116 protein-coding genes and 1 pseudogene (2 of these 117 only partly in view) are annotated in these 115,343 nt (G+C 27.7%); 97 read left to right on the plus strand and 20 right to left on the minus strand.

Annotated elements, in window-relative coordinates; all coding sequences use genetic code 11:
- The 4 genes in view from HCG76_RS00835 to HCG76_RS00850 are tightly spaced (at most 52 nt apart) and all read left to right on the plus strand, a layout consistent with a single transcriptional unit that may run on beyond the window.
- On the plus strand, nt 1-1,198 hold the 3' portion of the coding sequence (locus HCG76_RS00835) for a lipopolysaccharide biosynthesis protein (RefSeq protein ID WP_221698453.1). Its footprint begins 305 nt before the window's first position; the window shows 1,198 of its 1,503 coding nt (coding positions 306-1,503); its start codon lies beyond the left edge, outside the window; the stop codon is at nt 1,196-1,198.
- 52 nt (nt 1,199-1,250) lie between these two features.
- Entirely contained in the window at nt 1,251-2,531 is a 1,281-nt protein-coding gene (locus HCG76_RS00840; RefSeq protein ID WP_221698454.1) for a glycosyltransferase, read from the plus strand.
- Nucleotides 2,532-2,536: 5 nt separating this feature from the next.
- Entirely contained in the window at nt 2,537-3,682 is a 1,146-nt protein-coding gene (locus HCG76_RS00845; protein WP_221698455.1) for a glycosyltransferase, read from the plus strand.
- A gap of 11 nt (nt 3,683-3,693) precedes the next feature.
- Nucleotides 3,694-4,326 carry a cyclodeaminase/cyclohydrolase family protein gene (locus tag HCG76_RS00850; RefSeq protein ID WP_221698456.1) on the plus strand — a complete coding sequence of 211 codons (633 nt, stop codon included), beginning with the start codon at nt 3,694-3,696 and terminating at the stop codon, nt 4,324-4,326.
- Nucleotides 4,327-4,412: 86 nt separating this feature from the next.
- On the opposite strand, the gene pdaA is transcribed toward HCG76_RS00850, so the two are convergent.
- The gene (pdaA, locus tag HCG76_RS00855; RefSeq protein WP_221698457.1) at nt 4,413-5,213 is read right to left on the minus strand and encodes a delta-lactam-biosynthetic de-N-acetylase; all 801 of its coding nucleotides are present in this window, start codon (nt 5,211-5,213) and stop codon (nt 4,413-4,415) included.
- Nucleotides 5,214-5,700: 487 nt separating this feature from the next.
- Between pdaA and HCG76_RS00860 the strand changes: the two genes are divergently transcribed.
- From HCG76_RS00860 to HCG76_RS00980, 25 genes are all read left to right on the plus strand, one after another.
- Entirely contained in the window at nt 5,701-7,431 is a 1,731-nt protein-coding gene (locus HCG76_RS00860; protein ID WP_221698458.1) for an ABC transporter ATP-binding protein, read from the plus strand.
- A 34-nt stretch (nt 7,432-7,465) separates the two neighbouring features.
- Nucleotides 7,466-9,217, plus strand: coding sequence for an ABC transporter ATP-binding protein (locus tag HCG76_RS00865; RefSeq protein ID WP_370778842.1), 1,752 nt, complete (start codon nt 7,466-7,468; stop codon nt 9,215-9,217).
- Nucleotides 9,218-9,428: 211 nt separating this feature from the next.
- A complete protein-coding gene (locus HCG76_RS00870; RefSeq protein ID WP_221698460.1) occupies nt 9,429-9,896 on the plus strand; it encodes a GNAT family N-acetyltransferase in 468 nt (155 codons plus the stop codon).
- A 63-nt stretch (nt 9,897-9,959) separates the two neighbouring features.
- Nucleotides 9,960-10,421 (plus strand): GNAT family N-acetyltransferase, encoded by a 462-nt coding sequence (locus HCG76_RS00875; protein WP_221698461.1) that lies wholly within the window; start codon nt 9,960-9,962, stop codon nt 10,419-10,421.
- Nucleotides 10,422-10,453: 32 nt separating this feature from the next.
- Complete coding sequence (locus HCG76_RS00880) at nt 10,454-10,981, plus strand: GNAT family N-acetyltransferase (protein WP_221698462.1); 528 nt, start codon at nt 10,454-10,456, stop codon at nt 10,979-10,981.
- Nucleotides 10,982-11,144: 163 nt separating this feature from the next.
- Complete coding sequence (ychF, locus tag HCG76_RS00885; protein ID WP_221698463.1) at nt 11,145-12,242, plus strand: redox-regulated ATPase YchF; 1,098 nt, start codon at nt 11,145-11,147, stop codon at nt 12,240-12,242.
- 297 nt (nt 12,243-12,539) lie between these two features.
- Nucleotides 12,540-12,968, plus strand: coding sequence for a division/cell wall cluster transcriptional repressor MraZ (gene mraZ / locus HCG76_RS00890; RefSeq protein WP_221698464.1), 429 nt, complete (start codon nt 12,540-12,542; stop codon nt 12,966-12,968).
- A gap of 13 nt (nt 12,969-12,981) precedes the next feature.
- The gene (gene rsmH / locus HCG76_RS00895; protein WP_221698465.1) at nt 12,982-13,914 is read left to right on the plus strand and encodes a 16S rRNA (cytosine(1402)-N(4))-methyltransferase RsmH; all 933 of its coding nucleotides are present in this window, start codon (nt 12,982-12,984) and stop codon (nt 13,912-13,914) included.
- Between the two features lie 40 nt (nt 13,915-13,954).
- Entirely contained in the window at nt 13,955-14,431 is a 477-nt protein-coding gene (locus tag HCG76_RS00900) for a hypothetical protein (protein ID WP_221698466.1), read from the plus strand.
- Between the two features lie 98 nt (nt 14,432-14,529).
- Nucleotides 14,530-16,725 carry a stage V sporulation protein D gene (locus tag HCG76_RS00905; RefSeq protein WP_221698467.1) on the plus strand — a complete coding sequence of 732 codons (2,196 nt, stop codon included), beginning with the start codon at nt 14,530-14,532 and terminating at the stop codon, nt 16,723-16,725.
- A gap of 166 nt (nt 16,726-16,891) precedes the next feature.
- Nucleotides 16,892-18,250 (plus strand): UDP-N-acetylmuramoyl-tripeptide--D-alanyl-D-alanine ligase, encoded by a 1,359-nt coding sequence (locus tag HCG76_RS00910; RefSeq protein WP_221698540.1) that lies wholly within the window; start codon nt 16,892-16,894, stop codon nt 18,248-18,250.
- A gap of 40 nt (nt 18,251-18,290) precedes the next feature.
- Nucleotides 18,291-19,277 carry a phospho-N-acetylmuramoyl-pentapeptide-transferase gene (gene mraY, locus HCG76_RS00915; protein WP_221698468.1) on the plus strand — a complete coding sequence of 329 codons (987 nt, stop codon included), beginning with the start codon at nt 18,291-18,293 and terminating at the stop codon, nt 19,275-19,277.
- A gap of 22 nt (nt 19,278-19,299) precedes the next feature.
- Nucleotides 19,300-20,424: a stage V sporulation protein E gene (spoVE, locus tag HCG76_RS00920; RefSeq protein ID WP_221698469.1), complete on the plus strand. Its 1,125-nt coding sequence runs from the start codon at nt 19,300-19,302 to the stop codon at nt 20,422-20,424.
- Between the two features lie 145 nt (nt 20,425-20,569).
- Nucleotides 20,570-21,418: a cell division protein FtsQ/DivIB gene (locus tag HCG76_RS00925; RefSeq protein WP_221698470.1), complete on the plus strand. Its 849-nt coding sequence runs from the start codon at nt 20,570-20,572 to the stop codon at nt 21,416-21,418.
- A 10-nt stretch (nt 21,419-21,428) separates the two neighbouring features.
- Complete coding sequence (locus tag HCG76_RS00930) at nt 21,429-22,148, plus strand: DUF881 domain-containing protein (RefSeq protein WP_221698471.1); 720 nt, start codon at nt 21,429-21,431, stop codon at nt 22,146-22,148.
- Nucleotides 22,149-22,161: 13 nt separating this feature from the next.
- Complete coding sequence (locus HCG76_RS00935) at nt 22,162-22,512, plus strand: small basic family protein (RefSeq protein ID WP_195987731.1); 351 nt, start codon at nt 22,162-22,164, stop codon at nt 22,510-22,512.
- 1 nt (nt 22,513) lies between these two features.
- Nucleotides 22,514-23,263 carry a DUF881 domain-containing protein gene (locus tag HCG76_RS19310; RefSeq protein WP_221698472.1) on the plus strand — a complete coding sequence of 250 codons (750 nt, stop codon included), beginning with the start codon at nt 22,514-22,516 and terminating at the stop codon, nt 23,261-23,263.
- 127 nt (nt 23,264-23,390) lie between these two features.
- Complete coding sequence (locus HCG76_RS00945) at nt 23,391-24,047, plus strand: YggS family pyridoxal phosphate-dependent enzyme (RefSeq protein WP_221698541.1); 657 nt, start codon at nt 23,391-23,393, stop codon at nt 24,045-24,047.
- Between the two features lie 14 nt (nt 24,048-24,061).
- Nucleotides 24,062-24,511, plus strand: a complete 450-nt coding sequence (locus HCG76_RS00950; RefSeq protein WP_221698473.1) for a cell division protein SepF — start codon at nt 24,062-24,064, stop codon at nt 24,509-24,511.
- Nucleotides 24,512-24,514: 3 nt separating this feature from the next.
- Nucleotides 24,515-24,775 (plus strand): YggT family protein, encoded by a 261-nt coding sequence (locus tag HCG76_RS00955; protein WP_221698474.1) that lies wholly within the window; start codon nt 24,515-24,517, stop codon nt 24,773-24,775.
- 1 nt (nt 24,776) lies between these two features.
- Nucleotides 24,777-25,544, plus strand: coding sequence for a YlmH family RNA-binding protein (locus HCG76_RS00960; protein ID WP_221698475.1), 768 nt, complete (start codon nt 24,777-24,779; stop codon nt 25,542-25,544).
- Between the two features lie 14 nt (nt 25,545-25,558).
- The gene (locus tag HCG76_RS00965) at nt 25,559-26,161 is read left to right on the plus strand and encodes a DivIVA domain-containing protein (RefSeq protein ID WP_221698476.1); all 603 of its coding nucleotides are present in this window, start codon (nt 25,559-25,561) and stop codon (nt 26,159-26,161) included.
- 130 nt (nt 26,162-26,291) lie between these two features.
- The gene (locus HCG76_RS00970; protein WP_221698477.1) at nt 26,292-27,206 is read left to right on the plus strand and encodes an RluA family pseudouridine synthase; all 915 of its coding nucleotides are present in this window, start codon (nt 26,292-26,294) and stop codon (nt 27,204-27,206) included.
- A 13-nt stretch (nt 27,207-27,219) separates the two neighbouring features.
- Nucleotides 27,220-27,756: a bifunctional pyr operon transcriptional regulator/uracil phosphoribosyltransferase PyrR gene (gene pyrR, locus HCG76_RS00975; RefSeq protein WP_221698478.1), complete on the plus strand. Its 537-nt coding sequence runs from the start codon at nt 27,220-27,222 to the stop codon at nt 27,754-27,756.
- Between the two features lie 16 nt (nt 27,757-27,772).
- A complete protein-coding gene (locus HCG76_RS00980; RefSeq protein WP_221698479.1) occupies nt 27,773-28,930 on the plus strand; it encodes a THUMP domain-containing class I SAM-dependent RNA methyltransferase in 1,158 nt (385 codons plus the stop codon).
- A gap of 90 nt (nt 28,931-29,020) precedes the next feature.
- On the opposite strand, the gene HCG76_RS00985 is transcribed toward HCG76_RS00980, so the two are convergent.
- The gene (locus HCG76_RS00985) at nt 29,021-30,760 is read right to left on the minus strand and encodes an Rqc2 family fibronectin-binding protein (protein ID WP_221698480.1); all 1,740 of its coding nucleotides are present in this window, start codon (nt 30,758-30,760) and stop codon (nt 29,021-29,023) included.
- A gap of 90 nt (nt 30,761-30,850) precedes the next feature.
- Here HCG76_RS00985 and dapF point away from each other — a divergent pair, with 90 nt between their 5' ends.
- The 37 genes from dapF to HCG76_RS01170 all read left to right on the plus strand — a co-directional run bounded on the left by dapF (nt 30,851) and on the right by HCG76_RS01170 (nt 61,057).
- The gene (dapF, locus tag HCG76_RS00990) at nt 30,851-31,672 is read left to right on the plus strand and encodes a diaminopimelate epimerase (RefSeq protein ID WP_221698481.1); all 822 of its coding nucleotides are present in this window, start codon (nt 30,851-30,853) and stop codon (nt 31,670-31,672) included.
- A 19-nt stretch (nt 31,673-31,691) separates the two neighbouring features.
- Complete coding sequence (locus tag HCG76_RS00995) at nt 31,692-32,687, plus strand: hypothetical protein (RefSeq protein WP_221698482.1); 996 nt, start codon at nt 31,692-31,694, stop codon at nt 32,685-32,687.
- 101 nt (nt 32,688-32,788) lie between these two features.
- Nucleotides 32,789-34,228, plus strand: a complete 1,440-nt coding sequence (locus HCG76_RS01000; protein ID WP_260457991.1) for a GspE/PulE family protein — start codon at nt 32,789-32,791, stop codon at nt 34,226-34,228.
- The gene (locus HCG76_RS01005; protein ID WP_221698483.1) at nt 34,212-35,237 is read left to right on the plus strand and encodes a type II secretion system F family protein; all 1,026 of its coding nucleotides are present in this window, start codon (nt 34,212-34,214) and stop codon (nt 35,235-35,237) included. The genes HCG76_RS01000 and HCG76_RS01005 overlap by 17 nt, the downstream gene beginning before the upstream one ends.
- A gap of 9 nt (nt 35,238-35,246) precedes the next feature.
- Entirely contained in the window at nt 35,247-35,687 is a 441-nt protein-coding gene (locus HCG76_RS01010) for a prepilin-type N-terminal cleavage/methylation domain-containing protein (protein WP_221698484.1), read from the plus strand.
- Between the two features lies 1 nt (nt 35,688).
- Nucleotides 35,689-36,117: a hypothetical protein gene (locus HCG76_RS01015; protein WP_221698485.1), complete on the plus strand. Its 429-nt coding sequence runs from the start codon at nt 35,689-35,691 to the stop codon at nt 36,115-36,117.
- Complete coding sequence (locus tag HCG76_RS01020) at nt 36,110-36,601, plus strand: prepilin-type N-terminal cleavage/methylation domain-containing protein (protein ID WP_221698486.1); 492 nt, start codon at nt 36,110-36,112, stop codon at nt 36,599-36,601. Before HCG76_RS01015 ends, HCG76_RS01020 begins: the two co-directional genes overlap by 8 nt.
- The gene (locus HCG76_RS01025; protein ID WP_221698487.1) at nt 36,598-37,044 is read left to right on the plus strand and encodes a hypothetical protein; all 447 of its coding nucleotides are present in this window, start codon (nt 36,598-36,600) and stop codon (nt 37,042-37,044) included. The genes HCG76_RS01020 and HCG76_RS01025 overlap by 4 nt, the downstream gene beginning before the upstream one ends.
- 10 nt (nt 37,045-37,054) lie before the next feature.
- Nucleotides 37,055-37,687, plus strand: coding sequence for a hypothetical protein (locus HCG76_RS01030; protein WP_221698488.1), 633 nt, complete (start codon nt 37,055-37,057; stop codon nt 37,685-37,687).
- Nucleotides 37,665-38,057, plus strand: coding sequence for a hypothetical protein (locus tag HCG76_RS01035; protein ID WP_221698489.1), 393 nt, complete (start codon nt 37,665-37,667; stop codon nt 38,055-38,057). Before HCG76_RS01030 ends, HCG76_RS01035 begins: the two co-directional genes overlap by 23 nt.
- Nucleotides 38,050-38,421, plus strand: coding sequence for a hypothetical protein (locus HCG76_RS01040; protein WP_221698490.1), 372 nt, complete (start codon nt 38,050-38,052; stop codon nt 38,419-38,421). Before HCG76_RS01035 ends, HCG76_RS01040 begins: the two co-directional genes overlap by 8 nt.
- A gap of 164 nt (nt 38,422-38,585) precedes the next feature.
- On the plus strand, nt 38,586-39,143 hold the full coding sequence (efp, locus tag HCG76_RS01045) for an elongation factor P (RefSeq protein WP_195987711.1): 558 nt from the start codon (nt 38,586-38,588) through the stop codon (nt 39,141-39,143).
- Between the two features lie 194 nt (nt 39,144-39,337).
- Nucleotides 39,338-39,703, plus strand: coding sequence for a CD1247 N-terminal domain-containing protein (locus tag HCG76_RS01050; RefSeq protein ID WP_221698491.1), 366 nt, complete (start codon nt 39,338-39,340; stop codon nt 39,701-39,703).
- Nucleotides 39,704-39,951: 248 nt separating this feature from the next.
- Nucleotides 39,952-40,875 carry a stage III sporulation protein AA gene (gene spoIIIAA / locus HCG76_RS01055; RefSeq protein WP_221698492.1) on the plus strand — a complete coding sequence of 308 codons (924 nt, stop codon included), beginning with the start codon at nt 39,952-39,954 and terminating at the stop codon, nt 40,873-40,875.
- The gene (gene spoIIIAB / locus HCG76_RS01060) at nt 40,860-41,378 is read left to right on the plus strand and encodes a stage III sporulation protein SpoIIIAB (protein WP_221698493.1); all 519 of its coding nucleotides are present in this window, start codon (nt 40,860-40,862) and stop codon (nt 41,376-41,378) included. The genes spoIIIAA and spoIIIAB overlap by 16 nt, the downstream gene beginning before the upstream one ends.
- Before the next feature lie 18 nt (nt 41,379-41,396).
- Nucleotides 41,397-41,594, plus strand: coding sequence for a stage III sporulation protein AC (gene spoIIIAC / locus HCG76_RS01065; protein WP_195987707.1), 198 nt, complete (start codon nt 41,397-41,399; stop codon nt 41,592-41,594).
- A 9-nt stretch (nt 41,595-41,603) separates the two neighbouring features.
- Nucleotides 41,604-41,987 (plus strand): stage III sporulation protein AD, encoded by a 384-nt coding sequence (gene spoIIIAD, locus HCG76_RS01070; RefSeq protein ID WP_195987706.1) that lies wholly within the window; start codon nt 41,604-41,606, stop codon nt 41,985-41,987.
- Between the two features lie 8 nt (nt 41,988-41,995).
- A complete protein-coding gene (spoIIIAE, locus tag HCG76_RS01075; RefSeq protein WP_221698494.1) occupies nt 41,996-43,189 on the plus strand; it encodes a stage III sporulation protein AE in 1,194 nt (397 codons plus the stop codon).
- A gap of 4 nt (nt 43,190-43,193) precedes the next feature.
- Nucleotides 43,194-43,778 carry a stage III sporulation protein AF gene (gene spoIIIAF / locus HCG76_RS01080; protein WP_221698495.1) on the plus strand — a complete coding sequence of 195 codons (585 nt, stop codon included), beginning with the start codon at nt 43,194-43,196 and terminating at the stop codon, nt 43,776-43,778.
- Nucleotides 43,779-43,804: 26 nt separating this feature from the next.
- Nucleotides 43,805-44,422, plus strand: coding sequence for a stage III sporulation protein AG (gene spoIIIAG, locus HCG76_RS01085; protein WP_221698496.1), 618 nt, complete (start codon nt 43,805-43,807; stop codon nt 44,420-44,422).
- A gap of 38 nt (nt 44,423-44,460) precedes the next feature.
- The gene (locus tag HCG76_RS01090) at nt 44,461-44,988 is read left to right on the plus strand and encodes a SpoIIIAH-like family protein (protein ID WP_195987702.1); all 528 of its coding nucleotides are present in this window, start codon (nt 44,461-44,463) and stop codon (nt 44,986-44,988) included.
- 83 nt (nt 44,989-45,071) lie between these two features.
- Nucleotides 45,072-45,461: an Asp23/Gls24 family envelope stress response protein gene (locus HCG76_RS01095; RefSeq protein ID WP_221698497.1), complete on the plus strand. Its 390-nt coding sequence runs from the start codon at nt 45,072-45,074 to the stop codon at nt 45,459-45,461.
- Nucleotides 45,462-45,835: 374 nt separating this feature from the next.
- Entirely contained in the window at nt 45,836-46,240 is a 405-nt protein-coding gene (nusB, locus tag HCG76_RS01100; protein ID WP_221698498.1) for a transcription antitermination factor NusB, read from the plus strand.
- Between the two features lie 40 nt (nt 46,241-46,280).
- Nucleotides 46,281-47,135, plus strand: coding sequence for a bifunctional 5,10-methylenetetrahydrofolate dehydrogenase/5,10-methenyltetrahydrofolate cyclohydrolase (locus HCG76_RS01105; RefSeq protein ID WP_221698499.1), 855 nt, complete (start codon nt 46,281-46,283; stop codon nt 47,133-47,135).
- Nucleotides 47,125-48,360: an exodeoxyribonuclease VII large subunit gene (xseA, locus tag HCG76_RS01110; RefSeq protein WP_221698543.1), complete on the plus strand. Its 1,236-nt coding sequence runs from the start codon at nt 47,125-47,127 to the stop codon at nt 48,358-48,360. The genes HCG76_RS01105 and xseA overlap by 11 nt, the downstream gene beginning before the upstream one ends.
- Complete coding sequence (gene xseB, locus HCG76_RS01115; RefSeq protein ID WP_195987698.1) at nt 48,338-48,553, plus strand: exodeoxyribonuclease VII small subunit; 216 nt, start codon at nt 48,338-48,340, stop codon at nt 48,551-48,553. The genes xseA and xseB overlap by 23 nt, the downstream gene beginning before the upstream one ends.
- Nucleotides 48,543-49,412 (plus strand): polyprenyl synthetase family protein, encoded by an 870-nt coding sequence (locus tag HCG76_RS01120; RefSeq protein WP_221698500.1) that lies wholly within the window; start codon nt 48,543-48,545, stop codon nt 49,410-49,412. The genes xseB and HCG76_RS01120 overlap by 11 nt, the downstream gene beginning before the upstream one ends.
- Before the next feature lie 17 nt (nt 49,413-49,429).
- On the plus strand, nt 49,430-51,289 hold the full coding sequence (dxs, locus tag HCG76_RS01125; protein ID WP_221698501.1) for a 1-deoxy-D-xylulose-5-phosphate synthase: 1,860 nt from the start codon (nt 49,430-49,432) through the stop codon (nt 51,287-51,289).
- Between the two features lie 11 nt (nt 51,290-51,300).
- The gene (locus HCG76_RS01130; protein WP_221698502.1) at nt 51,301-52,110 is read left to right on the plus strand and encodes a TlyA family RNA methyltransferase; all 810 of its coding nucleotides are present in this window, start codon (nt 51,301-51,303) and stop codon (nt 52,108-52,110) included.
- A gap of 41 nt (nt 52,111-52,151) precedes the next feature.
- Complete coding sequence (locus HCG76_RS01135) at nt 52,152-52,982, plus strand: NAD(+)/NADH kinase (RefSeq protein ID WP_221698503.1); 831 nt, start codon at nt 52,152-52,154, stop codon at nt 52,980-52,982.
- A 99-nt stretch (nt 52,983-53,081) separates the two neighbouring features.
- Entirely contained in the window at nt 53,082-53,531 is a 450-nt protein-coding gene (locus tag HCG76_RS01140) for an arginine repressor (protein WP_221698504.1), read from the plus strand.
- Between the two features lie 21 nt (nt 53,532-53,552).
- Complete coding sequence (recN, locus tag HCG76_RS01145; protein WP_221698505.1) at nt 53,553-55,247, plus strand: DNA repair protein RecN; 1,695 nt, start codon at nt 53,553-53,555, stop codon at nt 55,245-55,247.
- A 183-nt stretch (nt 55,248-55,430) separates the two neighbouring features.
- Complete coding sequence (gene spoIVB / locus HCG76_RS01150) at nt 55,431-56,621, plus strand: SpoIVB peptidase (protein ID WP_221698506.1); 1,191 nt, start codon at nt 55,431-55,433, stop codon at nt 56,619-56,621.
- Between the two features lie 313 nt (nt 56,622-56,934).
- Nucleotides 56,935-57,753, plus strand: a complete 819-nt coding sequence (spo0A, locus tag HCG76_RS01155; protein WP_221698507.1) for a sporulation transcription factor Spo0A — start codon at nt 56,935-56,937, stop codon at nt 57,751-57,753.
- 460 nt (nt 57,754-58,213) lie between these two features.
- Nucleotides 58,214-58,852 carry a hypothetical protein gene (locus tag HCG76_RS01160; protein WP_221698508.1) on the plus strand — a complete coding sequence of 213 codons (639 nt, stop codon included), beginning with the start codon at nt 58,214-58,216 and terminating at the stop codon, nt 58,850-58,852.
- Between the two features lies 1 nt (nt 58,853).
- Entirely contained in the window at nt 58,854-59,177 is a 324-nt protein-coding gene (locus HCG76_RS01165) for a PadR family transcriptional regulator (protein WP_221698509.1), read from the plus strand.
- Between the two features lie 308 nt (nt 59,178-59,485).
- Nucleotides 59,486-61,057: a DUF4198 domain-containing protein gene (locus HCG76_RS01170; RefSeq protein WP_221698510.1), complete on the plus strand. Its 1,572-nt coding sequence runs from the start codon at nt 59,486-59,488 to the stop codon at nt 61,055-61,057.
- Nucleotides 61,058-61,099: 42 nt separating this feature from the next.
- Here HCG76_RS01170 and HCG76_RS01175 read toward each other — a convergent pair whose 3' ends face one another.
- Nucleotides 61,100-61,435, minus strand: coding sequence for a DUF1622 domain-containing protein (locus HCG76_RS01175; protein ID WP_260457992.1), 336 nt, complete (start codon nt 61,433-61,435; stop codon nt 61,100-61,102).
- 168 nt (nt 61,436-61,603) lie between these two features.
- On the opposite strand from HCG76_RS01175, the gene HCG76_RS01180 reads away from it, so the two are divergent.
- From HCG76_RS01180 to scpB, 23 genes are all read left to right on the plus strand, one after another.
- Nucleotides 61,604-62,272: an HD domain-containing protein gene (locus HCG76_RS01180; protein ID WP_221698511.1), complete on the plus strand. Its 669-nt coding sequence runs from the start codon at nt 61,604-61,606 to the stop codon at nt 62,270-62,272.
- 85 nt (nt 62,273-62,357) lie between these two features.
- Complete coding sequence (gene spoIIM, locus HCG76_RS01185) at nt 62,358-62,993, plus strand: stage II sporulation protein M (RefSeq protein WP_221698512.1); 636 nt, start codon at nt 62,358-62,360, stop codon at nt 62,991-62,993.
- Nucleotides 62,994-63,067: 74 nt separating this feature from the next.
- A complete protein-coding gene (locus HCG76_RS01190; RefSeq protein WP_221698513.1) occupies nt 63,068-63,946 on the plus strand; it encodes a tyrosine-type recombinase/integrase in 879 nt (292 codons plus the stop codon).
- Nucleotides 63,947-63,989: 43 nt separating this feature from the next.
- The gene (locus HCG76_RS01195; RefSeq protein WP_221698514.1) at nt 63,990-65,162 is read left to right on the plus strand and encodes a phosphopentomutase; all 1,173 of its coding nucleotides are present in this window, start codon (nt 63,990-63,992) and stop codon (nt 65,160-65,162) included.
- An 18-nt stretch (nt 65,163-65,180) separates the two neighbouring features.
- Nucleotides 65,181-66,485, plus strand: a complete 1,305-nt coding sequence (locus HCG76_RS01200) for a pyrimidine-nucleoside phosphorylase (RefSeq protein ID WP_221698515.1) — start codon at nt 65,181-65,183, stop codon at nt 66,483-66,485.
- 170 nt (nt 66,486-66,655) lie between these two features.
- Nucleotides 66,656-67,870 carry a D-alanyl-D-alanine carboxypeptidase family protein gene (locus tag HCG76_RS01205; RefSeq protein WP_221698516.1) on the plus strand — a complete coding sequence of 405 codons (1,215 nt, stop codon included), beginning with the start codon at nt 66,656-66,658 and terminating at the stop codon, nt 67,868-67,870.
- A gap of 94 nt (nt 67,871-67,964) precedes the next feature.
- On the plus strand, nt 67,965-68,621 hold the full coding sequence (locus tag HCG76_RS01210) for a hypothetical protein (protein ID WP_221698517.1): 657 nt from the start codon (nt 67,965-67,967) through the stop codon (nt 68,619-68,621).
- A gap of 125 nt (nt 68,622-68,746) precedes the next feature.
- A complete protein-coding gene (locus tag HCG76_RS01215) occupies nt 68,747-70,657 on the plus strand; it encodes an NADH-quinone oxidoreductase subunit 5 family protein (protein WP_221698518.1) in 1,911 nt (636 codons plus the stop codon).
- Nucleotides 70,657-71,514 carry a respiratory chain complex I subunit 1 family protein gene (locus HCG76_RS01220; protein ID WP_221698545.1) on the plus strand — a complete coding sequence of 286 codons (858 nt, stop codon included), beginning with the start codon at nt 70,657-70,659 and terminating at the stop codon, nt 71,512-71,514. Before HCG76_RS01215 ends, HCG76_RS01220 begins: the two co-directional genes overlap by 1 nt.
- Before the next feature lie 21 nt (nt 71,515-71,535).
- A complete protein-coding gene (locus tag HCG76_RS01225) occupies nt 71,536-71,982 on the plus strand; it encodes an NADH-quinone oxidoreductase subunit B family protein (RefSeq protein WP_221698519.1) in 447 nt (148 codons plus the stop codon).
- A 4-nt stretch (nt 71,983-71,986) separates the two neighbouring features.
- Nucleotides 71,987-72,364, plus strand: coding sequence for an NADH-quinone oxidoreductase subunit C (locus HCG76_RS01230; protein WP_221698520.1), 378 nt, complete (start codon nt 71,987-71,989; stop codon nt 72,362-72,364).
- Nucleotides 72,361-73,440 carry a hydrogenase large subunit gene (locus tag HCG76_RS01235; RefSeq protein ID WP_221698521.1) on the plus strand — a complete coding sequence of 360 codons (1,080 nt, stop codon included), beginning with the start codon at nt 72,361-72,363 and terminating at the stop codon, nt 73,438-73,440. The genes HCG76_RS01230 and HCG76_RS01235 overlap by 4 nt, the downstream gene beginning before the upstream one ends.
- A 19-nt stretch (nt 73,441-73,459) precedes the next feature.
- Complete coding sequence (locus tag HCG76_RS01240; protein ID WP_260457994.1) at nt 73,460-73,801, plus strand: 4Fe-4S binding protein; 342 nt, start codon at nt 73,460-73,462, stop codon at nt 73,799-73,801.
- Between the two features lie 96 nt (nt 73,802-73,897).
- On the plus strand, nt 73,898-74,584 hold the full coding sequence (locus HCG76_RS01245; RefSeq protein ID WP_221698522.1) for a PspA/IM30 family protein: 687 nt from the start codon (nt 73,898-73,900) through the stop codon (nt 74,582-74,584).
- 57 nt (nt 74,585-74,641) lie between these two features.
- The gene (locus tag HCG76_RS01250; protein ID WP_221698523.1) at nt 74,642-75,691 is read left to right on the plus strand and encodes an SPFH domain-containing protein; all 1,050 of its coding nucleotides are present in this window, start codon (nt 74,642-74,644) and stop codon (nt 75,689-75,691) included.
- A gap of 118 nt (nt 75,692-75,809) precedes the next feature.
- Entirely contained in the window at nt 75,810-76,424 is a 615-nt protein-coding gene (locus tag HCG76_RS01255) for a DNA-3-methyladenine glycosylase (RefSeq protein WP_221698524.1), read from the plus strand.
- Nucleotides 76,425-76,474: 50 nt separating this feature from the next.
- On the plus strand, nt 76,475-76,840 hold the full coding sequence (locus HCG76_RS01260; RefSeq protein ID WP_221698525.1) for a methylglyoxal synthase: 366 nt from the start codon (nt 76,475-76,477) through the stop codon (nt 76,838-76,840).
- Between the two features lie 205 nt (nt 76,841-77,045).
- Nucleotides 77,046-77,996, plus strand: coding sequence for a CobW family GTP-binding protein (locus HCG76_RS01265; RefSeq protein ID WP_221698526.1), 951 nt, complete (start codon nt 77,046-77,048; stop codon nt 77,994-77,996).
- A 30-nt stretch (nt 77,997-78,026) separates the two neighbouring features.
- Nucleotides 78,027-78,662, plus strand: coding sequence for a GTP-binding protein (locus HCG76_RS01270; RefSeq protein ID WP_221698527.1), 636 nt, complete (start codon nt 78,027-78,029; stop codon nt 78,660-78,662).
- 16 nt (nt 78,663-78,678) lie between these two features.
- Nucleotides 78,679-79,587, plus strand: a complete 909-nt coding sequence (locus HCG76_RS01275; protein WP_221698528.1) for a permease — start codon at nt 78,679-78,681, stop codon at nt 79,585-79,587.
- Nucleotides 79,588-79,621: 34 nt separating this feature from the next.
- Nucleotides 79,622-80,290, plus strand: coding sequence for a TIGR03943 family putative permease subunit (locus HCG76_RS01280; RefSeq protein ID WP_221698529.1), 669 nt, complete (start codon nt 79,622-79,624; stop codon nt 80,288-80,290).
- 89 nt (nt 80,291-80,379) lie between these two features.
- Complete coding sequence (locus HCG76_RS01285) at nt 80,380-81,132, plus strand: segregation/condensation protein A (protein ID WP_221698530.1); 753 nt, start codon at nt 80,380-80,382, stop codon at nt 81,130-81,132.
- Nucleotides 81,083-81,814: an SMC-Scp complex subunit ScpB gene (scpB, locus tag HCG76_RS01290; protein ID WP_221698531.1), complete on the plus strand. Its 732-nt coding sequence runs from the start codon at nt 81,083-81,085 to the stop codon at nt 81,812-81,814. The genes HCG76_RS01285 and scpB overlap by 50 nt, the downstream gene beginning before the upstream one ends.
- Before the next feature lie 41 nt (nt 81,815-81,855).
- Here the strand turns inward: scpB and ytfJ are convergent, their stop codons facing one another.
- Both ytfJ and HCG76_RS01300 read right to left on the minus strand, forming a co-directional pair.
- Complete coding sequence (gene ytfJ, locus HCG76_RS01295; protein ID WP_221698532.1) at nt 81,856-82,296, minus strand: GerW family sporulation protein; 441 nt, start codon at nt 82,294-82,296, stop codon at nt 81,856-81,858.
- Nucleotides 82,297-82,325: 29 nt separating this feature from the next.
- Nucleotides 82,326-82,928, minus strand: a complete 603-nt coding sequence (locus HCG76_RS01300; RefSeq protein WP_221698533.1) for a DUF2953 domain-containing protein — start codon at nt 82,926-82,928, stop codon at nt 82,326-82,328.
- Nucleotides 82,929-83,063: 135 nt separating this feature from the next.
- Here HCG76_RS01300 and HCG76_RS01305 point away from each other — a divergent pair.
- Nucleotides 83,064-83,981 (plus strand): annotated as a pseudogene (locus HCG76_RS01305) (D-alanyl-D-alanine carboxypeptidase family protein); the annotation flags it as partial.
- A gap of 482 nt (nt 83,982-84,463) precedes the next feature.
- Here HCG76_RS01305 and HCG76_RS01310 read toward each other — a convergent pair.
- On the minus strand, nt 84,464-85,903 hold the full coding sequence (locus HCG76_RS01310; protein WP_221718998.1) for a DDE-type integrase/transposase/recombinase: 1,440 nt from the start codon (nt 85,901-85,903) through the stop codon (nt 84,464-84,466).
- A 176-nt stretch (nt 85,904-86,079) separates the two neighbouring features.
- On the opposite strand from HCG76_RS01310, the gene HCG76_RS18900 reads away from it, so the two are divergent.
- Entirely contained in the window at nt 86,080-86,187 is a 108-nt protein-coding gene (locus HCG76_RS18900) for a flavodoxin domain-containing protein (RefSeq protein ID WP_260458121.1), read from the plus strand.
- A 32-nt stretch (nt 86,188-86,219) separates the two neighbouring features.
- Entirely contained in the window at nt 86,220-86,633 is a 414-nt protein-coding gene (locus tag HCG76_RS01315; RefSeq protein WP_311776370.1) for a flavodoxin domain-containing protein, read from the plus strand.
- Nucleotides 86,634-86,713: 80 nt separating this feature from the next.
- Here HCG76_RS01315 and HCG76_RS01320 read toward each other — a convergent pair whose 3' ends face one another.
- Complete coding sequence (locus HCG76_RS01320; protein WP_221700585.1) at nt 86,714-86,923, minus strand: hypothetical protein; 210 nt, start codon at nt 86,921-86,923, stop codon at nt 86,714-86,716.
- Between the two features lie 132 nt (nt 86,924-87,055).
- On the opposite strand from HCG76_RS01320, the gene HCG76_RS01325 reads away from it, so the two are divergent.
- Nucleotides 87,056-88,342, plus strand: coding sequence for an MFS transporter (locus tag HCG76_RS01325; RefSeq protein ID WP_221700586.1), 1,287 nt, complete (start codon nt 87,056-87,058; stop codon nt 88,340-88,342).
- A 149-nt stretch (nt 88,343-88,491) separates the two neighbouring features.
- Here HCG76_RS01325 and HCG76_RS01330 read toward each other — a convergent pair whose 3' ends face one another.
- Both HCG76_RS01330 and eutH read right to left on the minus strand, forming a co-directional pair.
- A complete protein-coding gene (locus HCG76_RS01330; RefSeq protein ID WP_221700587.1) occupies nt 88,492-92,388 on the minus strand; it encodes a beta-N-acetylglucosaminidase domain-containing protein in 3,897 nt (1,298 codons plus the stop codon).
- 349 nt (nt 92,389-92,737) lie between these two features.
- Nucleotides 92,738-93,826 (minus strand): ethanolamine utilization protein EutH, encoded by a 1,089-nt coding sequence (gene eutH, locus HCG76_RS01335; RefSeq protein WP_221700588.1) that lies wholly within the window; start codon nt 93,824-93,826, stop codon nt 92,738-92,740.
- A gap of 120 nt (nt 93,827-93,946) precedes the next feature.
- On the opposite strand from eutH, the gene HCG76_RS01340 reads away from it, so the two are divergent.
- Nucleotides 93,947-94,621 (plus strand): serine hydrolase, encoded by a 675-nt coding sequence (locus HCG76_RS01340; RefSeq protein WP_221700589.1) that lies wholly within the window; start codon nt 93,947-93,949, stop codon nt 94,619-94,621.
- Between the two features lie 38 nt (nt 94,622-94,659).
- Here HCG76_RS01340 and HCG76_RS01345 read toward each other — a convergent pair whose 3' ends face one another.
- The 6 genes from HCG76_RS01345 to katG all read right to left on the minus strand — a co-directional run bounded on the left by HCG76_RS01345 (nt 94,660) and on the right by katG (nt 101,858).
- A complete protein-coding gene (locus HCG76_RS01345; RefSeq protein ID WP_221700590.1) occupies nt 94,660-95,802 on the minus strand; it encodes an AI-2E family transporter in 1,143 nt (380 codons plus the stop codon).
- A 271-nt stretch (nt 95,803-96,073) separates the two neighbouring features.
- On the minus strand, nt 96,074-97,537 hold the full coding sequence (locus HCG76_RS01350) for a protein adenylyltransferase SelO (protein ID WP_221700591.1): 1,464 nt from the start codon (nt 97,535-97,537) through the stop codon (nt 96,074-96,076).
- A 392-nt stretch (nt 97,538-97,929) separates the two neighbouring features.
- Nucleotides 97,930-98,409, minus strand: a complete 480-nt coding sequence (locus HCG76_RS01355; protein WP_221700592.1) for an LURP-one-related/scramblase family protein — start codon at nt 98,407-98,409, stop codon at nt 97,930-97,932.
- 29 nt (nt 98,410-98,438) lie between these two features.
- Nucleotides 98,439-98,822 (minus strand): hypothetical protein, encoded by a 384-nt coding sequence (locus HCG76_RS01360; RefSeq protein ID WP_221700593.1) that lies wholly within the window; start codon nt 98,820-98,822, stop codon nt 98,439-98,441.
- A gap of 169 nt (nt 98,823-98,991) precedes the next feature.
- Nucleotides 98,992-99,558: an NAD(P)H-dependent oxidoreductase gene (locus HCG76_RS01365; RefSeq protein WP_221700594.1), complete on the minus strand. Its 567-nt coding sequence runs from the start codon at nt 99,556-99,558 to the stop codon at nt 98,992-98,994.
- 101 nt (nt 99,559-99,659) lie between these two features.
- Nucleotides 99,660-101,858, minus strand: coding sequence for a catalase/peroxidase HPI (gene katG / locus HCG76_RS01370; RefSeq protein WP_221700595.1), 2,199 nt, complete (start codon nt 101,856-101,858; stop codon nt 99,660-99,662).
- Between the two features lie 235 nt (nt 101,859-102,093).
- Here katG and HCG76_RS01375 point away from each other — a divergent pair, with 235 nt between their 5' ends.
- The gene (locus HCG76_RS01375) at nt 102,094-102,618 is read left to right on the plus strand and encodes a GNAT family N-acetyltransferase (protein WP_221700596.1); all 525 of its coding nucleotides are present in this window, start codon (nt 102,094-102,096) and stop codon (nt 102,616-102,618) included.
- A 78-nt stretch (nt 102,619-102,696) separates the two neighbouring features.
- On the opposite strand, the gene HCG76_RS01380 is transcribed toward HCG76_RS01375, so the two are convergent.
- The gene (locus HCG76_RS01380) at nt 102,697-104,379 is read right to left on the minus strand and encodes an S-adenosylmethionine decarboxylase (protein WP_221700597.1); all 1,683 of its coding nucleotides are present in this window, start codon (nt 104,377-104,379) and stop codon (nt 102,697-102,699) included.
- A gap of 218 nt (nt 104,380-104,597) precedes the next feature.
- Between HCG76_RS01380 and HCG76_RS01385 the strand changes: the two genes are divergently transcribed.
- Both HCG76_RS01385 and HCG76_RS19455 read left to right on the plus strand, forming a co-directional pair.
- Nucleotides 104,598-104,759: a hypothetical protein gene (locus tag HCG76_RS01385; RefSeq protein WP_221700598.1), complete on the plus strand. Its 162-nt coding sequence runs from the start codon at nt 104,598-104,600 to the stop codon at nt 104,757-104,759.
- Between the two features lie 155 nt (nt 104,760-104,914).
- Nucleotides 104,915-105,637, plus strand: a complete 723-nt coding sequence (locus HCG76_RS19455; protein WP_221700599.1) for a TMEM164-related integral membrane acyltransferase — start codon at nt 104,915-104,917, stop codon at nt 105,635-105,637.
- A 103-nt stretch (nt 105,638-105,740) separates the two neighbouring features.
- Here the strand turns inward: HCG76_RS19455 and HCG76_RS01395 are convergent, their stop codons facing one another.
- The 4 genes from HCG76_RS01395 to HCG76_RS01410 all read right to left on the minus strand — a co-directional run.
- Nucleotides 105,741-110,627 (minus strand): DNA repair ATPase, encoded by a 4,887-nt coding sequence (locus HCG76_RS01395; RefSeq protein ID WP_260458122.1) that lies wholly within the window; start codon nt 110,625-110,627, stop codon nt 105,741-105,743.
- Between the two features lie 11 nt (nt 110,628-110,638).
- Entirely contained in the window at nt 110,639-112,693 is a 2,055-nt protein-coding gene (locus tag HCG76_RS01400) for a flotillin family protein (protein ID WP_221700600.1), read from the minus strand.
- A gap of 311 nt (nt 112,694-113,004) precedes the next feature.
- On the minus strand, nt 113,005-113,631 hold the full coding sequence (locus tag HCG76_RS01405; RefSeq protein WP_221700601.1) for a hypothetical protein: 627 nt from the start codon (nt 113,629-113,631) through the stop codon (nt 113,005-113,007).
- 456 nt (nt 113,632-114,087) lie between these two features.
- Nucleotides 114,088-115,343, minus strand: the 3' end of a protein-coding gene (locus HCG76_RS01410) for a 5'-nucleotidase C-terminal domain-containing protein (protein ID WP_221700602.1). The gene runs 4,870 nt beyond the window's last position; 1,256 of the gene's 6,126 nt are visible here — the last part of the coding sequence; its start codon lies beyond the right edge, outside the window; its stop codon occupies nt 114,088-114,090.

A 115,343-nucleotide genomic window follows, 5' to 3' on the forward strand; every position in this document is an offset into this window, starting at 1 on the left:
ATTAATAATTACACCTTTTTTAAAGTATTTTATAAAGGGTGATATTGATTTAACTTTAGTAAGTGTAAGTTTTATATTATTCTTAATTAATAGCTTTATATCATATATGTTTTCACATAGGTTATGTATATTAAATGTTGCACAAGAAGAATATAAGGTTACAATTGGAACTACAATTTCAAAGCTTATAATAACATTAATTCAATATCTTATGCTTAAGGTATATCCAAATTTCTTGATATTTATAGTAGTACAGATAGTAGTAAATCTTGTATACTTCATAATTATAAATATGTATATAACTAAGAAATATCCTTGGTTAAATGAAAAAAAAGAAAACTTAGATGAAAAAACAAGCAAGAGCCTATTAAAAAATGTTAGAGCTATGTTTATGCATAAAATAGGGGATTTGGTTGTTAATAGCACTGATAATATAGTAATTTCAAAGTTCGTTGGACTTGGAGCTTTAGCTAATTATGCAAATTATCAAATGGTAATTGTAGCATTTCAAACTGTGGTAAGTAGAGGATTAATTGGACTTACTGCAAGCATTGGGAATATGTTATCTACAGAAGATAAAGAAAAAGCTTATAATGTACATAAAAAAGTGTTTTTCTTAAACTTTTGGGCTGTATCTTTTATTGTAATATCCTTATATAATACATTAAATCAATTTATAGGAATGGTTTTTGGTGAGAAGTATTTATTAGATGCATTAACATTTGCAATAATATTAATGAATGTTTACTTTGCATCAATGAGAGGATCTGTTGAGCAATTCCAAAGTGGAAGTGGTAATTTCTATCAAGATAGATATGCGCCGATAGTGGAATCAATAATAAATATAGTAGCATCAATTGTTTTAGTAAGATATATAGGTATTGCAGGTGTATTTATTGGAACATTAATATCTAATTTTACAGTAGTTTTTTGGACTAAGCCTTATGTTGTGTATAAATATGTTTTTAACAAGAAACTTATAGATTACTTTAAGATGTATTTTAAATATTTAGTTATAGCATTAATTCCATTGATAATTACTGGATTTGCTACAGCGCCATTTAAAAATGATTATAGTATAATAAGCTTTATTATAAATTGTATAATTAATGTAATAATAATTAATTTATTTTATTTAGTGGTATTCTTTAAAAGTGAAGAATTTAAATATTACTTATCAATATTTAAAAGAAGATAAAATACTAATAGAAGTAAATAGATAATAAAAAAGGGATGCATAGGAGGATAATATGAAGATACTGTTTATAGCTTGTTATTCACCATTAATAAATAATTCAGCATCTATTGAAACTTTACAATACTTAAATAATTTAGCTAAAATTGAAGGAAATGAAGTTCATCTTTTAACTGTAAATTTCCCGGAAAATTCAATTTATTATGATAAATATATTTTAAGTATGTTAGATAAAAGAGTTAAGATGCACGTTGTTTCAGGTGGAAAGATATTTGAAAAAATAATGCCAAAGAAATCTAATAATGTTGAAAATAATAGTAGTAGTTCAAATAAAAAGAGTGTAGTTAAAACTATTTTAAAAAAAGGAAAATCTTTAGTTGCTATTCCTGATATGTACTTTAATTGGGCAAGGAGAGCATCAAAATATGGAATAGAACTAACTAAGAAGGAAAAATTTGATGTTATATTTTCAATGCATGAACCACCATCAAGCCATATTTGTGCATTAAAAATTAAAGAAGAATTTAAGGATATTCCATGGGTAACCTATTGGAGTGATCCATGGCTTAAAGATTCTACTAGAGAGCATATTAGTGCAGCTAGAAGGAGATTTGAAGGTAATTATGAAAAGAAAATTGTAGAGCTTAGTGATAGATTTATTTTTGTAACGAAAGCTAACAGAGATGATTATATAAATAGTTATAAAATTCCTGTAGAAAAAACTTTTGTAGTAACAAGAGGATATGATGAAAAACAATATGAAGAAATAAAGCTTAAGGCTAATCCAACTAAAATTTTAAAGAATAAAATTAATTTTGTTTATGCAGGAGAAATTTTTGCAAAGCTTAGAGATGTAAGACCTTTTATAGAAGCGTTAAATAATATAAAAGGCAGAGATATAGAATTATTCAATAAATTAAATGTTTTATTCTTTGGAAATATAGATGATGAAGAAATAAAAAATCAACTTATGAATGTTGATAATATAACTGTATCATCTAGAATTCCATACGATGAAGCTTTAGGTTATATGTTGAGTAGTGAAGTTTTACTTCTGTTTGGTAATAAAAACTCAAAACAAATACCAGCTAAAATTTATGATTATTTTGGAGCTAATGGACTTATATTTGTAATCCTTGGAGATGAAAATGATCCTATAAAAGATGTTGTTTTAGACAAGAAAAAATGTATAGTAGTAAATAATAATTCTAAAGAAATAGAAGATGGAATTGAAAAAATGGTTAATATTTTAAATAGCAATGAGAACTATGGTCCCATTGAAGAATATAAGTGGCAATATATTTCTAAAAAGCTTAATGATATTTTAAAGGGGTAATTATTATGCATATAATGTTTATACCTTCTTGGTATGATAATGATAGAAATAAGGTACATGGTAGTTTCTTTAGAGAACAAGCAACTAAGCTTCAAGAAAGTGGGGTAAAGGTTACTGTTGCATATAATGAGATTTGGCCATTGACATTAATGGGAAAAGTTAAAGAAAAAAGCGGATTATCTTTCAAAGTTGAAAAGGGATTAAGAACTTATAGATATAAGAATTATAACTTTATACCTAAGCATCCTTTAATGTTTAATATTTTTGATAAAAGAATGGAAAAACTATATAAGGAAGTTGTTGAGAAAGAAGGAAAGGTAGATATTATACATGCACAGTCATCATTGTGGGGTGGAATTAGTGCAGCTTATGTTGCTAAAAAGTATAATATTCCTTTAGTTATTACTGAACATTCTTCTGTAAAAAGAGGTGCCTATGTTAGAGAAAGTTATTATAAAAGAATAATTGATTCTTACAAAAGCGCAGATAAAATAATAGCTGTTGGAAATGGGCTTAAAAAAGAAATAGAAGAATTAAGTGAAAGAAAAGATATAAAGGTTATAGGAAATTTAGTTGATTTATCACTATTTGACATAAGAAATATTAATAAGGAAACTAATGAATTTACATTCTTTAGTATTGCCTTTTTAGAAGGTGAAAAAGGCTTTGATACTTTAATTAAAGCTTTTGCAAAGGAATTTAGAAATAAAAAAGTAAGATTAGTCATTGGTGGAGATGGAAGTCAGAAGGAATGGCTAAAGGAAATAACTAAAAATGAGGGTGTAGAAAATCAAGTAATCTTTACTGGTGCATTAGCTAGAGAAGAAGTAGCTCAATGGATGAATAAGTGTGATACATTTGTATTACCCTCTAGATACGAAACTTTTGGGGTAGTTTATATAGAAGCTTTAGCAAGTGGAAAGCCTGTTATTGGGGCTTTTAATGGTGGAGCTGAAGATATAGTAAATAAAGATGTTGGAATACTTGTTGAAAAAGATAATATAGAACAATTAAGTGAAGCTATGAATTATATTAAAACAAATATTAACAAGTATAATCCAAGTCAAATAAGAAGATATTGTACTGATAAGTTTAGTGCAAAAGTAATAATAAATAAGATAATTAGCACTTATGAAGAGGTACTTAAATAAGGGGGATAATTATGGATTTTAAAGAATATTCAATTGATAAATTTTTATATGAGTTAAAAACAGATTTGCCATCTCCGGGTGGTGGTAGTACGGCAGCATTAGTTTCAGCTCTTGCTGGTGCTTTAAATTCAATGGTATATTCATTTACAGTTGATAAAAAAGTTTTCGAAAAATTAGATGATGATAAAAAAGAAAAGATGAGAAATTTAAAGAATGAATGTGAAAACTTCATAAATAAAAGTATGTTTTTTATGGAAGAGGATAGAAATACATTTACGGCTTTAATGGATTGTTTTAAGTTACCTAAGGAAACAGAAGAAGAAAAGTCTTATAGAAGTAAAACAATAAGAAAAAAAACAATAGAAGCTATGGAAGCCCCATTAAACTTAGCAAAAACTGCTTTAGGATTTTATGAAAATATAGAGTTTGCAGTTGAGTATGGAAATAAAAACTTAACTTCAGATGCAATTGTATCTGCAATACTTTTACATAGTGCAATAGAAAGTGCAGTAGTAAATGTATTTGTAAATTATAATTCTTTAGGAAATAAAGAAGGATATGAAAATATACCTAATGAATGCAGAGAAATAATGTCAGAATCGTTAAATAAAAAAACAGAAATAGTAAAAGATTTTGGAATATAAAATTAAAAGTCATAATAAATAAGTTTACTTCTTATTTATTATGACTTTTTTGTTGAAATACTTAGGTTAATTATACGTTAAATATGTTATTGATAGTCAGGAAGTTCATTAAGTGATTTAAACTCATAACCATCAGCTTTAATTTGCTCAAGTACTGTTTTTAGAACAGCAGTATTTGTTTTAGAAACAGCATGTATAAGCATTATACATCCAGGGTGCACACCGTTAGTAATTTTTTTAATTGCTTCTTCTTCGCTAGGTTGATTATCTATAATCCAATCTTTGTAAGCAAAACTCCAAAAGATAGTTTTATAACCAAGATCTTTAGTTTTCTTTAAAGAATTAATTGAATATTTCCCCATAGGTGGTCTAAAGAATTTTGGCATATCAGTACCAACAATTTCTTTGTAAGCTTCTTCTACATCGGTAAATTCTGCTTTGAATTTTTCAAGGTCTGTAATAGTTGCCATTGATGGATGATGGTTAGAATGGTTACATACTAAGTGACCTTCATCAGCCATTCTTTTTATAATTTCAGGATTTTGAGTTATATAAGGCTTAACAACGAAGAAGGCTGCTGGCACATTTTCTTCTTTCAAAACATCTAATATCTTTGGTGTATAACCATTTTCATATCCTTCATCAAAAGTTAAATAAATAACCTTTTCGTTAGTATCACCTAAATAGTAAGCATCATATTTAGATAAAAGTCCTGTAGCCTCTTTAGGGCATTCGGGTAATGTATCTTTACCTCTATTTACAAAATACCAATTTAATTCAGTGTCATCTGATGACTGTGTATTAGAATGGCTAAAAGCAATTGTAGATAAGCAGCTTATTGATAAAATAAAAGCTAGCATGAAAATAAATAACTTATTTTTTCTCATTCTAAATCCTCCCTTTCATAAGTTATATTAGTATGTTTTGTATATGACGAGATAATACACGTGGGAAAAAGAGGTGAAGCTATAAAAATAATGGAAAAAAATAAAAAGAAAATATTGACAGGTGGTAAAAATAGGAATATACTTGTAAAAGAATAAATTATTTAGGAGGTAGGAATATGTTAAATATTAGATTTAGAAATTATAAAGAAAATAAAATAATTGAAAATAACCCTATCTCTATGTTTTTATATAACTAAAAATAGTTTATATAAAATTTATTTTTAATTTTACTTAGTAAATAGAGGTGGTGGTTATTAACCATGGCCTTTTTGTATATTTTTATAAAAAGTATATTCTATCATATTATGATAATGAAAAGCCGTGGTATAGCCATGGCTTTTTTTATTCTAAAGGAGGAGAGGTTATGGAAAATGGAGATCTAAAAGATGGATGACCATTAAATTTTAAACTAAAGGGGGAGTCAATAATGACTAAAGTATTTAAGTACGTATTAAAGTATAAGGGAACATTGATTTTTGGAACTATATCTATGCTTATTGTTATTGGTGTTGATTTATTAATTCCATATATGCAACAAATATTTATAGATGATGGAATTATTGCAGGAAATGAGAAAAGCATATTTTTTGTTCTAGGGGCTATATTGGCGATTTCAGTAATTAAAGCAATATTTGGGTATAATAAAGAATTTAAATATGATTTATTGAGTACATGGGTTCACCAAGATATTAAAAATGATCTTTTTACTCATATTCAAAAATTAGAATTTAAGTATTTTGATGAAATGAATACTGGAGAGTTAATGTCAAGAATTGGAGAGGATGCAGAGAATATATGGCAGACTATAGGTTTTGGACTAAGACTTTTCGTTGAAAATATAATTTATTTCGTTATATCAACAATAATTTTATTTTATTTAAATTGGAAATTAGCTTTAGCATGTTTTGTTGTTATGATTCCAATAGGATTTATTGCGGTACAGCTTGAAAAGAAGTTTGGTAAATGCTATGGAGAAATAAGTGATAAAACAGCAGAAATAAATACTACAGCTCAAGAGGATATAGCAGGAATTAGACTTGTTAAAGCCTTTTCAAGAGAAAAATATGAAATAAGCAGATTTTTAAAATTAAATAGATCTTATTATGATTTAAATATGAATCAGGCAAAAGTAATAGGTAATTATTTTCCTAAAATAGAGTTCTTAACTAATATTTCATTAGTGATAATGATAGTTTTAGGTGGATATTTAGTTATGAATGAGGAAATGTCAATTGGAGTTTTAGTAGCTTTTAGTGGGTATATATGGAATCTTATATGGCCAATGAGAATGCTAGGAGAACTTACAGATTTAATTTCAAGAAATTTAGCTTCTGCAAAAAAAATATTTGCAATTATTGAAAGAGAACCTGAAATAAAAAGTGGTTTATTAAATGATACAAATATTAAAGGGGATATTAAATTTGAAGATGTTAGTTTTAGCTATAATGATGAATTAGTATTAAAAAATATTAATTTAGATATTAAAGCAGGAAGTACTGTAGCTATAATGGGCACTACAGGTTCAGGAAAATCAACTTTATTAAACCTTATAGGAAGATATTATGATGTAAAAGAAGGTTGTATAAAAGTTGATGATGTTGATGTTAAAAACTATGATTTAGAAGTTTTAAGAAGTAGTATGGCAATTGTGCCACAGGATACTTTCTTATTTTCTGATTCTATATTAAACAATATAAAGTTTAGTAATGAAAATGCAGATATAGGTGAAGCAAAGAAATATTCTAAATTAGCATGTTCTTTAGATTTTATAGAAGATTTAGAACAAGGATTTAATACTGAAATAGGAGAAAGAGGAATAGGACTTTCAGGAGGTCAAAAGCAAAGAATATCTATTTCTAGAGCATTAATAAGGAATTCTTCAATTTTGATTTTAGATGATTCAACTTCAGCTTTAGATATGGAAACAGAACAAGAGCTATTAAGAAATTTATCACAAATGGAAAAGCAAAGTACAACCTTTATAGTTGCACATAGGATTTCAGCAGTTAAAAATGCAGACTTAATAGTTTATTTAGAAAATGGTGAAATAAAAGAAAAAGGAACTCATGAGGAACTATTAAAATTAAAAGGTGCTTACTATGATATTTATTGTGAGCAGTTTAAGGATTTTAATCTTTTAGAAGAGGAGGTTATATAATATGCAAAACAATATAAATAAAGATGAAGAAGTTATGAGACGTAGCAAAAGTGAAATAACTATGAAGTTATTAGCGTACCTTAAGCCATATAAAATTAAGTCATTTTTAGTAGTTTTATTGATGATATTTGTAATGGTATGTGAAATAGTAAATCCCTTATTATTAAAAATAGCTATAGATGATTATATAAGTAATAAAAATGTTAATGGACTAATATTAATAGGCGTTTCATTAGTATCATTAAATTTAGTTGCTTGGGGATTGTCAAAAATAAGATGGAAAGTAATAACTAGCATAACTAATAATATTTTAGTAAATATAAGACATGAGCTATATAGCCATATTCAGTATTTATCCTTTGATTTTTTTGATAGCAGACCAGTAGGAAAAATACTTGCAAGGGTTGTTGGCGATGTTAATGCATTAAAAAATTTGTTTTCTCAAGCAATACAGTCATTTATTCCACAAATAATTAATTTGTTTTGTGTTGCAATAATAATGTTTATGCTTAATGTTAAATTAGCTTTAGCATCAATAATATTATTACCTTTATTAGGATTTGCAATGTTTTGGATAGAGATTTATTCAAGAAGAAGATGGGAAACTTATAGAAATAAGCGTTCAAATTTAAATGGATTTACCCACGAAGATTTTTCAGGAATAAAAGTTGTACAAGGATTTGCTAAAGAAAAAGGAACGGAAAATAACTTTAAAAATATGGTGGGAGAATTAAGTGATTCTTTTGTAAGTGCTGTAAGATTAAATGATTGCTTCTGGCCATTAGTAGAATTATCTTGGGGAGTAGGAACTCTTGTAGTTTTTGCTGTAGGATACTTTTTAATAAAAAATGGTGAAATAGAAATAGGTACTTTAATAGCATTTTCAATGTATGTTGGTATGTTCTGGAGACCTATTATGAATCTTTCAAGTTTTTATAATACTCTAATTACAAACTTTTCTGCAGCAGACAGAATTTTTGACATATTAGATGTAGAGCCTGTTATAAAAAATTCTTTAAATGCTAGACCAATTGGAAAAATTCAAGGTAATGTAGAGTTCAAAAATGTTACTTTTTCTTATGATGATGAAAATGAAGTGTTGAAAAATGTAAGCTTTAAAGTTTCGAAGGGGGAAAAGATTGCTTTAGTAGGAGCTACAGGTGCTGGTAAAAGTACAATAGTTTCATTATTAAGTAGATTTTATGATCCAACTGAAGGAAAGATTTTAGTGGATGGAAAAGATATAAAAAATGTTGATTTAGAAAGTTTAAGAAGCCAAATGGGAATTATGCTACAGGATACATTCTTATTTTCAGATTCTATTATGGAAAATATCAGATATGGAAGACTTGATGCTACTGATGAAGAAGTTATTAATGCAGCTAAGGCTGTAAATGCTCATAAGTTTATTACGGAATTAGAAAAGGGATATGATACTGAAGTTAATGAAAGAGGATCAAGATTATCTTTAGGTCAAAGGCAGCTTATATCTTTTGCAAGAGCACTTCTTGCAAATCCAAGAATATTAATTTTAGATGAGGCAACTTCTAATATTGATACTCAGACAGAAAAGCTAGTTCAGGAAGGTATAGAAAGGATTCTTCATGGAAGAACTTCATTTGTAGTTGCTCATAGACTTTCGACCATTAGAGATTGTGATAAGATTATGGTTATAAATGATGGCGAAATTGAAGAGGTTGGGAATCATGAAGAACTTCTAAAGAAAAAAGGAAGTTATTATGAGCTTTATATGGCACAATATAACTTCTTAAGTGAAGGAGCTTAGGCTAGTTAGAAGTTAATAATTAGTTTTAGATAGTGAAAAGTTAAGAGTGTTTTTTAAAAAATAGCACTCTTAGCTTTTCAAATAAATTAAAATGAAGCTAAATAATAAGCAGGGATTATAAGGTTTGGAAGAAGATAAGATACTATATGCTTTTAGATGAATTATTTTAGATAGGTTTCAAGTAGATTATTAATAGGAGAGTGTGAAGTAAATGAATTTAGAATATAAAATAATGAAAGAAGAAGATTTTGAAAGTTGTGCATATGAGCTTATAGAGGCATTTAAGGAAGAACCTTGGAATGAAGAGTGGACATTTGAACAAGCATTTACAAGAATTGATGAAATTATGTCTGCAAGAGTATCAAGAGGATATGTTATTTATGATGGAGATACAGTAGCAGCAATGGCGTGCGGAAGAATTATGACTTATATAGATTTTAAAGAATTATGGATTGATGAACTAAGTGTAAATCCTTTGTATCAAGGAAAAGGTGTTGGTAGTAAACTTATGGAATTTATAAGAAGTGAACTAAAAAAGGAAAAAAGTAAAATTTCTTATTTGGCTTTAAATACAGAAAGAGATTATCCTTGCATTAAATTTTATGAAAATAATGGATTTAAGGCTTCAGAGACAAATGTTGTAATGTTTGCTAATGTAGATTATAAAGGAAACAGTTAAGAATAAAATATTTATATTATTCTTGGAATAATGAAAGCAATAATATAGGGGGACATAATAAAAATGAATATAAATTTTAGAGAAATAGATAAAACAAATTATAATACATGCTTCATGCTGACGGTGGGGGATCATCAGAAAGATTATGTAGCTAGTAATGCTTTTTCGTTGGTACAAGCTGCTTATGAAGAAGGATTATATCCATTAGGGATATATGATGGTAATGAAATGATAGGATTTTTACTATATGATTATGATGAAGAGTTAGAGGGATGGTCATTTTCAAGATTTATGATAGATATTAATCAGCAAAATAAGGGTTATGGAACTATAGCGTTAAGAAAATTTTTAGAGTTTTTTCATGATAAGTTTCCTAATGAAAAAATATACACAAGTGTAGAAATAGATAATGAAATAGCTATTAAACTATATGAAGGTTTTGGATTTGTAAAAGTTAATTCATTTGAATACAAAATAGAAGAAAAAGTATATAGAGAATTTAGAATGATTAAGGAAAAGTGGTAAATTTAAAAAGTTTATAAATTAAGGAGATAGATATGGAGTTTATAAATATTGAGGCGGATAATATAAAAGCAGAATTGTTTTCAAAGTTTAAAAGATATCAAAAGATAACAAAATGCTGGAGAAAGATTGAAGGGCAATGGGTTATAAAAGATATTGCTTTTACAGAAGAGTGGGGAATTGAGGAGTATAAGATATTATCATCATGCTTAAAAAATACAGTAGAAACAGGTGGAATGGTAATGGGAGCTTTTTCGGATGGAATTTTAAAGGGATTTGTATCTGTTGAAGCAAGTTTATTTGGAAAGAATAAAGAGTACTTAGATTTGTCTAGTATACATGTTTCTCAAGAGATAAGAGGAAATGGCGTTGGGAAAGAACTTTTTACATTTGCAAAAAAATGGGCAAAAGAACATGGGGCGAAGAAATTATATATATCTGCACATTCATCAGTAGAGAGTCAAGCCTTTTATAAAGCAATGGGCTGTGTTGAAGCAGAGGAATATAGTATAAAGCATGTAGAAAAAGAACCTTGTGATTGTCAATTAGAATGTAAAGTTTAACGAGAATGAAATAATATATAAGGATTATAAAGAAATATGTTTGAAGATTTCGAGTAAAATTGAAAAGTATGGAGAAGAAAAGAATATTTTATCGTTGAAATTAAATTAGTTCTAGAGTATAATCTTAGAAGTATTAGTAACGGATGAAAGGAATGTTATATAGATGAGATTAGGGATTGTAGGACTACCAAACGTAGGAAAGAGTACATTATTTAATGCTATAACAAAGGCTGGAGCAGAATCAGCAAACTACCCATTCTGTACAATAGAACCAAACGTAGGAGTTGTTAGTGTACCAGATAAGAGATTAGACGTATTAGAAAAAATGTATGGTACAAAGAGAAAAATATATACTGCTGTAGAATTCTATGATATAGCTGGATTAGTTAAAGGAGCTTCAAAGGGTGAAGGTTTAGGAAATAAATTCTTATCACACATAAGAGAAGTAGAAGCTATAGTACATGCTGTTAGATGTTTCGAAGATGAAAATGTAGTTCACGTTGAAGGTTCAGTAGATCCAATTAGAGATATAGAAACTATAAACTTAGAACTTATATTTGCAGATTTAGAAGTTTTAGAAAGAAGAATGGAAAAAGGAGTAAAACTTGCTAGATCAGGCGATAAAAAAGCTAAAGCAGAATATGAAATAATGGAAAAGGTTAAAGCTCACTTAGAAGCTAATAAGCCAATAAGAACTTTAGAATTAAATGAAGACGAAGAAATTTTTGTTAAGAGTCTATTTATGATTACTTCTAAACCAGTATTATATTCTTGTAATATATCAGAAGATGATATGATGGCTGGAAACTTAGATAATAAGTATGTAAAAATGGTTAGAGAATATGCAGAAAATGAAAACTCAGGAGTAGTTGTTGTATGTGCTAAGCTTGAAGAAGAATTATCTGGATTAGATGAAGAAGAAAAGGCTGAAATGCTAGAAGAGTACGGAATAGAAGAATCAGGATTAGATAAGTTAATAAGAGAATCTTATAAATTATTAGGATTAATAAGTTATTTAACAGCTGGTGTTCAAGAAGTTAGAGCTTGGACAATTAAAGAAGGAACAAAAGCTCCAGCAGCAGCAGGTAAAATTCACTCTGATATCGAAAGAGGATTCATCAGAGCAGAAGTTGTTTCTTATGATGCTTTAGTTGAATGTGGTTCAGAAGCAGCTGCTAAAGAAAAAGGATTATATAGACTTGAAGGAAAAGAATACGTAATGAAAGATGGAGATGTAGTAAACTTCAGATTTAACGTATAATAAATATAGAAAAGGAACTGTAAAAACAGTTCCTATTTTTATGAAAAAATATATAACAAATAAAAAGAAAAAAAGACTAATATCGTCAAATATTTACAATAAAAGGAAATAAAAAAAGCATAGAATTATTCCAATTAAAAAATAGATGAAAGTGTTGATTTATCGGTATTTACAAAAAGAAAAAAATACTATTTTAAGTAAATATATCTTGAAGGAAAGCGAATATTTTTATAGAATATATATATAGTGGTGTAAAGTGGTTAAAAGTGGATTAGTATGACTTAATGGGGGTGCAAAATGTTTATTGGAGAGTATTCACATAGTTTGGATAGCAAAAATAGAATTATTGTACCTGCAAAATTAAGAGATGAACTAGGAAATAAGTTTTTTATTACTAAGGGACTTGATGGATGTCTTTACGCTTACCCGGAAAATGAATGGAAAATACTTGAGGAAAAACTTAAGAAGTTACCACTCACTAATAAAGATGCAAGGGCATTTGTAAGATTTTTCTTTTCAGGTGCTTGTGAAGTGGAAATGGATAAACAAGGAAGAGGATTAATTCCATTAAACCTAAAAGAATATGCAGGCATAGAAAAGGATATAGTAAGTATAGGCGCCTTAACCAGAGTAGAGATATGGAGTAAGGAAAAGTGGCAAGAGTATAATGAATTAAATATAGATTTTAATTCAATTGCTGAAAAAATGGGCGATTTAGGAATATAAGGAGTTAGAAAAAATGGAGTTTAATCACGTATCAGTTTTACTGAATGAATGTTTAGAAGCACTTAATATTAAAGAAAATGGTATTTATGTTGACGGTACATTAGGAGGAGCAGGTCATTCTTCTGAAATTCTTAAAAGATTATCAAATGAAGGAAGACTTATAGGTATAGATCAAGATAAAGATGCATTAAGAGCAGCGGGCAAAAGGTTACAGAATTATTCAAATGTTACTTTTGTACATAACAATTTTCATAATATAGGGGCAATCTTAGAAGAGCTTGAAATTGAAAAAGTAGATGGGATTCTAATGGATTTAGGAGTTTCTTCTTATCAATTAGATGAAGGTGAAAGAGGCTTTAGTTATATGAAGGATGCACCTTTAGATATGAGAATGAATAGAGAAAATAATTTTTCTGCATATGAAGTTGTTAACGAATATAGCGAAGAAGAATTATATAGAATCATAAGAGATTATGGTGAAGAGAAATTTGCTAAAAGAATAGCTAATTTTATTGTAACTAGAAGAAGTGAAAAAAATATAGAAACTACATTAGAGCTAGTTGAAATAATAAAAGATGCAATTCCTGCAAAGGCGAGAAGAGAAGGACCTCATCCAGCGAAAAGAACTTTCCAAGCTATTAGAATTGAAGTAAATAGTGAACTTTCAATTTTAAATAAGGCTATAGAAGACGGGGTTAATAAGCTAAATAAAGGTGGAAGAATGGCTATAATAACTTTCCACTCTCTAGAAGATAGAATAGTAAAAAATAAGTTTAGAGATTTAGCTGTATCTTGTAGATGTCCAAAAGAATTTCCAATTTGTGTTTGTGGAGAAAAAGCAAAAGTAAAAGTTATAACAAGAAAGGCAATAGACCCTTCAAAGGAAGAGGTTGAAATAAATCCAAGAAGTAGAAGTGCAAAATTAAGAGTAGTAGAAAAAATATAAACATATAAATATTATGAAAATTGGCAGGGATGTGAATAAAATGGGAGTTAGGGAATATGATTATATAAGAGGAAATACAGCTTTAGCACCAGAGAGAAAAGTTAAGGAAATAGATAAAAAAAGAGAGATACAAAGAAAAGAGAGAGAAAAAAAGGCTTATCAAAAAAGAAAAAGTTTTTTAGTTAGTGGCTTAACAATTGGTGCCATTATGTTTGCATTAGGAGCTACAACTTTATATTTAGATGGAAAAATACATGATCTTCAAAAACAATTATTAATTTTAGAAGGTAATATGAAGGAAGAAGAAGATGTGAATGCAGCAATTAATGTAGATATGCTAAAATTTGCGTCCTTTGATAAAATAAAAAGCACTGCAGAAAATGAATTGGGAATGGTTTATCCAAGTTCAGAAAGTACTATAAGTATTGATATGTCAAAAGAATACTTTGCACATTTAAATAATGAGGAAAGTAAGAAAAGTGGTTTACTACAAAAAATTATAGCGGCGTTTAATTAATGGATAGTTTATAGAGGTGTAGACACAAGGTATATCGTAGCAGTAGTATTTTAAACTTTTATTATTCATTAATTAAATGTTTCTTGGAGGAATTTAATATGAATAAGAAAGGGTTTAAAGATAGAGCAGTCATGCGTAAAAGAATGGTATTAGCTCTATGGTTTATTACTGCTGTGTTTGCCTTGTTAATTATTAGGTTATCCTATATTATGATTGTTAAAAGAGACGACTATTCTAGTAGAGCTGAAGATCAATGGACAAGTGAAGTTAGAATAGATGCAAGAAGAGGTAGAATTTTAGATAGAAATGGAAATGAGTTAGCTGTTTCAGCTAATGTTTACAGAATAGACTTTGATTTAAATTCTATTAGGCAATATTTGAAGAAAAATGAAAAAAGTACTGATGATATTGCACCATTAATTGCAGAAGCTGTAGATATGAATACAGCTACCGTTAAGGATAAGTTAGAAACTAAGCTTGCAAATGGTAATGATGCTGGTTCAGCGATTTTAGTAAGAAGAATCGAAAAGGACTTAGCAGATAAAGTTAAGGAATTAAATATTCAAGGTGTTATAGTATCACCGGATACTCAAAGATATTATACAGAAGGACAATTTTTATCTCATGTTCTTGGAAGTACTAATAGTGATGGACAAGGTTTAACAGGAGTAGAACTTCAATATAATGAATATCTTTCAGGAGTTCCAGGTTTAAGAATAACTGAATTAGATAGAAATAGCGAAGCGTTAGATTATACAATATCAAATTTTACTGCACCTATTGATGGAAAAGATGTAACATTAACTATAGATAAAAATTTACAAGCTATAGCTGAAAAGGTAGCAGAAAAAGGACTTGTTGATAATAAAGCAAAGAGAGTTTCTATACTTATAATGAATCCGCAAAATGGAGAAATATTAGCTATGGTTAATGAACCGGATTTTGATCCTAATAATCCTTTTGCAGGATATGAAGATTTTATAGGTGAAACAGATGCTGAAAAGCTTCAAAAAATGTGGAGAAATAGCTTAGTTAATGATACATTTGAGCCAGGATCAATATTTAAGGTAGTTACTATGTCAACAGCTATTGAAGAAGGTTTGGTTTCTGAATCTGATACTTTTAATTGTGGAGGTAGTCTACAAGTTGGACCACACACTATCCATTGTTGGAAAAGAGCAGGTCATGGAAGTCAAATATTACCTGAAATTCTTCAAAATTCATGTAACGTTGGTTTTATGAAATTAGGAGAAAAGATAGGTGCTGAAAAACTTGTTGAGTATATTAAGAAGTTTGGATTTGGGCAAGTTTCCGGAGTTGATTTGCCAGGAGAAGCAAGAGGAATAATAAAATCTGCTGAAAATATGAATGATGCAGACCTTGCAACAATATCTTTTGGTCAAACAAATACAGTTAATGCTGTTCAATATATGGCAGCATATAATGCTATAGTTAATGGTGGAACATTAATTCAACCTCATGTTATGAAATCTATTAGTCATGTAGATAGCAAAGGTAACATGATAGTTGATGAAGAATTTGAACCAAAAACTACAGAAAATATAATCTCAGAAGAAACAGCTGCTACTTTAAGAGATTATTTAGAAAGAACAGTAAATCAAGGTGGATCTAATAAAGTTTATTTAGAAGGATATCATATTGGAGCTAAAACAGGTACTGCACAAAAGGTAAACCCTTTAACTGGATCTTATGAATCAGGCAAGTATATATCATCTATGGCAGGGTTTGCAACTGTTGAAAATCCACAAATAACTGTTTTTCTAAGTATAGATGAACCAAGTAATGGTGCTTACTATGCAGGTGTAGTTACAGCTCCACTAGGAAAGGTATTATTAGAAGATATTTTTAACTATTTAGATAGTGAATTCTCACAAGATGATAATGTGATTTTGAAAGATATAGTTATTCCGGAGTTACGTGGATTATCAGTGTCAGATGCTAAAAAAGCTTTAAAGGAATATAATTTAGAGTGTACTGTAGAAGGTGATGGAGAAACAATAACCAATATGCAACCTTATCCAGGATACACTGTTAAGGAAGGATCTACAATAAATCTTTACACAGATCAAAATGCAACATATAATAAAGATGTTGTTATGCCTGATGTAAGAGCTTACTCAAAGGAATCAGCTATAGAACTATTAGATAGTTTAGGAATAAAATATACACTTCAAGGTGAAGGCGTAGTAATAAATCAAAATATTCCTAGCGGAGAACTAATTTCACAGGGTACTACTGTAAAGCTAACATTAAGTTCAGAGTATGGAGATTAAGAATTTTACTTTTTAGCATGTGGTAAATACACATGCTAAATTTATGTGTAAATAAAGTGTTAATCTTTTACTTTTAGAATATTGAGCTAGAAGTATGTCTATAATTAAAAGAAGTATACTTAGTAATGAGAAAATAATATTTAAAGATGAAGGTAGAGTGATTATTATGGAGATGACTTTTAAGGAAATGCTAAATGCAATAGACGGAGAAGTTATAGTACAAAAAGAAGAAGCTAATTTTAATAAGCTATGTATTGATACAAGAAAAGTAGAAAAAGATAATGTGTTTTTAGCAATCAAGGGAGCTAATTTTAATGGAAATGATTTTGCAATAAAAGCTTTAGAAAGTGGAGCATCTGTTGCTATAATAGATGAAGTTAAGTTTGATGAGCAAGATGCACAAGGTAAGGGAACTATAATTAAGGTAAAAAATACAAGAGAAGCACTATTAAACTTAGCTAAATTCTATAGAGAAAAATTAGGTCTTAAAGTTGTTGGAGTTACTGGTTCAACAGGTAAAACGTCAACTAAAGACTTAATAGCAGCTCTTTTAAGTGATAAATATAAAGTTTTTAAAACTAAAGGAAACTTTAATAATGATATAGGCTTACCACTTATGATATTAGAATTAACATCAGATTATGATGTAGCTGTATTAGAAATGGGAATGAGTTCTTTAGGAGAAATAGAATTACTTGCAAGTGTTGCAAGACCAGACATTGGGGTTATAACTAATATTGGATTATCTCATATAGAAAACTTAAAAACACAAGAAAATATTTTAAAAGCTAAAATGGAAATTTCTACTTTCTTTAATAAAGAAAATGTATTAATTGTTAATGGTGAAGATAAGTTATTACAAAATATTTCATCAAATGTATTTAAAGTTAAAAAAATTGGTTATAATCATGAATATGATGTTTACGCATCTAATATTATATTAAGAGAAGAAGAAACAGAGTTTTTAGCTCATGCTTTTGGTGAAGAAGCTGTATTTAATCTACCAATGGCAGGTAAGCATAATGTATTAAATACAATGCTTGCAATTGAAGTTTCAGAATGTTTAGGTGTTTCTTTTAAACAAATGGTTAAAGGACTTGAAAATTTAGAAGCTACTTCAATGAGATTACAAGTTGTGAAAAAACAAGGACTTACTATAATAAATGATTGTTACAATGCAAGTCCAGATTCAATGAAATCATCTTTAGATGTACTTTCTGCTTATAAGAATGGAAGAAGAGTTGCTATTCTAGGAGATATGTACGAGTTAGGTGATGAATCTGAAAAGGCTCATTATGAAGTAGGAAAATATGCGAAGGATAAAGTTGATACTTTAATAGTTATAGGTGGATACATAAAAAACTTCAAAGATGGATTCGATAGTGATAATATAATCATGTATAATACTAAAGAAGAATGCATAAAAGAATTAGAAAATATTGTTAAGCTAGATGACGTAGTATTAATTAAGGCATCTAGAGGTGTTAAACTAGAAGATGTTGTTAAAAAATTAGAAGAGATGTAATTCAACGAAGGAGGTGAACTGCTAATTATAGCAGTAAAATATGGGGGATAGTACTATGAACATATTACCAGGAGAGATAACAAAAATATTAATATTAACTTTTGTAATAGGGCTTATTATAGCTTTAATACTTGGCCCGATTACAATACCACTTTTAAGAAGATTAAAGTTTGGTCAAAACATTAGAGAAGAAGGACCTAAGAGTCACTTAAAGAAAGCAGGAACGCCTACAATGGGTGGAATAATGTTTATTCTTTCAACTGCAATAGTTATGCTTATCATGAGTGATAGCTTTAGCGAAAAAGGAATGGTAGCATTATATTCACTTATTGCATTTGGATTTATTGGATTCCTAGATGATATCTTAAAGATATTAAAAAAGCAAAGTGAAGGATTAAAGGCATGGCAAAAGATGCTTCTTTTACTAATAGTATCTGGAGCATTTGGTTACTATAGCTATGTTAATTTACCACATGATATTGTGATACCATTTACTAGCTTTAAGCTTCCTTTAGGTGTGTTATATGTTCCATTTGTTATATTTGTTTACGCAGCTATGACAAATGCTGTTAATTTAACAGATGGATTAGATGGATTAGCATCTACAGTATCAGTTTTAGTTTTAACATTTTTCGGAGTTTTAACATTTATACTTAAAGATTATTCACTAACTGTATTTTCAGTAGCATTAATAGCAGGTTTAATTGGATTCTTAAAATTTAATGCATATCCTGCAAAAGTATTTATGGGAGATACAGGCTCTTTAGCTATTGGTGGAGCTATTACTACTATAGCTATAATAAGTGGTAATCCATTAATAATAGTAATAGTTGGAGGAATTTACGTTGTAGAAGCTTTATCAGTAATAATACAAGTTACTTCCTTCAAGTTAACAGGAAAAAGAGTATTTAAAATGGCTCCAATTCATCATCATTTTGAACAATGTGGATGGAATGAAGTAAAAATAGTTACAGTATTTTCAATAATAACAGTTATTTTATGTATAATAGGGTTTTTTGCAATTTAGTAATTAAATTGGAGGAATGTCTATGAGTTTTTATAAGCCCAAAGTGAAAAAAGAAATGGGGCAAATTGATTATGGTATGTTTTATACCTTGTGTATACTACTATCAATAGGTGTTGTTATGGTATACTCAACAAGTTCTTTTTATGCTATGTTTCATAATAACGATAGTATGTATTTCTTTAAAAGACAATTGATTTGGGCAATAATAGGTGTAATATCAATGACTGTAATGATGTCTATAGATTATCATAAATTAAAAAAGATAACACCTAAATTACTTTTATTAACAATACCATTATTAATTGCTGTATTTTTCTTTCCAGCAATTAATGGTGCAAAAAGATGGATTTCATTAGGTCCATTATCTTTTCAACCATCAGAGTTAACAAAATATGCAGTTGTTATGTTTTTAGCACTTAGTATAGATATTAAAGGGGATAAAGTTAAGGATTTTTGGCACGGATTAGTACCCTATTTATGTGTATCAGGTTTCTTTGCTGCTCTTATTTTAGCTGAGCATAATATGAGTATTGCTTCTATTATAATGATAGTTACTTTTTTAATGCTCTTTGTAGCAGGTGGTAAGATTAAGCATTTGTTTGGAATTATTATGCCAGCGATGTTAACATTAGCAATATTCTTTATTTTTAGTTCAGACTATAGAAGAGAAAGAATGTTAAACTTTATTGATCCATGGAAGGATGCAGCTGATGCTGGATATCAATTAATTCAATCTTTCTTAGCATTAGGTTCAGGTGGGCTTACGGGTCTTGGTCTTGGTCAGTCAAGACAAAAGACTTTATATATGCCAGAACCACATAATGACTTTATCTTTTCTATAATAGGAGAAGAAGTTGGATTAATTGGTTGCTTGGTTATTATAACTTTATTTTTAATATTTATATGGAGAGGGGTTAGAGTTGCTATGAATGCAAAGGATACTTATGGTAAGCTTTTAGCAATGGGTATTACTTCAATTATAGCAGTTCAAGCTATTATAAATATTGCTGTTGTTACTGGATCTATGCCGGTTACTGGAGTACCTATGCCGTTTATTAGCTATGGTGGAACGTCCCTAGTAATAAACTTGACGGCAATGGGAATATTGTTAAATATATCAAGGCAAGTTGAAAAGAAAATAGATTAATAATAGTTTTAAGAGCTTCTTGTTAAAGGGGCTCTTAATTTTGTGTACAATATAAAAAGAATAATGTAAAATAATTATAAAAAATTACAAGTTTTATGATAAAATTATAGTAAAAGATAGAAATTAAAAAGGAATAAGGTAACTAATGAGAGATGTAAAAAAGTTTATAAAAGCTAAAAAGAGAAAAAAATTAATAAAAAAGATATCATTAATGACAATTGTTGTCGTTGTAGGTGTATTTATATTTCTTACTAAAGCTCCTATATTTAATATTAAATCTATTGTTTTTAAAGGAAATGTCACAATTTCAAATGATGTTCTCTTAAGTGGAGTTAGTGATAGAGTTGGACTAAATATATTTACAGTAAATCAAAAAGACATAAAGAAGGAGGTTTTAAGTAATAGATATGTAAGTACTGTGGAAGTTAAAAGAAAAGGCATTAATACATTAGAAATTACTATTACAGAGGAAGCACCTGTATATTACATTAATAATGGAATAGAATTATTAATTATTAATAATGATTTAGAAGTTTTAGAGGAAACAGATAATATTGATGGTAGAAATTTAGTGGAGATTAAAGGTATTGATCTTTCAGCTAAGGATGATGAAAGTAGAGTTGATGAATTTAATTCATATAAGCATATTTTAAAGGCTTTCTATCCATATATTTCTAAAAATAGAGAAGCGATATATCTTTCAAGTTTAGATATAAGTAATATTGTTAATATTATAGGATATATAGGAGATGTAGAAATATTATTTGGTGATGATAGTGATATACACAATAAGATGGAAAATGTGTATAGAATTATGTTAGATAAGGATATAAACATTGCTAAAGGGTATATAAATGTTAGTTTTAATGGAGCTCCAGTAATAAAGGTTGATGAAGTTAAAGAAGAACCTACTATAGAAGAAGGTATATCTGAAGAAAATGGAATAATAGAAGATGCTTCAGAACAAGGAGAAGATGTAGAACCAGTAGAATAGGAGGGCAAATATGAAGAAGGTATTATCTCAAGTAGTTGTTGCAGTTGTCTGTGCATTTTTAGGGTTTTTATTGACATATCAATTTAAACAGTTAAGCATAGCAAATAGTGGGAATATAGATTACGATAGTGCTGATATATTGTCAGAAATAGAAACGTTAAAAAAAGAAAAAGAGGACTTGCAAAAGAATAATGAAATTCTATCAGAAGAGTTGAAGAAACTTGAAGATGCAGCTGCAAAAGAAGGGGAAATTGAAGGAGAGATAAAAAAGCAACTTGATAATGCGAGAATGCAAATAGGGCTTTTAGATGTTAAAGGACCAGGAATTGTTATAACATTGACTCTTAAAAACTCAGTATTTGGTGCAAATGGAACTCAAACAGTAAATACAGTAAGTGAGGAAGAAATTATAAACATAATTAATTCTTTATGGTATGCAGGTGCTGAGGCTATTTCAATAAACGAAATGCGAATTACACCACAAACAGGAATAAAAATGGCCGGAAGCTCAATTTCCATTGGATCGGCAGGTAGAGTAGATCCTAATAGTGAAATTGTTATAAAAGCAATAGGAGATAAAAGTAAATTGAATCTTGCAGTAAACTTTCCAGGAGTTTTAGATTATGGGGCTTTAAAAAGCTATAATAACGATATTAAGCAAATGGATGATATAACAATAGTTAAAACAACACAGTCTCTAAGATATGAATATATAAAGCCAGTTCAATAAGGGAGGAATATTTATGATAGCATTTATTGGTTTATTATTAGGGGTACTTTTAGGATTAATATTTGATGTAAATATACCAGAAAAATTTTCTCCTTATATGTCTGTTGCTATACTGGCATGTTTGGATTCAGTATTTGGTGCATTTAGAGCAACACTCAATAAAAATTTTAAGCCAGATATATTTATATCAGGTTTCTTTGGGAATGCCTTACTTGCAGCTGCTCTTGCTTATTTAGGTGATAAATTAGGAATTCCTATATATATTGCAGCTGTAATTGTGTTTGGTGGAAGAATATTTGATAACTTTGGAACTATTAGAAGAATTTTATTAGAAAAATATAAAAATAAACAAAGGGGTGATTAAGGTGAAAAATCATAGAAATATGTTTTTTATTTTAATTGCTTCCATAACACTTGGATTTTTAATTGTAACTAACATTGGAATAAATGAAACAACTGGTTTCCTTAATATGAATGCTAATGAGTATAAAGATGCCATAGAGGAACGTAATAAATTATATGATGATATAACAGCATTAAGTGATGATAATTATGAATTGGCTAAAAAAATTTCTAGTCTTGATATTAGTGATTATGATGATGATAATGAAAATAATGAAAAGGTAATTGAACATATGAAAGAACAATTATCTTCCTACTCTGACCTTGCAGGTACAGTTGAAACAAAGGGACCAGGAATAATTTTAACTATTTATGATGGAGAATATGATATAAATAAAGATGATCAACTAGAAGTGGATAGAAGAACTTTACACTCAGCAGATGCTGCAATGGTTCTAAATGATTTAAGAACTGCAGGTGCAGAAGGAATAGCTATAAATAATTATAGAATTTTAAACACTACAGGACTTGTTTGTGCATGGGCATTTATAAGATTTGAGGAAAATGGTAATGAAATGGAAGGAAGTCCTTTTAAATTTTATGCCATAGGAGATCCAGATCAGTTAGAAGCGTCTTTACTTGCAGAAGGAAGTCATATAAATCAATTATTAATTAGAAAGTTAAATATAACTATAGAAAAATTTAATGAAATTACTATTCCAGAAGCTAAAAAATCTATAGAACCCAAATTTATGGAGAGAGCAGATAATTAAATTAAAAAAAGTATTAAAAAATTTCTAGAAAAATGTTATAATTAAATGGAAATTAAGAAGGGAATTTTATACTTTTGAAGAATAATAATCTATGTAGAGAATTAACTCTTTCAAAGGAGGGATCAATATTAGTATTGCAGAAAAAACAGTAAAAATTTTAAAAGAGATACCTAATGATGTTACTTTAGTAGCAGTATCTAAGACTAAGCCAGTAGAAATGATAATTGAGTCATACAATATTGGACAAAGAGACTTTGGAGAGAATAAGGTTCAGGAGCTAATCTCTAAAAAGGAAGTATTACCAAAAGATATAAGGTGGCATTTTATAGGTAAGCTTCAAACTAATAAAGTAAAATATTTAGTTAATAATGTTTACTTAATACATTCTTTATCAAGCATGAAACTATTAGAGAAAATAGAAAGTGAGTTTGGAAAGAATGATTTATCTGCTAATGTACTTATTCAAATAAATATAGGTAAAGAAGAAAGTAAAAGTGGAATATATGAAGAAGAATTAGAAAATATGCTTTCTGCCATTGAAGAGTGTAAATATGTAAAAGTTAAAGGAATTATGGTAATCATACCTAAGGGAAATGAGAAAGAAAATAGATATTATTTTAGTAGAACAAAAACAATCTTTGATGAATTGAAGCAAAGAAAATTTAAAAATATATCTATGGAAATTTTGTCTATGGGAATGACCAATGATTATAAAGTTGCAATTCAAGAAGGCGCTAATTTAGTTAGAATTGGTTCCGGAATATTTGGATTAAGGGAAAAATAGGAGGATGGAATAAAATGAGTAATATGTTTGGAAAATTTAAGGAAATAATAGGCTTAGGAGAATACGATGACGAAGACTTTGAAGATTTAGAAGAAGTTGAAGAGGAAGAAGAGGTTGAAGAAGTAGAACCTATAATTTCAAAACAAAGAGGGAATAAGGTAGTTAATATTCATAACTCAGCAACAGCGAAGGTTATGGTTGTTAAACCAGGTTCATACGACGAAGCAAGAGAAATAGCTGATGCTATAAAAAATAGAAAAATAGTTGTAGTAAATACTACTGCAATGGAAACAAAAATAGCTCAAAGACTAGTGGATTTTATTAGTGGAGCATGCTGTGTATTAGGAGCTCAACTTCAAGAAGTTGAACAAAGAGTATATTTATTATCACCATCTAACGTAGAAGTTAGCAATGAATTAAGAAGTGAAATAAGCTCAAAAGCACTATTTAATTGGAATAAATAGGAGGTGATTCCAATAGGAATCATAAGTAGTTTTTTATATTTATTATTTAGTTTATTAGACATAAGTATTTTAGCAGAAGTAATACTTTCTTATATACCTAGTATTAAAGAAAGTAGTTTTTATAGGGTTTTAGTATCTTTTAATTATCCAATTTTGGAGCCTTTTAGAAGGCTCCAAGAAAGATTTTTTGGAAATATGATGATAGATTTTGCACCACTATTAGCTATAATAGTAATAAATTTTATTAGTGGTATGTTATTATAAAATGTTATCAAAAGAAGATGTTTTAAAAAATTTTTCAAAAGAAGATACTGAAGAGGTCATAAAAGTTTATCAATGTATGAACCTAGCTTATAATAAGGGCATACCAACCTTCACGAAGTTTTTTTGCAAGCCAAATATTTGGATGTATTTTACTAAAAATTTTAATAGTAATGACTTTTTAGTAGAGGCAAAAGGTGCTTTTGAAGAGTGTGATAGAAGGATACTAGCGTTTAATAATATTTATTCTACTCCTTTTCCATATAGAATTATTAAGATTAATAATAAGTCTAAGTTTAGTAATCTTTCACACAAGGATTATTTAGGTTCTATTATGGCATTAGGAATAGAAAGAGAAAAGCTTGGAGATTTACGGGTAATTGATGATTTTGCAATAGTTCCCATATATGAAGAGGTAGCAGATTATATTTTATACGAATTAAGAAGTGTAGGAAGAGCACCAGTATCAACAGAAGAGGTTGATGAAGATAATTTACCTAAAAGTAATTTCTTAGAGGGTGTAATAATAGTTCCTTCATTACGATTAGATAATGTAGTTGCTAAATTGGCTAATATATCTAGGGGGAAAGCTGTTGATATTATTGATAGTGGTAAAGTACTAATAGATTATTCTAAGTCTATAGATAAGAGTAAAGAAATAAAAGATGGCCAAAGAATAACGATTTCTGGGGTAGGAAAATTTATAATAGGGGAAATTGTTGGGAATACAAAAAGTGGAAGATATAAAGTTAAAATGAACAAATTCATATAGAAGAGGTGGATGGAATGAAATTAACTCCTATAGATATAAACAATAAGGAATTTAAAAAGGGAATAAGAGGATATTCAGTTGAGGAAGTAGATGAATTCTTAGATGAAGTTGTTGAAAACTATGAAGAGGTTTATAAAGAAAATGCTAGATTAAAGGAAAGTTTAAGTAGGATAAATGAAAAACTTGAACATTATGAAAAATTAGAAGCAACAATACAAAATACTTTATTATTAGCCCAAAATGCTGCAGATCAAGCTAAGGAAAGCTCAGAAAAGCAAGCAGAATTAATTATTGGAAATGCTAACGAAACAGCTCAAAGAATATTAGATAAGGCGCATGGTGATGTTGTAGCTATAAATGATGAGTATGAGAGAGTAAAAGAAGAATTTATAAAATTTAGAGCTAAGTTTAGAGGCTTTATGAATACTCAACTTCAAACCTTCGATGAATTAGAAAAGGATTTAACAAAAAATTATAATGTAGCTCAACCAGTTGAACAGTATGAATTACATGAAAAAGAGGTTGAAATTTATAATTCAGATGAAAAAGAAGAGTTCAAAGTTGAAGATCTTAATGATGATATAAATGCTGTAAAAAAATTCTATTCAAATAACTAATACATATAGGAGGCCGAAATTTTGGTCTCCTTTAGTTAATTTATTTGACTTTATAATTACTACTACTATTGAGAATGCTCTATTTATATATTATAATGTCTACAGAATATAAATAGACGGAGTAAAAAATATGGAAAATTTAAATTTTAATATTAATATTGAAGAAGAAGGTCAAAGAATAGATAAATATTTATCAGTAATGATAGAAGGAAAATCAAGATCTTTTGTTCAAGGTTTAATAGATGAGGAAAAAGTTAAAGCTAATGGTAAGGTAATTAAGAGTAATTATAAGCTTAAGAAAAATGATTTTATTGAAGTAGAAGTACCAGAGCCTGTTGAATTAAATGTTTCAGCAGAAGAAATGAATTTAGACATTATTTATGAAGATGAAGATGTGTTAGTTGTTAATAAAGAAAAGGGTGTAGTAGTTCATCCTGCACCTGGTAACTATACTGGAACTTTAGTAAATGGTATATTATATCATTGTAGTGATTTATCAGGTATTAATGGGGTTATAAGACCAGGAATTGTACATAGAATAGACAAAGATACTTCAGGAATACTTGTAATTGCTAAAAATGATGAAGCTCATAATGATTTAGCAGCTCAATTTAAAGAGCATTCAATAAAGAGAGAATATTATGCTTTAGTAGAAGGTAAGTTTAGTACAATAAGTGGAACTGTTGATAAACCTATTAGTAGAGATAAAAAAGAAAGAATAAAAATGGCAATTAATTCAGATGGTAAAAGAGCAGTAACACATTATGAAGTGTTAGAGCAATATAATAAGGGTGTATCACTTGTTAAATGCACTTTGGAAACAGGTAGAACACATCAAATTAGGGTACATATGGCTTCTATAGGACATCCTTTAGTTGGAGACTTAGTTTATGGCTATAAGAGACAAAAATTTAATATAGAAGGTCAAGCGCTTCATGCTAAAACATTAGGATTTATACATCCTAGAACTAAAGAATATATGGAGTTTACATCAGAATTACCTAACTATTTTAAAGAGTTACTAGAAAAATTGAGAAAAATATAAGGAGTTTATTTTTATGAAGTTAAAAGCTAACTTATTAGATGATAATGCTATTAGAAGAAGTTTAATTAGAATTTCACATGAAATTATTGAAAAAAATAAAGGTGTTGAAGATATAGTATTAATTGGAATAAAAAGAAGAGGATATCCATTAGCAAAAAGAATTGCAGAGAATATTGAAAAGATAGAAGGAGTTTCTGTAGAAGTAGGATATGTTGATATAAGCCTTTATAGAGATGACATAACAGAAATTAAAGGAAGTCCTGAATTAAATTGTGTTGATTTAGGAGTTGAAGTAAAAGGTAAAAAGGTTATATTAGTAGATGATGTATTATTTACTTGTAGAACAGTTAGGGCAGCTATTGAAGCTATTATAGATGGAGGAAGACCATTATCTATTCAACTTGCAGTACTTATAGATAGAGGACATAAAGAACTTCCAATTAGAGCTGATTATGTTGGTAAAAATATACCAACATCAAAGACTGAAATAGTTGCAGTAGAAATAAATGAAATAGACGGAAATGATTCGGTTAAAATATACGAATCATAAAAGGAGACAGTAAACAATGGAATATAATTTAGTAGCAACAACTACTTTTGGATTAGAAGGAATTACAGCAAAAGAGCTTAAGGCTTTAGGTTATGAAGATTTAAAAGTAGAAAATGGTAAAGTGCATTTTGCAGGTGATGAAATGGATATTGCAATTGCCAATGTACATTTAAGAACAGCAGATAGAGTATTTATAAAAATGGCAGAATTCGAAGCAAGAAGCTTTGAAGAGCTTTTCCAAGGAACTAAAAAGGTAAAATGGAGTGAAATTATTCCTCAAGATGGAGTAATGCATGTAGTAGGTAAATCTGTTAAGTCAACTCTTTTTAGTGTTCCAGATTGTCAATCAATTGTTAAAAAAGCAATAGTAACAAGTATGAGCGAAGATTATGGAATAAGCCATTTTAGTGAAGATGGTCCAGTTTACAAAATAGAAGTATCAATTTTAAAAGACGTAGTAACTTTATCTATTGATACAAGTGGTGTAGGACTTCATAAAAGAGGTTATAGAGAAGAAGCTGGTATAGCTCCATTAAAAGAAACTTTAGCTGCAGCTTTAGTTTTAATTTCTAGATGGAAAGAAGATTATACTTTAGTTGATCCTTTCTGTGGTTCAGGAACTATATTAATAGAAGCAGCAATGATAATGCAAAATATAGCTCCAGGACTTTTCAGAAACTTTGTATCAGAAACATGGCCAACAATAGGTTCTGATATTTATGAGCAAGTTAAAGAAGGTGCAGAAAGATCTATAAAGAATAAAGATATAAAGCTTATAGGTTATGATATAGATGGAAGAATGCTTAAAATAGCAAGAAGTAACTCTCAAAAAGCAGGAGTTGCTAAATATATTGAATTCCAAAAGAGAGACTTTAAGGAATTCTCAAGCAGTGAAAAGAATGCATTTATCATAACTAATCCTCCATATGGTGAAAGACTAGGAGAAAAGAAGGAAGTTGAAGAACTTTATAAGTACTTAGGAATGAATAAAAGAAAATTAGATACTTGGGATTTTAATATTCTAACTTCATATGAAGGATTTGAAACACCATTTGGAAGAAAAGCTACTAAGAACAGAAAGCTTTACAATGGTAAATTAAAATGTTATTACTATCAATATTTTGATAACGAAAAAATAAAAAATCATGGAGATATGGTTGTAAATCACATTTAAATATAATTAAAAAGTTAAGAAAATAAAAAGGTGAACTTGCAAAGCAATTTCACCTTTTATTTATTGCTAGTAACAATTTTTCAATATTAATTATTTCTTTTCTATATTTAAATTATTAACATCAGAAGGTTCTACATACATTGTATAATTAGTATGATATATAACCATTCCTGGGTTTGCACCATTTGGCTTTTTAAGGTTTTTAACTAAAGTATAATCAACTGGAACCTTTGAAGAATCTTTAGCTTTACTATAATAAGCTGCTAAGGTAGCTCCTTCCACAAGAGTTTTGTCTGGAACATCATTTGAACATATAATAACATGAGATCCAGGGATATTTTTTGTATGAAGCCACATAAAGTTTTTGTTGGCAAATTTTAAAGAGAGATAATCATTTTGAATATTATTTTTACCTACAAAAATATCTATTCCATCTGATGACACAAAATGTAGTGGTTTAGATGATTTAGATTTTTTTGAATTCTTGCCATTAGATTTTCTTTTTCTTACGTATCCAGTAGAAATTAATTCTTCTTTTATATCATCAATTTCTGTATAGCTTTCACAATTTTCAATATTAGTTAATACAGAATATAGATATTGTAACTCTTCATCATTTTTCTCAAGTTGTTCTAGAGCAGATTCTTCAGATTTTTTTAATTTATTATATTTTTTATAGTAACTTTGTACATTTTCAGAAGGGCTTTTATTTTCATCTAAAGGAATTGTAATTTCTTCACCATCTTCACTAAAGAAATTAACAGTAGTAAAGTCCTTATCACCTTTTTTTATACTATATATATATGATGTTAATAAATCACCTTTAATTTTAAAATCATCTTTATCTTCACATTTCTTTAAAAGATCATTTAATTTAGTTTCTTTTTTTATACATCTTTCAATATTTGTAGTAACAAGCTTTTGAAGATTTACAGAACGGCCTTTAATACGTTCTTGTTTATCCTTTTCTAAAAAATACTTATCCATTAATTCATGAATATCTTCTAAAACTTCAGCAGAATACTCTTCTTCCAATTGAATAAGGGAAGTAACGTAAAAGTCAATATAATTTCCATTATTATCTTTATATATTTTAAAGCACTCATTATCTAAAAGTGTATTTATAAAATTATTAACAAAGATAGAAATGTTGTTTATAGAGAAATCTGCATATTTTTTGTTATATTCAATAAATAAATGCTCCGATAATGGTTTACTTATGCCGGTAAAGCAAGAAACAAAGAAATTTTTGTTAAAAATTATTGAATTATTCTCCACAAACTCTTGTAAAGTGGTATCATTAAAAGAGAACGGATTAATCTTTGGTGATTCTGGGGGATATTTATAAGTTATTCCAGGATATAAAACTCTATAACTATTCATAGAAGGTGCTATATGTTTTATACACTCCATTATTTTATTATCTCTTTCTCTAACAAGAGTGATATTACTATGTCTCCCCATTATTTCAACGATTAATGTATAAACACTATTAAAACCAAGTTCATCAGAAGCTTCTATTAGAAATTTAATTATTCTATCACCTTCTTGCTGAACAATATCTATAATTTTACCGCCTATTAAATATTTTCTAAGAACCATTGTAAACATAGGTGCTTGAAGAGGGTTAGCTTTAACAACTGTAGTTAAGTTAAACCTTGGATATTTAGGAGATGCAGATATTAAAAGTTTTAAATTTTTTCGTTCTTTTCTTAAGGTTATTATTATTTCATCCTTTTCAGGTTGATTTATTTTATCAATTTTAGAATTTATTATTGATTTTTTTAAATCTTGGACTAAACTATATAAGTAGATACCGTCTATTGCCATAAATGTCATCCTTTCTTTAGTGTTAATTAAAGTAAGTATATCATTAATTTATGTATTAGTAAAACGGTTGTAATTATGGAGGAGAAAATTATGGAATTTATAAAAATGCATGGTACAGGAAATGATTTTATTTTTTTATTAGATTTAGATAATAAATATATTGGACAAGAAAGTAATTTAGCTAAAAAGCTTTGTCATAGAAGATTTGGTATTGGAGCAGATGGAATAGTATTAGTTAGAAAATCAGATATAGCTGATGTAAAAATGGTTATAGTAAATAGCGATGGATCTGGAGCTAATATGTGTGGAAATGCTATTAGATGTTTTGGAAAATATGTTTTTGAAAATAATATTATAAATAAAGAAATAATTACTGTAGAAACTGGAGATGGAGTTAAAAAATTAGAGCTTAAAGTAAGTAATAATAAAAAAGTAGAAACAGTAAAAGTCTATATGGGGGAAATATCTTTTGATGGATCATTGATACCTTTAAAAAATAAAGATAAACTAATAGATGAAGAAATTATTGTTAACGGAAAAAATTATAGAGCTTCGTCTATATTAGTAGGTGTTCCTCATACTATTATTTTTGTGGAAGATGAGAATTATGATGTTACTGAAGGTAAATATATAGAGACGTATGAACTTTTTGAAGAAGGTACTAATGTTAATTTTGTTAAAGTAATTGATGATGAAAATATTTTAGTTAGAACATGGGAAAGGGGAGCAGGAGCAACTTATTCATGTGGAACAGGGTGTTCAGCATCAGTTGTAATATGCAATAAACTAAAGTTAACAAAAGATAAAGTTAATGTTACAGTTCCAGGAGGAAAATTAAGAATAGAGATAGAGGGGACTTCAATTTATATGATTGGAGATGCAGAGTTTATTTGTAGTGGTGAAGCGTACTAAAAAAGAAGGAAAAGAGTAAATGGCGAAAAGAAAATTTAAAAGAAGAATGATTATAATTCAGCTTATGATTACTACTGTATTTTTTCTAGGCTGCAGTAAAAAAGGCATAGAAGAAGAAAGTAAAATAAACTTAAATAAAGGTGCATTTGTAGATGAAAGCACCAATTATGAAACCTTCAATTTTAACTCTGAAAATAGTTATGAAGAGGTAAATACAGAAGATAAAGTAATAAATAACTATAATATAGAGTCTAATACATATACTTTTTATAAGGATAATAGTTTTTATATACATTATAATTCTAGTGATATAAAGATAGATCATAATAAAATATCAAGTTTAAAAATTTCACCAGAAGGAAATTATGTTTTTTATTTTATAAATGATGAATATTTAGAACCTGCAGTTATGGATTTGAAAAATAAGAAAGAGATACTTTTAGATAATAAGGCTGTAATTTCTGGACAGTTTATAGATTGGATAACAGATGAAAAATTAGCTTATTATGGTGTTGATACTGATAAAAAAATCAATGGTATTTTTACTTATGATGTAAAAACAAATAGTGAAGAAAATCTTTATAAAATAAATAACGGATACGTTAAATTTTTAAAACATATAGATGATGGATTAGCTTTAGTTGAAGAACATTATGGAGAAGATACAGTTCTTAATATAATTAATATAAATGGAACTGTAAATGAAATTTCAAAGGATGTAATTGATATAAATGATATAGAATCTGTTGATGGTAAGCTATATATATTAGGAAGAGTAAAAAATAATAGTTATTCCATTTATGAGCTTAATAATGGTGAAATAAAAAGATTATTATTTGATTTTCCAAGTATAATTTATTCAGAAAAAGGATTATCAGTTAATGAATCTGGAGAGATATTATTTGTTGGAAGCACTTCAAATGGACAGCCAGAACATTTATATAAATATTCAGATGGAAGTGTAATTTTAGTTTCTGATACTATAAAAAGTTGTAATTTTATAAATATTAATTAAGAAGAGTTAAGAAGAATTTAGAAGAATTTCTAAGTTCTTTTTTTATTTTTAATAAAAATTCCTTAAATTTTGTTAAAAGTTACAAAAGTTAAGGATTTGAAATGAAAAACTGTATAAAAGCAAAGGTGGTGGAAAGTTTTATTAAGGGTGATTTAAAAGTGGTAAAAATTGAATTAATTAAAAATATGGATATTGCAGTTGTACGAAAGATAAGTGAACAAAAAGCAAAAAAGATAAAGTCATTTCCTTTTAAAGAGGATAAGTTGAAGGTTTATATTTATGCAAGTAAATATAGTAAGGAGATAATAGATGAATTTGAATTTATATTTAGAAAGAAAGTTGAAATAGTAACTATAAGTGAAGAGGAACTAGAATATTTACTTAAAATATCATATTTAGGATATAAAAGAGATGCTGATTATGAGGTTTTTAAGAAAGCTATAGAGCTAAAGGCTTCAGATATACACTTTGAGCCGTATAAAGATTCTATACTAGTTAGATTTAGGATTGATGGGTTATTAAGAAGTATGTTTATATTTGAAAATAAGGAGTATATATCTATTTTATCTAAAATAAAAATAAGTTCTAACTTAGATATAACAGAAAAAAGAAAGCCACAGGATGGAAAAATAACCTTTAGATATGAGGAGAAGGATTATGATTTAAGAGTATCGATAATACCAATTGTCTATGGAGAAAAGGTAGTTATAAGAGTTTTATATGGAAATGTATTTGACTATTCCATAGATAAATTAAACTTAACAGATAAACAAAAAAAGAAACTAAAATATATCATGAAAGTTAATACTGGATTAACTATAGTAAATGGGCCCACTGGATCGGGTAAATCTACAACGCTTTATTGTATGCTTCAGGAACTAAACAAAGATGAAGTAAATATATCTAGTTTAGAAGATCCAATCGAAGCAGTGATACCAGGTATAAATCAAATGAATTTAAATAAAACATTAAATATTGGTTTTGCAGAGGGGCTTAGAAGCCTATTAAGACAAGATCCTGATATTGTTATGTTAGGAGAAATTAGAGATGAAGAAACGGCTGAAATGGCAGTAAGAGCATCTTTAACAGGTCATAAGGTTTACTCTACTATTCATACTCGTGATCCAAGAGAAGTATATTTTAGGTTAGAAGATATGGGGGTGGAGAAATACTTAATAAGAGATTCTCTAGTTGGAATAATATCACAGAGACTTATTAGATTATTATGTAAGAAGTGTAAGAGTAAAGTAGGAGAAAGAATTATTGATAAAGAAAATAGAAGTACTTTTAAAAGAGGAGGATGTAAGGAGTGTAATTATACTGGATATAAGGGAAGGGCATTAGTAGCTGCTATACATGTGATTGATAATAAAATGAAAAATAATATTAAGAATATTTATAATGATACTCATATATTATCAAATTTTGAAATGATAGATAATTTGAATGATTTATTAAAGAAAGGAGATATATCTCTAGAGGATTATGAAAGCTTTATAGAAATGGAGGGAATTAATATTAATTATGAAAAAGAAGCCTAGTTATAGAGATTTGGCTCTGATGGCAGGAAATATAGGAAGTTTATATGATGAAGGTATTTCTCTATTAAATATATTAAGTTTAATAGATGAGTTGCCCTTAAAGAAGGAATATAAAGAATTACTAAAAATTATGGAAAAGGATATTAGAGAAGGTGCAAGCTTATATGATGGATTTAAAAAGGGGGGAGTTCTTATTCCAAATTTCTTTAACTCTATGGTAGATATAGGTGAAAGAACAGGGAAGATAGTTTATGTATTAAAAGGGTTAGAGATATTTTATAGTAAAATATTTTATATAAAGAAAGCAATTATAGGAGCATTAACATATCCTATGATTTTATTAGGAGCGCTAGGGCTTTTAGGGATTTTTGTTTTATTCTTCTTTATTCCTAATATGAGTAATATATATGAATCAATGGGAAGGGAAGTACCAATTGCATATTCTAATATAATATTATTCAAGGATAAGCTTTTCAATAATCCCATATTAGTAATTACTCAATTAACTATTATAAGTATAATAATTCCATATTTTATTGTTAAAAACTTCTTAAAGCAATACTTTAGCGTGTTAATTGAAAGAATACCTATATATAAATTGGTTAATGAATATATAGCTATTGTTCTAATGTCAGTAGTAATTAATAGTGGAATTAACATTGCAATAGGGTTACAGTACTGTTGTGAAAGTGAGCTTGGAAAAACCATAAATAGAAATATTAAAAAAATAAATAATGATATTACAACAGGGAAAATGTTATCACAATCAATGATTGAAACAGAAATGTTTTCTAAATATACATTAGCACATATAAAATTAGGAGAAGAGAGTGGTTCATTAGATAAAAGATTTCAGTTATTAGAAGAAGAGGTTTTTAAAAATTTAACTACTAAAATAAACAAGTTAACACAATTAATACAACCTTTTTTGATATTATTTATAGGCATAATAATTGTAAGTTTTATTATTAAGTTTATAATGCCACTTTTAGATATTGTATTGATATAAGGAGTAAAAGTGAAAAAAGGATATACAGTGATAGAGGTTATTTTTGTATTAGCAATAATTGCACTATTAATTCTGCCAACATTGAATATAGCTAAATCTTATAAGGAGATTACAAGTAGGATTAAGGGCAAGGGTATTACAACAGAGATAAGCAACTTAATTAGTTATAGTAAGTATTATTGTAAATATCATGAAAGATATGGAGAAATTGAAATTAATAATAATGAAGGAAAAATAATTTTTAAAGATATATCACAAAAGGGTACTGTAGTAAAGAGTATATCATTGCAAGATGGGTTTAAATTTACTAGTAATAACCGATTAAATATAAACAAATTAGGGAATTTTTCACGCTCAGATACTATAAGAATAGTAGATAACGATGGAAAGGTATATAGGGTTACAATTGCTACTGGAATAGATACAGTTAATATTTATGAAGGAGAATAAGGTGAAAAAGAAAGGAAGTATTTTTATAGAAACTATAGTGGGAGTTAATATTATTTTATCAATGTTTTTAATAGTAGCATTATTGATAGGTGAAAATATAAAAAGCTCCTTTAGACGTAAAGAAATAGAAGAGGCTAATAGAATTATTTACTGTATAATGCAAGAAGTAAAATATAATATGACAATGGAAGAGATATTAGCTTTAACTAATACTTCAGATTTAAAATTAGAAGTTTATGATGATTTTATATTTGATTTATCAAGATGTGATTTAGGAGCAATGCCAAAAGGTGATGAAATAATAATTAAAGCAATTTCAACAGAAGATCCTAATAAAGTAGATATTAAAATAGAGATTATCTTAGATACTAAAGATGAGAGTTTAGATAGAAGGTTTAGTAAATACAGGTGGATGGATTACTATGAGTAAATATAAAAAAGGATATACATTGATAGAGGTAGTTATAATTTTAGCTATAGTACTTTTATTAGGTGGAGTAACATTAACTCTTTCCTATGAAACTATAAAAGATTATTTTATTAATATTGATATATGCTACAGTGAAGATAAGTTTGATAATGCATTACTAAATATAGATTCTATATGCAACAGCAATGGAATAGTTTCTATTGAAGAAAATAAGGTATTTACAGATAAATTAACTAATGATATTAAGTCAGATAATATAGTAGTAACTTTCAAAGATATAAATGGAGAAATTTCTATTAAAATAATTTACTTAAAAGACGAGAGAATTGTTGTTAGAACTTTAAATTATAATGGAGAAATAGTTTCTGTTGGCAATAATACACTATTAGATAAGATTAAAGATTTTCAGGTTATACGTAAGGAAAATTTGATTTACTATTATATAGAAAATAAATCATCTAAATCAAGAGGAAGGTGTATATGAGAAAAAAACAAGGTGTAATAATGTTAGAGGTATTAATATTATTAAATATTTTAACTATATTAATAATTTATAATTCTAAAATTATAATATCTAATTTAAGTAAGTGTGATCTTTATGAAATAAAAGAAGATATTTTTTATGTAAATGATTTAGAGTATGGTTTATTAAATGAGATAGTAAGTTTAATAGAGAATAATGAAGAAGTAGAAGGCTTTATATATGGATATAAAGAGGACTTAAATATTAACTATGAATATGTTTTTAGTAAAAATGAAAATTTAAAGTTTATTATAGATGAGGGAAAACTTTATTTAAAAGAGATATTTGCTGGTAAAACAGAGAGTATAAGAGAAATTGATGTTTTATTTATTAAAAATGATAAAGAAGAGGTAGAAATTATTTTTAGACCTAAGTTATATAAAATATTTTATATGGTAGAGTAAGGAGGAGAATATGAAAGATATTATAGTTTCTACTAAGGATGATTTTATATTTAAAAATAAACTATATGATGAAATTACAATTAAAAATGTTGTAAAAAAAGAAATTGATTTATATATTTTTGAAGAAAATATATTAATTAAAGAGTTTGAGAATATAAGAAAAGTTAAGGAATCTATTGTTAGTAAAATAGTAAAAGAGGAATATGGTGATGAGAATGATATTTTAATTCATTATGAACATGATAAAAAAAGAAAAAGATTATATTTGTATTCAATGGGGAATGGAAGAAAAGTAAAAAATCTAATTGTTGAAGCAAAAGCTATTAAAGTAAAACCAATTCAATTTTATATTAAGAGTATAGTAGAAGGAAAAATAAAAAAAATAAAAGATTACATTATAATAATTGAGTTAAGAGAGCTTATATATTTAATACATGTAGAAAAAAACTTTATTGTTAAAAGTATAATAAAAAATAAGGTTGATTTTAATTTACATAATGAATTAAGCAATATTAAAAAAGGATCTATTTTAATTATCAGTAAAAAAGATGAAGATATTATTCCAGAAGAGCTAAGAGATAGATTGCATATTATATCCTTTGAAATAGGAGAGATAATAAATGAAAAAGTATTTAAAGTATAGAGATTTTATTCCAAAAGAATTTGTTGAAAAAATACAATCTAAAGAAAGTGAAGAAAATAAAAAGGGATATAAGATATTAATGTTATTAAATATAATTTTATTACTTTTTAATCTTGAAAGTATATATAAACAAAGAGAAGAAAAAGAATATATTCCAGAAGCTAATAAAAATTATATCGAAAAAGAAGAAATATTAAAATGGATAAATTTATATGATGAAGATAGCATTAATTTTAGAATTTTAAATAATACTGCTGAAATAACATATGAAAAAGATAAAAATATTAAAGAAATAGAAAAGTTAGGTGCAAGAATTAAAAAGGTTACTAATTATGATGATAAAAGGGTAGTGAATATATCATATGAATAAGCTAAGTATAGATTTAAGTCAGTACAAGCAACCAATATTAGTTGTTATAACTATTATTCAAATTGGAATTATGTTTTATTATTTTAATATAGACAACAAGGTGGAAAATATAGAAACAGTAAAATGTGTTATGCCGGAAAAATTAACATTTAATGAGATAAATAATAAATTAAATATAGATGAAAATATTGAAATATTAGAAATGGAAGATTTAGGTGAAAAGTGGTCTGTTAAAATAATGATAAATGGCAATAATGAAAAAATAGAAGAATTAATGAATAATTTGGAAAATATTGAAGTATACAATTATGATATTAGTGGAAAAGATAATATTTTAACAGTAATATTGGAGTTATATAGTTAATTTTATTAAAATTTTTCATGTTCTTGCTGAAATAATTGCATTTCTTTAGTAATTTTGATAGAATATTTTTGTTGTGTCACTAAACGACATATATAATTATGATTATTTGTTAAAAATAAAGGTCATAATAACTATGAATTCAATTGATTTGGAGGGAATTTTTTATGATATCAGCAGGTGATTTAAGAAAAGGTACTACTTTTGAGCATGAAGGACAAGTGTTTACAGTAATAGACTTTTTACACGTTAAACCAGGTAAAGGAGCTGCTTTCGTTAGAACTAAGTTAAGAAACGTTATTTCAGGTGGGGTTACAGATACTACTTTCAACCCAACTACAAAATTACAAGAAGCAGTAATCGAAAGAAAAGAAATGCAATATCTTTATTCTGATGGAGAGTTATACTACTTCATGGATCAAGAAACTTATGAGCAAATTCCATTAAACTATGAAAAAGTTGAAGATGCTATAAAGTTCATCAAAGAAAATATGTTTGCAGTAATTAAATTCTACAAAGGTGATGCATTCTCAGTTGAAGCACCAAACTTTGTTGAATTATTAATAACTCAAGCTGACCCAGGAATAAAAGGTAACACAGCTACAAACGCTATGAAACCAGCTACATTAGAAACTGGAGCAGTTGTTAATGTACCAATGTTCGTTAACGAAGGTGATACTATAAGAGTAGACACTAGAACTGGGGAATACATGGAAAGAGTTTAGTCTTAAAGTAAATGCTAGGTTTTTAACTTAGCATTTGTTTTTTTATAAGTGAGAATCTAAATCGTTGATTTAGTTATTCGAACTTGCACCTACAATTGAAATGAGTAGTGTGTTTCATATGAAATCTTTGATTTAGTTATTAAATAAGGGTATAATTATATATATAAAATAATTTCTTCAAAGGAAGTGAAAGTATGAGAGAAATATATACTAAAATAGATAAAGTTAAAACCAAAATAAATGAGATAGAAGATGAAAAATATGCTGATATATTTAATTCTTTAAGTGATATATTGCTAGATTTATCTTCACAGGTTGAGGAGTTAAATTCTAGACAAGAATATTTAGAAGAAAATATAGAATATATAGATAATGATTTAACAGATATACAAGAGGAATTATTTGAGGAAGTATCATTTGATGATTTAAATGAATTAGAAGATGAATATGTTGAAATCGAATGTGAAAAATGTAGCAAACCTTTATTTGTAGAACAGCAAGCATTAAAGAATAATAATGCTATTCCTTGTCCGTTTTGTGGTGGTATAGCTAAGGAATAATACATATATATTTTTTTATAAAATATACTTATTTTTAAAAACACAGGTTATTGTAATTAGTTTACAATAACCTGTGTTTTTTTAATTAAATTTATGGAATTTATAAGTAGTTAAGTAAATATATTATTATAGGTATTTATTTTACATATGTTTTAAAGAAATAATTTACATATTTTTTTTATAGTATGAATAATTAGCTATTATGTGAAATAAAAATTAAAGAGAAAGGGAATTAAGGAAGTGATGATATGAGATACGATGAAATTTATAAAATACTTCCAGAAACTATAGGAAATAGTATTAAAGAATTTTTAATGGCGGATGGAATACAGGAAATAAGAATTAAAGTTGGAAAGCCAATAATATTAAATTTATCATTTGAAGAAAAAGTACTAGATTATATTCCTACAAGAGAAGATTTAAGATATATGATAACTAAAATTTCTAATTATTCACTGTATGCATTTGAAGAAGAAATTAAGCAGGGATACATTACATTGAAAGGAGGACATAGAGTTGGACTTGCTGGAGAATGTGTAATATCAAAAGGTGAAGTTAGAACTATAAAGAATATCTCATCATTAAATATAAGAATATGTAAAGAAGTTATAGGTTCTTCTAATAAAGTAATGAGATTTATTACAAATGATAATAGAGTATATAATACATTAATAGTATCTCCTCCTAAATGTGGGAAAACAACTATATTACGAGATATAGCTAAAAATTTATCAAATGGAATGTATCAAATAAATTTAAAAGGAAAGAAAGTAACAATAGTAGATGAAAGAAGTGAAATTGCTGCTTGTTATAATGGAATTCCTCAAATGAATGTAGGAATTAGAACTGATATTTTAGATAATTGTTTAAAGAAGTCAGGAATGATTATGGCTATAAGAAGTCTTTCTCCAGAAGTATTAATATGTGATGAAATAGGAACAGAAGGTGATTTAGAAGCACTAAATATGGCTTTTAATTCAGGGGTTAACATTATAGTTACAGTACACGGTTATGATATAGAGGATATTTATAATAGGAAAGTTTTTAAAGAATTAATAGATAATTGTGTTATAGAAAGGGTTATAGTCTTAAGTAATCGAAGGGGGGCTGGAACTATAGAAAAAGTTTATAAGGTAAATAGGGGGACGGGATTACAATGCTTAGAAATGTGATGATTTTTTTAATGTTTGTAATTTGTACATTTATAGGTTACTTTTATGGTGAAAATTACAAAAGAAGAAGTATACATTTGAAGGAGTTCCAAAAAAGTTTATTATTGTTGAGTAATGAGATTATATATGCTAATACTCCATTACCGGATGCTTTATTAGAAATTAGTAAAAAGGTTTCAGAGCCAATTTCAGATATATTTAGTGATATGGCATTTACACTTGACAATGGTTATACAGCAAGTATATATGAAAGCTTTGAAAGCGCTTATACAAAAATAGCAGAAAAGATGAATTTAAGTGTAGATGATCATAAAATTATAAGCGACTTTTTTAAAACTCTTGGTTCATCTGGAGTAACAGGACAAGATAAAATTTTTAAAGTAGCGTTAGATAATATAGATGTAAATTATAAGGAAGCTAGAAAGTTTGAAAAAGAAAATATTAAATTATATAGAACGTTGGGATTGTCTATTGGTGCGATGCTAGCAATATTTTTTATCTAAGGGGGGATATAATTTATTATGTTTGATGTAAGTTTATTATTTAAAATTGGTGCAATGGGAATTCTACTTATGGTTATTGAAAAAGTATTAAAAGGAAATGGAAAAGATGAAATTGCAGTATTAGCTAATTTAGCAGGAATGGTAATTATATTGATTACTATTATCGGAATGATATCAAATCTTTTTGATACTGTGAAAACTATGTTTACTTTTTAGGTGAGCTTTATGGAGATAATTAAAGTTGCATTTTTTGCTTTCACTGCTTTATTCATATTCCTTTTATTGAAAGATAAGAAATCAGAAGTTGGATTGTTTGTAGTACTTGCAGCAGGAATAGGAATATTCCTTTATATGATAGGACAGTTAGGAGATGTAATAGATTTTATTAAAGAAATTGCAAATAAAGCTAATATAGATACTGTATATATTGGTATTGTATTGAAAATTCTTGCAATAGCTTATATAACATCATTTTGTAGCGAAATATGTAAGGACTCTGGTGCAGGAAGTATAGGTACTAAGGTTGAGTTTGCAGGGAAAATTATGATATTAGGATTAGCTATTCCAATCTTAATGGCTGTATTGAATTCAATTCTTCAGATATTGTAGGTGAGAAAATGAGAAACTATATTTTAAAGATAATTTGGTCTTTGACAATTATCAGTATTCTAGCAGTTAGTGGAATTTCTATAGTTCCCAATAAAGTTGTTTATGCAGAAGAACTTACTACTGTAACCAATGATGAAGAGGTAGAATCAAAGCTTAACAGTCTATATGATTATATCAACACAATGAAAAGTGATGTAGAACTTGTTAATGAACTAGATCCTATAAGTTATATACAAAGTTATATAGAAACAGGAGAAGGGAATATATCATTTTCAACAATTTTAAATGCTGTAATAAGTTTGTTTTTTAGAGAAGTAAAAACTGTATTAGCATTAGCATTTTCAATTGTTGCAATAGGAATAATATGTTCACTATTTAAAAATATACAATCATCTTTTTCTAGTGAAGGAGTATCACAAGTAGCTTTTTATGCTTGTTATGCAATTTTAATAATATTACTATCGAAAACTTTCATTATATCAATATCACTGGCAAAGGATGTAATTGTTCAAATAGCAGATTTTATGGATAAGGTCTTACCAGTATTAGTATTGATGTTAGCAGCAGCTGGAGGATTAACTCAGGCAGCTACAATGGATCCAATAATACTTGGGGCTACAATATTAATTCCTAAAATATATATAAATGTAATAATACCATTAATATTAATAACATTCGTATTACAGTTTACAAATAATATATCAACTGAAGCAAAATTATCAAATTTATGTGGAATGGTAAAAAAATCTACTGTATGGCTTCAGGGAATTATTCTTACAATTTTTATTGGTGTATTAACAATTAGAGGTATAACTTCTTCAACAATAGATGCAGTTACTTTAAAGACAACTAAGTTTGCTGTTGATAACTTTATACCAATAGTAGGGAAGTCATTTTCAGATGCTATAGCATCAGTAGCAGGATATTCATTGATTATAAAAAATGCAATTGGATCTATTGGATTAATAGTTATAATATTAATAATTTTATATCCTATTATTAAGTTAATATTATCATCACTTATATTCAAGCTTTCAGCAGCATTACTTGAACCTATAACAGATAAAAGAATTACTAGCTCTATAGCTGCAGCAGGAGAATCTTTAGTTCTTATAATGTCCTGTGTAGTAAGTGTAAGTATAATGTTCTTTATTCTTATATCAATTATGATATCAGCAGGTAAATTTGTTATAGGAGGTTAAGATCATGGAATATATAAATAATTTTGTCATAACATTAGTTGCAACTATGATATTTATGACTGCAGTAGATATAATTTCTCCAGATAACTCAATGAAGAAGTATATAAAATTTGTATTAGGTCTTATATTAATTTCAGTAATGATAAATCCAATTATAAAATTTTTTACTGGTGGAGAACAAGAGTTAGTAAATACAATAAAGAATTATGAAAATATGTTTTATGAAGGAATTACTAGTGAAAATGAAAATGATGTAAGCAAAAATCAGATAGAATCTTTTAAAAATAATTTAAATAGTAATTGTAATAGCTTACTTAAAGAAGAATTTTCAGATAAAGATTTTAAATCTAATGTAGAATGTGAAATAGATTTACAGAGCATGACATATAACATAGAGAGCTTAGAAGTTGGGGTAAAGGAAAATGGAATAAAAATAGTTGACAGCATTAAAATTAATATAAATGAAGAAAGTGAACAAGCAATATCCAATGATGAAAAAGTAGAAAACGCAGAGGAAATAAAGAATTATTTATCAGAAGTTTTTAAAATACCAACAGAAAAAATAAAGTTATATAGTATGGGAAAATAGAAAAAGATAGGAGGGTGAAGAGAGATATGGATAAAGATAAATTAAATGGTGAAATGAATAAACTAATGCAAAATAAAAAGTTTGTTAACTGCTTAATAGTATTACTTGTAATTATATTTTTATGGCTAGCGGTAAGTAATTTTATGGGAGATGATGCTGGATTAAGTAAGGGAAATGTTGATAACACACCTAATGGAGCACAGGAAGTTGTTGGAGATGAAGGTATTACAACATCTAAAGAACTATTAGATTATGAAACACAAAAAAAGCAAGAATTAAAAAATATACTTTCTAAAATAGATGGCGTGGGTGATGTTGAAGTTGAAATCTATTTTGAAAGTAGTGAAGTATTAGTACCAGCTACAAATTCAAACACTCAAACATCTGAAACACAAGAGGAAGATAATAATGGAGGAACAAGAGTAACAAAGCAAGAAACAGAGGGTGCAACAGTTGTAATGCAAAATGATTCAAATACAAGTGAACCTTTTATAACGAAAACTTATAAGCCTCAAATTACAGGTATAATAATCGTTGCAGAAGGAGCAAAGAGCAATAAGATAACTTATGATATACAAAAAGCTGTATCAAGCTTCTATAATTTAAGTTTAGATAAGGTTAATGTATATCCTATGGGTAGCTAGCATATAATGTTATATAAAAAGAATGGGAGGAATTAAAAATGACAAAAAAACAATTTGGGATTATTTTTACACTTATGGCTTTAATAGTATGTGTTGGAGTGTTATCTATGAAGCTAAATGAAAATGGATATAACGATCCAACAAGCTTAGAGGCTGTATTAAAGCAAAATACTGACAATACTAAAACAGATTCAGCAACAGAAGAAACTTTAAGTACAACAGAATATTTTTATAGCATGAGATTAACTAAAGAGCAACAAGATGAAAAGTATGTAGATGATATGAAGGCTATTACAGAGGATGCTAATGCATCACAAGAATCAAAGGATATAGCAAATAATGCATTAGTTGAAAAAGCTAAGATGAAAGATCAAGAAAGTAGAGTTGAATCAGAAATTAGAAATAAAGGTTATGAAGATGCTCTTTGTATGATTAATGAAAATAAAACAGTTAAGGTTTATGTTAAAGTAGAAGATGTTTTAACTGAAGAAAATTCAGCTTCAATTAAGAAAGTTGTTGAAGATATTACTACATTAAATGATGTAGATATAACATCAATGAAATAATTCGTTGTAATATAAAGGCTCTTTTGCTATAATAAACATAAGGAAAAGTAGGTTTATATAATAAACCTTAAGGAGGTTAAGGCATGGAAAATGTAAACAATGAATCTACTATAGGAATTGTTAAAATTTCTGACGAGGTAGTAAGTGTTATAGCGGAAATAGCAGCAGATGAAATTCAAGGAATCGTTGAAGTTCCACATGGAGTTTCAAGTAACATATCACAAATATTAAAAGGTAAAAAGTCTTCTAGTGGGAAGAGTGTAAAAGTTACATTAGAAGAGGATAAGGCTATAATTGAATTAAATGTAGCTGTAGAGTATGGTATGAAAATTCCAGAGATAGTAAGTGCAGTTCAAGAAAATGTTAAAAAGACTGTTGAAGCTATGACTGGATTAAAGGTTGACAAAGTTAATGTCAATGTTCAAAACATATTTGTTCCAAAGCAGGAGCAACAGGAAACATTAGAAGTTTAGTAAAAAACCCTCTGTTAAACAGAGGGTTTCTCATTGTAATAGAAAAAATATAATGTTTACATAAACTGAATTCTTAACTTAAAGTAAAGTTTTAACTAGATCGAAGATTAGAATTCATTATCTAAGGGCGTTTTTGTTGTTATATTTCATGTTAAAACAGATGATAATTTTACAACAACTGACTATCAAATAAAATTTTTAGATAGTAAATTTTATAAAAATTATTTATAATAGTAAAAGTTGAGCCATAAAAGTTATTTTTTATGGACAGAAATAAGATAATATTGTAATATACATATGTTTAATTAATGTAATATAAGTTTATAATACAAATAAAGAGATTAATGTATATTATATATACTCAGGAGGAAGTTATGAAAAGACAGAAATCAAGAGAAAAAGCAATGGAGTTGCTTTTCAGCATGGAACTTAGCAAAAATAGTTATGAGGAAACAATAGAAAACTTCATCGAAGATTATGAAATGGATTTAAATACTATAGACATAGAATATATAAAAAATGTTGTAAAAACAGTTACTGATAACTTAGAAGTTATTAATGGTAAGATAGTAGAAGCTTTAGTAAACTGGAAATTAGATAGAATTTCTAAAGTTAACCTTACAATATTAAGATTAGCAGTAGGGGAAATGCTTTTTGTTGAAGATGTTCCAGGTAGCGTAGCAATAAATGAAGCAGTTGAATTAACTAAAAAGTATTCAGATGAAAAGAGCTGTTCATTTGTTAACGGAGTATTAGATAAAGTTTTAAAAGACTTATAAACGAAAAATTAGTTTCAAGAGAGTTAGAGGGGGCAAAAACATGGGTGATAGAATAGATGGTAAAGTTATAGCTTTAGGAGTTAAGGAAGATATAAAGAACTTTGTAGAAAGTAGAAAGTTAAAAGGAATAAATATGCCTAAGGTTGCATCCATATTAGTTGGAAATGATGGAGGATCATTATTTTATTTAAATAATCAAGAAAAAGTGGCAGTTTCACTAGGATTAGAATTTGAGAGAATTCATTTAAGTGAAGAAGTAACAGAAATTGAATTGATAAAAAAAATAGAAGAATTAAATAATGATAACAGTGTAAATGGAGTAATACTTCAGTTACCATTACCTAAAAACATGGATGAAAAGAAAATAATATCATCAATATCTCCAGAGAAAGATATAGATTGCTTAACATTTGTTAATCAAGGTAAATTGTATATGGGAGAAGATACTTTCATGCCATGTACGCCTAAATCAGTATTAACAATATTAAAGAGCTTAAATATAAACTTAGAGGGAATGGAAGTAGTTGTTGTTGGAAGAAGTAATATAGTAGGTAAGCCAGCATCAGCATTAATGCTTAAAGAAAATTGTACAGTTACAATTTGCCATTCAAGAACTAAAGAGTTAAAAGAAGTATGTAAGAGAGCAGATATTTTAATTGTTGCTATAGGAAAAGCAAAGTTTATAGATGATAGCTATGTAAAAGATGGTGCAATAGTTATTGATGTAGGAACTAATTCTGTAGAAGGAAAAATTACTGGTGATGTTGATTTTGAAAAAGTTATAAATAAAGCTGCTTTTGTTACACCTGTTCCAGGTGGTGTTGGGGCTCTTACAACAACTCTTTTAATGAAGAATGTATGTGAGGCTTTAGAAAAGTATGAAAATGAAAATTAAAACTTTAACAGTATCAGAAGTTAATAATTATATAAAAAAGGTATTAGATAATGATTTTATATTAAATAACCTTTCTGTAAGAGGAGAAATTTCAAATTTAAAATATCATTCTAGTGGGCATATTTACTTTTCATTAAAAGATGAGAATAGTAAGATTAATTGTATTATGTTCAAAAGTAAAAGCTTTGATTTAGATATAGTATTGCAAGAAGGAATGGCTGTAATAGTATCAGGAAGAGCATCTGTATATACTGCAAATGGAACATTTCAGATATATTGTGATAGGATAGAACAAGAAGGTCTAGGAGAACTTCACATAAGATTTGAAAAGTTAAAGGAAAAGTTAAGTAGGGAGGGGTATTTTGAAGAAGAGTTTAAAAAACCCCTTCCTAAAAATCCATATAAGATAGGGATTGTAACGGCAGAAACTGGTGCAGCCATACATGATATAATTAATGTTATAAGAAGAAGAAATTCAAAAGTTGATATTATTCTTTATCCTGCATTAGTGCAGGGAGATGGAGCATATAAAACTATAATTGAAGGTATAGAGTATTTTAATAAAAAGAAAAATGTAGATGTTATTATAATAGGTAGAGGTGGAGGATCCATGGAAGAACTATGGAACTTCAATGAAGAGCCACTTGCATATGCTATTTTTAAATCAGCAATACCTATTGTATCAGCTGTAGGTCATGAAGTTGATTTTACTATATCAGATTTTGTAGCAGATTTTAGAGCAGCCACTCCTTCACAAGCAGCTGAAGTAGTTGTTCCTTTAGAAGAAGATCAATATAAGCAAATTAGCAGCTATGAAGATAGATTAAGTATTATAATAGGTGATAGACTTAGAGAAGAAAAACAAAAGGTCAAAAACTTAGAGAAAATATTAAGTTTAAACTCACCAAGTAATAGGATTGCAAATGCATATTTAGAAATTGATAATTTAAAGGAAAAAATAGAAAAGATATTAGAGTTTAAGATAAAGAGCAATAAAGAGAAGATATTCTCATTAAATAATATATTAAATGCTCATAATCCGTTAAATATTTTAGCAAAAGGTTATGCTATAATAGAGGATGAAAATGGCAAGTTAATTAAAAGTAAAGAATTTTTTGAAGGTAATACAGAAATAAAAATTTCTATGGAAGATGGGTATGTAAAAGGAAATTTTACTCCTACAGAAAAAGGGGGATTTTGTCATGGCAAAGAAGGAAAGCTATAATGATATGTTAAATAATTTAGAAGTTATTTTATCTACATTAGAAAATGAAGAGTTAAGTTTAGAAGATGCTATGAAAGAATATGAAAAGGGAAGCAAAATCGTTAATAAGTTATATAAGACATTAGATGCGTTAGAGGGCAAATTCTTAACAATTAAAGAAAATGCTGAAGTGGTGAAAGAAAATGATATTTAATGAGATGAAAAATGATATAAATGAATTTTTAGCAAATTATTTTAATAATAAAGGAAACTACAATAAAGTTATTTATGATTCAGCAAGCTACAGTATTAATATAGGAGGTAAGAGAATAAGACCTATATTAATGCTTTTAACGTACAGTATGTATAAAGAAAACTGGAAAGAAATATTAGAGTTTTCTTCAGCTATTGAAATGATTCACACATATTCATTAATTCATGATGATTTACCTTGTATGGATAATGATGATCTTAGAAGAGGAAAACCTACTAATCATAAAGTATATGGTGAAAATATAGCAGTACTAGCAGGGGATGCGCTTTTAAATGAAGCTATGAATTTAATGATGAAATTTGCTTTAAAAAATGATAAAAACGCATTAGTTGCAGCAGAAATGATTGCATCTGCAGCAGGACCAGAAGGTATGATAGGCGGTCAAGTAGTAGATATAATTAATGAAGGTAAAAAAATAAGTGAAAATGAACTTAAATATATGCACATGAAAAAGACAGGCGCACTTATTAAAGTTTCTATATTAGCAGGGGCAATACTTGGAGATGCATCAAAAGAAGATATTATTAAATTAGATAAGTTTGGTGAAAATTTAGGCTTAGCGTTTCAAATAAAAGATGATATTTTAGATGTTATAGGAAGCACAGAAAAATTAGGAAAAAATGTCTTGAGTGATGAGGAAAGCAATAAAACTAACTTTATAACAATGCATGGGTTAGAATATTGCATTAAAGAATGCGAAAGGCTAACAAAAGAAAGCATTGAGATATTAGATAGTTTATCTGTAGATACTGAAGCTTTAAAGGTTTTAACTAAGGAACTTTTAGACAGAGAAAACTAAATGAAGGAATGATAAATATGTCAAAATTATTAGAGGATATAAATTATCCATGTGATGTGCAAACTTTGACTAATAAGGAACTCTATAAGCTTAGTGATGAAATACGAGAATTTTTAATAGAAAAGGTATCCAAAACTGGAGGACATTTATCTTCAAATTTAGGTGTGGTTGAATTAACACTTAGTTTATATAAAACATTTAACTTTGAAAAAGATAAAATAATATGGGATGTTGGACATCAAACTTACGTTCATAAGATATTAACAGGACGTAAAGAAAAATTTGACACATTGAGAAAATATAATGGTTTATGTGGATTTCCCAAAATAAGTGAAAGTAAGTATGATTCATTTGGTGTTGGTCATAGTAGCACATCAATATCAGCGGCTTTAGGCATAGCAAGGGCGAGAGATATTAAACAGGAAGATTATAATGTTATTGCTGTTATAGGAGATGGTGCATTAACTGGAGGTATGGCATTAGAAGCACTTAATGATGTTGGTTTTAATAAAACTAATATGATTATAGTTTTAAATGATAATCAGATGTCAATTTCCAAAAATGTAGGTGGATTATCTAATCACTTAAATAAATTAAGATTAGACCATAGTTATAATAAATTAAAAGAAGACATAAACTCTACTTTAAGTAATAGCAATGCTGGTAAAACAGTAGTTCAATATTTACATAGAGTAAAAGATAGTTTAAAACATTTATTAGTACCATCAATGTTATTTGAAAATATGGGTGTGAAATATATTGGACCTATAGATGGTCATGATATTGAACTAATGAATGAAGTATTTAGCAAGGCTAAAGAAATTAATGGACCTGTAATAATTCATACAGTAACTCAAAAAGGAAAGGGTTATGAATTTGCAGAAAAAAATCCAAATAAATTTCATGGGGTTTCACCATTTGATTTAGAAAGTGGTGAAAGTTATATTCCAGTAAAAAAGACATATTCTAAAGTATTTGGAGACACTATGTTAGAGTTAGCAGAAAAAAATAACGACATAGTTGCAATAACTGCGGCCATGCCAGATGGTACAGGCTTAAAAGAGTTTGCTAAAAAATATAGTAATAGATTTTTTGATGTTGGAATAGCAGAAGAACATGCTACTACACTTGCAGCTGGTATGGCAAGTGCTGGATTGAGGCCGGTTTTTGCGGTATATTCAACATTTCTACAAAGAGCTTTTGATCAAATTATACATGATGTTTGTATTCAAAATTTACCAGTAGTTTTTGCAATTGATAGAGCAGGAATTGTAGGTGATGATGGAGAAACTCATCAAGGGGTATTTGATTTATCTTATTTATCTGCAATACCTAACATGACAGTTTTAGCACCAAAACATTTAGAGGAATTAGCTATAATGTTAAATTGGGCTGTAAAACAAAATGGACCTATTGCAATAAGATATCCAAGAGGTGCTGATTGCTGTGAAGATATATCTGCAATAAGTGAAATAAAATACGGAAAATGGGAAAAGATAATCAATGGAGAGAAAGTAGCTATAATAGCAGTAGGAAAGATGGTACAACATGCTATGATTGCAAGAAAATCATTAGTTAATAAGGGAATTAATCCTACTATTATAGGAGCAACTTTTATAAAACCTATAGATACTGAGATGTTAAAAGAGCTAATTAATGAAGGATATAGTATTATAACTATTGAAGATAATGTTATTAATGGTGGATTTGGAAGCTATGTATTAATGGAATTAAATAAGCTTAATTTTAATGGGAAATTTAAGTGTTTAGGATTTAATAATGAATTCGTTCCACATGGTGATGTTAATTTACTATATAGAGATGCAGGGCTTGATGCAGAAGCTATAGAAAAATGTGTTATAAACATTTTAGGATAAAGGAGAAAAATATGGCATCTAAGAAAGAAAGATTAGATATATTATTAGTTGAAAAAGGAATTTGTGAATCAAGAGAAAAAGCAAAGACTAATATTATGGCAGGACTTATATTTGTTGATGGGCAAAGAGTAGATAAGGCTGGAGAGAAAGTTAAAGTTGATGCAGATATAGTATTTAAGGGAGAAAAACTTAAATATGTAAGTCGTGGAGGCTTAAAGTTAGAAAAAGCAATGAAGACTTTTGGAATTGATCTTACAGATAAGGTTTGTATGGATATAGGAGCATCAACAGGTGGATTTACAGACTGTATGCTTCAAAATAATGCATCTAAAGTTTTTGCTGTAGATGTAGGATATGGACAATTTGCTTGGAAACTTAGAACTGATGAAAGAGTTGTTTGTATGGAGAAAACTAATATTAGATATGTTACTCCAGAAGACATTGGTGTAGCTTTAGATTTTGCATCAATAGATGTATCATTTATTTCATTAAGAACTATAATGCCTGCAGTAAAGGCGTTATTAGGAGATAAAGGTGAAGTTGTTGCATTAATAAAGCCACAGTTTGAAGCTGGAAGAGATAAAGTTGGGAAGAAAGGTGTTGTAAGAGATAAGGAAGTACATTTAGAAGTTATTGATAGAATAATTAATTTCTTAATAGAAAATGAATTAAATGTACTAGGATTAAGTTACTCACCAATTAAAGGTCCAGAAGGAAATAGAGAATATCTTGTTTACTTTACTAAGGATAAAGAAAAAGAAGGGAATTTCGAGTTAAGTCAAATTGAAGATATTGTAAATGAATCTCATAGCCAGCTTTAAAAGCTGGCTATAGGTATATAAGTATAGTAAAGGGAGATAATATGAGAAATATTGTAATTGCATTAAATCCGTCAAAAGATATTGAAGGAAAAATATTATCTTTAGTTATTGAAAAAATTACAAATATATTTAAAAACTCTAAAATAACTGTACTTAATAGTTATGAAATAAATAAGTATAAATTTGGTGATAATTTAGATTTACTTATAGTTTTAGGGGGAGACGGAACTTTACTGGGTATAGCTAGAGATATTAATGGAAAATATGATGTTCCTATTTTAGGAATAAATATAGGAAATTTAGGGTTTTTATCAAGTATAGAAATACAAGATTTAGACGAAGCTTTAAATAAGATAAAAAATGGACAGTATCATATTCAAAATAGAATTCTTTTAGAATGTAAAAGTGATGATGAAAGTAAGGATATTAATAGCAAAGCTTTAAATGATGTTGTAATAGCAAGGGGAACATTGTCAAGGATGGCAAAGTTTGAAGTGTATATAGATAAAAAATTATATTATACTTTTAAAGGAGATGGCTTAATAGTCTCAACTCCTACAGGATCTACAGCATATTCATTTTCAGCAGGAGGACCTTTCGTATATCCAGATGTTGAAGTAATAACATTAACGCCTATTTGTCCTCATACCAGAGGAATGCAGCCAATTGTATTAAAAAGTAGTAGTGAGATTTTAATTAAGGCTGAAAATTATAATGGAGAAATTTATTTAACATTTGATGGCCAAGAAGCTAGGAAAATTAAAGATAATACATCTATAATAATTAAAAAGGCTAAAGATGTTGCGAAAATTTTATTGTTTGATAATTATGACTATTTTAATGTTTTGAGAAAAAAAATATTAAATAACTAAAAAAATATTTTTAAATTAAATTAAATAGAACTTTGATAGAAAATAGGATTTCTGTACTAATGATTGTACATTAATTAACAAATTGAGAAGGTGATAAAAATGAAGTCAAAAAGACATAGTAAAATATTAGAAATTATAAATGATAATGATATAGAAACACAAGAAGAATTAGCAGAAGCGCTTAAATATGCCGGATATGATGTAACTCAAGCAACAGTATCTAGAGATATAAAATTATTGAAATTAGTAAAAATGCAAAGTGAATCAGGAAAATATAAATATATATCTGCAACAAAGGAAGAGCGTGATATAAATGATAAGCTTTATAGTATTTTAAAAAATTCAGCAATAGATGTAGAGCAAGTTGATAAATTTGTTGTTATAAAAACATTAACAGGTGCTGCATCAGCAGCTGCAGAAGCAATTGATACATTATACACAAACGATGTTGCTGGAACAATAGCAGGTGATAATACTATTTTTGTATTAGTTAGAACTGATGAAAAAGCTGTAGAGCTAATTTCTAAAGTAAGAAAGATGATTTCTTAGAGTTTATAAAGGTGGGGTATAATGCTAATTGAATTAAATATTAAAAATTTCGCATTAATTCAAGAGTTATCAGTTGAGTTTGGTGCGGGATTTAATATATTATCAGGAGAAACTGGTGCAGGTAAATCAATACTTATAGATACTATAGACTATGTATTAGGTGGAAAATTTTCTAAAGATCAAATAAGATATGGAGAAGAGAAAACCATAGTAGAAGCCGTATTTTCAATTGAAAATGATGAAATTTACGACGTATTAGAAGAATTAGGTATAGAAAAAGACGAAATGCTAATAATACGCAGAGAAACTACATTACATGGTAAAAGCTTAATAAAAGTTAATAATAGAAGTATTGTATTATCACAATTAAAAAAGGTAAGAGAAAAGCTACTAGATATTCATGGTCAGCATCAAAATCAAAATTTATTAAATAGAGGTACTCATATTTTATATGTTGATGAATTTTATTATGATAAAATCAAAGACTTACTTGAAGAATATGATAAATTAAGAAGTACTTATTTAGAAAATGTTGAAAAGATAAATAAGCTAGCAGGAAATGAAAATGGAGAAAAATTAGCGGATTATATTAAATTTCAAATAGAAGATATAGAAAAGGCTAATTTAAAGGTCAATGAAGAAGAAGATCTAAAAGATGAATTCAATATGTTAGCAAATGCTGAAAAAATATCAAATAGTTTAGTAAAATCTTATGGATATTTAAATTCATCTAATGAAGGGATTTCAGTATTAGAAGGATTATCGAAAGTTATTTCTGAACTGTCATTAGTTGAAAACCACTCTGAAATAATAAGAGAAAAGAAAACACAAATAGAAGAAGCTTTTTATAGTTTAGAAGAAGTGACAAGAGAAATTCGTGATATAGGTAGTGAAATACAATATGATGAAGATAGATTGGCACAAATAAATGAAAGAATATATACTATAAGTTTATATAAGAAAAAATATGGAAACTCAATACAAGAGATTTTAGATAATTTAAAAAATTTAAAAGAAAAATATAATGAGTTAATAAACTCTGAAGAAATAATAAATAAGTTAAAAGAAGAGCTTATTATTATAGAAGAAAAAATGAAGGTAATAGGTAAAAAACTTCATGAATTAAGAGTTGAGGCTGCTGAAATATTAGAAGTTAATATAAAAAAAGAATTATCTTATGTTGGACTTGAAAAAGCAATAATAAAAATTGAAGTTAATTTAACTGATGAAATGAATTCAAGAGGTTATGATGAAGTTCAATTCTTAGTTTCAGCAAACCCAGGTGAACCTTTAAAACCACTAGAAAAGGTATTATCAGGTGGTGAATTATCAAGAATAATGCTTGCTTTAAAATGTGTTTTTGTAGATAAAGATAAAATACCAACACTTATTTTTGACGAAATAGATACTGGTATTAGTGGAACTATTGGAAAACGTGTTGGAGAAAAGATGTATGAAGTTTCAATAAAGCATCAAGTATTATGTATAACTCATTTACCACAAATTGCAGCACTTTCTGATAATCATTATTTTGTATCTAAACATGTTGTGGATGGAAAGACATTTACAGGAATAAGAATGTTAACAAGAGAAGATAAAATTAGAGAAATTGCTAAAATGGTTGGTGGAGATGAAATAAGTGATGTTACTATCGAAAATGCATCAGAAATGGTGAAATTTGCCGAAATAAAAAAGAAAGAAATGAAAAATATTTAAGAAAATCATACATAAGCCTAGGCAATACGGTAAAGAATAAAATCATGGTAAATTAACATGGTTTTATTTTTTTTATACAAAATGTATTTACTTAATAATTTTTGACTATGTTAACAATGTTAATACAGCATATAAAAAAACGATACAGGGAAAATTAATGTCAGAAGCAAGGGAGGAGATAAAATGTTAAAAAAAATATTAAAGTATTTTAGTATAATTACTGCTCCAATAGCTATTTTGGCATTAATAGCATATTTTAGTGTTTTGAAATTGCCAGAAAAAATATATATCAATGATAGTATGCAAGTATCAGATATATCTGTTCATAATCAAGGTGTACTTAATACTGTAAAACTATCAAAGGATAAAGTAAACATCGATTTTTTAGGATTAATTCCAATAAAATCAGTGGCAGTACAGAAGCTAGATGATATAAAGTTATATCCTGGTGGAACAAGTGTAGGAATAAAGTTATCTACTGAAGGCGTTTTAGTTGTTGGTTTTTCTGAAGTTGAAACTAGAGGTGGAACTGAAAGTAGTCCAGCAAAAGTAGCAGGATTACAATTAGGGGATGTATTACTTAAAGTTGATGGAAAAGAAATTCAAGGATCTAAACAGTTAGGAACTTTAATAAAAGAATGTGATAGTAGTGTAGTAAATGTAGAGTTTATGCGTCAAGGATGCAAGTTTAATAAAGATATTGAACTTGTTAAAGAAGGTGAAAATTATAAACTAGGTTTGTGGGTTAGAGACTCAACTGCAGGTATAGGAACATTAACTTTCTATCACGAAGGTAGTGATACCTTTGGTGCTTTAGGTCATCCTATTACAGATGGAGATACTAATACTACATTTACCATTAAAGATGGTGATTTATTATCAGCATCAATATTAAGTGTGCGTAAAGGTGAAAAAGGTGTTCCAGGTGAATTAAGAGGACTATTTGTAAATGAGAAAAGTTCTATAGGAACAATTCAAAGTAATTCTTCTTCAGGAATATTTGGAAGTACTAATAAACCTTTAGTAAATCCTAGTTTTAGTGAACCAATGTCTGTAGGATTTAGAAATGAAGTTGTAGAAGGTCCTGCTACTATAATAACTACAGTAGGAGAAGAAGGGCCAAAAGAGTATGACATAGAAATTGTTAAGTTACTACAACAAGATAAATGTGGACCTAAGAGTATGATAATTAGAGTTACAGACCAAGAACTTCTAAGTAAAACAGGAGGAATAGTTCAAGGAATGAGTGGTAGTCCAATAATTCAAAATGGAAAAATTGTCGGAGCTGTTACTCACGTTTTAATTAATAAGCCTGACATTGGATATGGAATATATATCGAATGGATGCTTGAAGAAGCAGGGATTATAAATTAAAATAAAATTAGAAAATTATCAACAAGATATAGCTAAAATAATATAGAAAAAATGCTATATCTTGTTTTTTTAAAACTTATACATTAATCAACACAAAATTTCTCAACATTTTCTTAAAAAAATTTCAAAATAATGTAAAATAAACTATTATTATTTTAAAATTTATGTTATAATATAATCAATGAAGTTAAAAAACAACTAAATATAACTTAATTTAAATATAAAATGTAACTGTAATAAATAAGTTATGTGGAAATTGGGAATGTAAAATTTTCAAATAAGATATTCTAGTGGGGAGAAAGGGAGAGAAAAGATGGATGGAAATAAGATTTCAGTAATTATTGCTGATGATAACAAAGAATTTTGCAGTATTTTAAATGATTATCTTTTAAATCAAAGAGACATCGTAGTAACAGGAATAGCAAAGGATGGTAGAGAAGCTTTAACACTAATTGAGGAAAAACAACCTGATTTAGTAGTTTTAGACATTATAATGCCTCATTTAGACGGATTAGGGGTTTTAGAAAAGTTAAATTCAATGAATTTAGAAAAATTCCCTAGAATAGTTGTATTATCTGCAGTTGGACAAGATAAGATAACACAAAGAGCTATAACTTTAGGTGCAGATTATTATGTTGTAAAACCATTTGATATGGATATTTTCACTAAACGTATAAGAGATATGTTTAATGATACTTTAGCAGTAGACAATGAACCTGTTAAAAAACAAGTGGCAATGACAACAAGTGAAATAATGAGCACAAATACTAGAGGTCCTGTTGATTTAGAAACTGAAATTACAAACATAATTCATGAAATAGGTGTTCCAGCACATATTAAAGGGTATATGTATTTAAGAGAAGCTATAACAATGGTTGTTAATGATATGGAATTACTATCAGCTGTAACTAAGGAATTATATCCTTCAATAGCTAAGAAGTACAATACAACAGCTTCAAGAGTTGAAAGAGCAATCAGACATGCTATCGAAGTTGCTTGGGGAAGAGGGCAAATTGAAGCTATTAATAAGCTGTTTGGGTATACTGTACACAATGACAAGGGCAAGCCAACAAACTCAGAATTTATTGCTATAATAGCAGACAAGCTAAGATTAAAGAATAAAGTATCTTAATTGTCAGAAAAGGCTTAAATATAGGGTTTTAGTAATTTGAAAAATTAAAGTTTAAGGGCAACAAATATAAATTTAGAACAATAAATATTATAAAATAAATAATATACACCAACTTGTTAGTTAATATTAACGAGGAGGTGTTTTTATTTTGGCTAGAATAAAAAAAACTATATTTACTCTTGCTGAAATTAATCAATAGCTCCAGCTAGAACAATTAAATATTGCTAAATTAACTGACTTAATATATTGCTTTAGTAGGGTACAGCTGACATCCATATAAATTAGCTGAATAAATAGAATTTTGAAAGTCGTAAAGCTAGTGACAACAATATAATTTTTTATATATTGTTATTAGTGATAGAGGAATTATGTTAGCTTTTCGTAGGAAGCTTTACAAAAACACTATAATGCTATACAATGTAGTGGTAGATTGCATAGCAAGGTAGGTGTATAAATAGTTATGGAAAGAATAAGAAAAGATAAGTATTGTCTAAAAGGTGAATATTATGAAGCACTTGAAACAATAAATTCTAGATTAGGGTTTGTAGTTCCGAAAAGCTTTAGAAAAGAAGTATATATTGATTTATTAGAGTTGCTTTTCAGAAATCAAAGATTAGGAAAACCTCTAAATAAGGCACTAGGAAAAAGTCTTGATGATTTTATTGATGAGTTAGTAGAAACATATTACTTAACATTAGGGAAAGGAAAATTTATTAATTATTTTTTGCAGAATGGTTTTTTATGTTCTTTCTCATGTATTATGTTTTATATTATCAATTCATCTTTTAATGGAAGTAATGTATTACCATATTCGTTTGCAACATTAATTATGGGAATGATAGGTTTTCTAGGTGGAATAATTCATGTTTATACAAATTATAAATGTTTATATAAATTTACTGGATATAAAAAACACTTATTTCAAGTTTTTTTTATGTTATGGCCATTGTATTTTGTGATATTTGGAGATAATTATATATTTAATTTAACTAAAAATATAATTATAACTAAAAATGTAGTATTAGGTATTATAATTGTAGAAGCCATAATATATTTAGTATTAGTTTTATTATTTAGATATGAAGGAAAGAGAGACTAATATGAGAGTTAACTCACAGTTATTAAAAGGATTAATGGATAAAGTGATATTAAAAATTATTAATGAAGAAGAGACTTATGGATATGAAATATATATAAAGCTTCAAAAATTAGGATTTATAGATTTTGCTGAAGGTTCCCTATATCCACTTTTACTAAGGTTAGAGAAAAAAGGATTAATTAAAGGAATAAAAAGAAAATCACAAATAGGTCCAGATAGAAAATATTATTCTTTGACTGAAGAAGGAATACAGGAAATGAATGATTTCAAGGAAAATTGGGATAAAATAAATTCAGCTATAAAAAAACTATGGAATAATGGATAATAAATTTTTTAGCTATATAAATTTGTTTTACAATTTTAATATATTACTAAAGTGACGTACTTAAATACCGTATTATTCAAAATGAACTGCCCCTGTCTACTTGACAGGGGGCAGTTCAATTCAATTAAGAGTATACGGTATTTTTTATTTTATGGTGAATAAAAGTTAGAATTATAAAGCGGTATGTATATTAAATGAGAACTTTTAAATATTAATAATTCAAATAGTATTGTAAGAAGTAAATACTATTAACACTTCTATAGAATTATTTTAATATTATGTATTAATAAATTTTTTTGGAGGAAAGTATGGGAAATTACAATCTTAACTCAGGATTTAATAATGTGATTATTCCTAGAACAGAAACAGTAGCTAATATAGTATATTCTGGAGCATTGGGTACTGCATATGGAATAATAACCGTTGAATCTAATAGAACAACACCACTTACTATGAATATAAATAATTTGAAGTTTGGGAATGTTGTAGGCCAACCAGCATGTATTGATTTTGGAAATAATAATTTACAAGACAATAAGCTAATATATTCAGGAACTAATGTTATATTAAATGATTCTAATGTAAGTGGTGAGACAAATAAAAATTGTGCTATTAGGGTAGTAAAAGGAACAATGCTTACAATAATATCAAGTGATTCTAGTGCTGAATTACAATGTAAAGGAGATAATTCAGGAGCAGGAATAGGTGGTAATTATGCAGAAAATGGAGGAAATATAACTATTGATGGAGAAGGAACTTTAAATATAACAGCTGGATATGGAGCCGCTGCAATAGGTGGAGGCGGTGGAATATATATAGGTGATGTAGTTAGTGGTGGAAATTCAGGAAATATACTAATAAAAGGTAGTGGAACAGTTATAGCAACAAGTGATTCAGAGGGAGCTGCAATAGGTTCAGGAAGCTTTGGAATTGCTGAAAATATAACAATTCAAGGTACTGTTGAAATTAATTCAACAAATACTGGAACTGGAGCAGGAATAGGAAGTGCACAATATGGAAGATGTGAAAATATTATTATAACTGGTTCTCCTAAGATAGTTGCTACAGGTGGCAGTGGTGCAGCAGGAATAGGTGGTGGTTACTTAGGTAAATCATTAAATATCACAATATCAATAGTTAATCCAGGAACTATAACAGCAACTGGTAGAGACTTTGGACCAGTTTTAGGAAATGGTGGAGCAGGAATAGGTGGAGGTGGTGGTAATGGAACTATAGGCGGAGATGGTGGGAATATAACAATATATGGAACGGGAGATGTTAAAGCTACAGCTGGAGAGCAGGGAGCTGGAATTGGTGGCGGATTCAACGGAGATGCAAGCAGTATAGGAATTGTAGGAGCTATAAATATAGATGCTACTGGTGGAAATTATGGAGCAGGAATAGGTGGTGGGGATTATGGCTGTGGAGGACTTGTAATTGTAGTGGGATGGGGAACAGTATCTGCTAAAAATGGTGGGGGTATTGTACCAAATCCTCCACAGGATATTGGAAAAGGTGGTCACTGCCCAAATGGACCTATGGATGTAGTCCTTTCAAATCCAAATTTTCAAAATGTGAATGACCCTGTACTTGTTAAAATTAAAATTTTATTAAATGGACAACCGTATGCTAATAAAACTGTAACTTTAATAATGGGAGAAAGTGGTGCCCTTAGACTTGATACAAAAACAGATAGTGATGGATATGTATATTTTTATGCCACTGAAGGTACTTATGCTTTCACGGCAACAGAAGGAAGCTATACCTTAGAAGAAAAATTTTTTACAGTTCCTCCTATGAGTAATGTACCTACAGAATTAGTATTTTCAGGTGTTACAAATGTATTAAGAGGAATAAATTTATTTGGAGTAAAAAAATAGATATGTAATGAATTTTTTTTAGACACCTCTCAATATTTAATATTAATGGGAGGTGTCTTCTTTTTTTTTCTCAATTTTCATTTCTTTTTCTAATACAAATGTCATAATTATTCTAATAATAAAAACTGAAGCTAAAATTACAAGTTCATCCATACTTTTTATAGTAACAGTTTTTAATATTTCAGCAGCTAACTTAAAATCTAAGGTTGTAATCATAACATCTGCAAATTCATATTTAATATTAACATCTTTCTTAAAAAATCTTTTCTGAATATAGTGATAAAATGCTGTAAAAACTCCTAAAGTTAATATTAAAATTCCCATAAGTTCAAATAAATGAATAAGTATAGGTAAATACTTATTAAATAACTCTTCCAAAATATAAACCACCTCAAATAAATAATATATTTAAATTACCCTAAAAATAAATATATTATTACATCTTTAGATAATTAAAATTAATATAATAATAGGAATAATTATGTTGTTTTAAAATAATTAAATATAGGGAAACTAAGAGTAAAGAAATTTAAAAGGGAGAGAAGTATGGAGAAAAATAAATTAAGAGAAATACAAAATGAACTTCTAATTTCTGAAAAGCCATCAATTTATTTAGAAAAAATAAAAGAGTCTCTTAAAAATACACCATTAGAGGTATTAGCAACTTTAGAGACAATAGAACAAAATAAAAAGTTTCATCCAGAAGGAAATGTGTGGAATCACTTAAAGCAAGTAGTTGATACTGCAGCTAAAGTTAAAGATTTTGCAAATGATAAAGGAACATTTATGCTAGGTGCTTTATTACATGATTTAGGTAAAAGTACAACAACTAAAAGAAATAAACAAGGCAGACTTATATCTTACAATCATGATACTGAAGGAGAAAAAATAGCAGATAAAATATTAACATATTATGATTATAAAAATGATGAAAAAGAAAGAATATTAAATTTAGTAAAATATCATATGCATCATCTTTATATAATTAAAAATTTACCTTTTGCTAAAACAGAAAAATTGGTAGAGGAGGTAGATTTAAATGATATGATTTTAATGTTTGTAAGTGATAGATTAGGAAGAGGTCAAGTTGAAAAAGAAAAAAAACTAAATGAAATTGAAGATATTAAAAAGGTTATAGAAATATTAGAGGTAAATTATAGTTTAGATTTAAAAGAAATTAAAGAAAAAATTGAAAAGATTGAAAAATATATATAAAAATATAATTTACATATATTCACTTATGAATATACTTGAAAATCCCATCATATTATTAAAATATAACAATATGGAGGTGTTTTCAGTGAATATTATAAGTAAATTAAACTTAAATAAAAAGGAAAATAAATTTTTTTATTTAATGGTTTTTATATTTTTCTGTGTTGGAATAGCATTGGGTACATATATAGTAAAATATATGAATGCAAATGATGTAACTGATCTTACAAGCTATTTTTCTACATTTACAGAAAGTATTGTTAAGGAATCAGTAAATAATAAGGTCTTATTATTAAATGTACTTAAGAAAAATTTAGTACTTATAACAATAATAATAGCATTGTCCTTTACCGTATTTGGGACACCAGTAATTTTGCTAGTAGATCTTGTAAAAGGATTTACATTAGGATATACCTTTAGTTTTCTGATTTCAACTTTTGAAGGGAAAGGATTATGGCTCGCTTTAGCCTCTACAATACCACAGAATATTATTTATATTCCTTGTTTTATTGCACTAAGTATAGTTGGAATTGAATTTTCTTCAACAAAACTTAAAGATAGGTTCTTTAATAAAGGTAAAGTAAATACAATAGTAGAGAGAGAACTAATTTTAAAGATAGGGGTATTTGCATGTATATTTATTATCGGTACTTTTATTGAAGCCTATATTTGTCCAAATATCATTAAGTTCGTAGTAACAAATGTTTATAAAGTTGTTTAATAAATAGATAATTATAAAAGGAAATTAAAAGCAAGTGTCGAATAATAATAAATAAGGTGGGAATGGGGAGAATTATGAAAGAGATAGTAAATGAATATAGGGAATCATTACTTCAAAGCCATAAAAGTGATAATACTGTTTATGCTTATGTAACTGATGTAAATTTATATATTAAATATCTAAATAGTAAAGATATATATTTAGACGAAACTGATAATGAGACTGTTAAAAATTATATAGATCATCTTTTAGAAGAGGGAAAATCTGAAAGGTCTATAAGTAGAATAGTAATTAGTTTAAGAAGTTTTTATAATTATTTAAAAGATCAAAAAATAATTAGAGATATACCAAAGATATATTACAAGAGTACGGATCAATCTAAAAAGCTGCCTGAGATATTAACTGTTGAAGAAGTAGATAAGATAATTAAAATAGTTGATAAGGACTGTAATAAAGGTATAAGAGACAATGCTTTATTAGAGTTAATGTATGCAACTGGTATGAAAGTATCTGAAATAATTAACTTATCAGTAGAGGATGTAAACCTTGATTTACTTTATGTTAGATGTCATGATAATAAAAATTATGAAAGACTTATACCAATAGGCAGAAGTGCGGAAGCAGCATTAAAAGAATATTTAGGTATAAGAGATATAATTGCTTCAGCTGGAGTACCAAATTTATTTGTAAATTTAAATGGAAATCAATTAACTAGACAAGGTGTTTGGAGAATAGTAAAAGAATATTCTCATAAAGCTGGAATAAATAAGGATGTTAATTTAAATACCTTTAGACATTCTTTTGCTGTACATTTATTACAAAATGGTGCAAATGTAAGAGCAGTACAAAAACTTTTAGGAAATCAAGTATTAACCTATATGGATACTTACTATGAAATAATAAATAATGATAAAATAAACTTAGTTTATAAGAACTCCCATCCGAGAGCTTAAGAGCTTTGAAAAAGGGGCTTTATATACGAAAGGAGAAAACAATATGAAGAAAGCTATATTAATAGTATTAGATAGTGTTGGAGTTGGAGAATTAAAGGATGCCAAAAGTTATGGCGATGAAGGAAGTCATACATTAGACAATGTATATAGGACTTGCAAAGGGCTTGAAATAAATGAATTAGAGAAATTAGGAATAGGTAACATTGAAGGTGTAACTGCTCCTAAAAAATGTGATAAAGTTATAGGGGCTTTTGGTAGATGTGAAGAAGCATCTAAAGGAAAAGATACTGTAACAGGGCATTGGGAGATAAGTGGAGTTATACTTGAAGAACCTTTAAATACTTATCCAGAAGGATTCTCTGATGATATAATAAATGAATTTAAAAAGAGAGCAAATGTTGAAGGTATTTTAGGTAATATAGTAGCTTCAGGAACTCAAATAATTGAAGATTTGGGAGAAGAGCATGTAAAAACAGGATATCCTATAATATACACTTCAGCAGATAGTGTATTTCAAATTGCAGCACATGAAGATGTAATTCCATTAGAAAGATTATATAAAATGTGTGAAATAGCAAGAGAAATGCTTGTTGATAAATGGGCTGTAGGAAGAGTCATTGCAAGACCTTTTATTGGGGAAGCTCCAAACTTTAAAAGAACTTCTAACAGAAGGGATTATGCATTAGATCCATTTAATAAAACTATGCTTGAATATTTAAAGGATGCAAATTATGAAGTTGCAGCTGTTGGTAAGATAGAAGACATTTATAATCAAAAGGGTGTTACAAGTGCAGTTCATACTAAGAGCAACATGGATGGTGTAGATAAGACTTTAGAATACATGGACACTGTAAAAGAAGGACTTATCTTTACAAATTTAGTTGACTTTGATATGTTATATGGACACAGAAATGATCCAGAAGGATACGGAAAAGCACTTGAAGATTTTGATAATAGATTACAAGAAATCTATGGGAAAATGGGAGAGGAAGATATCCTTATAATTACAGCAGACCACGGCTGCGATCCAACTACTAGCAGTACAGATCACTCAAGAGAACACATACCAGTTCTTGTATATGGTAAAAATGTTAAGCCAGGAGTTAATATTGGTACAAGAGAAACATTTGCTGATATAGGAAAAACTATATTAGATTTCTTTAATGTAGAAAATGAATTAGTAGGTAAAAGTTTCTTGAAGGATATAGTTAAATAGCTAGAGGAGGAAAGACTTATGAGAATGTATGATCTAATAATGAAGAAAAGAAAAGGTGAAGAACTAACAACAGAGGAAATTAACTTTTTTGTTGATGGATTTACTAAAGGAGAAATTCCTGACTATCAAGCATCAGCTATGCTTATGGCAATTTTCTTCAATAAGATGAATAAGAGAGAAACAGCAGATTTAACTAATGCTATGGTTGAGTCTGGAGATAAAATAGATTTAAGTAATATAAATGGAATAAAGGTAGATAAACATTCTACAGGTGGAGTTGGAGATAAAACTTCAATTTGTTTAACACCTTTAGTTGCATCATTAGGAATTCCAGTTGCTAAAATGTCAGGAAGAGGACTTGGTCATACTGGAGGAACTATTGATAAGCTAGAGACATTTGAAGGTTTTTCAGTTGAGCTAACAGAAGAAAAGTTCATGGAAAATGTTAATAAAATCAATATTGCTATAATGGGGCAAAGTGGAAACTTAGTTCCAGCAGATAAAAAATTATATGCATTAAGAGATGTTACTGCTACAGTAGATAATATGTCTTTAATTGCATCAAGTATAATGAGTAAAAAATTAGCTTCAGGTGCAGATGCAATAGTTTTAGATGTTAAAGTTGGTGATGGTGCATTTATGAAAACACCAGAAACAGCTAAAGAATTAGCACAAGAAATGGTTGATATCGGAAAGCATTTAGGAAGAGAAACTATTGGAGTTATATCTGATATGGATCAACCTTTAGGATATGCTATAGGAAATAGCTTAGAAGTTAAAGAAGCAATAGAATTATTAAAAGGTAATGGGCCTAAGGACCTTCTAGAATTAACATTAACAATTGGTTCAAATATGTTACTTTGTGCTAAAAAAGCAGAAAGTATTGAAGAAGCAAGAAAAATGCTTATGGAAAATATAGAAAATGGAAAAGGTTTAGAAAAGCTTAAAGATTTTGTTAAGGCACAAGGTGGAGATATTTCTCCAATTGATGACTATAGCAAGTTCCCACAAGCAAAATATATAGAAAAAGTTATTTCACCTGTAGATGGTTATATCACAAAGATTCATGCTGAAGCATTTGGACTTATAGCTATGGAATTAGGAGCAGGTCGTGCAACTAAGGAAAGTGAGATTGATTTAGCAGTAGGAATAGTGTTAAATAAAAAGAGAGGCGAAAAAGTTAATAAAGGAGATGTTCTAGCATACATACATGCAAATAGCGAAGGTAAAATTGAAAAAGCTAGAAAAAGCATCTTAGAAAATATAGTTATTGAAGACAAATATGATTTAAATATTCCATTAATATATGATATAGTAAGATAGTTTTTATTAAGTGTTTTATTTTAGAAAGGAGGATATTGGGAAAATACCCCTTTATCCTGCTAAATTATAGAATAGCTTAATAGTTATAAATATGATAAAAAGAATGTAAATTTCTTTTTATCATATTTTTTTATTTTTAGGAAATAATAAGCGTAAAAGGAGGAGAACAAATGAAAAAGAAAATATTTAACAAAATCTCTATTATTCTTTTATGTTTATTATGTTTAAATACAGTTATCCCAATTGCTGCAGTTAAGAAAACTACTGATGAAGGGTATCCAAGTGAAATCTATACTGCATGCTTAGAGGAAGGAATGAATGTAGATGCAAAATCTGCATTACTTATCGAGCCTATAAGTGGTACAGTATTGTATGAAAAGAACCCTGATGAAAAATTTGCGCCAGCATCTGTAACTAAAATAATGACTATGTTACTTGCAATGGAAGCAGTAGATAGCGGAAAAATAGCTTTAGATGACAAGATTATTTGTAGTGAAAATGCAAAGAAAATGGGTGGAAGCACTATGCTTCTTGATATTGGAGAAGTTAGAACAGTAGAAGAAATATTAAAAGGTATAGCTATTGCTTCAGGAAATGATGCGGCTGTAGCTATGGCAGAATTCTTAGCAGGCTCTACTGATGAGTTTGTAAAAGTTATGAATGAACGTGCTAAAGAATTAGGTATGACTAATACAAATTTTAAAAATTGTAATGGTTTACCAGAGGAAGGACATGTAACAACTGCAAGAGATATTTCTATAATGTCATTGGAATTATTAAAACATCCTACAATATTAAAATATAGCGGAACATATATGGAAACTATATCTGAAGGAAGAAAGAGTCCAATAGAATTAGTAAATCACAATAAATTAGTTCGTTTCTTTGATGGTTGTGATGGATTAAAAACAGGATTTACTCAAGAAGCTAAATATTGTATAAGTGCAACTGCCGTTAGAAATAATGTTAGAATGCTTGCAGTAATAATGGGAGCTCCAACATATAAAGTTAGAAATCGTGATGCAAGTATGCTTATGAATTATGGTTTTTCTAAATATGAAGGAAAGAAATTATTTAATAAAGACGATGATGTAGAAACAGTTTATTTAGGTAAGGGCAATGATAGATTCTTTGTAGCAAAAGCAAAGGATGATTTAGTTATCGTTACATTAAAAGGTAGCGATGGAGAACCAATAAATAAAATAATATTAGATGAAATGAAGGATAGCTACACAGAAGGAGAAGTAGTAGGAAGATGTGAAGTATACCTAGATGATCAAAAGGTAGGAGAAGTTGAATTATACTGTGATAGAGATGTAGAAAAGGGTGGCTTCATAGATAACTTAAAGGATAATATGAAAAACTTATTTAAAAAAGGTGTTTAAAGAAAATTAACAACTTTTAAAGAGATTAAAACATTTAAATAATGGATTAATCTCTTTTTTTATATTAAAATGTAAAGGTGGGAAGGTGAGTGTTTTGAAGAAAAAAATAATATGCGCTATTATTATGTTTGGATTATTAACTGGTTGTTCAATTAATAATAATAATAATAATAATAATAATAATAATAATAATAATAATAATGTAAATAGTAATGAAAATACAAATAATGAAGTTGTACAAGAAGAAGAGACAGTAGAAGAACCTAAAGTGTATACTCAATTTACTGCAATGGGAAAAACATATGAATCTACTAAAGATATAAATGCACTAAATGATGGAGATTTAATATATCATGATTATGGGGATATTCCATACGTTGAAGGTGAATATAAAGAAGTAGATTTTGGATTAAATTTGCTAACAGAATATTTAGCTAAAAATCCAGGAGTATATGATTTTATAGTAAGTGATTGGGATAGTACAAGTGAAGAGGTTCAGCTTATTTCAGGACAAGAAAAAGAAGATTGTATGCAAAATGCATATTTTTTAGGTGAGCAATTTGGAGTAGGAGAAAATGATCCTGTTTATTTTAAAGTAGATAAAGTAATTTTACAAGAGAAGTTAGAAGATAGAGTAACATTAGAGTTTAGAGGATATTTATCAGCTACTAACGGTAATTTTAGACCATTAGGTACTTTTACTGTTACAGTATATACAAAAGATGATAGATTATATGGATCAATATTATAGGAGCTATAAAAAATAGCTCCTTTTTTGTATAAAAAATGATATTGAAATATCTGCTAAAATATGTAGAAAAGACTATAATGAAAATATAAATTTTAATCAAATAAATATTTAATGAAGGTGGTTCAATGGGTAAAGTTTCATTTTTAATCATTTTTCCAATAATTATTTCTTTAATATTGTTGATTATTAAAAAAGAAAAATATCGTAGTATATTAATTAAAGTATCTATTATTTTAATAGGAATATGTTCAATTCTATTTGCATTTCAGTATTATAATAACCCAGATAAATTTTATTTTATAAATAGCCAAAGAGTAAATTATTTAATTTTATTTATTGAAGCACTAATGACTTTATACATTATATCTTTATGTACAAAATATAAGAAAATATTTATTGGATTATTATCACTAGTTCAATGGATTATAATGTTGTGTATTGAAGTAAGTTGTGATAAAACAAAGTTTATTTTAGATCATCATATATTTATAGATAAGTTATCGATTATAATGGTACTAATTATAGCTATAGTTGGTGGATCCATATGTATTTATGCAATATCTTATATGGAGGATTTTCATAGATTAAAGAAAGAAGTAAAAGATAGAAGAAGAACCTTCTTTGCAAATATATTTATATTTTTTTCAGGAATGTTTGGAATAGTTTTATCAAATGATTTAATCTGTATATATTTCTTTTGGGAGGTAACAACACTTTGTTCATTTCTACTTATTGGATATACACAAACTAAAGAAGCAATTAATAATTCATTTATAGCTTTATTGATGAATTCTATAGGGGGAGTATGTTTTGCTATTGCAGTTGCAATATTAATAAAACAATTTAATATATATGAATTGAAAACGTTGTCTAATACTGTAGATATAAATAGCAATTTAATATTATCAATTTCTTTAATAGCAATTGCAGCATTGTCAAAGGCAGCACAATTACCTTTTTCAAAATGGCTTTTAGGAGCAATGGTAGCACCAACGCCAACATCAGCATTATTACATTCATCTACTATGGTTAAAGCAGGAGTATATTTATTAATAAGAATATCTCCAGTATTATCAGGAAATATTTCAGGAGAAATGGTTACTTTAGTTGGAGGATTAACATTTTTAGTAATGTCACTTATAGCTATTAGCCAAAGTGATGCAAAGAAGATTTTAGCATATTCAACAATGTCAAACTTAGGACTTATAGTAGCTTGTGCAGGAATAGGAACTTATGAATCAATTTGGGCAGCTATTTTATTATTAATTTTCCACTCTGTATCTAAATCTCTTATGTTTTTATCAGTTGGGGCAACGGAACATATTATTGGAAGCAGAGATATTGAAGATATGCATGGATTAATAATAAGATTACCAGAAATGGCATTAATGATGGCAATTGGTATTGCAGGAATGTTCTTAGCTCCATTTGGGATGCTAATATCAAAATGGGCTGCATTAAAAGCTTTTGTTGATTCTAGACATGTAATAATAGTTCTTGCATTAGCTTATGGTAGTGCAGCAACATTATTTTATTGGACAAAGTGGCTTGGTAAATTAACAGCAATAAGGCATAAATGGGAACGCCAAAAGTGTACAGTTAAGAGATGTGAATGGGAAGCACTAATTTTACAAGCTATTATTACAATATCATTATGTGTTTTATATCCTATAGTTTCAAAGGTATTAATAATACCATTTATTTCAGAAATGTTTAATATTACAGAGGTTAATTTAATTTCTAATATAAATCAAACATTATTAACAATAATGCTCGGAGTAATAATTATTTTACCATTTGGAATGAGATTTTTTACAAGTAGAGGAGAAAATATTGTGCCTGTATATATGTCAGGAATTAATAGCGGAGATGATAAAAATTTCTACAGTGCATATGGAGAGAAAAAGAATATGTATCTATCTAGCTGGTATATGGAAAATATTTTTGGTGAGAAAAAGCTATTACCAATAGGAATTTATATATCATTAATCTTAATTATTGGATTCTTTACTTATACAATAGGGGGTGTTTTGTGATGAAATGGATTATAGGTATAATTTATATAATTATTGCTCCTATTTTAGGTGGATTAATTCAAGGAATAGATAGAAAAATAAGTGCAAAAATGCAAGGTAGAAAAGGACCTTCTATAGTGCAACCTTTTTATGATGTACAGAAACTATTTAAAAAAGAAGTTGCAGTTGTAAATAGAGCAGAAAAATTTTTCTTAGTTTTCTATTTGATATTTATGATATTTACAGGAGTTATTTTCTTTAGCGGAGGAGATATCCTATTAGTAACCTTTGCATTTACATTAACTAGTATTTTTTTAGTAATAGGAGCATACTCCACAAATTCACCTTATAGCACAATAGGTGCAGAAAGAGAACTTTTGCAAATGATGGCATATGAACCAATGATTTTATTAACTTCAATAGGATTTTATTTAGCAAAGGGAACATTTAATGTTGGAGAAATAATTACAGGGAAATTACCATCAATAATATATTTACCAGGAGTATTTATAGGCTTTATATTTATCCTTACAATTAAGTTTAGAAAGTCTCCTTTTGACTTAAGTTCATCACATCATGCTCATCAAGAAATAGTTAAAGGTCTTACAACTGAATTTGCAGGTCCAACATTAGGGTTAGTAGAAATATCAGAGTGGTATGAAAACGTGTTGTTATATGGCTTTGTGTATATTTTCTTTAGATATAATAATATATCAAGCATATTACTTGGGATAGTTATGTGCTTAGTAGTTTATTTTTTACAAATATTAATTGATAATACTTTCTCTAGAGTTAAATGGCAGCAATTATTAGAAAGTTCCTGGATAATAAGTGGAACTATAGGATTTACTAATATAGTAATTCTGTCTTTATTATAAATTAGAGAGGGGGAAGAATAAATGACAGCATTTAATAAGTCACCTTGGATAATACATTATGATGGGTCAAGCTGTAATGGATGTGATATAGAGGTTTTAGCAACCTTAAGTCCTTTATATGATGCTGAAAGGTTTGGTGTTATTAATACGGGAAATCCAAAGCATGCTGATATTTTAATAATAACTGGAGCTGTTAATGATAAAAATTCAGAAGTAATAAAGCAGATTTATGATCAGATGCCAAATCCAAAGGCGGTAATGGCAGTTGGAATTTGTGCTTGTTCAGGAGGGATTTTTAAAGAGTGTTATAACATTATTGGTGGAGTAAATAAAATTTTACCTGTAGATGTATATGTACCAGGATGTGCAGCTAGGCCGGAGTCTATAATAGATGGAATTATTAAAGCTGTAGGGGTTTTAGAAGAAAAGTATAAGGCAATGAAAGAGTGTAATGGGGAAAGAAGGTAAAGGGATGATGGAAAGTCTATATGAAGATAAGGAGATAGATTTAAAGGAATTAATAACTATAGCATATGAAGTAAAAAGAAAGGGTTATAGATTAATACAGATATGTTGTAGCAGCTTAAAGGAAAGATATATTATAAATTATTCTTTTGCAAAAAATTATGATTTCACAAATTATAAAATACAAGTAGATATAAATGATGATATTCCTAGTATAAGTGGTATATATAAATATGCATATTTATATGAAAATGAAATGAAGGACCTCTTTGGCATTAATATAAGTAATATAGATATTGATTTTAAAGGACATTTATATGATTTAGGAAAGAAAACTCCTTATAAAATTAATATAAGTGATAAAAAGGGTGGCGAAAAGAAATGAGTAATAGAAGTATAATACCATTTGGTCCACAGCATCCAGTACTTCCAGAACCAATACATCTTGATTTAGTATTAGAGGATGAAAAGGTTGTAGAAGCAATTCCAACTATTGGCTTTGTTCATAGAGGACTTGAAAAGTTAGTAGAAAAAAAGGATTTTCAAGAGTATGTTTTCGTTGCAGAAAGAATTTGTGGTATATGTAGCTTTATACATGGAATGGGATATAGTCAAGCTGTTGAAAAGGTTATGGATATTAAAATTCCAGAAAGAGCAGAATATTTAAGGGTATTATGGGCAGAATTATCAAGGATTCATAGTCATGTATTATGGCTTGGATTATTAAGTGATGCCCTTGGATTTGAAAGTCTTTTTATGCAGTGCTTTAGAATTAGAGAAAAGGTACTTAATATATTTGAAATGACAACTGGCGGAAGAGTTATTTTTTCAGTATGTAAGGTAGGCGGTGTAAGAAAAGATATAAATTTAGAAAAACAAAAAGTAATATTAAATATATTAAAGGAAGTTGAGAAAGAGTTAAAAGAAATTGAGGTAGTATTTTTTGATGATTTATCTGTAAAGAAAAGGCTTGTGGGAGTAGGTGTACTATCAAAAGAAGAGGCTTATGAATTAGGCTGTGTAGGACCTATGGCAAGAGCTAGTGGAATAGATTATGATGCTAGAAATTTAGGATATAGTGCATATAAGGACATAGAGTTTAAAACAATTATAGATAATAAAGGAGATTCTTACAGCAGATGTGTAGTAAGATTTAAAGAAATTTTTGAGTCAATTAATATAATTAGACAGGTAATTGACAGAATGCCAGATGGAGAAATAAGTATAAAGGTTAATGGAAATCCAAATGGAGAATACTTTGCAAGACTTGAGCAGCCAAGAGGTGAAGTTATATATCATATTAAAGGAAATGGAACTAAGTTTTTAGGGAGGATGAGAGTTAGAACCCCAACTTTTGCAAATATGCCAGCGTTATTTAAAATTCTGCAAGGTTGTGATTTAGCAGATGTTCCTATTTTAATATTAACTATAGATCCTTGTATAAGCTGTACTGAGCGTTAAACATTAGGAGGGTAAGGGTATGGGTGTAATGCAATTTACAAAAACAATAATAAAAAACTTATTATCACCAAGTGTAACAACATCATATCCAAAAGAAAAAAGGGAAAGTTATGAGTTAACTAGAGGTCATATAGAAGTAAATATTGAAAATTGCGTATATTGTGGGTTATGTTCAAGAAAATGTCCTACAGGAGCTATAATTGTTAATAGAGAAAGTAAAGATTGGGAAATAGATAGATTAAAGTGTATTCAATGCGGATACTGTGCTGAAAGCTGTCCAAAGAAATGCATTGAAATGAAAAATGAATATACTAAACCAACAGAAGGAGAAAAGGTTGATAGTTATTTTAATAAAAGTTAAAATTTATTAATAAGAAAATTTATACATTTTGTTTCAAGTTAAATAATGGTAGAATATAGTTATATAATAAAAACAATGATTTAAGGAGGAGTACTAATGTCTATATTAAAAAGATTTACTGATATAATGTCATCTAATATTAATGCCTTATTAGATAAGGCTGAAGATCCGGTTAAAATGATAGATCAATTAATGAGAAATTTAAATGATGATTTAAATAAGGTTAAAGCAGAAACAGCATCTGTTATGGCTGAAGAAACAAGAACTAAAAGGGAAGTTAATGAATGTCAAAGTGATGTAAATAAAATGTTAGATTATGCAAAGAGAGCTGTAGAGGCAGGAAATGATGATGATGCAAGGCAATTCTTATCAAAGAAAGCAGCATTAACAGAAAAATTAACTGCTCTTAATAACAAATATGAAGCAGCAAGAGCTAATTCAGAAAAAATGAAGCAAATGTATAATAAATTAACATTAGAAATAGAAGAGCTTAATGAAAGAAGAGCAACTATTAAAGCAAAAGTAGCTACAGCAAAAATGCAAGAAAGAATAAATAAAATGGGTTCTTCAGTTAATAACTCTAAATCAAGCTTAGATTCCTTCAGTAGAATGGAAGAAAAAGCTAATAGAATGTTAGATGAAGCTAATGCTATGGCAGAGTTAAATTCTAAACCAAGTGACGGATTAGATGATTTAATGAGTAAATATGATAGTAAAAATTCTTCAGTAGAAGATGAGTTAGCAGCTTTAAAGGGAAATAGTAACAGTGCAATTGATGATTAATTAGCAAGGTTAAAGGCTGATAAATAAAACAAGTGATAATTTTCAGGAGGAAGTATAATGGGTTTATTTGGTAACCGGTTATTAGACGTAATTGAATGGAATGAAACGAGAAATGACGTTATTTTTTGGAAGTGGAAAAATGATGAGATAAAGAAAAATAGCAGACTTATTATAAGACCAGGTCAAGATGCTATATTTATGCATAATGGAAAGGTTGAAGGAGTTTTTACTGAAGAGGGTAATTACGAAATTGAAACAGAAATAATTCCATTTTTATCAACACTTAAAGGATTTAAATTTGGATTTAAATCAGGACTTAAGGCTGAAGTTTTATTTATAAATACTAAAGAATTTTTAGTAAAATGGGGAACTAAAAGTCCAATAAATATTCAAGCTCCAGGAATGCCAGGAGGAATGCCAATAAGAGCTTTTGGTTCCTTTAATGTTAAAATAAGTGACCATATGGTTTTAATTGATAAGATTGCAGGAATTAAGAGTCAATTCACAGTAGATGATGTTAAACAAAGAGCTTTAGCTGTAGTTGACCAGCTTTTAATGAAGTGGATTGTTAGAGAAGGAAAGGATATGTTTAACTTACAAGCAAATTCTTTTGAAATAGCTAAAGGAATAAAAACAGATTTAGATATGGAAATGATTAAGATAGGTTTAACTGTAACATCATTAAATATCGAAAACTTTAGCTATCCTGATTCTGTACAAAATATGATTAATAAAAATGCTGCATATGGAATGGTTGGCAATGTAGGTCATTATCAAAATGTAGCTATGATGGAAGCTATGGAGAAAAATCCTAATAGTAGTATGGCTAATATGGCTCAAGCTGGTATGGGAATGCAAATGGGAATGAATATGATGAATGAAATGAAGAAAAACATGGAGTCAACTTCATCATCAAATAGCAATAAAAAAGTTTGTAAAAATTGTGGTGAAGACCTAGGTGAAAACTCAAAGTTCTGTGGTAACTGTGGAACAAAGGTTGGAGCTTCTGAAAATATAGAAAAGAAAAAGAAATTCTGTACTGAATGTGGTGCATTAATTAAAGATGATTCAAAGTTTTGTGGTGAATGTGGCGCAAAGGTTAAATAAGGAAGTATTTTAATATTGCTTATAAGAAATAATATTAATTATAATATAAACTAAATTCTTAGCGTAAGGCGGAGTTTTAACTTTATCAGATAAATTTATTTTTATTTAGGAGAAACAAATGATTATAAGCAAAGACTTTTATAATAGAAGTGCATTAGAAGTTTCAAAGGACTTACTTGGCAAGGTACTTGTTAGAGAAGTTGATGGTAAAATTTTAAAGGGCAAGATTGTTGAGACAGAAGCATATATAGGTGCTACAGATAAGGCATGTCATGCATATAACGGACGTAGAACTACTAGAACAGAACCTTTGTATGAAGATGGTGGAATTTCCTATATATATTTTATATATGGATTATATCATTGTTTTAACGTTGTTACTAATGAAAAAGATGTGGCTGAAGCTGTATTAATTAGAGCAATAGAGCCTTTAAATGAGCTTGATTATATTTCCAATATTAGATATAATAAGACATATATTGAGCTTACTAAAGCTCAAATAAAAAATTTAACGAATGGTCCATCAAAGTTATGCCTGGCTTATTTAATAAATAAGGATTTAAATATAGAACCATTATACAAGAAAGGTCCTATATATATTGCAGATGGTGATAATGATGAAAAGTTTGAAATTGTGGAAACTAAGAGAATTGGAATAGACTATGCTGAAGAGGCAAAGGATTTTATGTGGAGATTTTATATTAAGGATAATATATTTGTCTCAAAAAAATAATTAAGTTAAAACTTTAAATTTATATAGTATAGTAAAAGGGAGAGATACAGATGAGAGTAGCATTAATTGCCCATGATAAGAAAAAAGAAGAAATGGTTAATTTCGCAAAAATGAATGAAGAAAGATTATCAAATCTAGAGCTTTATGCAACTGGAACTACAGGTTTAAGAATAATGGAAAACACTAGCTTAGAAATTCATAGATTAAAGAGTGGTCCTCTTGGTGGAGATCAACAAATAGGTGCTTTAGTTTCTGAGCAAAAGTTAGATCTAGTTATCTTCTTAAGAGATCCATTAACATCACAACCACACGAACCTGATGTTAATGCATTATTAAGATTATGCGATGTTTATGCAATACCACTTGCAACTAACATCTCTACAGCTCAATTAGTTTTAGATGCTTTACACAAATAAAAATAGATAATTATAAAAAAAGAGTTGCGTTAATAGCAACTCTTTTTTTGTGTATAACGTTCACAATTAAGTGATACATTTACATTATTATTATATGTATAAATTACAGGTAATATGCAGGATATCTTATAAATAAAATCGTCATAAAAATTTAATATAAGTCATAGAATTTTTTGAGAACAATAATAGGGGATAGTAATGATTTATGAGTGTTAAAGTAGAGATATTTTCAGGTTTTCTGGGAGCTGGAAAAACACAATTAATTAAAAAACTTATAGAAGAAGGTTATTATAAAGAGCGAATTGCAATTATTGAAAATGAATTTGGTGAAGTAAGTATTGATGGTGCAATTCTAAAGAGAACTAATACTTTAGTAAAGGAAATAAATGCTGGATGTATTTGTTGTCAAGTTACTGGGGATTTTAAAGAGTCAATTATAGATGTAGTGGAAAATTGCAATGTAGATAGACTTTTAGTAGAACCAACAGGAGTTGCAAAATTAAGTGACATAAAGAAAGTATTTACTGATAAGGAATTAAAGGATATAGCAGAGGTAGAAAAGGCTATAACAGTAGTAGATGCTGAAAAATTCGATTTGTACTTAACTAATTTTAAGAGCTTTTTTATTAATCAAATAAAAAATGCTGATATTATAATTTTAAGCAGAACTCAAAACGTTACAAATGAAGAAGTAAGAAGATTGCAAGAAGAAATTAGTAAATTAAACTCTAATGCAATAATAATAGGAAGACAGTGGACTAATACAAAATCAGAGGAGCTACTTCCTAAAATGTTTGTAACAAGGGAGAAAGGTGAGATTAAAGAAAAAATAAGCTTTAGAAAGGCAAACTCTAATTTAGGCAATGTTAAATCAGAAAAAAACGATGAAAGTTCATTTGAGAGCTTTGCTTTAAAAATAGATAGATATGTATCTAAAGAGGAATTATTAAGTAAGTTTAACTTTATAAAAAATAGTTTTGAGTTTGGAGAAATTATTAGAGCAAAAGGAATCGTTAATACTAAAAATGGTAAAGAGCAATTTGACTATACTTTATCTGAAATAAATATGCAAAAGATAGCTTATAGAGGAGAGACTGTTATTTCATTTATAGGAACTAATTTAAATAGAGATAAGATTAAAAAGTTTTTCTTATAAGGTAAAATTAGGAGTTTAAGAGGTGAATATATGAAGGTTGGCGTTGATGTAGTTACTGGATTTTTAGGGGCTGGCAAGTCAGCCTTTATTAATTCATTAGTAAATAAAACTATTGCAGATAAGGAAAAAATAGTTGTTATTACTTGTGAAAGTGGAAAGACTCAAATAAATGAGTTTAATGAAAAAGAACAAAGTGTAAAGCATGTTAGCTTTATGGGTGAAGGCTTAGAGCTTAATAATGAAATTTATAAAATAGTAAAAAAATATAAGCCTCATAGAATAATTATAGAATATAACGGCACAGAAACATTAGAGCATTTATATAAATGTGTGTTTGATAATGAAACAGGAAAATTAATAAAGCTAGATACTATTTATTTTATCTGCGATGGAAGAAATATTGAGTTTTATGTTATGAATATGGGAGAAATATTATTACCTTTCATACAAAATAGTGATGTAATTGTAGTTAATAATTGTAATATAGAAAAAGATTTAAATTTAGAAAATGGTGTTAAGTTGTTAGAAGAATTAAATCATAAGGCACAAATAATAAAATCACAAAATAATGATGAGATTGAAATAGCCTTAGAAAAAAGCAAGTTATTAGAAGATAAGCTATTAAGAAATATGAGAGTGAAATTAGTAGATTATATGAGAAAGTAAGATAGCGGGTGAGAAAGTGAGTATAAGTAAATTTGAATCATGGATGTGGAGTTACCTAGGGATTATCGTTGAAGCATTACCGTTTCTTTTGATAGGAGCAGTATTATCAGCTTTAATTCAAATTTACGTATCAGATGAATTAATAAAAAAAATTATTCCTAAAAATAATATTATAGGATATTTTATAGCTGCAATATCGGGGGTATTTTTTCCAGTATGTGAATGTGCTATAGTTCCAATTACAAGAAGCTTAATAAAAAAAGGATTACCTATAGGAGTTGGAATAACATTTATGTTAGCAGTTCCTATAGTTAATCCAGTTGTAATTATGTCTACATATTATGCATTTCCAAATGACATTAATATTGTTATATATAGAACGATAGGTGGAGTAATAGGTGCTTTAATAGTTGGAATGATAGTTGGATTTTTTTATGATAAAAAGAAAAATACAGAAGTTTTAAGAAGTGAAGAAGCTGGACTTTACTGTGATTGTTGTACTTTCAGTAATAATTATTATATTTCATTAAAAGGTAAAATTAAAAATTTAGTTTTAAATGCATCTAATGAGTTTTTAAATATAAGTATTTATTTTATTTTTGGTGCACTTCTTTCAAGTATTTTTGTAGTATTCCTTCAAGATAGTTTAATTAATGATATGACATCAGGAAAGGTAGTTGGAGTTGTTATAATGATGTTGCTAGGATTTGTATTATCACTATGCTCAGAAGCTGATGCCTTTGTTGCAAAAGGATTTATGGACAACTTTGGAGTTGCAGGAGTTATAGCATTTTTAATATTAGGACCAATGATGGATCTGAAAAACTTAATATTATCTTTTGGATTCTTTAAAAAGAAATTTGTACTACAATTACTTTTAATAATTTGCATAGTTGTATTTGGAATATGTCTAGCAATAGTATAATTATTTGCTATTTTTAATTGTATAAGAGGTGTATATGAAGAAATTTAATATTGATGAATTAATATGGTTTATTATTTTAGTATTATTATCTTTATCACTAGTATTTTTAATAAGAAGTGGAAAGATAACCAACTTCGTAGGTAGTGATATGATTATTTATTTCTATTTGAGCATAATAATATTAAGTGTTTTTGCAATATTTCAATTTGGTAGAATCTTTACAATAAAAAGAAGAGTTGAAACTACTAATAAATACATTCCTTTAACATTTACATTATGTGTTGGAGTAGTTTTATTATATGTTTTTCCCTTATTAAAAGGAAATACAGATATAAATGAAGAGTTATTACTTAAAAATAATGCTGATGCAATAATTATAAATAGTGAAAATTATTCTATATTAAATGAAATTGTTGAAAACAAAGAGGAATATGAGGGAAAAAAGATAGTTTTTTTAGGATATATAGATAAAATAAAGGAAAATTCAGATTTTACTATTATAGCTAGGCAAACAGTAAAGTGTTGTCAAGCTGATAAAGAAAAGATACAGATAAAAGCAAAGGGATTAGAATCTAATTTAGAAGAAGGACAATGGATTAATATTTGCGGAAAGATATGTTTTAGTGATGAATTTTATATTTTAGTAGAAGAATATAAATTGCAGGATGAACCTAATGATATATATTTTCATGAGCATCTTTAAGGCTTGTTCTTTTAAAAGAAAATTGTTATTATATAAGTTATGAAACCCTTAAAAGTAGCATAATAAAAAGATAAAGGCGGGATGAATTAATGGAATTGCCAAAGATTAAAGTGGCAGATTTTGAAGGACCTTTTGATTTATTACTGCATCTTATAAAAAAGAATAAGATGGATATATATAATGTAGAAATATATAAAGTTACAAATCAATATTTAGAGTACCTTAATACAAGAAAGGTTATGGATCTTGAGATAACATCAGAATTTATTGTTGTTGCAGCTACATTAATAGAGATAAAATCAAAAAATCTTCTTCCAAAAATAAAAGTAGAAGAGGAAGAAAATGAAGAAGATATTGAAAAGAGATTAATGGAAAGATTAATTGAGTATAAAAAGATAAAATCAGTATCTGAATTCTTTAAAGAGCGATATATAAATCAAGGTGATGTTTATAGTAAGAAGCCAGAGATAATTGAGGAAGTTAAAAGTGAGCCAGTAAATAATGTTGATATATTTAAGAATTTAACGTTATTAGATTTATATAATATTTATAATAAAATATTAGAAAACTATAGAGAAAAACAAAATAAGTTTAACGTAGTACAAAAGAAAATATACGTAGATAAGTATAAAGTAGAAGATAAGATGAATGAGCTTTTAGAAAGAGTTAATTCAAATAATGTAATTGAATTTGATAGTTTAATGAAAGAAAGTTCATGTAAGCTTGAAACAGTAGTTACATTTTTAGCATTATTAGAACTTATAAAAATTAGAACTATTAATGTTTATCAAGATGAGAGTTTTGGAAATATACTTATCAAGAGGAGGAGAGATAGTGAGTAACATTGATGTTAAGCAGTATGAATTTAAAGAGTTATCTAGAAAGTCTAGTATAAAATCAGCTATCGAATCAATGCTATTTGTAAGTGGAGAACCTTTATCATTAAGAGATTTAAGTAATAATTTAGAGCTTAAGGATAAGAATGTTGAAGAAATAATAAAAGAAATGATTAATGAATATGAAGACGAAAATAGAGGAATTAGATTAATTAGTATAAATGGTGCTTATCAATTAGTTACTAAAAGTGAAAACTCTGATTATATTCAAAAGTTATTAAAGAAAAATAAAAGACATTCACTTTCACAAGCATCTATAGAAAGCTTAGCTATTATTGCATATAAGCAGCCAATAACACGTATTGATATAGATGAAATAAGAGGTGTTAAGTCAGAATCAGCCATTCAAAAGCTTGTTGAAAAAGGATTAATAAAAGATATAGGTAGATTAGAAGTACCAGGAAGACCTATACTTTATGGAACTACAGATGAATTCTTAAGACAATTTGGGTTAGAAACATTAAAGGAGTTACCATCATTAGATTTATATAATGATGAAGAGGCAAAGAGCTCTATGGATGTTTTAAATCAAGCTCTTGAAGATATGAAGTCAGATTTAGATAATAATGATAAAGAAGTTGAAAATAAAGAAGTGGATATAGAAGCAGCATTAGATAATGATGTTTAAAAATAATAAGCTACTGAAATTATAATCAGTAGCTTACTATTTTATAAATCGATGTCGATATCAATTTTATCATCATCAACATTAGTATTAGATTTATTATTTTTATCTGAAAAGAAATTTTTTACTAATTCAAAAAGTTGAGGTACAGAATCAACTATTCTATCTACAGTAGTATCATAATCCATAGGTTGTAGTCTTACCATTCCATCTTTAATTACTAAAAAAGCAATAGGTTTTACACTAACTCCAGCACCAGATCCACCACCAAATGGGTAATTTTCATCACCATTTCTTACTGCAACATGTTCACCAAATTCACTTCCTCCAGAGGCAAAACCAAAGGAAACCTTAGAAATTGGAACAATTGAAGTACCATCACTAGTTTCTAGAACATCTCCAACTACAGTGTTAACATCTATCATATCACGTAAATTTTCCATAGTGCTTCTCATTAAATTTTCTAATTCATGCTTATCAGACATAATAATCCCTATGTTTAGGGACTCACCTCCTATTTTTTTATTATGGAATCATCAAAAGTACATTTATAAATAATAATACCCATATAAATAATTTGAGCTAAATTAAAGGTAATTATACTACTTATTGTAATTTCAAATAGTATCTTATCTTTAAATATTGGCTTAAAATCATTGTCTAATACTTTAACTTTAAATATTGTTGAAAATATATAAAGTAATATTGGGTTAATATTATAAAATACTCCAAGAAATATAGTAGTCCTGCTGGCATCCCCTAGAGAATAAATAGTATCACTTTTAAACTTTATTGATGGTTTAAACTTATTTCTACTAAGTCTAAAATAAATGTTTTTAATAAGTAACTTATAATTAAGTTCAAAATTTTTTTTCTTTGAATTAATATTAGTATCTTTTTTAATATCTTTTGACTTAGTTTTTTCTTTATTTTTTTTCTTTGTAGTTTTTTCTTTTCTATTTAAAAATTTATTTAAAATACCACCATCATTGGATATTAAATTAATATTATAAAATTTTATATAATACCTATCTTTAGAATAATGAGCCTTAAATTTTAAGGGGATAGGTATAAATAAAATTAATATTAAAACAATAAAAATTATCAAAAAAAGCATAATTAACCTCCCCTAGCTTTTTATAGTATTGCCACAAAAATGAAATATAAGTCATAAAAATTTATTATTTAGGTTTAAAATTTTTATAAATGAAAATACTACAAGTGTAAGGAGAAAATAGGAGTGATACTAATGATGAAAACTAAAATCCTAGGAGTAACTTTGAGTTTATTTTTAATAATTTTTGAATTATTAAGCAATTGTGTTTACGCTCAATGCTTTGAGGAAGACGATGGTAATGATGTAGTAATACTTGAAGATAATGAAATAGATGATGTAGATGTGGATAATATATTAAATACTATTAGAGTCTCAGCAAGGAATGCAATAGCATTAGATAGTAAAACAAAACAAGTTTTATTTGAACAAAACGCTCGTGAAATAGTACCAATGGCGAGCACAACAAAAATCCTTACAGCTTTAGTTGCAATAACTCATGGAGACTTAGATAGAGAAGTAACTATAAGTAAAACCGCAGCATCTATTAGAGGATCAAAGGTAGGATATGTAGCTGGAGAAAAAATAAGATTAAGAGAATTACTATATGGGTTAATGTATAAATCAGGAAATGATGCAGCAATAGCAATTGCTGAAGATATAGGAGGAAGTATAGAAGGTTTTGCTAAGATAATGAATGATTATGCTACTAGCTTAGGATTAATTAATTCACACTTTGAAAGTCCTCATGGTTTAGATAGCCCTAAACATTATACATCTGCATATGATTTAGCACTTTTAACTACAAAAGCAATGGAAAGTGATTTATTTTGTGAAATTTGTGGAACAAAGACTATAACAAAAGATACTTCTAATTTCACAAGAGATTACAATAATATAAATAAAATATTATATAAAATTCCAGAGGCAAATGGAGTTAAAACAGGATATACGGGTCAAGCAGGAAAATGTTTAGTTTCTTCAGTAAAGCATGAAGGAAGAAATATAATTATAGTTGTATTAAATTGTAGTGATAGATGGAATGTTACAGAAAAAATATATAAATATGTATCAGATAACTATTGCTTTAAGAGTGATAATGTAAAAGATGTTGTAAAATCATCAGAATTTATTAATTTAGGAAGTGTTATTGAAGAGTGTGATTTTGAATATGGATTTAAAGGTGAAGGATCTGTAGAGGTAGAAGTCTTTAATACAGTAAATAAGAATTCTGGAGATATAATTGGAAAAGTAGCCTTAAATAATCAGGGTGAAGAGCTATTAAAGAAGGCATTAATTTGTGGAAAAGATATTAAGGAAAATGAATTTGAAGAAATTATTAATACTGAAAGCACTAATTATTAGTGCTTTTTTCTTTTATTGTATAAATTTATGTTATAAAATATAATATATAAGATTATCATTTGAGGATAAAATGATAGTGTAAAGTTTCGTATGAAAAAATAGCCTATGGCTAATTTTTAATAAAAATTAAAAAATATCGTTGAAATATCAACTAAAATTTGAAAATTGAATATGACAAAAAGACCTTCGGTATCGGAGGCAAAAATTAAATCAATATTTAATTTTATAGTTTATCAAGAAGTTTTAGATTCTTGCATATGTAATATGGTTTGTTGACCGAGACTGATAAGGATTTGCCACTTTGCTGGCATGTTATCAGCGCTGTTTAAAGCATCCAATTCATTTAAAGGACGATGATAGTTATATGGGTGAGGTCTTAAAAAGTTATAATAAGCAACCCAAAGAGAGAATCCATAAAGAGCACCTTCATCACTTCCATAGCCACAAGTAACTCTATAGGAAGACTTGAAGGTACGATTTAGACGCTCTACTACTTGCTTAACCCAACGGAATTCTTCAGATACTGGATCTTCATTAGTAAGTCCAATAACTTGAGTTAGATTAAATTCTTTGTTTTCTTCTAATTCAAATTGTTGCTTCGCTAACGGGTAAGCGCTATAACCGTCGGCAACGAAGTTCAAAGCTTTTCCTGGAAATTCTTTAAACTTATCAAAAGTCATACGCATTGCTAATATACAAGGACCTGTAGCTCTTGTATCAGACACTTGATAACCTAGAATAGACTTTTTACAAGCATCCATTACAATCCAAACATAATGCTTAATTCCTTTAACTTTTATATAAGTTTCATCGGCAGAAAGTATTTTAGATGGTTTGTAATTAAATGTATCAACAAACGGTTTAATAACAGCAGCTGCTGTTAGAGCATAATTAGTAACAGTTCTATGTGATATTTTTATTCCATGAACTTCTTCTAAAACATGTGCAGTTTGCCTTGTAGACATTTTACAATTAACGTGATAAGTAAGGCATAATCCCATTATATGAGGATTGAACTTTTTAAAATTAAATCCTGTAGCATGTTTTGATATTGGATATAAATCCATCTTAAAGAAGTTAATATTGAATTCACGGTATATATAATGAAGCTTGTATTTATATTTATCGGCAGGATCAAGATCCTTAGGAAGCTTCTTAAGATTTCTTTGATAATATGAGCATTTAGAATTATTACATTTATGTATTTTAAAGTGCTTACGTTGTTTTTGCTCAGTAAGGGTAGCACCACAGTAAGGGCAAATAAAAACTATTGGTTTAGTTGCATAATTAGTTTCTTTAAAAGAAAGTTGACAAATCTTACACTTAAACTGACCTTTATTGCCATTATTATCGTAAATATATTCGTGAGGTGCACCACATTTAGGACATTTAATTTTTTTTGGAATAGACTTACCGTTCCGTCTTTGGACGGGTTTTACGGTTTTGTTATATTTGTGTTTGTAATAAGCTAAAAGTAATTTATAATCTACCTTTTCAAATTTAAGTATTGTAGGTAGCTTATCTACTTTGAATTTTTGATATTCAGGACTATTTGAATCATCAAATACCATTTGTTTAAGTGGAATGTATTGCACAATAAATAAAAGTAATTCACCGATAATGGTAATTAAATATTGATTATATGCTATTAAATAAGTTATAATTGAATCCATAATAACGACAACCTTTCGTGTTGATTTTGTGGTTTAGCGATTCAATTTTAACATGAAATTAGGGGGTCGTTGTTTTTTTATACAAAAAAACTTGCGAAACCTTGATATATAAAGAATTTAAAAGAAAAGTAGTGTAAAAAACTTTACACTAACTTATATTTTTAGGAGGGTACTTTATGGAAAAAGTTATTGTTGTGTATAAATCTAAGTATGGTTCAACTAAAAAATATGCTCAATGGTTAGCTGAAGAACTATCTTGTGATTTAGTTGAAAACAAAAAATAACTGCAGATAAGCTTTTAAATTATGATACTATCATTTATGGTGGTGGACTTTACGCTGGAGGAGTAAATGGAATTAATTTAGTTACAAATAATTTTGATAAACTTTCCAATAAAAAGTTAATATTATTTACATGTGGACTAGCTGATACTACTAATAAAGAAAATATAGATTCTATTAAAAATTCTATAAGCAAGATTCTTTCAAAAGAAATGCAAGATAAAATTAAAGTTTTCCATTTACGTGGTAGTATCGATTATAATAAGCTTAATTTTGTTCATAGAGCTATGATGAAAATGATGTATAATATGCTTTGTAAAAGGGATCCTGAAACCTTAAAAAATGATGATAAAGATTTAATTGCTACTTATGGTAGTATTATTGATTTTACTGATAAATCTACTATAAAACCTATAATTGAATATGTTAATAAAAGTCTAGTTAATTAATTATAAATTAAAGCTGTTAACTATATAAAAATAAATAGTTAACAGCTTTATTAATTTAAATAAATTTTTTCTCAAATATCTTATTGTTTTTCTTTAAACACTTTTTTAATCTCACCTATAAATTTAGACGTTGCAGTAGAAAAAATTTGATGTTTTTTCCATACCATTACAGTACCAGTTTCAACTTTTGGTGAAAGTGGCTTAAAGCAAAGATTGCTTTCCTCATTAATATTAATTAAATCATCTGCTGTTACATAGTCTTTACTAGCTAGAATATCATCTTTTCTCATTAATATACCTCAGAAAACAAAAGCTAAAAAATAATCTAACCTCAATATGACTATTTTTTCAACACATAAAACTTACTAATATAGCTTATCCTAAATATAAATGATATTTAAATTTCTTTAGAGGTATATACTATGAAAAAATTTACAACACTAAAAACTTATACTACATTTCCAAGAAATGTTCAAATAATGGTTCTAAGCGAATTAAGCTTGGCTTTAGCTTTTGGTATATATAGTTTTTTACAAATACTTTACTTAAATGATATAAATATTCCTTCAGATAAAATAGGAATCATTTTTTCTATAGGCTCCCTATTTTCAATGGTTGGCTTCTTCTTAGGACCATTTATTCATATAGTAGGCAGAAAGACTATCTTAGTATCTGGCTGCCTATTAAGTGCTTTAGGAGTAGGATCTTATGTCTTATTTACAAATTACATTTTACTATTACTTTCACAAATTTTAATTAATATAGGATTATGCTTTATTCAAGTTACAGAACTTCAATTATTATACTCTTATACAACTCCTGATAAAGAATGTTGTGCTTATAGTTATAAATCATCAGCTAATTTTATTGCATCTACTCTTGGAGGATTACTTGCAGGAAATATAAATAAAATTTATTTCTTTAAAAATATAGGCTATAGAAAGTTATTTTTTTTATCTGTAATATTAATACTTTTTGCATTCACTTTAAGATTATTTCTATTACCTAGAGATGAAAGAATTAAACCTGATAATGGAATGATTAAAAAGTCAATTGTTAATACTTTTTCATTATTAAAAACACATAAAAGCATGAGAATTTTTGCTATTTTTCTTTTTATAATTACTATAGGTGGAAGTGCTGTTTGGCCCTATAATAACTTAGTCTTAAAAAATCAATTTGGATTAAGTAATACATATATATCTATAATTAACTTTATTATAACTACATTAAACATGATTGGAATTTTAATTATGCCATCTATTATTGAGAAATTCGGCATGAAAAAATTTGAAATTCTATCTTTGCTATCCTTAGCTGCAAGTATGCTTTTATTAGGCTTTAGACTTTCAAAGATATTTTTTATTATTTTACTTATAATTAGAGGTGCCTCAGCTTGTCTTGTTGGTTCTTCTTTAGATAGTTCTATGATGAGTAATATTGAGCTTGATAACAGAGATGTTTTTGCTGGTGTAAAATTATTAGTTAATGGAATAGCCTCTGCAATAGGTAACTTTATTGGTGGGTTTATTATTGAAAATATTAATTTTAGAGGAATTTATATTTATGGATTCTGTGTATTAATTATAGTAATTTCTTTCTTCTATATTAAGGTATGTAAATTATTTGATCATTCTATTATTATTGAAAGATACCATAGAAATTGCAAATGTCGTCTTCGTCATAAATATATACAACGTAAAATTTAAAATATATCAGTAGAAAAAATCTACCCTGCATACTATCATTGTAAATATTGTTTTACTTTATCAGTTGGAATAATTTTCTACATAATAAAAGGCCTACCCAGAATAAATTTCTAGAGTAGGCCAAAATACATTAAATTAGAGTTAGCAAATTATTTTTTCTTCTTTTTGAAAGCAAATGCTCCACCAACTAAAGATGTAACACCTAAAACTAAAGCTGCTACCCCTGCTACATTTCCTGTTTGAGGAAGTTTGCCTGGCTTATTTTCTGGCTTGCTTTCTGGTTTGCTTTCTGGTTTGCTTTCTGGTTTTTGATCAGGTTTAACTTCAGGTTTTTCTCCTGGATTAACCTCTGGCTTTTCTTCTGGTTTAGTTTCTTCGCTATATTCAATATATGCCTTAATAGCATTTTCTAATTTTCTATTTATTTCAAATAAATCTTCTCTAGACACACCATCTATTAATGCATTTTCTACTTCAGAAGTAGCTTCTTTTAATGCATTTATAACATCTTCTGATTTACCTTCAGTTTTTGTTAATAATTCTTTTGCTTGTGCTAAATTAGCTTTTGCAAATTCCTTAATAGCTTCTAGTGTAAAGTTTTCTGTTACTATTTCATATATTTCTGGTCTTCCTGAACCATCTTGGAATTCTAATGTTATAGAAACAATCTCTTCAGGTTTTTCCATAGCAAATACATTATAACCTTTATCTAATGTACCAACTTCTATTCTTCTATCATCAGAAGTTCTTGCAATAACTTTAGCATTAGAAATTGTACTTTCATTTTGGAATATTTCAATGTTATTTATTAATGCACCATCAAATATATTATAAACTACTCTATCTCCACTCTTAACTTCAGTTCTTGGGATATAAGAAGTTTGAATATTTTCATCCATTAAGTTATCTAATCTATGACTATCACTTACTGGTTTAACAGTTGATTCAAAAACAACCTCAGCCTGTGGAGAATTCACAGAGAAATCTGACATTCTAACCCATGAATCTGTTCCAGCAGTTGCAGTAACTCTTACATATTGTGCATTAAAATCTAAATCAAACATTCTAAATTGGTCTGCTATATTTCCATTGTAAATTTCAGTCCAAGTCTCACCATCTAAAGAGTATTCAACTTTACCTTCTCTTATTCTATCTCCACCAAAGTTTTTATCTCCAATGAATTGAATATTTCTTACATTAGTAACTTTTCCAAGGTTTAAAGTGAAATAATCTCCTGTCTTTAAAGCCCCTGATGAAATAAAGCTTGAGTCTACATCTCCATCAACAATTGCATTTAAATCTTTGTAATTTCCACTACCATTTCTATTTGTTATAACTGATTCTTCACCTTTTCCTTCAATTACTAAGTCCATTGTAAAGCTCTTAGTAGTCTTTTCTTCAGTAGCAACAAATCTAACTTGTTTAACAACTTGTGGTTTTTCTAGAGATAAAGTAGTTTCTCCATCTACTTCTCCTAATACAAACCAATCCATTCCGTTAATTGTATATTCAACGTTTCCTTTAACTTTACTATTAACATTTATTGATGTTATATATTTATATTCTGGAAGCTCTAAACCTATATTGTCTCCAGTCTTTAAAGCAACTTTTTCTGTAGCAACTATTGAGTTAACTTCATTTCTTCCAACAACATTCTTATTATATTCAAAGCTACCTTTTATATTAGTTCTAATTCCACTTACAGTATTTTTATTTACCATAAATTCTCTAACGTATACTTGATTTTCTTGATCTTCTGTTGCTACATATTTAATATATCTAGCACTTTCATTTAAATCACCAACAAATAATTCTCTAAATTCATTATTTTCTAATACAGTTTTCCATTCAACTCCATCTACTGAAATTTGAACATTTCCTTTCATAATTGCAGTATCATGAGAAGTTCTTCCCATTAACATATAAATATTATTTAAGTTTTCAACTTTTCCTAAGTCTACAACTATTTCATCTCCAGCCTTAACATTATTAGAAGATCTATATGCTGTATCTAGCTTACCATCAAACATATTTGAAACTTCATATGGAGCTTTTCCATTGTACCATTCTTCAAACTTTAATGGTGAAATATTTTCAGATACACTTCCTGAATAGCTATAAGTTTTAACTTGATCTTTTAATACACTTTCAAAATATATAGAGTCAGTCTTTGAATTTGCTTGTTTAACAAAATCATCTAAAACATTATCTGATATAATTGCCTTTGATGCATTTAAAATATCTATTTGCGCTGAAAGTTGTGTTTTTAAATCCCACCATAACTTGTTATCACCATTTAACATTGCAATAACCATATCAGCTGCAGTCGTTGCTGCATCTGCATAATTAGTAAGCTTTTGTAATTGTGGTGCAACTTCATCTAACATAGCTTTATGCAATTTTCCTTGAGTATCTGCTACTGCTGATTTTATTACTCCAAAACTAGCTTTTAAAGTTTCTACTTCTGCTGCTGGAATTTGTCTATTATCAACCTTATTCCAGAAATTATCCATTACTGCTCTCATTTCTGGTGCATCTGCTCTACCAGTATCAAGTCTTGTACTATGGTCTGCAAATACCTTAAAGCTTTCTTTTAATTCTTCTCCAACTACATCTACAATTGCATTATCCCACGCCTTATTGTAATCATAAGCTTCTGTATTCCAAGCGTAATCAGCTCCTGTATGAATGCTTATTTTTGATGCTTCAGCAAATTCCATTGGATTTATTATGAATCCTCCAATTTTAGTAGCTAAATCATTGCCAAGATTATATATTGGTCCTAAAGCTAATTTATCAACTTTGTAGTCAGTAACTGGGTAGTTCCACCATAAAAGCATCTTTCTTCCGTAAAGATTATTTACTTTTTCAGCATCTTCTAAAGTTACACTTTCAGGAATAACATGTTCCCCTGTCCACATAACTTCAATGTCTTTATCTAAATTTTTAGAAAATCCTTCTGTATATGGTTTTACTTCTGAACCATTAAACATTGATGTTCCCCAATATTGCGTTGGAACTGTTATTAAAGGCTTAACTCCTTCTTTTGTTTTAACAAACTCTGCATTAAATCTATTCATTATTGCAGCTTGTCCAGCTCCATCATCAGTGAATATATCATCCCAAAGAATAGCGAAGCTTCTAACACCCATGTCATATAATGATTCACACTTATCAACAAGTGCTTGATAATCAGCTTCTGAGTTTATGTCTATATCTTTACCTGGAGAAATTGCAAATACAAAATCAACTTTATTTTCATTTGCTGTATTTATAAGCTCTTGCATTCTTGCCATCTCTTCTTGTGGATATGGGTCTCTCCATTGGTCTCTATGATATGGGTCATCCTTTGGAGCATATATATACATATTTAATTTATTTTCACCATAAAATTTAAATTGATCTAATCTATCTTGATGTGTCCATGGAGTTCCATAGAATCCTTCAACAACAGCTCTAACATGCTGAGTTGGGTAATCATTTATATAAACTTCTGGAACAACATTTCTATCACTTTCTTTTATTAATAATTGCTTTAAAGTTTTTACTCCATAATAAGTACCAACTTCATCTGTTCCTTCAATAGCAATTGTCATTTTTCCATCTTCATTTTGATTAGATGCAAGCACATATCCTTCTTTAACTTCTATTGACTCTGCACCTGATTTACTAATCCCTTCAAAGAAAGTATTCATTTCTTCGATATTATCATCATCTTCACCAATTATTATTGTAGTTGCATTTTCATCAAAATCATTATTAACTTCTATACCTAGGCCCTTTAATGCTTCTACTAATTCTCTTATAGCATCTTGATCTGCTTGTTCTTGCCCTACTATATTTACTTTTTCAGTAAGAATAAATCCTTCTCCTGAACCTTCAATATTATGTGGTGTAGGACTTACAGTAGGAATATTAACCTGTAATTTTACTAATTCTTTATTGTCATTAACAACCTCCGCAAAAGCAGCTGTTGGTAAAGTAGTAAATATAAATGATGTTGTAACTACTTTAGCTAAAATAGAATTTAATTTTGTTCTTTTCATTAGTATACCTCTTTCTTATTAGTGATTTTTAACATTTTTTTATATTTTGAATATAAAAAAAGCCATAGCAAAAAACTATGCAAAACTGCATATTTTTGCTATGGCTAATGCCCAAAACTTAACTTGGTTACATGCCTATTTAAATCTTAAAAACTAATCATATTATAGAAATGCTTATTTTTAAATACATTTTCTAATTTTTTTCATAAAATTTTATGACTAATTTTATTTAACTATATATTTATTATTACGTTAATTTTTACATAATAATCATCTTGTTCATTATATTATCATTCAGTATATTTTTTGTCAATATTAATATATTATTTTTTTAATATATTATTTCTATCTATATGTTTTGTTTTTCTTTACTATTTTTTGTAAAAATTAATGCTATTATAATTGCACATACCCCAGCAAATAATTTACTTAATATTACTGGAATTATCATTTTTGATTCAACTCCAGCTGTAAATCCCAAATGAGCTCCTAAGGTTGATGTAGCTGCAACTAACCATGCTACATTTATGATTTTCCCTTTATTGTTCATATCTTTTAACATCTTAAAAACTGGAATACTATTTGCTAATGAAAAAATTACACCTGCAACACTTGTAGAATCTAAACCTATCTTTCTGCCTAATTTTCTAAGGTGCTTGTCTAGTAAATTTATTATCAATGTTAACATAGGAAATGTTCCTAAAAGAACTATACCAATATTAACTACTACATTCATTCCTTCATTAATAGGTGCCATTCCCTTAATTAATACTACACCTGTTAAACTCTCAAAAGCAGCTGCCGCTAATCCTATTGTACTCATCCACATTATGAATTTTCCAAAATATAATACACCTCTTATCATTGTTCTTTGGAAGAATTTTAAACCTAAAATCAATATTAATGAAATTAATATAATAGGAATAATATTTATTAAAAGTACCTTTATATTTATTTTCATTACTAAACCACCAACAATTGATCCTAAAGGTATTGTTGACAACCCTATTAATAATCCTTTTGCAAAGAACTCCTTATCTTTTTCATCTATTAGTCCTAATGCAACTGGAATTGAAAATACTATAGTACAACCTAACATAGATGCGACTATTAGCCCTGAAAATAAAGCAATTTCTTTATTCTCTCCTAGTGATAAAGCTAATTGATATCCCCCCATATCATTTGCTAAAATTGAAGCAAACATTGCTGGATCTGCACCTAAAAACTTATAGAAAGGTATTATTATAGGGCCTAAAATATTAGATATAACTGGTGATAAACTAACTATACCAACCATACTAAGTGCTAAAGGTCCCATTGCATTAAGTCCCTCTTCAAATTTTTGCCCTAAACCAAATTTATTTTTTAGTAATCGATCTCCAGCACCAAGCAAGATACCAATTGCCATTAACCATATTATGAATTTGTCAAATGTCATATTATCTTTCGTCTCCCCATTTTTTATTTTTTATCCTTTCAAATTATATCATGTAATTCATATTTTATGTTCCATAATAATCATTATTTTAAATTTAATATAAAAAGCAATGTCAATTTATTGAAAATAATAAATAACGGATCAGAAGCTTCAAAACATGCAAACTTTAAAGATATTTTATCAATTGAACTATCAGCAATACTTTCAAATAAAGGCTTTAATTATTCACTTATATATGCCGAAATAAATAATCCTGATTATTTATTTTTAAGTAATTATTCAACTGATATTAAAAATACTCCTTCCCCTTCTGCTAGCATTATAAAAATTTACATAATGATAGCACTATACACTAAAATATCCCATGGACTTTTAGACTCAAACACTAAAATAACTTTACAAGATTCTATGAAAGTTGGTGTCTCTGGAATACTTTATTCTAAGGATAGTTATACTAAATATAGCATAGATGATTTAATATATCTTATGATTACTGAAGGTGATAATACAGCAACCAATATATTAATTGACCTAATTGGTAAAGATTATATAAATTTTAAAATAAAAAAACTTGGTTGCATTAACACAGCTTTAAATAGAAAGATGATGGATATAACCGCATTTAACTTAGGAATTGATAATTATACATGTGTATATGATTTATATATTGCATTTATGAAAATGCTTGATAATTCTTGTATAAATGAATTTTACGACAATAAGATGATAAATATTTTAAAAGATACTAAATCTACAATAAAAAAATTAGATACACTCACTAAATTTATTAAATGAGTATATCTAATTTAAATTAAAATATTAATTATTATTTTCTAAACAATATTTATATTTTTATAATTTAGCCTTTTATCTACAAATTCCTTAAATACTTTATATATTACTGAAAAAATAGGTATTCCTAATAGTATTCCTATAAGTCCAAATGTATTCCCACCAATAATCATAGCTAACATTACCCATATTGGTGGTAAACCTAGTGAGCTTCCAACAACCTTTGGATAAATTAAATTACCTTCTACTTGTTGAAGCACAATTATAAATATTACAAACCAAAGAGCCTTCATTGGGTCTATTATTAATATTATAAAAGCTGATGGTATAGTTCCTATAAACGCTCCAAATATAGGTATCAACGCTGTTACTGCTACTAAAACACTTATAAGTAATGCATATGGCATTTTTAATACAAGCATTCCTATAAAACATAAAACACCTATAATAATAGCTTCAATAAATTGTCCTCCAATATAGTTAGAAAAAGCCTCATTTGATATTTTTCCTAAGTACATTATCTTATCAGCAAATTTTCTTCCACTAAATGCATATAAAACCTTTTTCATACCTAGTTGTAATCTTTCTTTATTTAATAACATATAAATTGAAAAAATTACAGAAAGAATAAAATTAAATAATCCACTAGTAAATCCAACTGTAATATTTACTACTCCTGATAACGATGAAACTACTATTTGTCCAGTAAATTGAAGAATTTCTCTCCATGCAGATAAAAAGTTATTCCATAAAGTATTTAATATCTCTGTATCACTAACATACTGACTTATTAATTCTTCAAATGATTTCATATATGCTGGTATAGCATCAGTTAATGTAGATATACTATCAATAAGTTGTGGAATTATAAACCTTATTAATCCAAAAATAATCATAAATACAAATATAAAAGTTAAAGCTACTGATAATGGTCTTTTAAATCTAGAATACTTCTGATATTTTTTATTATCTAAGAAAGTAAATACCCTTTCTTCAAAAATTCTCATAACTAAATTTAACATAAAAGCTATGGCTATTCCCACTATAAATGGTAAAAGTACCCCTATTATATTTTCAACCCCTGAGATAATATTTTTAAAATTAAAAATTACATAAGCTAAAATTATTATATATGTAACAATTCCCCAATATTCTTTAAACTTTTGTCCTAAAAAATCCTTCAAATTTTAATTCTCCTTTATTACTTTATCATATTTTTCTACAATCTCATTTTACTAATTTACTTAATAGTTTTATTTATTTTTATTATAATAAATTAATCTTTCAATTACATATAAGTATATCTCAATTAACATAATTTACATATATTATATACTATAATATCTTAATTATAAACTATTTATATAATAATAAAGCTACTAAGAATATTTCTTACTCCTAGTAACTTTAATTTTCTAAACTTTAATTAAATATTTTAAATTATAATTTTTAAAACTATGTACCACAATATGTTTTATAAGGGCAACTTGATACTTCTGGTATCTTAGAAAATTCTTCACTTATATTTGAATAATCATAAGGATTCTTAAGTACTTCTAAAAGCCTATTAATAATACTATAGTCATTGTTGTTAACTGCTGCTTTTATTCCTTTCTCTACTATATAATTTCTTGGAATTACTGTTGGATTATTTGATTCCATAAGACCTTTTATTTTTTCTCTAGATACATTTTGTTTTGTTATTCTTTTTTGCCATAAATTATACCATTCCTTAAATTCATCACTATTAAAAACTTTCATTTCATCTAATTTATCTAATGTTAAATTTAAAAATGTATTTGTATAATCTGCTTTAAAATTATTCATAATAGTTAGAAGTGATAAAACTAACTTTTCATCACCCTCTTCTTTATCAAATAATCCTAACTTTGCTCTCATTCCATCAAAATAATATTCATTATATAGAACACTATAACTTGCTAATGCATCTTCAGCTATTTTAATTGCCTTATCTACATCATCATCTAGTAATGGCAATAAACTTTCTGCAAATCTAGTTAAATTCCACACGCCAATTTTAGGTTGATTCCCATAAGAATATCTTCCATTAACATCAATAGAACTAAATACAGTATTTATATCATAAGTATCCATAAATGCACATGGTCCATAATCTATAGTTTCTCCGCTAATTGTCATATTATCAGTATTCATAACACCATGAATAAACCCTACTAATTGCCACTTTGAAATAAGTTTTGCTTGATTTTTTATAACCTCTTTAAGAAGATATAAGTATGGATTTTCTTCATATTTATCTTTTTTAAAGTGCCTATTTAATGTATAATCTGCTAATTCCCTAAGTTCTTCAACACTACCAAAATTTCTTGCAAACTGAAATGTTCCAACACGTATATGACTTTTTGCTATACGATCTAATACAGCTCCTTCTAAAATTTCCTCTCTTATTATATCTTCACCTGTAGAAATAACCGCCAAGCTACGAGTAGTTGGAATTTTAAGTCCATACATTCCTTCACTTATAATATATTCTCTAAGCATTGGACCTAAAGCTGCTTTTCCATCGCCACCTCTTGAATACCTAGTTCTTCCTGCCCCTTTAATTTGTATATCAAACTTTTGTCCATCTTTTGATATAAACTCACCTAAAAGTATTGCTCTGCCATCACCAAGCATTGTAAAATGCCCAAATTGATGTCCTGCATAAGCTTGCGCTATAGGAGTTATACCTTCTAAAATATTATTTCCCACAAGAAATTCAATACCTTTATTACTTTCTAAAAACTCTAAATCTAATCCTAAAATTTCTGCTAATTCTTTATTAAACTTTATTACTGTAGGATTTTCTATTTTACTTGGAAGTTCTCTTGAATAAAATATGTTAGATAAATTACAATATGTATTTTCTAAATTAAAATTTATATTATTCTCTTTCATTATCTCTCCTTTTTAACTTTTATTTATTTTAGTATTTATACTATATTTAATATTAGTATTTAATCAATATTAAATATATATTCAATTTAAAAATGTTTTTAAGAAATTATTTATTATATATGGTGCTAATGCATTAAGTAATATAATTATTAAAGGATTTACTTTTTCACAAATACAAAATGATATATATATTCTAATTCTTTTTGTAGTGATATTAAGTACACTTAATATATTATGTTTAAAGAAATATAGAAAAATATAGCTTTTATTTTTCTAAGCAAATTATAAATAACTTAATAGTACCTATACTTATATATGTTTTAGCAATAGAATAGAGCTTATTCAGAAAGTTAAATATAAACTTTCTGAATAAGCTCTAAATATTTACAAATCTAATTATCATTATTCTTATCAATTATGTTATCAATAATTATAACTAAGGCTATTATAAAAGGATGATTTTCATAATTAGTATCAACATAATAATTATCTGAAAAGGCTAAAAATTCTTTATCAATGACAGCAATACTTCTCCCATTATGATTAATTCTATAACTATAATGCCAAAGATCTCCTTCAATTTCAAAATCTCCATAATTACTTTCAACGAAGATTCTATCTTTAAAGAATGTAAGCTGTTTTTTTACAGTTCCAATTATATTATCATTCCTATCATAAATTTCATAACTAGGCATAAATTTTAGAAGTTTTTCTCTAACCTTATATATTTCATTATTATTTTCTATAACTCTAAACTGCAATCCAAAACTAAAAAATTCCTTATCTATAAAATAAGTATCTTGCCCCCTATCATTTTTAACCCAAAAATCCTCTTTAATCTTAAATACCTTTGATTTTATATAGTATCTCATATAAACTATCCCCCTATATATATTTTATTTTATCTATAAAATACTGCACTTATTAAGAAATTGCTTCCATACTCTTCATTTTCAATAATACCACTATTATTCCACTTTCCAAAACCAGCTTTAACTGCTAAAGGCCTTAAATCCCCATAAAATGAGAATAACCCTTTTGTCCATACCTTCTTATAGCCTTGTCTTTTAACTAATTTTTTTATTTCCCTTAAGTTTTTATTTGATATCTTATTTACCTTAAAAATATCCTTAGATATTTTTAAAAACTTTTTATAGAATAATGTGCTATCGCAATAATGTGCAAAAATTAAGCAATTAGTGTTATTGCTTAATTTTATATTTCCTTTAAGAATTACCTCATTGCTATCTGCTATTTTATATGCATTATTTATTAAAGAATTCATATTAACAACTCCAAATTAAAAATATACTTTAATTTATTATTCTAAATAATAAAAAAACATATACATTTCTTAATTATAATTAAAGTAAAACTAAATAAAAAATGAGAAGTTAAGTTTTCTTACTAAGAAAGCTTAACTTCTCATTTTTACATATTTAAAATTATTCTCTCTATAACTTTGATTCTAATTCTGTTAAAAATTCTTCCTTTTTACACTGATCTGATGCAACATTAAGATTAATCCAACTAATATTACTCATACCAGCTACTTCTAATGTTGATTTTATAATTGTATTTTCAATAGGATTTCCTAAATCATTCTTAATATAAGATGTATCACTTTCTGAAGTTGTTATTAATAGCCCCTTATTTATATTAGTTAATAATCCCTTCGGTCTATTATTTTCTTCTATAAAAGCAACCTCCTTTATAAATACCTTATCAAAAAACCCCTTTAGCATTGCAGGAACATTGTTCCACCATATTGGAAATATAAATATTATTTCATTACCTTCCTTAAGATAACCTTGATATTTTTTAACTAGTTCATCCTTACTTTCACCTTTACTATATAATTTCTCATCTTCCTCACTCATTACAGGATTAAAATTATCTTTATATAGTTCAATTATCTCATATTCTTTTTTCTTTCCATCTAAAACACTTATTACTTTTTCCTTAATACTTTCACCAAAAGAATTTTTACTAGGATTACATTCAATTATTATAGTTTTCATAACTTTCATCCTTTCATGTAATTTATTATTTTTATCTACTTATTTTAGCCATTATATTAAGAATTATTACTATTTTTAACTAGTTCCTTAGAATAAAATCATTATTTTTCTAAAAGATCAAACCGATCTGCATTCATTACCTTATTCCAAGCAGCTACAAAATCACATAAGAATTTTTCCTTATTATCATCACAGGCATATACTTCAGCAATTGCACGAAGTTGTGAATTAGAACCAAATATAAGATCAACTCTTGTTGCTGTCCACTTTAATTTTCCTGTTTTCCTATCACAACCTTCAAATCTTTCTTCAACTTTATTAATTGGTTTCCAAACAGTATTCATATCAAGAAGATTTACAAAAAAATCATTTGTAAGGCATTCTTCTCTATTTGTAAATACTCCATCTTTAGAATTCTTATAATTTGTATTTAACACACGCATTCCACCAATTAATACTGTCATTTCAGGAGCAGTTAATGTTAATAATTGTGCACGGTCAATTAACATTTCTTCTGGTTTTGCTGTAACCATATTATTTATATAATTTCTAAATCCATCTGCCCTAGGTTCAAGTACACAAAATGATTTTACATCAGTTTGTTCTTGTGTTGCATCTGTACGACCTGGAGTAAATGATACTGTAATATTATGCCCTGCATTTTTTGCTGCTTTCTCAATGGCTGCGCAACCTGCAAGTACAATAATATCAGCTAATGAAACCTTCTTACCTTTTGATTGCGAATTGTTAAACTTCTTTTGAATATTCTCTAATACATTTAAAACTTTATCTAATTCTTCTGGCTCATTAACTTCCCATTCCTTTTGCGGTTCAAGTCTTATCCTAGCCCCATTTGCTCCACCACGCCTATCTGATCCACGAAATGTTGATGCTGATGCCCAAGCTACCTTAACAAGCTCTGATATTAACAGTCCAGAGTCTAAAATTCTTTTCTTTAGATTGATAATATCCTTTTTATTAATCAATTTATAATAAACTTTTGGTACAGGATCCTGCCATATAAATTCTTCACATGGAACCTCATCTCCAAGATACCTTGATATTGGTCCCATATCTCTATGAGTTAATTTAAACCATGCACGAGCAAAAGCATCTGCAAACTTTTCAGGATCATCTAAATACCCTTTTGCAATTAATGCATATTTAGGATCATTAATAAGAGATAAATCTGCTGTTGTCATCATAGGTCTATGTTTCTTTGATGGATCATGAGCATCTACTACCATATCCTCTTCATCAACATTTATAGCTAACCATTGATATGCTCCAGCTGGACTTTTAACTAGCTCCCATTTATATTTAAATAATGTCTTTAAATACCCCATATCCCATCGATTTGGATTTGCTTTCCAAGCTCCCTCTATTCCACTAGTTATAGTATCATCAGCATTACCTGTTCCATAACTATTTTTCCATCCAAGACCTTGATCTTCAATTGGTGCTGCTTCTGGTGCTGGTCCAATATATGTAGCAGGACCTGCCCCATGACATTTTCCAAAAGTATGTCCACCTGCTATAAGTGCTACTGTTTCTTCATCATTCATAGCCATACGTGCAAAAGTTTCCCTAACATCTTTAACTGATGCTTTTGGATTAGGCTCTCCATTAGGACCCTCTGGGTTTACATAAATTAATCCCATTTGAACTGCAGCAAGTGGATTTTCTATTTCATTACTCTTTGGATCAGTATTATCTCCAAGCCATTTTTTTGAGCTTCCCCAATAAATATCATCCTGTGGCTCCCAAACATCTTCACGTCCACCACCAAAACCAATCATCTTTAATCCCATAGATTCAAATGCACAATTTCCTGCTAATATAATAAGATCAGCCCAAGATAGTTTATTTCCATACTTCTTTTTAATTGGCCAAAGTAATCTTCTTGCTTTATCTAAGTTAGCATTATCTGGCCAACTATTAATTGGTGCAAAACGTTGAGTTCCACGTCCTCCTCCACCTCTGCCATCTCCAATTCTATAAGTTCCAGCACTGTGCCAAGCCATACGAATAAAAAATGGACCATAAGTTCCATAATCTGCTGGCCACCATTCTTGAGAATCTGTCATTAATGCAAATAAATCTTTCTTTACTTCTTTAAGATTTAGCTTCTTAAACTCTTTAGCATAATCAAAACCCTTAGACATTGGATTACTTAATTCTGAGTTTTCACTAAGTATTTTTAAGTTTAATTGATTTGGCCACCAATCCTTATTTGTATATACACCACCTACCGCCCCCATACTTGTATAACCTGTCACCGGACATTTCGATTCTCTCATAATATTATCCTCCCTACCTTTAATTCAGCTAACATTATATAAGTTAATACTATTCACTTGTATTATATAAATAATTAAATCATCATATAACTAACTTTTATAAAATATCCATAATAAATAAAAAGGTAATTTATTTCCGATTTTTTTCTATATTTAAAACTGTATTATTATAGGTACACTCACAATCTTATTTGAATATATCTATTTATATATCTATATGTAAAGAGGTGCTTCTATGAAATCAACTGATAATTTAACTTTAACAAGTTTAACTAATAAATACTTAAATAGTGCTGTTAAATTAGTAGAAAGTGTTTTTAAACATGAAGATGAAATAATAAGAACAGAGCTAGAAGCAAGTATAAACAATAAAAGCCTTGTTTCTTATAATAATCACTGTGATAGTGATGTTAAATCATTAAAATATTTCATTGTGGTAAATAATAAAGAAAAGGTTTTAGGTATAATTGGTATATACACTTTATTTGAAGATTTTGAAGATACAGACTGGATAGGTTGGTATTGCGTAAGCAAAAAATATCGTGGAAAAGGTATAGGTATATTTTTACTTAATTTTGTAATAGATTTATCAAAAGATAGAGGTAAAAAATATCTTTGCCTTTATACCTCTACTGATAAATCTGAGAAAAAAGCTCAAAAAATTTATGAAAAAAATGGATTTTATATAACTAAACGAGTTAAGGAAGATGGATATGAAATTCTATTTAGAAGAAAAGATTTATCTTTGTCTAATATCTAGCAACTATAATCTATAACAATTTCCTAACTTCAGATAAATTTAAATTTCAATCTGAAGTTAAGAAATCAAGATTTAAATTTAACTATTTTTATTAATTTCTCTCATTCTATTTAAAAGATTACCATCTGAATTATTATTTTCTCCAATAATACATTCTCCTAAATGATAACTTAAATATTTGCCATAATTACTATTACACTTTTCTAAAAGCTGTTCAATATAATATATACCTTGTGGTATATTATCATTTAAAATACTTGCTAAAGCTCCATAAACTCCACTAGCTACCTGATGATAAGTAGCATTAGTTTTATATTTTTCATAAATATCTTTATTACTTAAATCATTATACATAAATACTTCTTTATTTTCATATACCAATAATACACCAACCAAATCTTCACCTTTTAATACAGCTTTTTCCGGATCTAATACTTCCATTGGCTGACTCCAAAGCTTATCTATATTATCTAAATATGATTTAATTAAATTAGTAGTATGATCATTTACTTTATAAATAAAGCCAGTCTCCATATTATACATTTTTCCTAAAGTTATAGCTTCTTCATGAGGCATTAAACAACCATAAAAAACTTTTTTATCAAGGGTAACTTTAAATTCAAGCTCATAAACCTTTTTATATAAGAATATTGATTCGTTATTCTTCATGAAAGTTGGATAGCTATATATTGCTTCGTCTAAAAACCCTTCAGGATACCAAGTAGTATATATTGTCCCTTTCTTTGCTAAAGATTCATCTTCAAAAAAAGATGTGTCATCTTCAACTATATAACATCCTTTTGGCATTTTTTTAGAATTTCTTTTCATTACTTCATAAGCCATCCATTGAACTATACCTGGATTCATTCCTGAACATAAAATTGCTGTAGTATTTTGAAACTCATCTCTATGACTTTCAAGAATTTTATATCTTTCCTGTAATCCAAAACCAGCATAATATTGGTTATTATCTACACTAATACTTTCTAAAGCTGTATTTATATAAATAACACCATACTTATTACAAATCCTTAAAGTATCTACTGTATCAGCATAAGATACATCTATTAAAATATCCGTATCCGTTTTCTTTAGGTGGTTTATAAGTTTAGAGCTATTATCTGAACTAAACTCATATAGCTTTATTATATCTATTAAATTAGGACAATACGTTTTATAATACTTTATATCCTTTTGATTTAAATCAACTAAATGTAAACTTAAGTTACAAATCTTATGATGTATAGGATCATTTTCATCATTAATAGCCTTATTTAGTATAGATAATATAGATTTGGCAACTCCACCGGAACTTCCTAAAATGGTTATATTCAATTTTTCTTGCCACTTTATATCTCTTCTATATTCAAAATCATCATATTGGTTATTTATTAAATTGATACTTCTTCTATTTTTTAAAAATACATTTTCTTCAACTTTGCATGTGGATGACTTTGATACTTTGTCAAAATATTTTACAGCACCTTTTATATCTATATCATTTAATAATGTAAATATATCTATACAAATAATATTACTTTCATATATTGATTTTAAAATTATTTCCCCATCCTCTATTAAAACTACTATAGTTAATCCATATGGATTATATAAAAAATGAGAGCTACATATTGAACCAATTCTAAGCTCCTTGCAAAACTCTCTTGTATATAATCTTAATAAATTTTTATCCCTTAATATGCCAGATTTACAATTTGATAATACACACCTTATATGTTTTGAATTTTCAATAGAATTCATTAATTGATTCTACTTAAAATTAACTATAATAATATAATTATGAAATATCTATATTATTGATACTATTATTAGCTTTAAATATATACGATAATAGTTAATTTAAATTGAAAACTTATTCTAATTTCAAAAAAGAATTAATATTATATAATTATCTAATGTAAACATATACAATTTTATATAGCTTTATAGAATTAATAAAATCAAATGGAGTGATTATTATGAAGGAGTATCGAGTAATTAATTTTAAAACAACTGAAGAAGCTGAAAAGACTATGAATGATATGGCTGAATATGGTTGGATAGTTATTTCATCCATACCTAGTAAAGATACTAATTATATTATGATTGTACTATTTGAAAAAGATAACTATAACTATTAAAAGTATTTATAAATATTAGAAATATAACAAAAGGAGGACTCCAACTAGAATCCTCCTTACTATCTAAACTCTCCTTAATTTGAAGATAAATTGTCATACTATAATTTTATGACTTATATATTAAAGATATATATTTTTATTGTTGAGGTACCAATATGAACTTTTTTTCTTTAGATTCAACTTATAATTATGAATTATCTACACTTGAAAAAATTCTTCCTATATTTTTATTAATATTTATAATTACTTTATTAATAATCTTTAAAAATAAATTAATAAATAATAGAAAATTAGATATGTATATTAGATATAGAATAGCTATTATATCTTTTTTAGCTTTATATTATATATTAAACTGGCATTATTATGGATTTAATCCTAATACAATCCCCCTACATATATGCTTTATAAGTAATATATTATGTATAATACTTTGCTTTAATAAATCTAAAAAACTATGTAACCTATTATTCTTCATAGGAATATTAGGTGGACTAGCTAGTTTATTGTTACCTGATTTATCATTATCATATGAATATTTTAGATATTATCAATTTTATATATGCCATATTAGCATAATATTTATACCCTTGTATTTTTATATCGTTTATGACTATAATCCTAGATTTATAGATTGTATAAAATCATTTGTACTCCTTCAACTTATAGGAATACCCATTGGAATTTTTAATGAAATATATAAAACTAATTATATGTTTATAAGCTTCACTTCTAATTTTGCTGCTAAAAACAATATTCTAGAAAACTTAGGTAATGGACCTTATTATATTTTATATTTAGAGCTACTTACATTTTTAGCTTTAATACTTTGGTATTTTATAATATATATTGTTTCGAAATTGATAGTGAAATATTAAATCAATCTATATTAAATAACTAGACACTTTAAAAGTTATATTACAATATATGTAGTAACCCCTCAGGTAATATTAAATATGACCTGCGGGGTCACCTTCATTTTTACCATTTATTAAAAATTTCTTTTATACTATTAAGCTTTTCAGCAATTCCTCCAAGAGCCATTACTGCTTGTCCTAACATATCATCACCTTTTACAAGTTTATTTTGATTATATATACTTTTTATTTCTTCATAGCGAGCTTTTTCCTCTTCAGTTATACAACCAACTATCTCTTTCCATTTAAGCATATTAGCTTCTGCTCCATTAGTTAATGTTTGTGAATCATTTTCATAGCTTGCAATTATCCTTTGGAATAATTCTTCATCATTCATTATTGGAAGAATTTTTTCTGCTATTTTATTCATATTTCTATAAGAACCTTGAAGCTTAAATGCTGGTTCACTTCTATATTCATCAGCTTGTCCTGCTGAATAGATATATTCTAAATTAACTTTTAAAACAATATCTCTAACCTTAAATAGCTTTTCTAAAACAGAAATATATTCATTTATTTCATCTATTGAATAATTTCCTTCTAAAGTAACATTTTCTCTCTTAGCTCCCTTTGCCATTTCTACAAAGCCATAAATATCCTTTGGATTATTAGTTGCAAGCTTTGAAAGAACTTGATTTGAAGTTAAGGCATTTTCTATATAACTTAATTTAAAGGCTTCTTCATTTTCCATAAGCATATCACCTAAGTTATATACATCAGCTCTATTTGCAAGCATATCTGGAATTCTAAACTTTTCTCCACTTTCTGTATACGGATTACCAGCCATAACTACAGCAACCTTTTTACCTCTTAAATCAAAGGTTTGACCTACACCATTGTATACACCATCAATTTTTCTTTGACCATCACATAATGATATAAACTTTTGTAAAAATTCTGGGTTACAGTGTTGAATATCATCTACATATATCATTATGTTATTCCCCATTTTCAGTGCAATATTAAGCTTAAGAAGCTCTTCTTTAGCTCCTGAATTAGGTGCCATTGCTGGATCTAATGATGTTACTTCATTACCTAAGGATGGTCCATTAATCTTAACTAAATTAATGCCAAGTCTACTTGAAATATATTCTATTAAAGTAGTTTTACCATAGCCTGGAGGCGATAAAAGTAATAATAATCCCATTAAGTCAGTTCTTTTATTTTCAGAAGCATCTCCAATTTGCTTTGCTAAGTTATCTCCTATAATAGGAAGATAAACCTTATCTATAAGCTGATTTCTTACAAAGGAAGTTAAAACTTGTGGCTTATAATCATCTAAATGAATCTTTTCTTTAAACTCTTTAATAAGCTCTTTCTTTATATTTTGGAAGTTAATAAAAGTACTTATACACTCTTCTTTAAAGGAGATTAGTTTTTCCATAAAAGCTGTATATGATAATATATACTCTCCATTATTTATAATAGAATGTGTACCAATTAAACCATTAATTGAAGCTTTAGAATCAATATAAATTACTCTTTCTTTAACTCCTTCATTATTAATTATCATTACAATAACTTCATTAAGTATTCCATGAACTTCATCTTCATTAAAGTTATTTAGTATTGATAAATCAAAATCACAGCTATCCTTAAATGCTAAAATACATTCATTTACTAAGTAGTAGAGTCCTTCAATATCATTGCCGCTATTTTTTACAGAAGTTAAAAAGTCATTTAATAGATTTTTCCCTCTTAAATTAGTTATAAAGTTATCATATATTTCTTTTGCTTCCTTACTTACTACAAAGGCTTCACCCTTCATAATTTCTAAACATAAATACTCTGCAGCTTCTTTAAAATCACCTTTATTAAATAATATATTAAGCTTTTCACAGCACTTCATCTTTTCTACTATAAAAGGAATATAATTATCTAATTTAGGGCTTGAATTAAAGAATAAGCTTACCTTTGATAACTCTTTTAACCTACCCTTTAAAATTCCCTTTGTTTCATTATCAGCAATACAATTCCAATAAAGTCTTCCAAGTGCACGAATATCATTTTTATAAATAAGTAAATCAATTTCCTTATTCATTGTTATAAGTTGCTTTAAAATTTTTGCTCCATCTAAATCATGAACACCTTTTGTATAACCTTCATCATATCTACTTTCCATAAACTTTTGAACAACTACAATTAGCTGCTCTTCTGACATATTATAAAGGGTATCTAAAGACTCAACCTTCTTTTCTTTAGCAGCCTCAAATATTAAGTATGCTAAGTACTCTCCCCTATATACATCCTTATTTTCAGAAACTATACTTTGATTAAATACTTTAGAGTATTCCTCTATATTTTGTCCATTAACTTTTTCCCAGAAGTCAGTTCCTGTAATATGATAATATAAGTCTTCATCCTTTTGCACTATAGATAAATCAATAGCTTTAGTATTAACAGAGAACTTATGCTTACCTAATTTAATAACATTTTCTCCATCAACATATAATTCTTGTCTATCCTTTAATGCTGATATAGCCTCTTCTTTTATTTTCTTTAATTTTGAAGAAATTTCATCAGCCTTAACATTGTCTCCTAATTCATTTAATGTAGAAATAATATCTCTAACCTTTTCTACCATAATATCAGTGGCTAAGTATCCATTAATTTCATCAAAGGTTTTAAAGCTTGATACTCTATTGATAATACCATTTAAAATTCTTTCAGCAGAATTAAATTGATTAATAATTCTTTTATTAAGCTTATCTAATATTGTTTGTTTTTTGCTTTCAAATGCATTATAAATTTCTTCTCTTTTTTCATCAAGTGTTATTACATAATCATCAAATTCAGCAAACTTACCTTCTAGTTCTTGAATTATAATAATAACTTTATTTAAATATTCATCACATTTATCTACTGTATCACAAATATCTAAATAATTTACTACTGATTGACTAAGCAATTTAACTTGAGAAAAGAATTGAGTAGACATTTCACTTTTTGTCATCTCATTTAATTTACTAATTAATCTAGACTTACTATTATTAATTAATGAAAAAAGCTTAGAAATCTTTTCAATAATTTCTGTAGTCATAGTTGGATCTTCTATTTTGAAATTACTTATTATTTCAATTAAAAGCTCTAAATCACTAGAAGTTGAATTTATTTTCTTTTCTAGTTCTCTGCCTTCACTAGATTTAACCACAGTTTCAATTTCTCCTTGAAGCTCACTTACCTTATCTTCATAAGGCTTAAGACCTTCTGGAGTAAGTAAAAATTCAACACATTTTTCTGAAAATTCCTCATTCTTTTCTTTTACATCTTTATCTAAATTATTAACATAGTCTAAATCTATATATCTTAAATCCTTTAATGAAGCAATCTTACCTCTAAGGCTTCTTATTTTAGCTAAAGCTTCTACATATTCATCAATTGTATCAAAGCTACCATATTTCAAATTGCTTAATAACTGTTCACATTCACTGCTTACTTCATCCACCTGTAACTTAGTTGCAGCCTTAATTCTCATTACCTTCTCAAACTCACCAATAGCAAAGGTTGCTGATTCTTTAATAGTTAAAAGTACTTCCTTTAAATTAAATACTACCTTTTTATCAATCCAGAAATAAGAATCTATTATTCTTTCACATTCCTTAACTATATCATTGTAAATGCTTTGATAACCTTCTTTTTTATCTATAAGCTTACATACAGCCTTGCAGTCAGCCATAGCATTTACAATATCCTTATTACCTATATTAGATAATTCAGCATCACCCTTAACTTCTGCAACATAGTTTCTACCTACATAAGGAGTTTGCCAAATTTGAATCATATGATTTTTTCTTGGCTCCTCTTCACTTTTAACTACAATCATCTCACCATTATTAAAGTGAGCATATCCACTACAAACTATTGGTGTATCAATCTTTTGCTCTATAATATTGTAAGAATAAACTAAATACTGTCCATTATCTATATTATAGAAAATATATTGAAAATCTTCTCCATTAGATGAAGTTACTCTATCATCAAAAACAGAATGACCTTCATTTACATCAAAGATTTTATATTCTCCAGATTGAAGATAATATCCCTTAGGGAATATAAGTCCATGATTGCCTGGGAGTAAAATACATGTATCCTTTATAGCATCTATTCTTATAATATTTTTAAGCTTATTATTAAATATAAAATATCTATAATCATTTTCCTTATAAGGCTTTATCTTTAATATTATAAGCTGATTTAAATTAGCATAATGAATTTCTGCATCATCTAATGTTTGATCCTTATCCTCAACAGGCTCAGAGTATATCCCCTTGCCTGTTTCAGTATTATCTTCTACCTTTATAGTTAAATCTCCACCTAAAGTTTCAACAAAGACCTTGTCCATAATTGAAATATGAGGATGCTTACCATTTCTTTGATCATCTCTTGTTGCTCTTACAAAGTTAAACTCATTTTTATTAATAAATTTAACTTCATGTTCACTTCTACAATCTACATAAACAAGCTTATTACCACGAATTTCCCACTTAAACACCTTAATATCTGTAGGGCTATTACTAGTTTGAAATATCATATAAAAATATGGCTCTGTTATAGTAAACTTAGCAAAAAAAGTTTTTTTATAATATTTATATAATTCATCAAAATCTTTTATAAATTCACTATCATTAATTAAAGCTAAGGACTGATTAACAAATCTATTATCTTGAAACTTATAAATTGCGAAAACATCGCTTAACTCTACTTTAGACTTAAGGCCAATTAATACGTTATAACCAAATATAAATAAATCATCAACTGGAGCCATATCTCTAGGTACGCAGTTATGGTCTGTTATTACTCTCTCATTACCAATAAGCTCTGTTTCTATAGAACCAAAAGCTTCTTTTCTAACATCATTTAACTTCTCAATACGTTCCTTTAAGTCAGTACCTTGCTTTATTAAACGCCCTTTAATAACTTCATATGCTCCATTTTCCTCTATACTCTTCAAAACACTTCTCCTTATTTACGTATAGTTTCTATAGTTTTTGCTGGTAAATTACCTACTCCTGATTTATTAACTGTTTCTAATAACTTGCTTAATACAGTTTTATCTTCTCCTTCTGCATTATTCATCATTCTATTAATTGCACCAGCTATTGAAAGATTTTTAATATCTTCTGATGTGATATTAAATCTATCCATAAAGTCTCCTAATTGCTTTTTAAAGTATTCAGGATCTCCAGTAATAAATGTTTCTTTAATATCAGAAAGAACATCACTATTTTCTACTAATCTATCAATTGATTTCCCCTTTGCTATTGAACCAATAATTTGGTCAAAGAACATTGTTTCTCCTCCAACAATATCAATTTTAGCTGTCTTAAGGGCTTCTCTAATAACTGAAGCTTGAGATTCTGCAATTTCCTTTTGAATATTGATATTTGCAAGTTGGATTTCTTTTTCCTTATCAAGTTTAAGCTTAAATTCTTCATGTTCTCTACCAACTTCATCAAGAGCCTTCATGCTAGTGGCCTTTTCTTTAATACCTTCAGCTTCTGCTAAGTATTTCTTCTTTAAGATATCAGCTTCAATAGTTCCATCCTTTTCTTTAACTTCAACCATTGCAGTATCACCTTTAGCCTGTGCTAATGATTTAGCTTCAATTGCTTTAGCTTCTGCTTCTGCCTTAGCTTCAGTAACCTTAGCTTCTGCAATTCCTGTAGTAGATTCCTTTATGATATTTGCATCTGCAATAATCTTAATTGCTTCAGCTTCCTTTTGTGATGCTTTAAACTTAGCATCTGCATCAATAATAATCTTTTCTGCAATTCTTTCTGCAGCTACCTTAGAAGCTTCTGCAGTTTTAACTTCTTTAATTAAGTTAGTTTCCGCTTCTTCTTCAGCCTTTTTAATAGCAACAGACTTAACTCTGTTAGCTTCAGCCATTACCTTAGTATCCTTAATCTTTTCTTCTTCAACAACAGTATCTTTTTCTACTGCAACTCTTTCTCTAATAATTGATTGAATATTTTTCTTTTCAGTTTCAACTTCTTTTTCTTTTGCAATATTAGCAAGCTGAACTAACTTTTCCTTTTCTGTTCTTTCAAGTAATCTTTTCTTATCAACTCTTTCAGTTTCAACTGCTTCAGTGCTTTCCTTAGATTTTAATGCAATTATTACTTGTCTTTGTTTATTTTGTTCTGCAATTTCAATTTCTTCATCAGCTTTAACTCTTGCCATTTCAGCTTTGTATCTTTCTTCTTGTCTTACCTTTTCTGCCTCTGCTTCTTCTCTTGCTTTAATAATCTCAATTTCTCTTTGTTGCTTGGCTTCTGCTTCAGCATTTTGCTTTTCAAGCTCTAATATAGCTTCTCTTGCAGCAACATTTTGCTTTTTAATAACCTTTTCTTTTTCTCTTTCAATTTCATTAGCTAAAATTAATTGCTTAGAAGTTAATTCTGTAATTTTCTTAATACCTTCAGAGTCTAAAATATTATCACTCTTTAGTTGTTTAATATCAGTTTGCTCTAAATAATCAATAGCAGCATCATCTAAAACATATCCATTTAAATCAGTACCTATTATTTGAAGAATTTCATTTTTAAATGTTTCTCTTTCAGTATATAATTGAACAAAATCAAACTTCTTACCAACTGTTTTTAATGCTTCAGAAAACTTTGCATCAAAAAATTCCATTAATGTTTTAGGATCTGATGCCTTTGCACATCCTAATAATTGAGCAACCTTAAGTACATCTTCTCTTGTTTGATTAACTCTAACGAAAAATGCAACTCTAATATCTGCTCTTAAATTATCTTTACATATAAGCCCATCTTTACCTTCTCTAGCTATTTCAACTCTCTTAACTGAAATATCCATAACTTCTGCACGATGTATAATTGGAACTACAAACATTCCTCCAAAGCTTACTGTTGGTCCACCAACACCATTTCTTACTATAACTTTCCCTTGTTCAACCTTATGAAAGAATCTTGCAAATAAAGCAAGTAACCCTCCAATTATTATTACTACAGCACCTACACTGACTAAAATAACCTGTAATTTGTAATCCATTTCTTTGTCCCCCTTATATTTTTAGTTAAGGACCTAACGGTCAAGTTAAAGTTATTAATTTAGCTTTCGCTAATTAATCATAGATAATTATTTGCTAAAGCAAATGGTAAAAAGTTAATGTTGAAATTACTCCGTAATTTTTTAAAATATATATTTTATGAAACTTAGTAAGAAGTTTCTTCCTTAACTAGCCGTAAGGCGCTTACCATTGACGTAGTCAATTTTTAACCTTTTTGAACTAGCAAAGCGTTGTTCAAAAACTTAACTGGCCATAGGCCCTTAACTTTTTTTCGCCTCTCATTATATTCATATTATTTATTATAGGTTTTTACAATGTAATAAACATTTTTATAAGCATCTTTTTTACTAACATAAGCTTCTTCATTTTTATAAAAATCATCTTCTTTGAATTCAGCTTTAACATTTACTAAAATATTAGCTCCATCTCTTTCGATTTCTGCTTGACCTAAACGCCCATCTTTTATGTCACATAATACATTCACTAATCTACCAACAACTTCCTCCTCTATCTGTGGAAGTTCATTATAACTTTGTTTAAAAATACCCTTAAGTGGAATTGTTATAATCTTAGCAACAAATAAACTTACTATAAATAAAGGTATTAATAATAATCCATTTATTAATCCACCTACTGGTATTGGCAAAACCTTTACAAACATTGATAATATCCAAAATACTAATGATATTAAACTTGCTAAAACCATTATTGGTATTTCTTTAAGATTGAAAAAGGCTAATATTGATTGAAAACCTTCCATACTGTTTCCTAAATCTCCATCAATGTTTAAATCAAAATCAAAAAAATCCAAATCTATGATTCCTATTATTACTGTAAGCCAATATATTAAGCTTAATATTAGTAACACAGTGGGTATAATATTTACCCCTGTAAAAGCATTTTCGATTAATTCTTTCATTTTTCCCCTCCTTTTTACCTCTCTTTAATTTTAACATTTGAATTTATTGTAAATAATAAATATTATTTGGTAAAATAATATTTATTACCATTTTTGTATTTCAATAGATTTAAAGTACTAATTAAAGCTATAAATACTACAAACTTTATGAATTACTATTGTTCAAAACATCTATTAAAAGTATTTTTCATTTTATTAAGTGGTATCTTATAACTCATTGTAAAATATTTGTTATCTTTTTTCAAGTGTAATACACTATTTTTGCTAGAAAATCATTCGTGATTTTTCTGCTTTTTTCTACATATCGTTAAAGTATTAAACTATATTAATTTTTTATAAAGTCAAAATAAAAACCTTTGGGTTACCCCAAAGGTTTTTATTTTATACTATACTTTATATACATCTCTGTCATAAGTATATAATTGAACTACTTTATACTTCTTCTTATAAATTTTATCAATACTTATTTACACTATTGCTCTTTTTTTTATTTACTGCAAATAATGCACCAGTTCCTATTAAAATTGAACCTAAAAGATATAAATAAAATACATTCATTCCACCTGTAGATGGTAATTTACCATTTCCTGAACCTTGATTTCCATTAGATGAATTATTATTGCCGCCATTACCTGGATTTGTTGTTTGGCTATTATCTTCAAGTACTTTAATTTTAGCTTCTGCATCTTCTAATACTTTCAATATATTTGATGGAATTAACTCCTTTTGTATATCAGTTAATGCTTCATATGATGCTCTTGCTTCCTTAACTTTATCTTTATGATTGAGTGTTATTTCTTTTGGAAGTTTATTAATTAAATCTATTACTTTATCTGCAGCAGCCTTATTTTCTTGTGCTTCAATATTCTCTAAAGTATCTATTGTAATTCTACCTTCAACTTCATAATTAACTTTACCTAATGACTCTATATATGATGCTAAAGCCTCATCTAATGCTCTAAATTCATTTTCAGTTGCAACATCACCAAAGCAAGGATATTCATCTCCCCCTGCTGCTAGGAAATCATTAGTTGCCACTAAGTACCTTTTATTCATATCAATATTTTCGCCATTTACAGTAATTTTAACCACTCTTTCTCCAGCTGGTTTTGTATCATCAAAAATAAATTTCAATCCTCCAACTTGAGTAAATCCACCAAGTGATTCTGGATATACTCTTACTCCATGTTCTAGAACTTCTTTAATTTGAGAACCAGTTAAATATTTAGTTACTATAAAGTTTCCAAATGGAAGAACTGAAATTATTTCTCCTCTAGTTATTTCTCCTTCATCAATACTTGATCTTATTCCACCACCATTAGTAATTGCAATATCAGCTTCAGTTTCATAAAGCATTGCATCTGTAATAAGATTTGCTAAATTAGTTTCTTTAGTTCTAACATTTCCTCTTTCACCATCTAACTTAACTAAACTATTACCTACAACTTCTGATAATATTTCAAGTTGTTCATTATCAATAGCTTTTATAGCATCTGTTACTGTACTTTCAGGTGTATAAGTTAATGCTTCTTCTTTATTTATTAATGAAGCTGTTTTTACTTTTATCTTTTTAGTTTCTCTATCAACAACTAATGAAAGTTTACCTAAATTACCTTCATATTCACCAGTACTAACAATCAATGTATTATTTGCAGCTTCATATCCATTTTCAAATACTGTATGGCTATGACCATCTATAATTACATCAATAC

The organism is Clostridium sp. K13, from assembly GCF_019734195.1.
Taxonomy (GTDB): Bacteria; Bacillota; Clostridia; order Clostridiales; family Clostridiaceae; genus Clostridium.

Coding starts and splice junctions, on each gene's coding strand:
- HCG76_RS00995 (WP_221698482.1), top strand. CDS start 31,692: ATGGCGAAAAGAAAATTTAAAAGAAGAATGATTATAATTCAGCTTATG.
- katG (WP_221700595.1), bottom strand. CDS start 101,858: ATGAGAGAATCGAAATGTCCGGTGACAGGTTATACAAGTATGGGGGCG.
- HCG76_RS01005 (WP_221698483.1), top strand. CDS start 34,212: ATGAAAAAGAAGCCTAGTTATAGAGATTTGGCTCTGATGGCAGGAAAT.
- HCG76_RS01050 (WP_221698491.1), top strand. CDS start 39,338: ATGAGAGAAATATATACTAAAATAGATAAAGTTAAAACCAAAATAAAT.
- HCG76_RS00980 (WP_221698479.1), top strand. CDS start 27,773: ATGGAATATAATTTAGTAGCAACAACTACTTTTGGATTAGAAGGAATT.
- spoIIIAA (WP_221698492.1), top strand. CDS start 39,952: ATGAGATACGATGAAATTTATAAAATACTTCCAGAAACTATAGGAAAT.
- HCG76_RS00925 (WP_221698470.1), top strand. CDS start 20,570: ATGAGAGATGTAAAAAAGTTTATAAAAGCTAAAAAGAGAAAAAAATTA.
- HCG76_RS01220 (WP_221698545.1), top strand. CDS start 70,657: ATGAAATGGATTATAGGTATAATTTATATAATTATTGCTCCTATTTTA.
- xseA (WP_221698543.1), top strand. CDS start 47,125: ATGAAAATTAAAACTTTAACAGTATCAGAAGTTAATAATTATATAAAA.
- HCG76_RS01165 (WP_221698509.1), top strand. CDS start 58,854: ATGAGAGTTAACTCACAGTTATTAAAAGGATTAATGGATAAAGTGATA.
- HCG76_RS01265 (WP_221698526.1), top strand. CDS start 77,046: ATGAGTGTTAAAGTAGAGATATTTTCAGGTTTTCTGGGAGCTGGAAAA.
- HCG76_RS01160 (WP_221698508.1), top strand. CDS start 58,214: ATGGAAAGAATAAGAAAAGATAAGTATTGTCTAAAAGGTGAATATTAT.
- HCG76_RS01400 (WP_221700600.1), bottom strand. CDS start 112,693: ATGGATTACAAATTACAGGTTATTTTAGTCAGTGTAGGTGCTGTAGTA.
- HCG76_RS01040 (WP_221698490.1), top strand. CDS start 38,050: ATGAATAAGCTAAGTATAGATTTAAGTCAGTACAAGCAACCAATATTA.
- spoIIIAC (WP_195987707.1), top strand. CDS start 41,397: ATGTTTGATGTAAGTTTATTATTTAAAATTGGTGCAATGGGAATTCTA.
- HCG76_RS00900 (WP_221698466.1), top strand. CDS start 13,955: ATGGGAGTTAGGGAATATGATTATATAAGAGGAAATACAGCTTTAGCA.
- eutH (WP_221700588.1), bottom strand. CDS start 93,826: ATGACATTTGACAAATTCATAATATGGTTAATGGCAATTGGTATCTTG.
- spoIIIAE (WP_221698494.1), top strand. CDS start 41,996: ATGAGAAACTATATTTTAAAGATAATTTGGTCTTTGACAATTATCAGT.
- HCG76_RS01170 (WP_221698510.1), top strand. CDS start 59,486: ATGGGAAATTACAATCTTAACTCAGGATTTAATAATGTGATTATTCCT.
- HCG76_RS01355 (WP_221700592.1), bottom strand. CDS start 98,409: ATGAGATACTATATAAAATCAAAGGTATTTAAGATTAAAGAGGATTTT.
- HCG76_RS01255 (WP_221698524.1), top strand. CDS start 75,810: ATGATTATAAGCAAAGACTTTTATAATAGAAGTGCATTAGAAGTTTCA.
- mraZ (WP_221698464.1), top strand. CDS start 12,540: ATGTTTATTGGAGAGTATTCACATAGTTTGGATAGCAAAAATAGAATT.
- spoIVB (WP_221698506.1), top strand. CDS start 55,431: ATGTTAAAAAAAATATTAAAGTATTTTAGTATAATTACTGCTCCAATA.
- HCG76_RS01285 (WP_221698530.1), top strand. CDS start 80,380: ATGGAATTGCCAAAGATTAAAGTGGCAGATTTTGAAGGACCTTTTGAT.
- HCG76_RS01320 (WP_221700585.1), bottom strand. CDS start 86,923: ATGAGAAAAGATGATATTCTAGCTAGTAAAGACTATGTAACAGCAGAT.
- HCG76_RS01190 (WP_221698513.1), top strand. CDS start 63,068: ATGAAAGAGATAGTAAATGAATATAGGGAATCATTACTTCAAAGCCAT.
- HCG76_RS01405 (WP_221700601.1), bottom strand. CDS start 113,631: ATGAAAGAATTAATCGAAAATGCTTTTACAGGGGTAAATATTATACCC.
- HCG76_RS01030 (WP_221698488.1), top strand. CDS start 37,055: ATGAAAGATATTATAGTTTCTACTAAGGATGATTTTATATTTAAAAAT.
- HCG76_RS00845 (WP_221698455.1), top strand. CDS start 2,537: ATGCATATAATGTTTATACCTTCTTGGTATGATAATGATAGAAATAAG.
- HCG76_RS00970 (WP_221698477.1), top strand. CDS start 26,292: ATGGAAAATTTAAATTTTAATATTAATATTGAAGAAGAAGGTCAAAGA.
- HCG76_RS01250 (WP_221698523.1), top strand. CDS start 74,642: ATGGGTTTATTTGGTAACCGGTTATTAGACGTAATTGAATGGAATGAA.
- HCG76_RS00985 (WP_221698480.1), bottom strand. CDS start 30,760: ATGGCAATAGACGGTATCTACTTATATAGTTTAGTCCAAGATTTAAAA.
- HCG76_RS00960 (WP_221698475.1), top strand. CDS start 24,777: ATGTTATCAAAAGAAGATGTTTTAAAAAATTTTTCAAAAGAAGATACT.
- HCG76_RS00840 (WP_221698454.1), top strand. CDS start 1,251: ATGAAGATACTGTTTATAGCTTGTTATTCACCATTAATAAATAATTCA.
- dapF (WP_221698481.1), top strand. CDS start 30,851: ATGGAATTTATAAAAATGCATGGTACAGGAAATGATTTTATTTTTTTA.
- HCG76_RS01240 (WP_260457994.1), top strand. CDS start 73,460: ATGGGTGTAATGCAATTTACAAAAACAATAATAAAAAACTTATTATCA.
- HCG76_RS00950 (WP_221698473.1), top strand. CDS start 24,062: ATGAGTAATATGTTTGGAAAATTTAAGGAAATAATAGGCTTAGGAGAA.
- HCG76_RS01380 (WP_221700597.1), bottom strand. CDS start 104,379: ATGAATTCTATTGAAAATTCAAAACATATAAGGTGTGTATTATCAAAT.
- efp (WP_195987711.1), top strand. CDS start 38,586: ATGATATCAGCAGGTGATTTAAGAAAAGGTACTACTTTTGAGCATGAA.
- HCG76_RS01325 (WP_221700586.1), top strand. CDS start 87,056: ATGAAAAAATTTACAACACTAAAAACTTATACTACATTTCCAAGAAAT.
- HCG76_RS01245 (WP_221698522.1), top strand. CDS start 73,898: ATGTCTATATTAAAAAGATTTACTGATATAATGTCATCTAATATTAAT.
- HCG76_RS01200 (WP_221698515.1), top strand. CDS start 65,181: ATGAGAATGTATGATCTAATAATGAAGAAAAGAAAAGGTGAAGAACTA.
- HCG76_RS01105 (WP_221698499.1), top strand. CDS start 46,281: ATGGGTGATAGAATAGATGGTAAAGTTATAGCTTTAGGAGTTAAGGAA.
- HCG76_RS01330 (WP_221700587.1), bottom strand. CDS start 92,388: ATGAAAAGAACAAAATTAAATTCTATTTTAGCTAAAGTAGTTACAACA.
- HCG76_RS01350 (WP_221700591.1), bottom strand. CDS start 97,537: ATGAAAGAGAATAATATAAATTTTAATTTAGAAAATACATATTGTAAT.
- HCG76_RS01385 (WP_221700598.1), top strand. CDS start 104,598: ATGAAGGAGTATCGAGTAATTAATTTTAAAACAACTGAAGAAGCTGAA.
- HCG76_RS01300 (WP_221698533.1), bottom strand. CDS start 82,928: ATGCTTTTTTTGATAATTTTTATTGTTTTAATATTAATTTTATTTATA.
- HCG76_RS01225 (WP_221698519.1), top strand. CDS start 71,536: ATGACAGCATTTAATAAGTCACCTTGGATAATACATTATGATGGGTCA.
- HCG76_RS01135 (WP_221698503.1), top strand. CDS start 52,152: ATGAGAAATATTGTAATTGCATTAAATCCGTCAAAAGATATTGAAGGA.
- dxs (WP_221698501.1), top strand. CDS start 49,430: ATGTCAAAATTATTAGAGGATATAAATTATCCATGTGATGTGCAAACT.
- HCG76_RS00850 (WP_221698456.1), top strand. CDS start 3,694: ATGGATTTTAAAGAATATTCAATTGATAAATTTTTATATGAGTTAAAA.
- HCG76_RS01195 (WP_221698514.1), top strand. CDS start 63,990: ATGAAGAAAGCTATATTAATAGTATTAGATAGTGTTGGAGTTGGAGAA.
- HCG76_RS01270 (WP_221698527.1), top strand. CDS start 78,027: ATGAAGGTTGGCGTTGATGTAGTTACTGGATTTTTAGGGGCTGGCAAG.
- HCG76_RS01090 (WP_195987702.1), top strand. CDS start 44,461: ATGACAAAAAAACAATTTGGGATTATTTTTACACTTATGGCTTTAATA.
- mraY (WP_221698468.1), top strand. CDS start 18,291: ATGGGGGATAGTACTATGAACATATTACCAGGAGAGATAACAAAAATA.
- spoIIIAB (WP_221698493.1), top strand. CDS start 40,860: ATGCTTAGAAATGTGATGATTTTTTTAATGTTTGTAATTTGTACATTT.
- HCG76_RS00870 (WP_221698460.1), top strand. CDS start 9,429: ATGAATTTAGAATATAAAATAATGAAAGAAGAAGATTTTGAAAGTTGT.
- HCG76_RS00880 (WP_221698462.1), top strand. CDS start 10,454: ATGGAGTTTATAAATATTGAGGCGGATAATATAAAAGCAGAATTGTTT.
- pyrR (WP_221698478.1), top strand. CDS start 27,220: ATGAAGTTAAAAGCTAACTTATTAGATGATAATGCTATTAGAAGAAGT.
- recN (WP_221698505.1), top strand. CDS start 53,553: ATGCTAATTGAATTAAATATTAAAAATTTCGCATTAATTCAAGAGTTA.
- HCG76_RS00905 (WP_221698467.1), top strand. CDS start 14,530: ATGAATAAGAAAGGGTTTAAAGATAGAGCAGTCATGCGTAAAAGAATG.
- ytfJ (WP_221698532.1), bottom strand. CDS start 82,296: ATGTCTGATAAGCATGAATTAGAAAATTTAATGAGAAGCACTATGGAA.
- HCG76_RS01235 (WP_221698521.1), top strand. CDS start 72,361: ATGAGTAATAGAAGTATAATACCATTTGGTCCACAGCATCCAGTACTT.
- HCG76_RS01205 (WP_221698516.1), top strand. CDS start 66,656: ATGAAAAAGAAAATATTTAACAAAATCTCTATTATTCTTTTATGTTTA.
- HCG76_RS00965 (WP_221698476.1), top strand. CDS start 25,559: ATGAAATTAACTCCTATAGATATAAACAATAAGGAATTTAAAAAGGGA.
- HCG76_RS01360 (WP_221700593.1), bottom strand. CDS start 98,822: ATGAATTCTTTAATAAATAATGCATATAAAATAGCAGATAGCAATGAG.
- HCG76_RS00865 (WP_370778842.1), top strand. CDS start 7,466: ATGAGACGTAGCAAAAGTGAAATAACTATGAAGTTATTAGCGTACCTT.
- HCG76_RS01280 (WP_221698529.1), top strand. CDS start 79,622: ATGAAGAAATTTAATATTGATGAATTAATATGGTTTATTATTTTAGTA.
- HCG76_RS01215 (WP_221698518.1), top strand. CDS start 68,747: ATGGGTAAAGTTTCATTTTTAATCATTTTTCCAATAATTATTTCTTTA.
- HCG76_RS01120 (WP_221698500.1), top strand. CDS start 48,543: ATGATATTTAATGAGATGAAAAATGATATAAATGAATTTTTAGCAAAT.
- spo0A (WP_221698507.1), top strand. CDS start 56,935: ATGGATGGAAATAAGATTTCAGTAATTATTGCTGATGATAACAAAGAA.
- HCG76_RS01020 (WP_221698486.1), top strand. CDS start 36,110: ATGAGTAAATATAAAAAAGGATATACATTGATAGAGGTAGTTATAATT.
- xseB (WP_195987698.1), top strand. CDS start 48,338: ATGGCAAAGAAGGAAAGCTATAATGATATGTTAAATAATTTAGAAGTT.
- pdaA (WP_221698457.1), bottom strand. CDS start 5,213: ATGAGAAAAAATAAGTTATTTATTTTCATGCTAGCTTTTATTTTATCA.
- HCG76_RS01035 (WP_221698489.1), top strand. CDS start 37,665: ATGAAAAAGTATTTAAAGTATAGAGATTTTATTCCAAAAGAATTTGTT.
- spoIIIAD (WP_195987706.1), top strand. CDS start 41,604: ATGGAGATAATTAAAGTTGCATTTTTTGCTTTCACTGCTTTATTCATA.
- HCG76_RS01310 (WP_221718998.1), bottom strand. CDS start 85,903: ATGGATTCAATTATAACTTATTTAATAGCATATAATCAATATTTAATT.
- HCG76_RS01025 (WP_221698487.1), top strand. CDS start 36,598: ATGAGAAAAAAACAAGGTGTAATAATGTTAGAGGTATTAATATTATTA.
- spoIIIAF (WP_221698495.1), top strand. CDS start 43,194: ATGGAATATATAAATAATTTTGTCATAACATTAGTTGCAACTATGATA.
- HCG76_RS01180 (WP_221698511.1), top strand. CDS start 61,604: ATGGAGAAAAATAAATTAAGAGAAATACAAAATGAACTTCTAATTTCT.
- HCG76_RS00910 (WP_221698540.1), top strand. CDS start 16,892: ATGGAGATGACTTTTAAGGAAATGCTAAATGCAATAGACGGAGAAGTT.
- HCG76_RS01140 (WP_221698504.1), top strand. CDS start 53,082: ATGAAGTCAAAAAGACATAGTAAAATATTAGAAATTATAAATGATAAT.
- HCG76_RS00860 (WP_221698458.1), top strand. CDS start 5,701: ATGACTAAAGTATTTAAGTACGTATTAAAGTATAAGGGAACATTGATT.
- HCG76_RS01230 (WP_221698520.1), top strand. CDS start 71,987: ATGATGGAAAGTCTATATGAAGATAAGGAGATAGATTTAAAGGAATTA.
- HCG76_RS00875 (WP_221698461.1), top strand. CDS start 9,960: ATGAATATAAATTTTAGAGAAATAGATAAAACAAATTATAATACATGC.
- HCG76_RS00935 (WP_195987731.1), top strand. CDS start 22,162: ATGATAGCATTTATTGGTTTATTATTAGGGGTACTTTTAGGATTAATA.
- HCG76_RS01000 (WP_260457991.1), top strand. CDS start 32,789: ATGAAAAACTGTATAAAAGCAAAGGTGGTGGAAAGTTTTATTAAGGGT.
- HCG76_RS01375 (WP_221700596.1), top strand. CDS start 102,094: ATGAAATCAACTGATAATTTAACTTTAACAAGTTTAACTAATAAATAC.
- HCG76_RS01365 (WP_221700594.1), bottom strand. CDS start 99,558: ATGAAAACTATAATAATTGAATGTAATCCTAGTAAAAATTCTTTTGGT.
- spoIIIAG (WP_221698496.1), top strand. CDS start 43,805: ATGGATAAAGATAAATTAAATGGTGAAATGAATAAACTAATGCAAAAT.
- scpB (WP_221698531.1), top strand. CDS start 81,083: ATGAGAGTTTTGGAAATATACTTATCAAGAGGAGGAGAGATAGTGAGT.
- spoVE (WP_221698469.1), top strand. CDS start 19,300: ATGAGTTTTTATAAGCCCAAAGTGAAAAAAGAAATGGGGCAAATTGAT.
- nusB (WP_221698498.1), top strand. CDS start 45,836: ATGAAAAGACAGAAATCAAGAGAAAAAGCAATGGAGTTGCTTTTCAGC.
- HCG76_RS01260 (WP_221698525.1), top strand. CDS start 76,475: ATGAGAGTAGCATTAATTGCCCATGATAAGAAAAAAGAAGAAATGGTT.
- HCG76_RS00930 (WP_221698471.1), top strand. CDS start 21,429: ATGAAGAAGGTATTATCTCAAGTAGTTGTTGCAGTTGTCTGTGCATTT.
- rsmH (WP_221698465.1), top strand. CDS start 12,982: ATGGAGTTTAATCACGTATCAGTTTTACTGAATGAATGTTTAGAAGCA.
- HCG76_RS01130 (WP_221698502.1), top strand. CDS start 51,301: ATGGCATCTAAGAAAGAAAGATTAGATATATTATTAGTTGAAAAAGGA.
- HCG76_RS18900 (WP_260458121.1), top strand. CDS start 86,080: ATGGAAAAAGTTATTGTTGTGTATAAATCTAAGTATGGTTCAACTAAA.
- HCG76_RS01095 (WP_221698497.1), top strand. CDS start 45,072: ATGGAAAATGTAAACAATGAATCTACTATAGGAATTGTTAAAATTTCT.
- ychF (WP_221698463.1), top strand. CDS start 11,145: ATGAGATTAGGGATTGTAGGACTACCAAACGTAGGAAAGAGTACATTA.
- HCG76_RS19455 (WP_221700599.1), top strand. CDS start 104,915: ATGAACTTTTTTTCTTTAGATTCAACTTATAATTATGAATTATCTACA.